This window comes from Limnobacter thiooxidans, from assembly GCF_036323495.1.
Lineage (GTDB): Bacteria > Pseudomonadota > Gammaproteobacteria > Burkholderiales > Burkholderiaceae_B > Limnobacter > Limnobacter thiooxidans.
This window is the reverse complement of sequence record NZ_AP028947.1, coordinates 455,502-570,844: the sequence shown is the minus strand read 5'-3', so window position 1 is coordinate 570,844 and position 115,343 is coordinate 455,502. Positions and strand designations below refer to the sequence as shown.

Here is a 115,343-nt window from a genome sequence, read left to right as displayed (position 1 = left end):
AGCGCCCATTCATTCACCAGCGCGGGGTCGATCCAGCAGGCGTATTGGCTGCAGCAGTCCCATATTGCGGTGGGTACACTGAACTCGCCGAAACTGCTGAAATATTCCTTGTCCAGGCAAATGTGCTGGCCAATGAAACGGGTTCGGAAAGTTTGACCTACAAACACGGGCTGGTTGGTACCCGGCCAAGTGATGTAGTGAGTCGGCATTTTCAGAATATTATTGGCGGCGTCTTTCAAAGCTTGGTGCACGCACTTGGCCTGGGGACCTTCAAAGCGACTGCCCACTTGCAAATCGAATGTGGACAAGCGACCAAGCTCAAAAAATGCAGCTTTTGCAAATCCGTAACTGCCCTGTGGGTTCTGGCGGATGTTGTGCCTGGCCAGCAAGGGCAGATACAGTTGCAGCCACACCAGCGCCACCGCCCCCAGGGGCAACACCACTTCAGTGTCGTTGCGGCGAAGAACAAGGCCTGGCAAAGTTTCTGCAATCAAGGTGACACTGCGCAAAAGCCCCAATTTGTAAGTGGCCGCTTTGCTGTCGTTCACAATGATGTAGCGAACAGTTGGCAATGCACCTGTGCCATTGTCGAGCAACTGGAACACCACCGTTTCCCAATTCACCTGTTTGCGTTGCAGCTCGTCATCGGTTCTGGAAACACGCAGTGGCTTCAAAGCCTGTTGCTTGGCAAACTGCTCCAGCTCGGCCACAGACACACTATGAAACACCCTTTCATCGGTACTGGGGCCGTGGCGCAAACTGATCACCAGCACGCCACCGGGTGCCAACAAATTGGCCAGAACACGAAACGCTCTTTCGCGTGTACTTTCGGGCAGATGCATCCACACTGCAGACAATAAAATCAGATCGTATGTCTGGCTCAGCACCCGCACCTGCGCAAGCTGCGGCAAAGTGTCGTTGATCCAGTGCACCGCCAAACCTTGCGTGTGCTGTCGACCCAAATTCATCAACCCGTCGGCTGGCTCTACGGCCACCACATCCCAACCACGTGCAGCCAAGGCAGCAGCATCGCGGCCGCTGCCTGCACCCACATCCAATGCCAACCCGGCCTTCCCCGGCAACAAATCAAGCCAGTCCCTGTGCACTTGCTCAAAGCTCAGGGCCTGGTACTGTGCAAAGCAATCTTCGGCTTTCAGGGTGTAGAAATTCGACGCGTTCATCTGTGCCTTGTGGTGAGTGCTTCAAAACTATCACAGGCGTGACTACCTCTCAATCCAGACGGCGATTTTTACCTTTCCCCCTGCTGACAAAACGGCATGCTCACAGGCACTTTTAAAATAAAAAAGCAGCCCGAAGGCTGCTCTTTTTGTCATCAATCCGGAAGCTAAAAAATCACTCCCAGTTCAACGCCCCACCGGTTTGGTATTCAGTCACGCGGCGTTCGAAGAAGTTGGTTTCTTTCTTCAAGTCCATCATCTCGGACATCCATGGGAATGGGTTGGTTGCGCCTTCGTACAAGGTGCCCAAGCCAATCTGGTTGGAACGGCGGTTACAGATGAATTTCATGTATTCCATGAACTGGGCTGAGTTCAAACCCAACACGCCACGTGGCATGGTGTCCACAGCGTAAGCGTGTTCAAGTTCAACAGCCTTGCGGAACATGACCTTGATTTCTTCCTTGAATTCCGGGGTCCACAAGTGTGGGTTTTCCAGTTTCACGGTGTTGATCAGGTCGATACCGAATGTGCAGTGTGCAGACTCGTCGCGCAAAATGTACTGGAACTGTTCGGCAGCGCCAATCATCTTGTTCTGGCGGCCCAACGCCAGAATTTGCACAAAGCCCACGTAGAAGAACATGCCTTCCATGATGCACGCAAAGGCGATCAGGCTTTTCAGCAGTTTCTGATCGTTTTCCAGCGTGCCGGTTTTGAACTCAGGGTCGGTCAGCACGTCGATGAACGGAATCAGGAAATCGTCTTTGGCCTTGATGCAGGAAATTTCGTTGTACGCGTTGAAAGTTTCTGCTTCGGGAATGCCCAGGCTTTCCACAATGTACTGGTACGCGTGGGTGTGAATGGCTTCATCAAAAGCCTGGCGCAGCAAAAACTGGCGGCATTCAGGCGCGGTGATGTGGCGGTACGTGCCCAGCACAATGTTGTTGGCAGCCAATGAATCGGCCGTTACAAAAAAGCCCAGGTTGCGCTTCACAATGCGGCGCTCGTCTTCGGTCAACCCGTTGGGGTCTTTCCACAAGGCGATGTCGCGGTCCATGTTGATTTCTTGCGGCATCCAGTGGTTGGCGCACTGGCTCAGGTACTTTTCCCAAGCCCATTTGTATTTGAAAGGCACCAACTGGTTCACGTCGGTGGTGCCGTTGATCACGCGCTTGTCGGCAGCATTCACGCGGCCGGCTGTTGCGCCTTCCTTGGCGGCAGCAGGCTGCACAGGGCGCGCAGCTTGCTGATACAGACCCTGGCTGGCTGCTGGCGCAGCAAAGCCAGAGGCCACGGAATTCATGCTTGGAGCCAATGGGGCAGCAGGCTTTGCAGCGGCTGCGGTTTTGCCCATGGCAGTGTCAAATTCGTCGTCCCAACCCAGCATATCTTCTTACTCCTTAACAATACACTGTATAAATTAACAGATTAATTATGTGCACTTTTTCTCAGCGGGGCAAGCCCTGGAAAGGGCTTGCCATTCTCTTGCTGGCAACTTACTGGCACGCCTCGCATTCATCAAAGCCTGCGTCGCCGGGGCGCATGGTGCACACCTTGCCTTCCACTTCCTGTTCGGGCAGGTTAGGCACCAAGCCTGTGGCTGGTGCTGAAGTAAAGGCTGCTGACGCACCACCTTCCGCATTCACGGAGTTCAACTCACCACCCGACAAAGTCGACTTCTCGGCATGCGTGGCACCAATGGTGCGCAGGTAATACGTGGTTTTCAAACCGCGGATCCAGGCCAGCTTGTAGGTGTCATCCAAACGCTTGCCGCTGACACCTGACATGTAGATGTTCAGGCTTTGACCCTGGTCAATCCACTTCTGGCGACGTGCAGCCGCTTCAACCAACCAGCGAGGGTCCATCTCGAAGGCTGTGGCGTACAGGCGCTTCAAATCTTCCGGAATGCGGTCAATCTTCATCACTGAGCCATCGAAGTACTTCAGGTCAGAAATCATCACTTCGTCCCAAATGCCCAGACGCTTCAAGTCGCGCACCAGGTGTTCGTTCACGATGGTGAATTCACCGCTCAGGTTCGACTTCACGTACAAGTTCTGGAATGTGGGCTCAATGGAAGCCGCCACGCCAATGATGTTCGAGATGGTGGCTGTGGGCGCAATGGCCACGCAGTTGGAGTTGCGCATGCCGTGCTGCTTGATCTTGGCGCGCAGGCCATCCCAGTTCATACGGCTGGAGGTGTCCACTTCCACGTAACCACCACGCTCTTCTTCCAGCAGCTTCAATGAATCAAGTGGCAAAATGCCCTTGTCCCACAGTGAGCCCTTGAAGGTGCTGTATGCACCGCGCTCAGCAGCCAATTCTGTTGATGCTTCGTAAGCGTAGTAGCAAATGGCTTCCATGCTTTCATCGGCGAACTCAACTGCGTCGCGTGAAGCGTAAGGCTTGCGCATCATGTGCAGCGCATCCTGGAAGCCCATCATGCCCATGCCCACGGGGCGGTGACGCAGGTTGGAATTGCGTGCCTTGGCCACTGCGTAGTAGTTGATATCGATCACGTTGTCCAGCATGCGCATGGCCACGCCCACAGTTTTCTGCAGCTTGTCGTGGTCCAGCACCAGCTCGCCGTTGTCGGCAGGCTTCAGGTGGCGCGTCAGGTTCACAGAACCCAGGTTGCACACCGCAATTTCGTTCTCGTTGGTGTTCAGTGTAATTTCTGTACACAGGTTCGACGAGTGCACCACGCCCACGTGTTGCTGGGGGCTGCGAATGTTGCAAGGGTCTTTGAATGTGATCCAGGGGTGACCGGTTTCAAACAGCATGGAGAGAATTTTTCTCCACAGCTTGGCCGCTTCCACGGTTTTGAACAATTTCAAGTCGCCACGTGCGGCTTTTTCTTCGTAACCCACATAGGCTTTCTCGAAGGCCTTGCCGTACAAGTCGTGCAGATCAGGCGCATCCGATGGGCTGAACAATGTCCAGTTACCACCTTCCATCACGCGCTTCATGAACAGGTCGGGAATCCAGTTCGCGGTGTTCATGTCGTGCGTGCGGCGGCGGTCGTCGCCGGTGTTCTTGCGCAGCTCCAGGAATTCTTCAATGTCCAGGTGCCATGTTTCCAGGTAGGCACATACCGCGCCCTTGCGCTTGCCACCCTGGTTTACGGCCACTGCGGTGTCGTTCACCACTTTCAGGAATGGCACCACGCCTTGTGACTTGCCGTTGGTGCCCTTGATGTGGCTGCCCAAGGCGCGCACGGGTGTCCAGTCGTTGCCCAGGCCACCTGCGAACTTGCTCAGCAGTGCGTTTTCCTTGATGCCTTCATAGATGTCGTCCAGGTCGTCACCAATGGTGGTGAGGTAGCAGGAAGACAACTGCGAACGAATGGTGCCACTGTTGAACAGTGTGGGCGTGGAGCTCATGAAGTCGAAAGTCGACAACACTTCATAGAACTCGATGGCACGTGCTTCGCGGTCCACTTCGTTCAATGCCAGGCCCATGGCCACGCGCATGTAAAACGCTTGCGGCATTTCAATGCGGGTGCCTTCCACGTGCAGGAAGTAACGGTCGTACAGAGTTTGCAGACCGAGGTAATCGAACTGCAAGTCGCGTTCGTATTTCAGGGCTGCACCCAGCTTCTTCATGTCGAACTGGGCCAGGCGGTTGTCCAGCAAACCAGCGGCAATACCCTTCTTGATGAACTGTGGGAAATATTCGGGATACACCTGCGCCATTTCATCTTGCGCAATTTCACGGCCAACGATTTCACGGCGGATCGTGTGCAGCAGCAAGCGGGAAGTGACCAGTGTGTAGCTTGGCTCATTCTCGATCATGGCGCGTGAGGCCAGAATTGCAGACTTGAACACCTCATCGATTTTCACGCCGTCGTACAGGTTCTTCAGGGTTTCTTTCTGAAGGTGTGCCACGTCGATTTCATTCAGGCCCACAGCGGCGCTTTCGATCAGCGCTTTCAACGCGTCCACATCGAGCGGGCGGGTCATGTCGCCATCGACCACATTCAAGGCGTGCTGCTCGGCCTGCTGAACCTGCTTGGCTGCACGTTCCTGCGCGCGGCGCTCACGGTACAACACGTAGGCGCGGGCCACTTCGGCTTCGCCGGAACGCATCAGGGCCAGTTCAACCTGATCCTGGATGTCTTCAATGTGGAAAATACCGCCGGAAGGCTGGCGACGCACCAGTGCGTTCACCACGCTACCGGTCATTTGCTCAACCAGTTCGCGAATGCGGGCAGAAGCAGCGCCTTGACCACCGTTGACGGCCAGAAATGCTTTTGTCATGGCCACGGCAATCTTGCTGGGCTCGAAACCAACCACGGCACCATTTCGGCGAATAATTTTGTAGTTTGCATAAACACTGTCAGCTGCCGGTGCTGCGGGGGCAGTTCTGGCTGCGGACGTGGGCGTGTTGTTCGCCAAATTAGTCGCCAAATCAGTGGATTCCTGGCTGGTTAGCATGCATCTTTCTCCTGGAATGTGCGGTTTTTTGAGGGTAGTTCTTTTGCTGTGGGAAAAACGGACAACCACTATATCTTGTGTTTTGTATGTGGCTGAGGACTAATTGTAGTGGTCGTACCCCGATTTGGCAAACACTTTCTTATCCCCAGCTTGTGCACAGAGTTATCCCCAGTGGACAAGTTGTGGACAAGGTTGGGATAACTGCAGTGCAACAAAAAAACGGCACCTTAGGCGCCGTCAATTTGAATGTCGTAGGTGTTTGATTTGCGTAAGCCTTTCCAGTCAAAGAAAGGCCCGGGATCGGTTTTTCGAGTGGGTGCAATCTCGCTGTGCGCCATTGCATATTTCAGTGGATAACGTGCCTGCAAAGTTCGAACGAGCTTCTTCAGGCTGGCGTATTGGGCTAACTCAAACGGGGTGTACACATCGCCCAACAATTCCACACCAATTGAGAAGTGATTGAAGTTGCTACGGTCCATCGCTGCGGATATTCCAGCGTGCCACGCCCGCTTCTCGCAGGACACAAACTGGGTTACCGAGCCATCGCGGTCAATCAAAAAATGCGAGGAAACATGCAGGCCGAGTAATTCAAAATAGGCTGGGTGGGAATGACAATCCAGCCTATTCAGAAACAGGTCTGACACCACAGAGGCGTCACGCCCGCGTTCAGGCAGGCTGATGGAGTGAATGACCAGGGTGTCAATGCGGGTGCCCATGGGCCGAGCGTCCTGATTGGGGCTTTGCATTCGGTGTACCCAGTCTTCTTCAATCCAGCCTTCATCGAGCCACATGACTTACCCCTTTTCTGGGTGTTAATGCACTAATTGATGCACTTTTCAGTGAACCTTTTCACCAGCAGCTTTGGCGTGTTCCATGCCGCAATAAAACCGGCCCTGCATCATCACGCCTTCCGACATCGGGCTGTAAGCACCGCAGTGCTGACAAGGCATGATCTCTTCCTGTGTTTTACGGCCAAGATTGCCCTTTTGTTGAGCCCCCACACCCGGTTTATCACCCAATTGTTTGCGCTGCCAGCTTTTGAACAACACCCAGGCGACCAAAGCCAGCCCCAGAAAAAACAGAATACGACCCATCAAGCCGCCCTTTTCAAAATGAATTCCAACACAAACTGGGTACCAAAATAGGCCAAAACCAACACCGCATAACTGCCCAAGCACCAGCGCAAAGCCACCTTGCCGCGCCAGCCTAACACCACGCGTCCACCCAGCAATACTGCAAAGGAACACCAGGAAATGACAGCAAACAGGGTTTTGTGGTCAAAGGTTCCGCTGGTACCACGCCAGGCTTCCGAGAACAGGAAACCGGTGAGCAAGGTCAGGGACAACAATACAAAACCAGCCCACAACTGGCGGAACAGGATCGATTCCATTGTCAGGAGCGACGGCAGCTGGTCAAGCAAGCGTTCACGCAGCATGCGGTTTTCACGGTTGGTGGCCACCAATTGGTGAAGTGCTTTTTCCTGATAGGCCATGACAATGGCATGCGCAGCGGCAATGCCCAACAGGCTGTACGCTGCCAGCGCAATCAGCAGGTGTAGCTGAAAAAGATGGTCGCCCGCCATGCGAATGGCATCGTCCTCGCCCATCCACAAGGGCAACAGAAACACGACGGCACACAAAGGAAACACCATCAGTTCGAGCAGGGGCACCCGGTTGAAAAAACTTTCAACAAATGCCACCAGTGAGGCCAGCCAGGCCACGCACATCAAGCCGATGACAAATCCAAAGTGCATGCCGTCGGTTTGAAACAGCAAGGTGCCCAACAAATAACCCGACACCAGCAAAGCCACGGCGACCAGCGCACGGTTCAGCCCTTCGGGTGCTGTCCATTTGCCTAAAACGTTCAGCGCCGCCAATCCACCCGAGGCGGACAGCAGGAGCACTGCAAGCGCGTACAATAATGTGTTGTTCATAGCAATCAGTTTACTCGATTCAAAGCTCGAGTCAGGGGCACCACACGATGTTTGAAAACCTCTCAGATCGCCTAACGCGCGTCGTCAAAAATATCAAAGGCGAAGCCCGCATTACCGAGGCCAACACGCAGGAGATGCTGCGGGAAGTTCGCCTCGCACTGCTGGAAGCCGACGTGGCCCTGCCCGTGGTCAAGGAATTCATCAACCAGGTGAAAGAGCAGGCCTTGGGCGAGGAAGTTCTGAACAGCCTGACCCCCGGCCAAGCCTTGGTGGGTATTGTTCACAAGCAGTTGATCAAGCTGATTGGCGAGAAAACCGAAGAGATCAACCTGGCGGCCCAACCCCCGGTGGTCATTCTGATGGCGGGTTTGCAAGGTGCGGGTAAAACCACCACCACCGGCAAACTGGCCAAGTACCTGAAAGACAATCTGAAGAAAAAAGTGCTGACCGTATCGGCCGACGTGTACCGACCTGCCGCGATTGAGCAGTTGAAAACGGTCAGCGCACAAGCCGGGGCGGAATTCTTCCCTTCCGACATCAGCCAGAAGCCAGTGGACATTGCGCTGGCCGCACTGAACCACGCCAAGCGCCAGTTCTTTGATGTGCTGATTCTGGACACGGCTGGCCGCCTGGGCATTGACGAAGCCATGATGAATGAAATCAAGGCTTTGCATGCTGCGGTGAACCCCACCGAAACCCTGTTTGTGATCGACGCCATGTTGGGCCAGGACGCGGCCAACACCGCCAAAGCTTTCAATGAAGCCCTGCCGCTGACTGGCGTGGTGTTGACCAAGATGGACGGCGACGCCCGTGGCGGCGCAGCCTTGTCGGTACGCCAAATCACCGGCAAACCCATCAAGTTCATGGGTGTGGGCGAGAAACTGACTGGTTTCGAAAAATTCCACCCTGACCGAGTGGCAGGCAGAATTCTGGGTATGGGCGACATTGTGTCGCTGGTGGAAGAGGCCAAGAAAGGCATTGACCAGCAGGAAGCCGAAAAACTGGCCAAAAAGCTGAAAAGCGGCAAAGCGTTCGACTTGAACGACTTTTTGTCGCAAATCAGCCAGATGCGCAACATGGGTGGCCTGCAAGGCCTGATGGACAAACTGCCCAGCCAGTTGATGAAAGGTGCGGGCGAAGTCGACGCCACCGCCGCCGAAAAACAGATGAAGCGCACCGAAGCCATCATTTTTTCAATGACAATTGAAGAACGCACCAAACCTGATTTGCTGAAAGCATCGCGCAAGCGCCGTATTGCTGCGGGTGCTGGCGTGCAGGTTCAGGAAGTGAACCGCCTGTTGAAACAGTTTGAGCAAATGCGCGACATGATGAAAAGCATGCAGAAAGGCGGCTTGGCCAAGTTGATGCGCAAAATGGGTGGTGCTGGCGGTAAGGGCGGTTTTCCTGGTGGCGGCATGCCTCCTGGAGGCGGATTTCCGGGCATGTAACGCTGGGCCAGCCCGCCCGTCGTTTTACATCCCCTCTCGGCGCGGGCTTCGATGACCTGCAATTTGTATACATTCCCTTTCAGCGCGGTTTCCAATTGACCGCCTGAAAACCTGTTGATCCCTTTTTGAAATTCACATTGACTCAACAAACTCGACAAAAGAGATGGTCGAGTTTGTTATCGGCTTGCAGCCGAACGTTGCATGTGATTTCAAACGGGCAGGTTTTCTTGAATGGCGGCGCAATTGGAATACCGCTGCCGATCGGGTTGAAATACGGCGGCGATTGTTCGCCGCACCTGTGGACAAGAACAGCGACGGGTCGCACTGACGTTGCCTCAGGCTGCCAGTTGGCCTTCCCGGCAGTGCGCTTGCTTGTTCCGCACATTCAGGAAAACTGCCCCTTTTTGACCCGCCCACTGCGTGTGCACGCAGGGCACCACAGGGCCTCGGCCATGTTTTTTGCCGAGGCTTTGTGAGCAATGAATGGGTTCAAAAAGGGATTAGCGGTTTTCTGTGCGGAATCAAGCAAGGCACGCTGGGGAGGCCAACTGGCGGCCTGTTCATGAGGAGTCGGGCAAAAATCAGCGCTTCACTTCAGCCTCGTTCAAAGCTGTTCGCGGTGCAACTTGCGCCGGCTCGTCGTAACGGTATTGCCAATTGCGATCCAACCGGTCGTACACCAAGTTCGGGTAAGTCATTTTCCCCAAACTACCGTTGTACCGGCCCAGTGCTCGGTCAAGGTTGCCTTTTTCAATATCCAGGTAATGCCTTAAAATGAGGCAACCATACCGAATGTTCAACCGCGGTTCATAAAGCTCTCGGGAACTGCCCTTGGACAACACATCAGTCCAGAATGGCATGACCTGCATCAGCCCGATTGCACCTGCAGAGCTGACTGCATCCGCCCGAAAATTGCTTTCGACTTCGATCAAGGCAAAAATGATTTGAGGCTCAATTCCGACACGCTGGGCTTCATAACGGATGGTTTTGATCAACTCGGTGCGTTCTGAAAAATCGGGTACCCGGCGAGCCAGTCGACGCGACATTTCAGACATCCAGTGAATTCGGTGACCCACCGATTCAAAAATCGGGCGAGGTGCGCCTGGCGCATTCAAGGCACTGCGAAGAGCAAGCCGAACGTGGTCGGCCATGGGTTCGTACTGCTGACTGGCCGCAACGGGCCAGGCAACAGCAAAACCAATCAGACACACACCAACCCAGTGGGCACCTCGTGCCAACCGGGCCAATGATTTACAAACTGATTTGCCTGCTTGCAAGCTCAACACGCAACTGCTCAAAAATTTTCCCAACTTCAACATCGCGTTTTTCAACCTTGCCATCGCGCGATTGAAATTCCACTTTGCCCTCTTTCAGGCCACGGTCTCCCAAAGTAACCCGCAGCGGCACGCCAATCAACTCCCAATCGGCAAACATCACGCCTGGCCGCTCGTCGCGGTCATCAAGCATCACATCTACACCCGCGTCTTTCAATTGCTGGTACAGCTTGTCGGCGTGAAGTTTCACTTCCTCGCTTTTCTTGTAACCAATTGGGCACAACACCACTTCAAAAGGGGCGATGCTCAATGGCCAGACGATACCGCGGTCGTCAAAGTTCTGCTCAATGGCTGCCCCCAGAATTCGGGTCACACCAATGCCATAACAACCCATTTCGATCACGGCGGGCTTGCCGTTTTCTTCCAGAAACTTGGCCTGCAAGGCCTCAGAGTATTTTGTACCCAGGTAAAAAACATGTCCCACTTCAATGCCACGGCACATGGCTAGCACACCCTTGCCGTCGGGTGAGGCATCGCCCTCCACCACATTGCGAATGTCAGCCGATTCCGGCTCAGGCAAATCGCGACCCCAGTTCACACCAGCGTAATGGAAGTCTGCGCTGTTGGCGCCGCACACAAAATCACCCATGGCGGCTACGCTGTGGTCAGCCACCACACGCACATCGGCGCCCACACCGACTGGGCCCAAATAACCAGGCTTGGTCCCGAAGGCTGCAACAATTTCGGCTTCAGTGGCCAATCGCAGTTCCTGAACGCCAGCCAGCTTACCCAGCTTGATGTCATTGACCTCATGATCGCCACGCACCAGTGCCAATAAAATTTGTACCTTCTTGACGGCCTTGGTTTCATTTTTGTCCTGCCCCTGCTCTTGCCACTCATTGGCAAAAACCACGCTTTTCACAGTTGCCGACAAAGGCAAACCCAGCTGTGAAGCCACGGCCTCGCAGGTGGAATTGCCGGGGGTATGAACCTTCTCCATGGCTTTGCCGGCCGCAGGACGTTGGGCTGTGCACAGGGCCTCGGCCAGTTCAACGTTGGCAGCGTAATCGGAGGTTGGGCAGTAGGCAATTGCGTCTTCACCCGTGTCGGCGATCACATGGAACTCATGGCTACGATTGCCCCCGATTGATCCGGTGTCTGCATTCACGGCACGGAAGTTCAGACCCAATCGTGTGAAAATACGGCGGTATGCGTCGTACATGACGTCGTAGGTTTTCAAAGCTGCTTCTTGCGTACGGTCAAAGGAATACGCATCTTTCATCACAAATTCACGGCCACGCATCACGCCAAAACGGGGCCGAATTTCATCACGAAACTTGGTCTGGATCTGGTACAGGTTCAATGGCAACTGGCGATAGCTTTTCACTTCCTTGCGAACCACATCGGTAATCACTTCTTCATGCGTAGGGCCGATCACGAATTCACGGTCGTGGCGGTCCTTCAGGCGCAGCAACTCGGGGCCATACTTTTCCCAGCGACCACTTTCCTGCCAAAGCTCAGCGGGCTGAACCGCGGGCATCAGCAATTCCAGGGCGCCAGCCCGGTTCATTTCTTCACGCACAATGTTTTCCACTTTGCGGATTGAACGCAAACCCACTGGCATGTAAGTGTAAATGCCACCGGCCAAACGCTTGATCATGCCAGCGCGCAACATGAGCTGATGGCTCACGATTTCCGCATCTGCTGGTGCTTCTTTCAGGGTATTCAAAAAAAACTGGGTGGCGCGCATTGGAGAAAAACTCTTGAGTAATGAATTGGTTAGGACTGCGATTGTACTTTTATCCGCCAGCAACGCGGATACCCTAGGTGTACAAAAGCAGGCTGGTGCTTATAATGACTCTAAATTGTAAAGAAATCTGCGGGGCGCGTATGCTTGATAAAGAAGGCTACCGTCCCAACGTCGGCATTATTTTGACCAATTCCCGAAAGCAGGTCTTTTGGGGTAAGCGAATTCGTGAACATTCCTGGCAATTTCCGCAGGGCGGAATTAAGCATGGTGAATCACCAGAACAAGCCATGTACCGGGAATTACACGAAGAAGTTGGCTTGTTGCCAGAACATGTTGAAATTATTGGAAGAACCAGGAATTGGCTGCGGTACACCGTGCCCGACCACTGGATTCGACGGGAATGGCGGGGAAGCTACAAGGGCCAGAAACAAATCTGGTTTTTGCTGAAATTGGTCGGAAGGGATTGTGACATCAGCCTGCGGGCAACGGAGCATCCTGAATTTGATGCATGGCGTTGGAACGAGTATTGGGTTCCACTTGAAAATGTAATTGATTTCAAACGGGAAGTGTATAAACAAGCATTGGGAGAGTTGGCCAAACTGCTGTATTCCAGAAATGACCCCAGGCGATTGCCCAAGGGTGACCACTGGGAGCCAGCTGACAGGGCTGATGAAACCCAGGAAAAACCTGAGTCAACATGAAAAACGCGAGCCGCAAGGTTCGCGTTTTTTTATTCTTTTGCAACCCACATACTTTGTGTAGCGTCAAAATGAAACCAGATCGGCGTGTAGGATCGATAGGTCGCATCCAGTATTTCATCCGTGACCCACACCCACAATTTTTCTGGCTGAGCGGGTTCATTCACCAACAAAACAGCATTCAATGTGAAGTTTCGCCCTTCGCCTTCGAAAGTACAGGTGTTTCCATCCGCTATGGCTTCCGAGCCGAATAATTGAGCCAGCGTAGCAGCATCTTCCTGAAGACGAGGATGTAGAGAATGACGAAAACTGCTCAGGTCCAAAGCCGAGCAAAGAGACAGAGCAGAATCAAACAGGGCAGTATTATTGTCAACCGGCCATTTTTTTGACAGTTTCAGGGCATCGCAAATCAAATAGTGCGACCGAGCTGTGAAATTGGGCGAAGTTTCCAGCAAGCCGGCGCTCTGTTCTAGATATTGCTCACAATTGTGCACAGAAACGCCATTATCAAATTCCAACTGTGGACGGGGTCTACCCAATTCTGAAGACCCATTCCGTACTTCCTCCACAATGGCCTGATCCAGCCAAAAATAAGTGTTCTGAGGACTTTTAGAGTGATTACAACCCGGCACAACAAGCCATATAAAAACCAAGAGAAATCTCAAAGCGCTTGCTCCATCAGATCTGCTTCCTTGTTTCGACGCGTGGGATACTGATCTTCAAAAGCGCGAGGGATTTTAACAACCAACGCCCAGTCTTGTGCAATCGCAGCAGCCCAGAATTTTGGGGCGGAGCGAGCCAGTTCCAACCCGTGCTGGAAAGAAACTGAGGTGATTACTGTTTGAAACTCGGGTTTTAAATCTTCGAACTTCTTGGAACTACCCGAGATCGAACTGTTGTAACGCTTGGCTAGTTGAAGCAGGTGGTGGCTTTTTACCATTTGATCTATCTGCATGCATTCTGTGGTGGATATGGTCAGTGGTGATTTTGCAAGCACGTTGGATGCTTCGTGCTTTTTCAGCCCCAAATAAGGTTTCAATTTCTTGAGAAGCGAGCCCCAAGATCAAATCCTGTTGCTACCGTCACACCACTTTTGCTTCTTTCAAGATCAGGAATGTAACCGCCAGTTCTACAGCCACCTTCAAGCTTGGAAAGAAATGAATAATCCACTTCAAATGACATTGAACTGCTCCACAAGTTAAAGACCGTGGAGGTTAACAAGAGGGCGAGTTCAGTGCAAAAACCGCTCTATTGAGTTAATCAGGACAAGGCTAAGGGATCAGAAACGGCTTCAACACTGACAACACCTTGGGTGCATCTTCCAGATGTGGGTAATGCCCAAGACCTGGAAGCCGCACCACAGTGTGTCCCGGTACCAGTTCTTCAAAGCGCTGCACCATGTGCTCGCCGGAAATCGGGTCTTCAACGCCGTCAATCAGCACCAGGGGCATGCCGGCATTCTGAAGCGCACCTACCCAGCGGTCGCGATTTTCACGCCGCTCACGCATGTATTGAATCAGCTTGTGCATACGCAGGTTGCCCTGATTGTGGGCGATCAATGCCCAGGCTGCGTCAATGTCCTCTTCTCGCAAGGACGCAGAACATACACCACGAAGGCTGGCACGAAGTTTGGCCTTTTTCATCAAGCGAGTGAACAGGAACCCCAAGGGGCTGAGCATCAATTTTTGAACCAGAATGGCCCGGTGGGTTTCGGGAAACAGACCGCCGTTAAGCAATATCACTTTCTCGGCTGTAAAGCCCAGTTTGCCCCCAACGCTGCGAGCAATCAGTTCCTGGCCCACGGTATCGCCCACGTCGTGTGTCAACACCTGGCAGCTGTGAATGCCTTTGGCTTTCAACAGGGCTTCAGCAATGTCCGCCTGCTGAAAAATGGAATAGTCCCAGTTGGCCGGCTTGGCTGAATAGCCATAGCCGAGCATGTCGAATGCGATCAAGCGGTGAGTTTCGGCCAACTCGGGCCACAACAGATGAAAATCGTAACTGGAGGTGGGGAACCCGTGAATCAACAACAGCACGGGCTTGTTGGATGCTGCGGTGTCTTGCACAAAAATGGAATGGCCTTTCCAGTCGAAAAACTGCCCACTGCTTTTCCACATCGACAGTTCCATTCGCTCACTCCAGTTTTGATCAGGCCAACACCACCATGTTGTCGCGGTGGATCAGTTCAGGTTCGTCCAGATAACCCAGGATGGACTCTATCGCGCTGGTGGGTTGTTTGGCAATTTTTCTGACTTCCAAAGCCGAATAATTTACCAGGCCGCGGGCTACTTCGTCGCCTTCCGGGCTTAGGCACGCCACAACATCACCGCGCTGAAAGTTGCCTTGGCACCCCGTGACGCCAATAGGCAGCAAGCTGCCTTTCTTTTTACGCAAAGCTTCGGCTGCGCCGGCATCGAGCAACAACGAACCCTTCAACTTCAGGTGGTCGGCCATCCATTGCTTGCGCGCGGCCAGGCGGCCCAGCGGTGCTTTCAGGTAGGTACCCACCGACTCGCCTTTCATCAGGCGCACCAGTACATTCGGCTCATGACCGCTGGCAATCACCGTGGCTGCTCCACTGCGGGCGGCTCGCTTCGCAGCCAGAATCTTGGTGATCATGCCGCCTGTGCCTACGCTGCTGCCAGCACCCCCCGCCATTTTTTCAAGAATTGGGTTGCCCGCTGTTTCTTCATGTATGAATTTGGCATCCGGATTTTTGCGCGGGTCAGAATCATAGAGCCCGACCTGGTCCGTCAGAATTACCAATGTGTCAGCTTCGACCAGGTTGGTGACCAATGCGCCCAAGGTGTCGTTGTCACCAAAGCGAATTTCATCGGTCACTACTGTGTCATTTTCATTGATGATGGGCACCACTTTGTGGCCCAGCAAGGAATACAGGGTGGAACGGGCGTTCAGGTAACGCTCGCGGTCAGCCAGGTCGGCATGGGTCAGCAGCACTTGCGCGCACACCAGGCCGTGTTCGGCAAAGCCGATTTCATAGGCGTGCACCAGACCCATCTGGCCCACGGCAGCCGCGGCTTGCAGCTCGTGAATTTCCTTGGGGCGTTTGGCCCATTTCAGGCGCTTCATGCCCTCGGCAATTGCACCAGATGAAACCAGTACTACCTCGCAGCCTTGGCTGGTCAATTCGGCAATTTGTGCCGCCCAGGCCCGTATGGATTCCATGTCCACGCCCTGGCCACCTTTGGTGACGAGGGAGCTGCCTACCTTGACCACTACACGCTGATTTGCCAGAGATTTCTCTGCCACGGAAATTACTCCTGATCGTCGCCAGTTTGTTGGGGATTAATGAGTGTACCGGTGCTTTCGCGGAAGCGGGCATCGGGTTCGGGCGGAAACTCCACCTGCATCTGCTGCACCAGGTTTTCGTAAACAGAGCGCATCAGGTTGGCGGTGTTCTCGCCAGTCAAACTGGAGATCGGATGAACCTGTCCCTGCCAGCCTGTTTTTGCACGGTAGCGACTCACAAAGTCCTCGATTTTCGCTTTGCGGTCCTCTTCGGCAATCATGTCGATCTTGTTCAGCACCAGCCAGCGGGGCTTGGCCCACAGGGCTTCGTCGTATTTGCGCAGTTCTTCCACAATGGCGGCAGCTTCATGCACAGGGTCAACGTTTTCATCAAACGGAGCCAGGTCCACCAGGTGCAACAGCACACGGGTGCGGCTCAAGTGTTTAAGGAATTGATGACCCAGGCCTGCGCCTTCAGCCGCACCTTCAATCAATCCCGGCACGTCGGCAATCACGAAGCTTTGGGCATGCCCAATGCGAACCACGCCCAGGTTGGGGTGCAGGGTGGTGAAAGGGTAATCTGCAATCTTGGGGCGCGCATTGGACACTGCAGCAATCAAGGTCGATTTGCCAGCGTTGGGCATGCCCAGCAGACCGACGTCGGCCAACACTTTCAATTCGAGCTTGTACTTGGCGGAATCGCCCTCTTTACCCCGGGTGAATTGCCGTGGAGCGCGGTTCACGCTGCTTTTGAAGTGAATGTTGCCCAAGCCGCCATCACCGCCTTTGGCAATCAGGACCTGTTGACCGTGTTCGGTCAAATCGGCAATCACCAAGCCTGTTTCAGCATTCACAATGGTGGTACCCACCGGCATTTTCAGAATGACATCGGGACCAGCTGCGCCATAGCAGTCACTGCCTCGGCCGTTTTCACCGCTTTTGGCGCGGTGCTGTTTGGAAAAGCGGTAGTCGATCAAGGTGTTCAGGTTACGATCGGCCTCGGCAAACACACTGCCGCCCTTTCCGCCGTCACCGCCGTCCGGGCCACCTTTTGGAATGAATTTCTCACGACGAAAACTGCCCGAGCCATTGCCACCATTGCCCGCAAACACTTCGATTGTTGCTTCGTCGATGAATTTCATGCTTATTCCTGCTAATTGCGCCTGTCTACTTTAAGATTGAATGTGCCTGCCCAAAAACAAAAATAGCCCTGCAATGCAGGGCTATCGGACCAAGCACGGTGTGCGGTGCAAACGAAGGGAATTAACCCTCGCTGACCACGCTCACAGTTTTGCGACGCAGTGCGCCTTTCACTGAGAACTGCACCTGACCATCGGTCAGAGCGAACAATGTGTGATCTTTGCCCATGCCGACGTTGTCGCCAGCATGAAAACGTGTGCCGCGTTGGCGAATGATGATGCCGCCGGCATTGATTGCCTGGCCGCCAAACACCTTCACACCCAGTCGCTTGGCTTCTGAGTCACGTCCGTTGCGCGTAGAGCCGCCGCCTTTCTTACTTGCCATGAGTCATTCTCCTCTATCAAGCGTTGATGGCTTGGATCTGGATTTGAGTGTAGTTCTGGCGATGGCCTTGACGCTTTTGATAGTGCTTGCGACGACGCATCTTGAAGATCTTCACTTTGTCGTGACGACCGTGTGCCAAAACAACTGCCTTGACCGAAGCCCCTTGAACCAGTGGAGTACCCACTTTAACTGTGTCACCGCTACCAACGGCGAGCACTTCGTCCAGAGAGATTTCTTGGCCAATGTCAGCAGGTATCTGTTCTACTTTAAGTTTTTCACCAGCGATAACCTTGTATTGCTTACCGCCGGTTTTTATGACCGCGTACATAGTTGACCCTTCGTTTCTTGATTAATCTTTAAACCAACTTTCGTCAGTTAAACCCAAAAATAATTTGGATAGCCCGCAATTATGCGCGGAAAGTGCAATGTTGTCAAAGCCTTGTGAGCAAAGCGCGTACATTCTGTAAACGCCGTGCGGCTTTTGGCAAACACCCTCAAGTACAATATGCGCAACATAAATCATCATCACATGCAGTGAACCCCATGCCCAGCCCCGTGCCCAGTGTGAAAAGTGTGTTGTCCCCAGTTGCTGCCGACATGCAACAACTCGATGAGGTCATTCGAACAAGCCTGCATTCCGAGGTCAGCCTGATCAACCAGATCAGCGACTACATCATCAATGCCGGCGGCAAACGCCTGCGCCCTGCTCTGGTTCTGTTGACAGCCCGCGCCCTGGGTGCAAACACGCGGCAAATGGCGCAGGCTGTCGAGTTGGCCGCCATTGTGGAGTTCATTCATACGGCCACCTTGTTGCACGATGACGTGGTGGATGAATCCGACATGCGCCGCGGCCGCTTGACCGCCAATGCAGAATACGGCAACTCGGCCGCAGTGCTGGTGGGCGACTTTCTGTATTCCCGGTCGTTCCAGATGATGGTCAAAATCGGCTTGATGGATGTGATGGATGTACTGTCAGAAGCCACCAACACCATTGCCGAGGGTGAAGTGCTGCAATTGTTGAATTGCAAAGACCCAGACGTCACCGAAGCACGCTACATGCAGGTCATTGACTTCAAGACGGCCAAGCTGTTTGAGGCGTCTTGCCGCCTGGCGGGCATTGTGACTGGTCAAAACAGGGACACCATTGCGAACCTAGGTCGCTTTGGAGCAGAAGTTGGCAGCGCATTCCAGTTGATCGACGACGTGCTGGACTACGCAGGCGAAAGCGCTGCACTTGGAAAAAACGTGGGCGACGACTTGCGGGAAGGCAAACCCACCCTGCCCCTGATTCACGCAATGCAGCACGCAAACGGCACGGTGAAAGCGCAAATTCGCGATGCTATTGCAAACGGCGGAACACAGGATGTGTCAGCGATCATGGCCAGCATTGAAGAAACCGGCTCACTTGCCTACACGCGCGAGAAGGCACATGCACTGGCCGAGTCTGCGAAAACGCGCCTGCTGCACCTGCCGGAAACACCATTCAGGGCAGCACTGAATCTACTTTGTGATGTATCAGTGCAGCGTACAAGCTGAATGCTTCAAAAAAACATCCGCCTAGGTGATTGATTCGTACAGGCTGAAGCCGCATCATGGTTGGGTAAAAATATTCATCCAATTGTTCACCACGAAGGACCTTGATCCATGACCATCAGTAGCGCAGTTGTCAAAAGCTCGGGGCTGTTAAGGGCACTGACGGCCAAAGGCATTCTGGACAACCTGCAGATTGAGCAACTGACGTCTGAAGAAATCCAGGGGCGCTCGGTCGCCGACTGGATTGTCAACAACGGCATCGTGAGTGCCGAGCTGCTGGCCAGTTCTGTGGCGCAACATTTTGGTTACCCACTACTGGACCTGAGCCAGTTTGACGACAGCCGCAGCGGCCTTGAAGCCGAGTTGATCCAGGCTGAAAAGGGCCTTGAGGCTTTTGTGCTGGGTCGCCGGCAAGGCACCCTGAGCGTGGCTATGGCCGACCCCACCGACCTTAGCACCATTCAACAATTGAAATTTCGAACCCAGCTGCAGGTTGAACCCGTGGTTGTGGAATACGACAAGCTGCTACACCGCTTGGAGAAAAGCGACCCGGCGCATGGCATGGAAGAGGGTCTGCTGACCGATGTTGAATCGGAAACAGGTGCCGGCGGCGCAGAAGAGCAATCGCCTGATGTGGACGACGCTCCAATTGTTCGCTTTGTGCAGCGTGTGTTGAGCGAGGCCTTGAAAAAGGGAGCTTCTGACATTCATTTCGAGCCTTATGAAAAAAGCTACCGGGTGCGCTTTCGCATTGACGGGCTGCTGCAGGAAACATCTCAGCCTCCACTGGCAGCCAAGGCAAAAATTGCCGCTCGCATCAAAATCATGAGCCGGTTAAATACCACCGAAACCCGAACACCCCAAGACGGCAGAATCCGGCTGACACTGGGTGCCGATGAGCGAAAAATCGACTTCCGGGTCAGCACACTGCCCACGCTGTTTGGCGAAAAAATTGTGATGCGTCTGCTCGATTCCAGCAAGTCACTACTGAAGCTGGAACAGCTAGGTTTCGAAGCGGAACAGCGTGCTGCCGTTGAAAAAGCACTGGCCAAACCGCATGGCATGATTTTGGTGACAGGCCCCACGGGCAGCGGCAAAACAGTGTCGCTGTATACATTTCTCCAAATGTTGAACCACGAGTCCATCAACATCAGCACGGTGGAAGACCCGGCAGAAATCAACCTTCCCGGCATCAACCAGGTCAACATCAATGAACGAATCGGATTGACGTTTGCAAAGGCCTTGCGCGCTTTGCTGCGACAGGACCCGGATGTCATCATGGTCGGTGAAATACGAGACCTGGAAACTGCAGACATTTCAATCAAGGCCTCCCAGACTGGCCACAAGGTGCTGTCCACGCTGCACACCAATGATGCCGTTTCTTCCATCATCCGCCTGAAAAACATGGGAGTGGAGACCTTCAACATTGCTTCGTCGGTCAGCCTGATCATTGCCCAGCGCCTGGTGCGCAAACTCTGCAGCTGCAAGGCACCTCACCCGCAGGGCATTCAGGCACTGGCACGCACTGGCCTGATCAACCAGGTCCCCCAGGAGGATTGGACACCCTTCTGTGCGGTGGGCTGCGAGGCCTGTAATGGGACAGGATATGCAGGTCGAACCGGGATTTACGAAGTCATGCCCGTGTCGGAGGCCATGCAGGAATTGATCATTTCTGGCGGATCAGCGCTGGACATGGAAAGACTGGCCCGACAGGAAGGCGTGGCCAGCATGAGTGAATCAGGCCTTGCGAAAATTCGCCTGGGCACCACCAGCATTGAGGAAATCCTGAGCGCGACAAAGACCGATTAACTTTGATTGCGGGCGGGCCATGAGTGCAAACTTTCGAGACAAACCCCAAGCCGGGGAAGTGCTGTTCTTTTGGACGGAGAAAGCGAAAGGCACCAACCGCAAAGCTAGGTCAGGAGAAATTCGCGCCAAATCGGCAGACCATGCCCGTTACCTGCTGAGCAGACAGGGCGTGAAGGCAGAATCCCTGAAAAAATCCAGGGGAAATGGCACCGGAAAGATCAAGCTGGCCGTAGTGGCTTCATTCGTTCGCCAGTTGGCGGTCATGATCCAATCCGGAGTTCCACTGGGCCAAAGCCTGGGTTTGATTTCGGGCGGGATGACCAGCAAATCCAAACGCAGCATGCAAAGCGTTGTTCGCGCCATTCGGGCCGATGTGGAAAGTGGCCTCAAACTCAGCGAAGCCATGCGCAAACACCCCCGGTGCTTCGATACCCTGTTTTGCAACACCCTGTCGGCAGGAGAAAATGCGGGCGAGCTGGACACTGCGCTGGGTCGCCTGGCCACCCACATCGAGAAAAGCCTGCGCATTCGACAAAAGGTTCGCAAGGCCATGGTATACCCGTCGATCGTGGTGCTGGTGGCGATAGCGGTCACGCTGGGCATGCTGCTGTTTGTGCTGCCCTCATTCAAATCGGTATACAGCCAGTTTGAAGCCGAACTGCCAGCACTGACCTTGATGCTGCTCGCCGCGTCCGATTTCCTTCAAGCCCATGGCCTTGTGCTGCTGGGTGCAGTCGGGCTTGCGGCTTACAGCCTGTTTCAGGCTTATCGCAAAAACCTGAAGTTCCGTAACGCAGCCGATGTACTGTTGCTTAAAATTCCCTTCATCGGGGACCTGATGAAAACTGCTGTTCACGCACGGTGGACTCGCACCTTTGCCACCTTGAGCGCCTCGGGTGTGCCCATTACATCCGCGCTGGAATCTGTCGCGGGTGTTGCGCAAATTCAATCATTTCAGAATGCCACACTGGATATTCGACAGGCCGTGGCTTCAGGGGCCCGGGTTTCAGACAGCATGGAAAAGAGTCAGATTTTTCCACCGGAATCCATCCAGATGATACGCATCGGGGAAGAATCGGGCCGAATGGACGCTATGCTTGAGCGACTGGCCAATCAATATGAAACCAACCTCGACGACAAGGTCGACACACTGTCCACAGTGATGGAGCCCATGATCATGTGTGTGATCGGGGTATTGGTGGGTGTACTGATTGTGGGAATGTACATGCCGATTTTCAACATTGGAGGCATTGTTTGACAGCGCTGAACAGCATGGACCCCATGCACTGGCTGATCCTTGGCATTTTGCTGGGACTGTGTGCGGGATCATTCCTGAATGTGGTGGCCTACCGACTGCCCATCATGATGCAACGCGAATGGGACTCAGACCTGGCCGAGGCCCAAGGCCGCGAACCGGAACAACTTCCACGGTTCAACCTGTGGCTGCCGGCCTCGCATTGCCCAGCGTGCAAAACACCGTTGAAAATCTGGCACAACATCCCGGTGTTGTCGTTCCTGCTACTGCGCGGAAAATGTGGCCATTGCCACAGCGCAGTGTCATGGCGCTATCCGATTGTTGAACTGTTGTGTGCCGCCCTGTTTGCGGCTGTGGCCTATACCCAACCACCCGGGCTTTCAGGATTGGCCTTGATGGCCTTTGCTGCTTGCCTGTTGGTGCTTGCCGTGATTGACCTTGACACCTACCTGCTGCCCGACAGCCTGACCTTGCCCTTGATGTGGGCTGGCCTGATCGTCAACCTGCTGGGGGGCTTTGTTCCGCTGGAAAGTGCGGTGTCGGGTGCAGCCTTGGGTTACCTGGTGTTGTGGTTCATCTACCAGGCATTCAAACTGTTCACCGGTAAAGAAGGCATGGGCTATGGCGACTTCAAACTGCTGGCAGCCATCGGCGCATGGCTGGGCGTTGGCTCGTTGTTCAGCGTGGTGTTTTTTGCCTCGGTCTTTGGCATTGTGTTCGGCTTGATTATTCAGACCATTCGCGGCAAGAAGAAAACCGATGCTTTTCCATTTGGCCCCTGTCTGGTCATGGGCGCCTTCGCCTGGATGGCCGGCTTCGATTTGACACGCTGGATTTGACACCATGCACAAGGCTTTTAGAAAACCGGACGAACTGGTGGTGGGGCTGACCGGCGGCATCGGCTCGGGAAAAACTGCCGTATCAAATCGCCTGAAGGAATTGGGGGCAACCATCATCGACACCGATGAAATTGCCCACAGCCTGACACAAACTGGTGGCTTGGCGATTGCCAATATTCGCCGCGCGTTTGGTGATCAAGCCGTATTGCCTGATGGCAGCATGAACAGGGACCACATGCGGGCGCTGGTGTTCAAGAACCCTGAACAACGCGTGGCACTGGAAAGAATTCTGCACCCGAAAATTCGGGAAGAAGTTCAACGCCAACTTGCACAAGGCGCTTTGCAGTATTTCGTGGTGGTGGTTCCGCTGCTCTTCGAGAAGGGCGGATGGGGAGAACTCATGGACGACATCGTAGTGGTGGATTGCCCTGTTGATCAACAAGTCGAGCGCGTGATTCAACGCAATGGTTGGCCAGAAACACAAGTTCGCGCGGTGATCAACAACCAGGCCAGCCGTGAAGTTCGCACCAAGGGGGCTGACCATGTGATTGAAAACACCGGTGACTTGCCCGAGCTCATTCAAAAAGTCGATGTTCTGCACGAAAAGCTGATAAAAAAGGCCAAAAAATGAGCATGCCATTTGCAAGAAAAGAACAGGTGCGCCACAATCACACATGCCTTTCTTTTTAATTGCGACGCCTCGGTGACTCAAGTTACAGACGATCGACAGACCCCCCAGCAGGTCAGCCAAACCACCACCTACGAGTTTCCACTCAATGAGAGAATTCGTACGCTTTTGCGGCTGGAGGATTTGTTCGCGAAGTTCATGTTCTTCGTGTCACGCGATCACCGGCTGGACCACCACACAGCACTGCTGACGCTGTTTGAAATTATCGAAGTAGGCTCGCGCGCCGACCTGAAAAGCGATCTTCTGCAAGAGCTCGAACGGCAAGGTGCATCGCTTGCCCAATTTCGCGGTCATCCCGGTGTGGATCGACACATGCTGGAAGACACACTTTCCAGCATTGACCTGGCGTCGACCCAGTTAAACCAATGCAATGGTCGCCTGGGCTATCACCTTCGCGACAATGAATTCCTGATGATTATTCGCAGCCGTTGCACCATACCTGGTGGAGTGTGCGAATTCGACCTGCCCGGTTATCACCGGTGGCAATCCCGAAGTGCGCAAGCACGCCGACAAGACATCGACATCTGGTTTGAACCCATGAAACCCTTGGCGAATGCCATTGCGCTGGTCTTGAAAATCCTTCGACACAGCGGAGAGATGAACGTGGTTGTTGCCGAACAGGGCAACTACACCCAACAAATGAGCGGGAAGTCGTTTCAGTTGTTGCGGGTGGATCTGCCAAACGAACTTGAAGTGGTACCGGAATTTAGTGCCAACAAGTACATGCTGTGGATTCGATTCAATATTCCAAATGCGAACGGAGTCAGCAAAAACAACCCTTATCTGGACCCAATCGAACTGAAGATTCGCCTTTGCAATCTGTAACTCTTAACCTCGGCGCACAACTGGCGTTTACCTACCGATTCCCTTTAATGTCACTTGAACTGGCTCAACATGGCCACGCCATGCGCGCCATGCTGTTGCGCCATTCGCAGGTCTGAACTGGCTAAACCACCAATTGCAAAAACGGGCAAGCGCGCAGCCTGAACAAGCGCCTGAAATTGCGCCCACCCCATACCCGACTGTCCCGGATGAGAGGCTGTGGCATGAACTGTACCCAACACGGCATAACTGAGCCCACGGTCAAAGGCAAGCGCCAGTGACGCTGCGCTGTGAACCGAAGCGCCTGCGCATTGCAAATTCGCAAATTCGCCAGAATGCAGATGTGCTTCCGTCAAATGCAGGGGACAAGGCAAAGCCTCGAGACTTTCCCGCAAACTCAACCAGGTTTCGGAATTCAGCAACATGGACTGGCCGGTTTTTTGGCATAGCGCGTAACAGTGTTCGTACGCACGAATCAGGGCATCACCCTGCAGGGCTTTTTCACGGAACTGAACATAGACGGAGGTATGAAGGCCTTCCAAAGCGCTTTCCAACCTTTTCGCACACGCGTCAAACCCTGCCCCATAATTGCTCAAGGCCATCAGGACGGGCTGCGCCAGCTTGGGTAGCAATGGCTCCGTGGCAGGCAAAATAGGGGATAGGTCCGAACTGTCGAGGCTGGCCCAAGTAAAGGCCTGCTTTTCCAGCGGCCTGGGATCGCCTTCAAATGCCCACACGCGGTACAGGTGCAAGCGCACGTTGGCGTGTTCATAATCATGTTCAATCAGAAACCACGGGCCACCCTGGGTGGCGGTGATATCCAACTCTTCCTTGAGTTCACGGACAAGGGCACGCCAAACACCCTCAGCGGCCTCCACCTTTCCGCCAGGGAACTCCCAGTAGCCCGCGTAAGGTTTGCCTTCTGGGCGGCAGGCCCAAAGCACTTGCCCATGTGTGTTGAAGACCACGGCAACGGCAACATCAATGCGGGGCTTTACAACAGTGTTCACAATGGCGCTCACAAGCCTTTGGTGCCAGCCCAGTGCTTGGCGAATTGATAGGCAAGTCGGCCACTGCGGCTTCCACGCTCGATGGTCCAGCGCAACGCGATGTGACGTGCATCTTCGGTGTAGGGCATGTTGAAATGGGCCAGCCAAACCTGAACTGCCGCAAGGTACTCATCCTGGCTGAAGGCATGAAAAGACACCCAAACCCCGAAGCGATCCGAGAGGGATACTTTTTCCTCAATGCCCTCGGCCGGGCGAATTTCCCCATTGTCGAGGTGCTGGGTTTGCAAGTTGTCTTTCATCATTTGCGGCAACAAATGACGACGGTTGGACGTGGCGTAAATTAGCACATTGTCGGATGTACCGGCAATGGATCCATCCAGTACGCTTTTCAGGGCTTTGTAACCGGCTTCACCGTCTTCAAATGAGAGGTCGTCACAGAACACGATGAAGCGCTCGGGACGCCCATTAACCAGGTCGACCACATCTTGCAGGAACAGCAAATCGGACTTGTCCACCTCAATCAATCGCAACCCTTGTGCAGCGTAGCGGCTGAGCATGGCCCGAACCAAGCTGGATTTGCCGGTACCACGGGCACCCGTCAACAGCACGTTGTTGGCCGGCAGGCCTTTCACAAACTGGTGGGTATTCTGATCGACCTTGTCGAGTTGCGGGCCGATGTTTTTCAACACGGCCGCATCCAGCGATTCAACGGTTTTTACAGGCTCCAAACGCAACTGTCCTGCCCGGTGGTGAAGGCGAAATGCCGTGGAAGCGTTCCAGTCGTTGGGCGCTTTCATGACACCCTGCTCCAGGGCCTGCGCAATGCGGCTGAGCTGCTCTAGAATGGCCTGGGTGTCGATGTTGTGCTTGTCGCCGTGCTGCGTGCTCATGGTGCCAATGACCCAATCAACTGCGGTAGTCGGCGTTGATGGTCACGTATTCATGAGAGAAATCCGTGGTCCACACCATGGTAGAAGCCGAGCCTCGCCCGAGCTGAACGCGGACAGTAATCTCGGCGTCATTCATCACAGCCTGCCCCTGCTCTTCGCGGTAGTCAGGGTGACGTCCACCATTTTGAGCCACGTACACATCACCCAGGTAAAGCTGGATTCGCGTTTGTTCCAGGTCATCGATGCCTGCATAACCCACAGCAGCCAGAATACGGCCCAAATTGGGGTCTGATGCAAAAAATGCGGTTTTGACCAAGGGTGAATGGCCTATTGCGTAGGCCACTTTCAACGCCTCTTCCTCGGTACCCGCCTGTTCAACCTGGATGGTAATGAACTTGGTAGCACCTTCGCCGTCACGAACAATGGCCTGCGCCAGCTTGATGGATTCGGCCTTCAAAGCCTCGAACACTTGGGCCGCTTCCGGCTCTTGCCCGGTTTGAATATTGACTGCTTTGCTCTGACCAGTTGCAATGACCACGAAGCTGTCATTGGTGGAGGTATCGCCATCAATGGTAATTCGATTGAATGAGGCATCGGCCATTGCAGTGGTCCACCGATCCAGCACAGGCTGGGCAATGGTTGCATCGGTGGCCAGGTAACCCAGCATGGTGGCCATATTGGGGCGGATCATGCCTGCCCCTTTGGACACGCCAGTGATGGTGATTTCGCCAGACCCCACTGCCAGTTTGCGGCTACTTGCCTTGGGCAAGGTGTCGGTGGTCATGATGGATGTTGCTGCATCCAGCCAGTTCGCCTGGCCCAAGCCAGCAACCGCTTGCTCGATTCCGGGCAACAGGCGATCCATCGGCAGGTTTTCCAGAATGACGCCAGTGGAGAACACAAGTACCTGCTCGGGCTGCACACTCAACAGCTCTGCCACTTTGGCAGTGGTGGCGCGTGCATCGGCCAAACCGCGTTCGCCTGTACCTGCATTGGCACAACCCGTGTTCACGACCAGTGCACGTATGCCCTTGCCCACTTTCAAGTTGGCTTGACACACCTGCACGGGTGCCGCACAAAACCTGTTTGTTGTGAAGACGCCCGACACGCTGCTGCCTTCAGCAATGCGAACCACCAGAACGTCCTTGCGATTCGGCTTGCGAATGTGTGCCATGGCATACCCCATGTCCAAACCAGCAACGGGAAACAGGGACTCAGCGGCAGGCACATTCAAATTCACAGGCATTTCAGGCAACTCCTACGCGTATCGATATAAAAAAATCAGGAAATCTTTCCGTGGCATTGCTTGTATTTCTTGCCGGAACCACAGGGGCACGGGTCGTTACGCCCTACCTTTTCACTGACGCGGCGCGGTACATTGGCCGCTGCGGCTGCAGAGTCCTCCGCTTGGACAGAGGCGTCATCCCCTTCAGCATCGGGATGCTGGTACTGTGCATTTTCAAGGTGCGCAGAGGCCTGCTCTTCAAGCTGCTGCTCAACCTGCTGTACCTGCTCTGCAGACTGCACGCGAACGGTCAACAGCACTTTGGCCACTTCGTCGCGAACCCGATTCAGCAAAGCACCGAACAACTCAAACGCCTCGCGTTTGTATTCCTGCTTGGGGTTTTTCTGCGCATAACCGCGCAGGTGAATACCTTGGCGCAGATAGTCCAGCGCAGCCAAATGCTCGCGCCAATGCGTATCAATGCTTTGCAACAGCAAGGTCTTCTCGAACTTGGAGAAAGACTCCAGACCAACCAGCTGCACCTTGGCATCGTAAACTTCGCTGGCCATTTGAAGTACACGCTTCAGGAAGTCTTCGTCCGAACTCTTGGCATCGTCTTCAAGCCATTTGACCAGTGTTGCTTCCAGCTGATATTCATTGCGCAGAACGTTCTCAAGCCCGGCCAGATCCCACTGTTCTTCGACTGATTCCTCAGGCACGTACTCGCGGAACACGGCCTCAAGGGCACCGTGACGCAAATTGCCAATGGTTTCTCGAATTTGGTCTGATTCCAGAATTTCATTGCGCTGGGTGTAAATGATCTTGCGCTGTTCGTTGGACACATCGTCATACTCAAGCAACTGCTTGCGAATGTCGAAGTTGCGGCCTTCCACCTTGCGCTGTGCTGACTCGATGGAGCGGGACACAATACCCGCCTCAATGGCCTCGCCTTCCGGCAGTTTCAAGCGCTCCATGATGGCGCGAACGCGATCACCTGCAAAAATGCGCAGCAACTGGTCTTCCATCGACAAGTAGAAGCGGGATGAACCGGCATCGCCCTGGCGGCCGGCACGTCCACGCAGCTGGTTGTCAATACGCCGGCTTTCATGGCGCTCGCAACCAATGATGTGCAAACCACCGGATTCAAGCACGGCCTGGTTGCGCAGCTTCCATTCCGCGCGGGCTTTTTCAATGAGTGCGGGCTTCTGCGCTTCATCGATCTCGGGATTGTTTTCAATCCCGGCGAGCTCCCGCTCCAGGTTGCCGCCCAGTACGATGTCGGTTCCCCGACCAGCCATGTTGGTCGCAATCGTGATTGCCTTTGGGCGACCCGCCTGGGCCACAATTTCGGCTTCACGCTCGTGTTGCTTGGCGTTCAGTACGTTGTGCGGCAGCTTTTCCTTTTCAAGAAAGGTCGCGATCAGTTCCGAGTTTTCAATCGAGGTGGTACCCACCAGCACGGGCTGGCCGCGCTCGTAGCAATCCTTGATATCTTCAAGAATTGCATTGTATTTTTCACGCGCGCTTTTGTAGATTTTGTCTTGCGCGTCTTTGCGCTGAACAGGGCGGTGCGTGGGGATGATGACCGTTTCAAGCCCATAAATGGACTGGAATTCAAAGGCTTCAGTATCAGCAGTACCGGTCATGCCCGACAGCTTTTTGTACATCCGGAAGTAGTTCTGGAATGTGATGGAAGCCAGGGTCTGGTTTTCAGCCTGAATGCGTACCCCTTCCTTGGCCTCAACCGCCTGGTGCAAACCATCGGACCAGCGGCGGCCCGGCATCAGACGGCCGGTGAATTCGTCCACGATGATGACTTCACCGTTCTGAACCACATAATGCTGGTCTTTGTGAAACAGGTTGTGCGCGCGCAATGCCGCCATGACATGGTGCATCAGCGAAATATTCGCTGCGTCGTAAAGGCTTGCGCCTTCGGGCAGAAGGCCCATTTGACTGAGGATCTGCTCGGCCTTTTCATGGCCGGATTCACTCATCTGGATCTGGTGACCTTTTTCATCGACATAAAAGTCGCCTTCAATCTCGGGCTCGCCTGGACGCTGCTCTTCTTTCATGCGCACCAGGCTTTTGGGAAGACCATCGAGCTTGCGGTACATTTCCGTGTGGTCGTCGGCCTGACCCGAGATGATCAAGGGCGTGCGTGCCTCATCGATCAAAATCGAGTCCACTTCGTCGACAATCGCGTAGTTCAGCCCGCGCTGCACACGCTCGCCCACGCTGTACACCATGTTGTCACGGAGGTAATCGAAACCGAATTCGTTGTTGGTGCCGTATGTGATGTCTGAGGCGTAAGCGGACTGCTTTTGATCATGTGGCATGCGCGACAGGTTGCAACCTACGCTCAAACCCAAAAACCCGTACAGCTTGCCCATCCAGGCCGCATCACGCGAGGCCAGGTAATCGTTCACGGTAATCACGTGAACACCCTTGCCTTCCAGCGCATTGAGATAAGCCGGCAAAGTCGCAACCAGGGTCTTTCCTTCACCCGTCCGCATTTCGGAAATTTTGCCTTGGTGCAGGGCCATGCCGCCAATCAGTTGAACATCGAAGTGCCGCATGCCAAACACGCGCACACTGGCTTCACGCACGACAGCGAAAGCCTCGGGCAGCAGGGCGTCGAGTGTTTCACCTTGAGCAAGTCTTGCCTTGAATTCGTTGGTTTTGGCGCGCAGTGCATCGTCGCTCAGGGCCTGAATGGTCGGCTCAAGCGCGTTGATCTGGATGACGGATTTTCGGTAGGTTTTCAGCAACCGTTCGTTGCGGCTACCAAAAAGCTTTTTAAGAGTGTCTGTGATCATAGTGTCGGCTGGTTCGACCCCGGAGGGCCTGAAAGTCAATCGACCGGTTTTGAGTCCGGTCGATTCCAAAAACAGCCTAGAAGTTTAGCACGGGCAGCCTAGTCAAGCGGCAATGGAGCGCGTTCCGAGAATAAGCCGTTCAAGGCAGTAATGGTGGCAGGCCCTGGTCGGGGAAGTCCATGCTTTTCAAGGAATTTATTGGGGTCTTGCGCCACACCGTCCACCCGCACTTCAAAATGCAGATGAGGGCCTGTTGAACGCCCCGTATTGCCGACCAAGGCAATTTTTTCGCCCAGACGAACGATGTCGCCTGGCTGCACCAACAACTTGGAAGCGTGCGCATACCGTGTTGTGGTCTTGTTGTTGTGCTCGATTTCGATCATATTGCCGTAACCGGGGTGCCACTTGGCTTCCACGACCACGCCAGCGGCGGCTGCCAGAATCGGTGTCCCCGTGGGTGCGATGAAGTCGATGCCTTCATGACTTGCTCGCCGACCTGTGAACGGGTCAATTCGATTGCCAAAATTGCTAACCGCGATCGTGTCCGTCAAGGGAGACTCATTGGGCACACTCAAGAACTTGACCCGGGCAGTTTGCAGATCGGCATCGATTACACTGAAAACATCCGCCTGACGCTCAATTTGCCTGGCCACATCCGTCAAGGTGTCCTTGACTTCCCGATAGCTAAGGGACTTTTCATCTTTGTGCCGCAGCCCCCCCTGGCCCAATTGCTCAGTCAGGGTCACTTGTGAGTCCAAACCGTTGGATTTCAAAAGCCGCACGCTGACCGCATCGAGACGAGCCAATTGAGCACGCATTTCTGCAAGGCGAATGGCCATTGCATCCAGTGGGCTGCCCGTTTCAGAAACAACATGGTGCTTGGCCAGTTGGCGTGAATATACAATGTCCTGAATGACAGGTATGTCTTCACCAAATCTGGCAGCCAGATACAGGCCGGCCATGGTGAAACCACTTGCCGTGAGGACAAGCAATGCAGACAACAATACAATGTGGCTTTTCTTGATACTGAATACACTGGTGCGAGAAAAAGGACCCCGCATAAGGATTAACTGCATGTATAACCTCCTCAATCCGCGTAGCGAACCGAACTTACCCACTTTTTAACGGGTTTTAGCGAGAACACCAGGTGAAATCCAAGCATTCCGCACTATCACCCCTAGCGAGCCTGATGCAGGAACCGCAAACAAGCTCTCTGATCACTCAAGCGGCGCAATCACGTCGACTGGAGAAAATCATCCACACCTGGCCATCTTTGCGTGGCGTTACATTCAGCGTGGGACCCGTCAAAAAGGACAAACTAAAAATTTTCGTGTCAACACCGGCAGCGCTGACACGCCTTAGGCAGTCGCTACCTAGCCTGATTCAACATTTGCAGAATTCGAGCATGAATATAAACGATATTCAGCTACAGATACAAACCAATCCACTGACTTCGAAACAACTGGAAAGACGCCCCAAGAAGGCGGTGTTCTCGGATGCAGCGAAAAAAGCCTGGCTGGATCTCGAGAACAGGCTTGAAGACTCTCCGATCAAGGAGGCCACTCAAGCCCTGAACAAGCACCACAAATTCAAGTGAAACTTCGTTAACGGTTGAAGGATACCTGATTTTTCAGGATCTGATGCTTGTTTAGAATTGACGCCAATCAGGCCACAGCCCAATCGGCACGAAATACTGTGGGGGTTTCCCTGACACTTTCAAAAGTAACCACTTCGTAGGCACTCGGATCCTTGATCAGAGCCCGAATCAACTGGTTATTCAAGCCATGCCCCGAACGGAATGCCTGATATTCACCAATAATGGGATGACCAATCACGTACAAGTCACCGATGGCGTCCAGCACTTTGTGTTTGACAAACTCATCGTCGTAACGCAATCCGTCCGGATTCAGGATGCGGTATTCGTCCATCACAATGGCATTGTCAAGGTTGCCACCTAGCGCCAGGCCAAGGTTGCGCAGGGTTTCAACGTCTTGGGTGAAACCGAAAGTGCGCGCGCGTGCAATGTCGCGGGTGAAAGATGTGCTTGAAAAATCAATCTCGACCATTTGCCCGGTTTTGTCGATAGCCGGGTGACCAAAATCGATTTCAAACTTCAACCGAAAGCCTTCATAAGGCCTCAGGCTGGCGTATTTCAGTCCCGCCCCTTGCCCTTCACGTATTTCAATTGCTTTTTTGACCCGAATGAATTTTTTAAGCGCAGATTGCTCGACCAAACCGGCCTGCTGGATCAGAAAGACAAAAGAGATTGCACTGCCATCCATGATCGGCACTTCGACTGCGGTGAGGTCAATGTAAGCATTATCAACACCCAAGCCACACAGGGCGGACATCAAGTGTTCAATTGTGGATACCTTGGCCCCGTCTTTCTCGAGGGTTGAGGCCATGCGCGTGTCACCAATGGCCAGCGCATTGACGGGAAAATCCACAGGCTCGGGCAAATCAACCCGTCTGAATACAATCCCGGTGTCAGGAGGTGCGGGGCGCAAAGTCATGGTCACCCGTTTGCCTGAATGCAAACCGATGCCCGTGGCACTCAACACCTGTTTTAGGGTTCTCTGTTTCACACAACATTCCTTGAATTGTCATCGAAGTGTAACCACCCGGACTCTTCAACCCAAGATTTTTCGTGGAGGTCAAGCTCAAAATGGGTTAAAAACAGGGTAAAAGTGTCGCAAAAGTGCACGATTTACCCTGCTTTTCACAGCATATTCAAATCTGGGACAAAAGCTTCTCGGCCGTGCTCACCTCAAATGCGCCGGGAGCGTCCAGATTCAGTTGTTTCACCACTCCATCTTGAACCAGCATGGAATAGCGCTGTGAGCGCAGACCCAGACCACGTGCGGTCAAGTCGAACTCCATCCCGATTTTTTTGGTGAACTCGGCTGATCCATCAGCCATCATCCTTACCTTGCCGTCGGCGCCCTGAGACTTGCCCCAAGCACCCATCACGAACGCGTCGTTGACGGAAATGCACCAGATCTCATCCACGCCTTTGGCCTTGAATGCATCGGAATTTTCGATAAAACCAGGCACATGCTTGGCGGAGCAGGTCGGCGTGTAAGCGCCGGGCAACGCCAGAATTGCGATGGTTTTGCCAGCAGCTTCCTTTTGAACCTCAAACGCGTTGGGGCCCAGCGAACAACCCGCTGTTTCTTCATGAAAAAACTCGAACAGTGTTGCGCTGGGCAACTTGTCACCAATCTGAATTGTCATTTTTACTTCTCCACCAAAACTACAAACATACACCAGACAAGCGACCTGGGACAGGCAGGGCATTCACAGTCTTCGGCAAAACTGCGTACTTTTCCACCCTGCCTATCCGCAGGTGTTGATAGGACACGGGTCCCCCGAACATACTCTCGAGAAACCAATCGCTTGCGCAGAAACCACTACGGTCTCATTTAATCTGCTTGACGACGCAAGAATGCTGGAATGTCAAAACGATCCATGCCACTGTCTTGCAACGCTTGCACTCGGGTTGCGGCGCTGTCACGAGGATTGCGGAACACGGCGGGGGTTTCGTAGTTTATCCCGCCCTGCTGTCCACCTACAGCATCAAATGTACCTGTACGAGCTGCCGGCTGGTATTGCTCAGCCTGTACCAGAGTAGGTTTGGCCACCTTGCGACCCAAGCCTGTTGCAACCACTGTTACACGCAGATCGTCGCCCATTGTTTCATCGTAGGCTGTACCAAAAATAACCGTGGCATCTTCCGCAGCGTAGGCACGAATGATGTTCATGACTTCTTTGGTTTCTTTCAACTTGAGACTTTTGCTTGAAGTGATGTTGACCAGAACGCCACGCGCTCCAGACAAATCCACACCTTCCAGCAATGGGGAGGCAATGGCTTGCTCGGCGGCTTCACGCGCCCGGTCAGGACCATTGGCCGTCGCGGTGCCCATCATGGCTTTGCCCACTTCCGACATGATTGTTTTCACATCTTCGAAGTCGACGTTCACATTGCCTTCAACATTGATGATTTCAGCAATGCCGGCGCAGGCGTTGTGCAACACGTCGTCGGCTGCAATGAAGCAGTCTTCCTGGGTTGCGTCGTCACCGACCACTTCCAGCAGCTTTTCGTTCAACACGATGATCAGTGAATTGACTTTACTGGACAACTTTTCCAAACCTTCTTCTGCTGCTTTGCAACGCTTGGTGCCTTCAAATTCGAAAGGCTTGGTGACCACAGCAACTGTCAAAATACCCAATTCTTGCGCCACTTCGGCAACCACCGGGGCTGCACCAGTACCGGTTCCACCACCCATGCCTGCAGTGATGAACACCATGTGCGCGCCACGCAGTGCGTCGCGAATGCGGTCACGGTCTTCCTCGGCGGCTTGACGACCTGCCTCAGGTTTGGCACCTGCACCCAAACCGGTTTTACCCAACTGGATCAGCACATTGGCTTTGGTTTTGGCCAAAGCTTGTGCATCGGTGTTGGCACAAATGAATTCAACATTTTGTACACCCTGCGCAATCATGTGCGCCACGGCATTGCCGCCCGCACCGCCTACGCCAACAACCTTAATGACAGTCCCTTGGGTTTCTGTCTCGAGAATTTCAAATGACATGGTGTTTGCCTCCTATCTAGCAAAAATTGAGATCGCCGAAAAAAATCAATATTAAAAATTACCCAAAAACCACTCTTTCATTTTCTGTACTGTCTGCTTCAGGCCACCGCCTTGAGATGCAACGCGGCGACCACGCAAGTGCTGTGCGCGCGCTTCATGCAACAATCCCATGGCAGTTGCAAAACGGGGGGTGCGAACCATGTCCGCCAGACCGCCCGTGTATTCGGGTACGCCAATGCGCACTGGTTTCATGAAGATGTCCTCGCCAAGCTCTGCAATGCCGGGCATCAAACTGGTACCACCGGTCAGCACCACACCGGAAGAAAGCAATTCTTCGTAGCCTGACTCGCGCAAGACCTGCTGCACCATCAAGAACAACTCTTCAAGCCGCGGTTCGATGACAGCGGCAAGTGCCTGTTTCGACAAAGTACGTGGATCGCGCTCACCGATACCGGGTACGTCGATTTTTGCATGCGGGTCAGCTAGCACTTGCTTGGCTACACCATGGCGCAACTTGATTTCCTCAGCGTCGGGTGTAGGTGTACGCAAAGCAATTGCAATGTCATTGGTGATTTGGTCGCCAGCAATCGGAATCACTGCGGTGTGTCGAATTGCGCCACCAGTGAATACAGCGATGTCAGTGGTGCCACCGCCAATGTCGATCAGCGCTACGCCCAACTCTTTTTCATCTTCAGTGAGAACAGCCATGCTGGAGGCCAAGGGCTGCAACATCAGGTCTTGGACTTCAAGTCCGCAACGGCGAACACATTTCACGATGTTCTGCGCAGCCGACACAGCACCGGTGACAATGTGCACACGCGTCTCCAGACGCACACCGCTCATGCCCAGTGGTTCGCGCACATCTTCCTGCCCATCCACAATAAACTCCTGGGGCAACACATGCAGAATTTGCTGGTCGGTGGGAATGTTCACCGCTTTGGCGGTTTCAATCACTCGGGCCACATCGGCCTGTGTCACTTCCCGTTCCTTGATCGCGACCATGCCCGAGGAGTTGAAACTCCGGATGTGGCTACCTGCAATACCTGTCAGTACGGTTTTGATTTTGCAATCGGCCATCAACTCCGCTTCTTCCAAGGCCTGTTGAATGGAATGCACCGTGGACTCGATGTTGACAACTACCCCCTTCTTTAGTCCGCGGGATTCATGCTGCGCTACGCCGATGACCTCGAAGCGTCCATCTGGCAATAGCTCTGCGACCATGGCCACTACTTTTGCAGTGCCGATGTCCAGTCCAACGATCAAATCTTTTGGCTCTTTGTTCATGGTGCCCAATTTCAATTTTTCAGATTCAATTCAATTTCACGCTTGAAACGCCAGTGGGTTTTGACACCGCCAAACGTTCGCCCTTTACTGCCACACCCCGTGGGTAGCGCAGGTCAATGCCCTGCACCACTGCCATTACCTGGCTTTGTATTTTTGGATAGACCGCCAGCAGCCGATCCATTTTTTGTTCAATGCTGAAGTTTTCCTGTTCACGGCCCAGTTCAATCGTGATGCCTGTGTCGGTCTGAATCGACCAGGCGTAGCGGTCCGACAGCTCAACACGTGCAGGCCACATACCCAGCCCTTTCAACTTTTCGATACTGGACACATACATTTTCGACACCAGCAACTCACTGCCGGCAGGGCCGTTCAACACTGAGAGCTTTTGGTCATCGCCCACCTCGGCTAGGTTTGCGGAAAACACCTCACCGAAGGTGTTGACCAAGCGGGTCTCACCCCACAAAGCCAAAGGGGTATGCCCCTGAATATTGATCTTGAGCCCACTGGGCCAAGTGCGTTGAACAACCGCTTTGCGCACCCAGGGCTGCGCTTCAACCTGCTCACGCACTTTTTGCAAATTCGCAGAGAAAAAAGTCCCTTCGATTTTGGGCAGCACATTGGCTTTGAATCCGATCAGATTGACCCGATCCACATCACCAACCAGTTCAACGCGCTTGAGTTCAAACACGGGACGTTGAATCAACCATTGAATGCACGCATAGCCCAGCAGCACCAAAGCAAGCGCTGAAAACAGGCCGGCAATGATGCTCATGAGTTTGTCGTCATTCCAGATGGCGCTCAACATTCAGCGTGTTCCCCCCACATTCAAACCTGAGGCTTTCAAACTTGCGCTGGCTGCAATCTGCAACACCAGTTGGTCATAGTCCACGCCACTGGCCCGCGCACTCATCGGTACGAGCGAGTGATCGGTCATGCCAGGGGATGTATTCATTTCCAGAAGCCACGGCTTGCCGCCTTCATCCACCAGAACATCTGCACGACCCCAGCCGGCACAGCCCAAGACCTGGTAGGCCTTCACGCAGAGTGCCTGGACCTCAGCTTCAAATTCCGGAGTCAAACCACTGGGACAAAAGTATTTTGTTTCATTACCAATGTATTTGTTGTGGTAATCGTAGTTGCCTTCGGGTGCTTGAATCCGGATAACTGGCAGAGCGTATGCGGAATTCCCTGCACCCATCACAGGCACGGTCAACTCCTGACCACTGACAAATTTTTCTGCGAGCACATTCGGGTCGTACTTGAACGCCAACTCAAACGCAGCTTGCAACTGCTCCACTGTTTTTACCTTGGTCAAACCCAGCGTGGAACCTTCCTGCGCAGGCTTAACTATCAGCGGTAAACCCAAGCGTTTGACCACTGCATCCACATTGAAACCGGGCTCAAGTCGCACGTAATCAGGCGTGGACAAACCTTGGCTAATCCAGGCTGCCTTGGTCAAAATCTTGTCCATGGCCAAAGCAGATGCAGTCACTCCGCTGCCAGTGTAGGGAATGTTCAACCACTCCAGAACACCTTGAATGGTGCCGTCTTCACCAAAACGACCATGCAGGGAAATGACCGCGCGATCGAACCCACCCTGAGCAAGCTCAATCATGCCGCGTTCGGCCGGATCAAAACCATGAGCGTCCACACCATTTCGCTGAAGTGCAGCCAACACCATGGCACCTGATTTCAATGACACTTCCCGCTCGGCAGAACGTCCACCGAACAACACCACGACTTTGCCGAGGTTTTTGGGATCGACAGAGTTAGTCATGCCGTTGCTCCTTGTGACTGAGCCACCAATCGACCAGGCAAACCGCCAATCGACCCGGCACCCATCGTGATCACCAAATCGCCATCACGGGCTATATTCAAAATCGTACTTTCCATCTCATTCATGTCTTCAACAAAAACAGGTTCAGTTCGCCCAGCAACACGCACAGCGCGCGCCAACGAGCGCCCGTCTGCAGCCACAATGGGGGCTTCACCAGCGGAATACACTTCCGACAAAATCACCAGGTCTGGGGTACCCAAGACCTTCACAAAATCTTCAAAGCAGTCCCGGGTACGGGTATAGCGATGTGGCTGAAAGGCAAGCACCAGACGTTTGTCAGGGTAGGCGCCACGCGCGGCCGCGAGTGTAGCAGCCATTTCAACGGGGTGATGACCATAGTCATCGACCACCACGAAATGCCCTCCCTCTTTGGCGGCCACCTCGCCGTAATGCTGAAAGCGACGTCCCACGCCATTGAATTTTTCAAGCGCGCTGACAATGGCTTCGTCTGCCACGCCAATTTCTGTGGCCACTGCAATGGCGGCCAGTGAATTACGAACGTTGTGATCACCGGGCAAATTCAAGGTGATATCCAGCGGGGCTTCGTCCTCGCGCAGCACCGTGAATTTCATTTGGCCTTGGCAAGCCTGCACGTTGACAGCTCGAATTTGAGCCTGCTCCGACAGGCCGTAAGTCACGATTGTTTTTGAAACGAAGGGCATGATTTCCCGGACACAGGGATCATCCACGCACACAGCAGCTACGCCATAGAAAGGCAGACGCTGGGTGAACTCGACAAAAGCCTGTTTCAGCCGTGCAAAATCATGGCCATAGGTTTCCATGTGATCCGCGTCAATGTTGGTAATGACCGCAATCACAGGCATCAGGTTCAGAAATGAAGCATCCGATTCGTCAGCCTCAACCACCATGAATTCGCCAGTACCCAACTTGGCATTGGCACCCGCAGAATTCAGTCGCCCCCCAATCACGAAAGTGGGGTCAAGCTTTCCTTCAGCCAAAATACTGGCCACAAGACTGGTTGTGGTTGTTTTGCCGTGTGTACCGGCCACTGCAATACCCTGCTTCAAGCGCATCAACTCAGCCAACATCACAGCACGGGGTACAACCGGTACACGAGCAGCACGGGCTGCAAGCACTTCCGGGTTGTTTCCGCTCACCGCCGTGGAGGTGACCACCGCATCGGCCCCTTCAATGTTTGTTCGCTCATGCCCTGTGAACACAGTGGCACCGAGTCGTGCCAAGCGCTGTGTGACAGCTGAATCAGCAAGGTCGGATCCACTGACTTTGTATCCAAGATTGATGAGCACTTCGGCAATGCCGCTCATGCCTGAGCCACCGATACCGACAAAATGAACGTGTTTGACTTTGTGTTTCATAGGTGTCTCATACCTTTGCAACCTGTTCGATGTGATTTGCCACATCCTTTGTGGCGTGTGGTTTTGCCAATGCACGCGCACGTTCTGCATGCGCAAGACAGGCTTCACGATCAAGACCACGCAACCAATTGGCCAGCCAGTTGGAATCGAGCTTGTTTTGCTGGCACAACCAGGCCGCATTGTCTTTAATCAAGAAGCCGGCATTGTGTGTCTGGTGGTCATCCACCGCATGGGGAAAGGGCACAAACAATGCCGCCACCCCGATGGCTGCCACTTCTGCAACTGTCATGGCGCCGGCGCGACAAATTACGACATCAGCCTGGGCCATGGCTTGGGCCACGTCATCAATAAATGCAACAAGCTCACCCTGAACACCTGCCGACTCATAGTTACGCTGCAACGCGGGCAGGTTTTTTTCTCCTGACTGGTGCACCACCTCGGGCCGCTGTGATGTTTCTATTTGCGCCAACGCTTTGGGAACGACCTCATTCAGGGCTTGCGCCCCAAGACTGCCACCCAGCACCAGCAACTTGAGCGGGCCTGAACGACCTTCAAATCGGGAAGCAGGATCAGGCTGGCCAGCAATCAATTCACGAACAGGGTTGCCCACCCAGTTGGAGTTGGGCAAAGCCTGTGGAAAAGCCACCAGATTCCGGTTAGCCAGTTTGGCCAACAGCTTGTTGGTTAGTCCTGCAACAGAGTTCTGCTCGTGAACGACCAAAGGAATATTCAACAAACTGGCCATCATGCCCAGGGGAAAAGCCACATAACCACCCATTCCCAAAACCACCGACGGCCTGGTGCGACGCAAGATCTGAATTGAAGTCCAGAAGGCTCTCAACAGCTTGACTGGCATGAACATTTGCTGGAGCAAACCCTTTCCGCGAAAACCTGAAAACACGAGGGTATTCAGCGTCAAGCCCTGGGAGGGCACAAGCCGCCCTTCCATCGCCTCAGGGTTACCTGCCCATTGAACTTGCCAACCACGGGCCTGCAATTCGGAAGCCACGCTCAGCCCTGGGAAAATATGCCCGCCCGTGCCACCGGCAACAATCAACGCCAATCGATGGGGCTTGTTCACGCTGCACCTCCACGCATCATGGTGCGGTTCTCGAAGTCAATCCGAAGCACCAAAGCCAAAGCAGCACAAGTCACCAAAATGGCAGAACCGCCATAACTCATCAGTGGCAGGGTCAAACCCTTGGTGGGTAACACGCCCAAATTTACGCCCATGTTGATGAAACACTGCACAGCGATCCAGATACCAACACCCTTGGCCACCAGACCAGAGAAGGTTCGCTCAAGCGCAATGGCTTGCGCGCCGACAGCAAAGCATCGCTTCACGATGTACAGGAACAGAAGAATGACAATGGTGACACCCACAAACCCAAGCTCCTCACCGATGACAGCCAGCAAGAAATCCGTATGCGCTTCGGGCAGGTAATGCAGCTTTTCCACACTGCCACCAAGGCCAACACCAAATACCTCTCCTCGCCCAAAGGCAATCAGGGAATGGGACAATTGGTAAGCCTTGTTCAAGGCGTTGTCACCCTCCCACGGGTCGAGATAGGCCAACAGACGAGCGCGTCGATAATCGCTGAAAGCAATCAATAGTGCGAAAGCTGCGCTGAGTGCAAACAAAACACCAAAAAACACCCGTGCGTTGATACCGCCCAAAAACAAGATTCCGAAAACCACGGTCACGATCACGATGAACGCACCCATGTCTGGCTCAAGCAAGAGCAACATGCCCACCAGGAACATGGCCATGAACATGGGAAACAACACCTTTCCAAATCGCTGCATGTAGGCCTGCTTGCGCACCGTGTAGTCCGCTGCATAAATAATTGCGCACATTTTCATCAGCTCGGACGGCTGAATGTTTAGCACATACAGTGAGAGCCATCGACGGGCACCGTTGACTTCTTTCCCAATCCCCGGAATCAGAACCAGAATCAGCAAGGCGATACAACACAGAAAAACCAGCGGTGCCAGTTCTTGCCAGGTTTTCATGGGGATCTGGAACACGCAAAAGGCTGCAGCAAAAGCTACAGCGATCGAAAACGCGTGGCGCACGAGAAAGTGCGTTGTTTGATAGTTGGCATATTTGCTTGAATCAGGGAGCGCCACTGTGGCGGAGTACACCATGACCAGCCCCAAAAACAACAATGCAAGCGCGGCCCAAATCAACCCTTGATCGATGGATCGAGCGGCACCGGTACCTTGCTTGACACCGTACATTGAAGCGGCCGACATGCCGCCACCACTCGCAGTTGCGGGTATCAGGCTTTTGAACTGCATGTTGACTGGATCTTTCTTGCCCCACTTTCCTAGCATGGCTGCCCCCTGTCAGCAGCATGTACCTTGACTGCTTCCACGAAAACCTCAGCTCGGTGCACATAGTTTCGGAACATGTCGAGGCTGGCACAAGCCGGGCTCAACAACACACAATCGCCCGCTGTGGCTTTCAGTGTTGCCAGTTGAACAGCCTGCTCAAGACTGTCCGCTTTTTCACAAAGAACTTGCGCCGGTTCAAGAGCAGCGATCAAGCTATCGGCATCTTTTCCGATCAAGACAACATGTTTGCAGTAATGGGCCACGGGCTGCACCAGGGGAGAAAAATCCTGGCCCTTGCCATCACCGCCTGCGATCAATACTGTGGGTTTGGCCAGACCATTCAGGGCCGCCACCGTTGCGCCCACATTGGTGCCTTTGCTGTCGTCAAAATAATCAACACCATCAATTTGCACGATGTGCTGAACACGATGAGGTTCGCCTTGGTAGCTGCGTAATCCGTGCAGCAGTTTCGCCATTGGTAGACCTAGCCCCTGGCAAATGGCCAGCGCGGCCAGTGCGTTGCTTGCATTATGCAAACCCGCCACCTGCAAGGCCTCTGTAGGCATCAGCAACTTCTGGGTCAGTTCAATTTCTTCCGGCTTTCGGCGACGCGCAGTACCCGCGCTTTCCTGATCGCCAACCAGCTGGGCAAGCCACAACATGCCCCCTTCACGCACCAGACCAAAATCATTGGCCTTCACCGGCGCACTGACCCCAAAAGTCACCACGCTGGATTCGATTGGCACTGGCGCACTCGCCACAAGCCCATCATCGCGATTGAGCACGCACACGCCGTTTTCAGAGAAAATCCGGAATTTGTCGCCAGCGTATTCCTGCATGTCCGCATGCCAGTCAAGGTGATCCTGCGTGATGTTCAACACAGTTGAGGCATCAAACCGAAGACGCTTGGTCCAGTGCAACTGGAAACTCGACAGCTCAAGGACCCACAAATCAGGCAACTCATTTTTGTCCAGCTGCTCGCGCAGGGCATCCATGGCTGCAGGGCTGATGTTGCCTGCTGCAACAGCATGTTTTCCTGCAAACCGGGCCAGGCACTCCACCATGCGTGTGGTGGTGGTTTTTCCATTGGTGCCGGTAATACCCACAACCTGTGGCGTGTAACCACGGTCGTTAGCCAAAGCCTTCAATGCATCGGCGAACAGATCCAGTTCGGAATCAACCAGCGTGCCGTGTTGCCCGGCCTGTTCAAGCACGGCAACCATCAGCGGATGCGAAGGTGGTAAACCTGGCGACACAACCACTCGGTGAAAATCCCAAACCAAGCCATCAAGCGCATTCACCAGACGGACGTTTGGCTCAATGGCCTGCAATTCCCGCAATCCGGGTGGCGTTTCGCGGGTGTCAATGACCGTCAGGCGTGCGCCCTGCGCCAACGCCCAGCGCGCGCAGGCGAGTCCAGACTCGCCGAGCCCGACTTGCAACACCGATTGATCACGAAACAGATTCAACATAAAGACGCTTTAACTCGATTTCAACGCAGTTTCAAAGTGGACAAACCGATCAAGACCAAAATCATGGTGATGATCCAGAAACGCACGACCACCTGGGTTTCCTTCCAGCCACTCAATTCGTAATGATGGTGAAGGGGCGCCATTCGAAACACGCGTTTGCCACCGCTGTATTTGAAGTACAAAACCTGAATCATTACCGACAGGGTTTCAGCCACAAACACGCCACCCATGATGAAGAGCACCACCTCTTGGCGAACAATCACCGCGACAGTGCCCAGCGCACCACCCAAGGCCAGCGCACCCACATCGCCCATGAACACCTGGGCTGGATAAGCGTTGAACCAAAGGAAAGCGAGACCGGCGCCCGCAATGGCTGCGCAGAACACCGCCAGCTCACCAGCGCCTGGAATGAAAGGCAGCAACAGGTACTTGGAATACACGGCATTGCCTGCAACGTAAGCAAAAATGGCCAAAGCTGATGCCACCATGACAGTTGGCATGATAGCCAAACCATCCAGCCCGTCTGTCAGATTGACCGCGTTACTGGTCCCTACGATGACGAAATACGTCAGCGCAATAAAGCCCCACACACCGAGCGGGTAGCTGATGGACTTGAAAAACGGGACAATCAGGTCTGCATTGTTGGGCAGATGCATTGAAAATCCGCTTTGAATCCACTGCACGAAAATATCGAATACTTCCTGTCCACTTTGTGCTGACACAGCAAAGGCCAAGTAAAAAGCACAGATCAAACCCACAACACTTTGCCAAAAGTATTTCCATTTGGCAGGCAAGCCTTTGGGGTTGCGATAGACCACTTTGCGGTAATCATCGACCCAGCCAATCCACCCAAAACCAAAGGTAACCAGCATCACCACCCACACAAACCGATTAGACAAATCCGCCCACAGCAAGGTCGAAATACCAATACCGATCAGCACCAGCGCACCGCCCATGGTTGGAGTACCCGCCTTAGCCAAATGGGTTTGTGGGCCATCGTCACGAACAGACTGGCCAATTTTGTATTGAGTCAACTTCCGGATCACCATCGGACCCGCAACCAAACCCACCAGCAAAGCTGTTGCGCAGGCCATGACCGCACGCAGGGTCAGGTAGTTGAAAACACCGAAAGCCCGAATGTCCTGAGCAAGCCATTGCGTGAGTTCAAGAAGCATGCTTTGTCTCCGCGGTGTAATGTTGAACCAGCGCCTGCACAACACGTTCCATTTTCATGAAGCGTGAGCCCTTCACCAGCACGGACCAACGGCCCTGACTTGTAGTACTCATGGTTTGATTTATCAATTGATCGATTGTGTTGAAATGATGCGCCCCCTCTCCGAAGGCACGTACTGTGTGTTGAGTGGCCTCTCCGATGGCATATACGCTGTGTACACCCGCCTGTCTGGCAAATTGCCCGACCTCTGCATGGTATTCATCGGATTGGTCGCCCACTTCGCCCATATCGCCCAGCACCAGCAGTGTGTTTCCTTGTTCGGCAGCCAACACCTTGCTGGCTGCATTGACAGAGTCCGGATTGGCGTTGTAACTGTCATTGATCAGCAGCAATGAAGGCATATTCAGCACAATCTGCAAGCGCCCGTTCACTGGCTGGAAATTCTCAAGACCAGCCTGAATGGCCTGAGCACTGCAACCGGCCACATGGGCTGCGGCAGCTGCGCCTGCGGCATTCGCGTAATTGTGTTCTCCGATAAATGTCGGTTGCAACGTAATTGGGTTACCTGCTGCATTCAGGACAGCCCAGCCTTTTTCACCCGTCAGGCTTAACGGCTGCAGTTCGAAATCAGCGCCTGCACCAAAACGCAATGCAGTTGCGCCGGTTGACTGATCAAGCCAGGTCGACTCAAATTCTTCTGACACTGGGAAAACTGCTACACCTTCCGGTGGCAAATGTGAGAACGCGCTGCCATTTTCCCGGGCCACGGCCATCACGGTTTTCATGAACTCTTGGTGCTCACGCTGGGCGTTGGTCAGAAGGACCACGTCTGGCTTCACCAAACTGGCCAGGTAATCGATTTCACCTGGGTGATTCATGCCCATTTCAATCACGGCTACCTGATGAGAATCACGCAGCTTCAATAAGGTTTGCGGCACACCAATGTCATTATTCAAATTGCCTGCGGTCACCAACACCTTGTCGGCACCGAACTGTGATTTGCAAATGCTTCCCAACATTTCCTTGCTGGTGGTTTTTCCATTGCTGCCCACCACCGCCAACACCTTGATGTTGAACCGATGTCGCCACGCACTGGCCAAGGCCCCCAAAGCAACACGTGTATCTTTCACTACAAACTGGGCAGCCGGTACATCGAGCAATCGGTTGGTAACCAATGCACACGCTCCGGCCTGAACCACTTCTGAAGCAAAATCATGTGCATCAAAACGCTCACCAGCCAGGCAAACAAACAGGTCACCTGGGGCGACCTGCCTGCTATCAGTTTGCACCAGACGAACGGAGCCGCTGACAGACAGTACGGGCTCAAGCAACTGGCCAACCAACACGTCGCCAATTTCGTTCAGATCCCAATTCATCTCAAGCATGGGGCACCTCGCTTGGCGAGCATGGCTTGGGCACATTCAGCATCCGAATGCTGGATCACCTGCTGCCCAATGGTTTGCGTATTCTCATGGCCTTTGCCAGCCAGCAGCACAACATCCTGAGGATCTGCATTGCCAATTGCAAACTCGATGGCCTGAACCCGGTCTGGCTCGATTGTCACCACACTACACAAAGCCGGGTCTAAGCCGACTTGAATTTCCTTGATGATGTCTTCCGCGTTTTCACTTCGAGGATTGTCCGAAGTCAGCACCACTCGGTCTGAATTCGCCAAAGCCACGGCACCCATGATCGGGCGCTTGGCTCGATCCCGATCACCGCCACAACCGAACACCACCCACAGCTTGCCTTTGAGTTGAGTCGCATACGGTTGAATGGCTTTCAGGGTTTTTTCCAAGGCATCTGGGGTGTGCGCGTAGTCCACAATGACAGCGGGCTGCCCTTCAATTCGCTGCATGCGGCCAGGCGCCGGTGTCACGTTATCGAGGGCTGACAACAGCTTTTCCGGTGCATGACCCAATTGGCTTAGGGTTGCGAACACCAAGGCCAGGTTTTCTGCATTGAACCGACCAATCACAGGTGATTCAATTTCTGCCAGTTCATCGTTATACCTCAAACAAATTCGCTGACCTTTGTTTGTGGCCGAGGCGCCAACGATCTGACAAGCTGCCGCCGGGTCAGTGCCCACAGCCACACAGTTTACTTTTCTGCCCTCAACCACGGACTTGAACTGCACTCCAACAGGGTCGTCACTGTTCACTACGGCAAAACGCAGGGTAGGCCAGTTTGCAAGTATCAACTTGGACCGGGCATAAGCCGCCATGTCGCCGTGGTAATCGAGGTGATCCTGAGACAGGTTGGTAAATACAGCCACATCAATCCTGACGTTGGCCAGGCGACACTGATCGAGACCAATTGATGAAGCCTCAATACACACCGTGTCAAACTGCTGGCCACGCAGCACATGCAACAGATGATGCACACCCACCACATCGGGCGTGGTCAAGCCTGTGTGAGCTTTCAGATCATCGGGCTCGCCGTATCCCAAAGTTCCAATCACTGCAGCTTTCTGCCCCAAACCATTCAGCGCCTGTGCCAACCAGCGAGTGACCGTTGTTTTTCCGTTGGTTCCGGTAACCGCGATCACAGTCATTTCGGCACTGGCGGTTTTGTAATACCCACTGGCCAGGTCGACCAACATGCCTTTCAGATTCATAACGGGAACCACGCTTGCACTTTGATAGGCTCGCTGGTCGTCGTAATCCACCAAAACCAAACCGCATCGCTGGTTGCTCAACAAATCGTCTGCAAGATTCCGGGGATCAAACTTGTGCCCAGGCACTGCGAGAAACACATCCCTTGGCCCGGTAAGCCGACGGTGATCAGTCACCAACGCTGAACAATCCGCATAAAAACCACGTTCATGCAATTCGGCCAGAACTTCAGACACAGAGTGCAGGTAGGCGCTGATCACAACTGCCTCCCTGAGGGTGCAGAAACCATTTTGCGCAGCTGGCTGGCTGGCTCAATTGCATCGGGCTGAACATTCAATCGGGTAAGAACACTTTTGGTAATGACCGAAAAAATCGGTGCTGCCACCAGGCCACCGTAATACACACCACTCTTCGGTTCATCAACCATGATCGCCACGATCACTCTGGGATCGGAAACCGGCGCCAAGCCCACGTAAGACGACACATACTTGTTGATGTAACGTCCACCTTCCTGCTTGTGTGCCGTTCCTGTTTTACCTGCGACCCTGTAGCCTTGAACTTGTGCCTTCGGCGCGGTACCTTCCGGTCCGGATGCCAGCTCAAGCATGTGCAACATGCTGTCTGCCACCTGCGCACTAACCACCTGATGAGACACCACGGAGTCTTGTGGGCCGCGCTTGACCAATGAAGCAGGCACAAACTGACCCTTGTTTGCAAAGATGGTGTACGACTGGGCGAGCTGAATCAGTGACACTGAAATACCATGGCCATAGGACATGGTGGCTTGTTCAATGGGACGCCATTTGTTCCAGGGACGAACCCGACCTGCAACAGAACCGGGAAACGCGATGGATGGCGTTTGCCCAAAACCCAGCTGGTTGAAAAAGTCCCAAAGATCCTTGCGTTCAATTTCAAGAACAATTTTTGAAGTGCCAACGTTGCTGGATTTTTGAATGATTTCCTCAACGGTCATCACGCCATGCGGCTTGGTGTCAGTGATGGTTGCCGGGCCAATCGACATGCGTCCATTGCCCGTGTCTATTTTTGTGGAAGCTTTCACCTTGCCCTGGTTCATCGCCAATGCAACGCCAAAGGGCTTCAAGGTTGAGCCCGGCTCAAACATGTCTGTGAAAACACGATTGCGAAGCTTTTCGCCATGCAACTGGCCTCGGCTGTTGGGGTCATAGGTTGGAATGTTGGCCATGGCCAGCAACTCACCTGTTTTCGCATCCAGCACCACCGCGGCAGCGGCTTTGGCCTTGTGGAACTCCACAGCTTTTTTCAATTCGGACAGCACGATGTACTGCACATCTGCGTCTACAGAGAGCACCAAATCCTGGCCATTCACCGGGGGGCGCAGTTCACGAATGTCTTCAATCACATTGCCAAGGCGGTCGCGGATCACATTTCGCTCTCCATCCACACCGGTCAGGTGCGCGTTAAAAGCCAGCTCAACCCCCTCCTGGCCTTTGTCTTCAATGCTGGTGAATCCTACAAGGTGCGCCATTGTTTCACCCTGCGGGTAATAGCGCTTGCTTTCAGTAATAAAGCCAAGTCCCGGGATTTTCAGCGCCTTTGCTTTCTGTGCAACATCTGAATCGACCTGGCGGTCCAGATACACAAAAGCCCGTTTGTTATCGGCACGCATCTGTTTGATCATGCGATCTGATTTCAAGCCAAGAATTTCCGCCAGCTTGCGCAGCTCATCGTCTTTTGCCTCACCAATTCGGCGTGCGTCGTACCACACAGCCTGTGCCGGAACACTTTGCGCCAGAACAACCTTGTTGCGATCCAGCAGACTGCCGCGATTGGCCTGCAACGGCAAAGTGCGCTCAAGACGCTTGGCTCCCTGCTCTTGCAGGAAATCATTGGAAATAATCTGGAGGTACGCAGCGCGAGCGATCAGACCTGCGAACGCGAGAAAGATAAACAGCAAAACAAAACGCGACCGCCACGCAGGCAATCGCATTTCAAGCAAATCTGAACCACCAAACCGGACTGCTTTACTCATATTGAAAGCCCCCGTCCAATGGCATAAAGACAACCGATCCGGGTGCAGGCGGACTCATACCCAATTCGGTTCTTGCAACCGCATCCACACGCTCGCCCTTGGCCAGTGTCACCTGTTGTAACTGAAGACGGGTGAATGCCACCTCTATCTGGTGTTCAGCCTGTTGCTCCTGACCCAACGCCACAAACAGGGATCGAGCAGCATGTTGCTGCTCAACCACCACCATTGCGCAGAAGATCACCAAAGCCAGCAGAAAAATATTCAGTCTGCCCATACAGCCCTCTTTCCCGAAGACGCGGCGGGCAACTCGGCCAATTTCTCAGCCACACGCAGCACGGATGAACGCGAGCGTGGGTTCAACTCTGACTCTTCACGCGTGGGCTTGATTCGCTCCAGCTTTTTCATCAAGGGCATAGGCTCGGGCAACGGCAACTTCCTCAACCGCGCATCTTGCTGTGATTTAGGGTTGGCCAGCTTTTCAATAAACTGCTTGGTAATGCGGTCTTCAAGGGAGTGAAAACTGATGACCGCCAGGCGACCACCTACCTTCAAGCGCTTGAATGCTGCCGTTAAACCTTGTTCGAGCTGCGCAAGCTCCTGGTTGACGTGAATCCGTAAAGCCTGAAAGGTGCGCGTTGCAGGGTCCTGGCCCGGCTCCCTCGTGCGAACTGCCCCTGCCACGATCTGGGCAAGGTCGAGTGTTGTAGCGATCGCCCGCTCCTCGCGGCGAGCAACAATCGCTGCTGCAATCTGAACAGCAAACCGTTCTTCCCCATAATTTTTTATTACCTCTTTGATTTCCCGAGCCTCGGCCCGAGCAAGAAAATCGGCCGCAGACTCTCCAGTCTGTGGATCCATTCGCATGTCCAGGGGGCCGTCCCTGCGAAAGCTGAAACCCCGGTCGGCTTGATCAATCTGTGGGGAGGACACGCCAATGTCCATCAAGATGCCATCTACCTGATCCAAACCCAATGAGTCCAAGGCAGATTCCAGATCCGCAAAAGCACAACGCACCCCTTGAAACCGGGCGTCTTCAATCTGGCCCATGGCTTGAACCGCCTGTGGATCACGATCAAGGGCAATCAGTCGACCTGCTGTTGACAGCTTGGCCAACAGTGCGCGGCTGTGTCCGCCACGACCAAAGGTACAGTCCAGATAGACACCATCAGGATGATGCAACAGGGCATCAACCGTGGGCTGCAGAAGCACGGGAATGTGTTCGAAGGTGCTGGCCATTAGAAGCTGAATTCGTTCAGTGCTTCAGGCATGCCTGCAGCAATTGCCTTTTCCTCTTCCACACGCAGCAACGTGGAATCCCAAACTTCAAAGTGACTGCCCATGCCCAACAACATGACCTCTTTGCTTAGCGAGGCAGCCTCGCGCAATTCCGGGGAAACCAGAATTCGACCCGCCGAGTCAATTTCCACATCGGTTGCAAAACCAAGAAAAATTCGCTGCCAGGGGCGCGCAGACATGGGCCATGCCGCGATTTTCTCGCGATGTTGCTCCCACACAGGGCGCGGAAACATCAGCAAACAGCCATTGGGGTGTTTTGTCAGCGTCAAGGCTCCCTCACATTGCGCAAGCAATGCGTCTCGATGCTTTTGCGGCACGTTCATGCGCCCTTTTGCATCCATCGACAAGGAAGAACTACCCTGATACACGCGAATTAAATCCCCACAAAATTACACAAATCCCCACGAAACACCACTGTACGCATTCTGAAATAAGTGGTCAAGCCATTCTCGAGAGAAAACGCTTTACAACCAAGGACTTAGAGTAACTTTTGAGAAATATGAAAAAGAAAAATCGAAGAAAAATAAAGACATAAAGACAACACTGAAAGTAATGTCTTAAGAAAAGCAGAGGGGAGTCAAATTCTTTCGGGGGATGGGGAAAGCGCGCCTGTAAGCCGGATTCTGTTCCTTGGCCTTTCGGCCAGGGTGACAATCATTCCTCTAGGCTGAAAATTACTCTTCAGCTCAAGCCACCTACCCGCGCGCCCGGGGAGCGCCGTCAGTGCCGAAACACTTGCGCGCCTATTTGGTGTTGCTCCAAGTGGGGTTTACCTAGCCAGCCTTGTCGCCAACGCTGCGGGGGTCTCTTACACCTCCGGTTCGCCCTTGCCTGTGAAAGTTTCCTTTCCATCGGCGGTGTGTTTTCTGTTGCACTTTCCGTCGCCTTCGGCTTTGTTTCCAAAACCTGTAGCGCCTGGCCGTTAGCCAGCACCGTGCTCACTGGAGTCCGGACTTTCCTCCCCCCGATTAATCGGGCAGCGATTGTCCAACGCACTTTCCGAGAGCAAGTGTAGACGCATCAAAGGCAAATGCCAATCTTTCATGGGGCGAAGAACCCTTGGGTGTTGGCTTGGCACGATAAACCGAGCGATCGTTATAATAACCAAGCTGATTCGACTCTTCAAACCATCCCGGAATACCCATTACAGGAATGGGGCTGAAATTCGCAGGATCCTGAATTTGGCCAATCACCGAGTCAAGCAAGGCTGGCAAGCTCGACTCAAAGCCGTCCAACGAAGGCAGCAGCACGGGAATGGCCTTCGCACACAACCCGCGATGAGGGTTGTGAAGGCTGTCCAGCAACCCGTGACCGAACACCAATAGGCGGGCACGCTGATCCCAGTGCTTCCGTTCGTATACAAACAAAGTTTCCCAGTCCTGGTCCAGCAAGGCATCTCTGACGATTGCATTCGTGGTCAACAGCAACGCACCGCTTTCATCAAACAGTGTCAGGGCATCCCGAAGCCGGCTTCGACCATTTGAAGTCCGTACAGATTGACGATCGGAGTCTTCAATATGGGCCGCGTTGATACGCTGCTTGGCTTGGGCAAAACGCAGCCACACCAAACCGTTGTACCAGTCATGGCCTAGATCACGCGTTGGAATTTGGCCCTTATGCACGCAGCGCTCGTAATCCAGCGCACCCAAAGCCTCGAAGGAGGCTACAAATCGGGGAAGATGGTGTGCAACCACCTCTTCTCGCCACGCATTCAACATCAATGCCACCCAACCCTCAGTCAATCCTGTTTCGGACCTGAAAAATGAAGCGTCCCCATAGGGCCAAAGCCAGGGAAATGGGCCAGTCATGATTTGTCGACTCAGGACAAACGAGTCACAGTCCAATCCAGCGTTTCGCCGGCGCGAAGCGGCACAATGCCGGAATCCGTCACAAAGGGTAAACGCTCCGGAATTTCCATGGGCTCACGCTTTAACTCGTAAATTCCTTCATTCACAGGCAGACCATAAAACGCGGGGCCGTTCAGGCTGCAGAATTGCTCAAACAATCTGCTGTCTTCCAAGGCACCCATTTGCTCAAAAGCTTCCGCGTACATCGGCATGGCGTAAGGCGCTGAATAACAACCCGCACAACCGCACGACATTTCCTTGAGGTGCTTGGCATGTGGAGCACTGTCTGTGCCCAGAAAGAACTGCGGCAATCCGCTGGTGGCTGCTTTCAACAAAGCTTGGCGATGAACCTCCCGCTTCAGAACAGGCAAACAATACCAATGCGGCTGCAATCCACCTTTAAAAATTGCGTTGCGGTTGTACAGCAGATGTTGGGGCGTGATCGTTGCAGCCAGCAACAATCGCCCTTGCGAATCGCGCGCGGAATGTTCTGTTACAAAATCAACCGCCTGCTTGGTGGTGATGTGTTCAAAAACCACGCGCAGGTTCGGGAACTGTTTCCGAAGGGGTTTCATCACGCTGTCCACAAAAGCCGCTTCACGATCGAACACATCCACATTCGGATCAGTGACTTCCCCGTGTACCAGCAGGGGCAAACCACAAACCTCCATCGCCTTGAGCACCTCACCACATTGCCCCAACAAATCAGACACCCCTGCGTCTGAATTTGTGGTTGCACCAGCCGGGTACAATTTCACCGCCTTCACCACACCACTGAGGGCTGCCTTTTCAATTTCTGAAGGGCTGGTTGCACCAGTCAGGTAAAGCACCATCAGGGGCTCGAACTTTGCCATCACCGCCTGCTGCTCGGGCGAATAGGTGCCGCTGGCGCAAGCCTTTTCAACAGCGGCATGAATGCGACCTTTGTACGCAATCGCCTGCTCCACAGTAGTAACCGGGGGCTTCAAATTGGGCATTACAATCGCTCTGCGAAAATTCAGGGCAGTGGCGGCAACCACATGCTCAAGTGCCTCTCCATCTCGCAAATGCAAGTGCCAATCGTCTGGGGGGGCAATTTGAATAGTCTGAATCATGACAGCACGCAGGGAGTTGAAAAAGATTCGTTATTCTAACCCAGCCGTCCTGCTTCAATTTCTCAGGGTTCGCCGATCAGAATCACACGCAAATCATTCACGTTGGTCATCGTCGGCCCAGTCATCAGCAAACGATCCAGTTGCTTGAAATAGTCATAGCTGGTGTGTTGATCCAGGTGCAACTGCGGCGCCAACTTGGCTGCCTTGCAAAGTAGTTTGTCACCAGGCAGCATCAAGGCGCCCGCATGCCCACCAATGCCATCAATCCCATCTGTATCGGCAGCCATGGCGGCGATCTCCACCTCTGCTTTCAGGTCGCGCAAGTAAAACGCAAGCGCCAGCAAAAACTCGGAATTCCTGCCGCCTCTCGCTTGTCGAAGCTGGGTGTCATTCAGAGTGACAGTGCACTCCCCACCGCTAAGAATTGCCAACGGTCCGGTTGGCCATCCGCCTTGCCCAGTCGCCGCCTGGCGCACAATCGCCGCGTGCACTCGTGCAACATCCCGGGCTTCGCCTTCCAAGGTGTCACCGAGGTTTAAAACCCTGTATCCCTTTGACTCCAGCAACTCAGTGGCCGCTTCCAGTGATTTCAAGTTACTCGCCAACAGTTGGGTTCGTACTTTCCTGAAAACCAGAGAACTGCGCTTGGGTGTATCTGGCACGCCTCCACGCACGCCCTTGTCCAGGTAACGCGAAATGGAATGCGGAACCTGAACTTCCCAGCGGCGCAGCACTTCCACGGCATCGTGAAAAGTACTTTCATCCGGACTGAATGGCCCCGAAGCAATGGATGATGGGTCATCGCCCGGCACGTCGGAGATTAGCAACTGAAACACCGGCGCGCGACAAACCTGAGCCAACTGACCACCCAGTGTTTGTGTGACGTGTTTCCTGACAATATTCATTTCGTCGATGGGCGCCCCACAAGACAACAAGGCGCGATTCAATTGCTGCAAATCGACAAAGGGAATGTCTTTGACCGGCACACTCAAGAGACTCGACCCACCACCGGAAACCAGCGCAATCACAGCATCGCTGGAGGGGACTTCTGAAATGGCCTTGTACAATCTGCGCGCAGCACGCTGACCATCTTCATCCGGAACAGGATGCGCGGCCTGTACTACCTCGATGACATTTGTTTTTACTGCATGCCCACGCCTGGTGACGACAAAGCCCTGAAGCGCCTCGGTACTTCCGGCCACATCTTCCAGCGCCTTGGCCATCGAGGCAGCGGCCTTGCCTGCGCCAAACACCCAAATGCGCTCACGCTCTGGTGCAAGCTGTTCCAGCCAAGGCAGCAAATGCTCATGCCAAGCCGATTCAATCGCCCGTTGCGGTTGAGCCGCCAATACACCTGCCTCAAAAACCTGCGTCAGCAGCGCCTTGAAGAAATCATCCCTCTCCGACATGAAAAGTCTCTTAAAATGAATATCAATTAATCAACAAGCTACCTATTTAACCATGTGTCAATTGCTAGGCATGAATTGCAATACACCAACCGACATTCAATTTTCATTTGAAGGCTTCGCCAAACGTGGCGGCCTCACCGATGAACACGTGGATGGCTGGGGCATTGCCTTCTTTGAGGAATCTGCTGCCCGATGCTTCATCGATCACCGCCCGGCATCCGACTCACCCGTGGCTGAGTTAATCCGCAATTATCCCATTCGATCCTGCAACGTAATCTCGCACATTAGAAAGGCAACTGTCGGGCAGGTCAAACTGCAAAACTGTCACCCCTTCATTCGGGAATTGTGGGGTCAAGCCTGGGTATTTGCCCACAATGGCGACTTGAAGAATTTTGCCCCCACCCTACAAGGCGACTATCTACCAATCGGAGAAACTGACAGTGAACAGGCGTTTTGCCTATTGCTGCAAACCCTCAAAAACGAGTTTGGATATAGAAATGCCGAGAACCGGCCTGGTGCAAAAGAAATTGAAGCTGTGTTGCGCCCTGTGTGCGAAAAAATTGCCGAGCACGGCACATTCAACATGTTGATGTCCAATGGACAAACCATGTACACCCACTGCTCGACCAAGCTGGAATACATTGTTCGGGCTTATCCTTTCAAACAGGCCCATCTGGTGGACTGTGACCTGCAAGTCGACTTCGGTACCGTGACCACCCAAAATGACCGAGTCGCAGTGATAGCCACTGCAGCCTTGACAGACAATGAGGTCTGGACACCGTTTGACACAAACTCATTTGTGGTCTTTGAGGACGGGCGGCCCGTGCTGAAGAATGGCGTCGAAACCACCCTCTGAACACGCAGAGACCGGTCGCTTTTGTGGCGCATGAACGAGCGTGTTCAACACCTGATCCCGTTCCTCTTTGGAACGTTGCCCTAGTGATTCAACTGCCCCGTAAAAGCGCGGAAAGTCTCTGCCACACCATTCAAACAACCCTTTGAAGCCAGGCACATGCTGGTTGTACAAACCGGAAACCGCCAATTTTGCATTGTTCAAATCCTCGGACATGAAACGGTCGTAACCAGACCAACCACCCCATTCTGCTTTCAATGCGAGATAGTCCGCTCGTAGTTGACTCATGCGCATTGACTTGGCTTCCAACACCACGCTCTGCGCGACCTTACCCTCATTCGCGTAAATTTGTTTCAAATCGGTCTGCGCCCTTGAAAGCAGGGCCCGAAATGCGCGGCGGCGTCCATCAAACTCGCCATACAGCACCCGCAATGTTTCCTGCCCAGGCTGAGCAAGCCATTCTTCAAGCCCCAATTCCTCTACGGCTGTAGCAAAACTTTCGTTAAAAGTAGTGTCGTCCGCAATGTACACCACCTGGTGCGCCAACTCGTGAAAAACAAGCCGGGCCAACTCACCAGCAGGGTAGTTCACGAAACTGCTCAACACCGGGTCGGGTGTAAATCCCAAGGTTGAATACGCAGGCACCCCAAGCACGGCCACATCAAGACCTTCGCGCCGCAGCGAAACAGCAAGCTTCACCGCATCCACTTCCTGATAAAAACCCTTGTAGGAAATGCAACCCGTGACAGGAAAACACCAGGTCTTCAAATCCAGGCTATCCACAGGCGAAGCGACCACATTCCACACAACAAAGGGGCGGTCAAGCTGGGTGTAACGGGTATAACTGGTGTTGTCTGGCAGGGCCAGAGTCGAGACTGAAAAAGCCCGGATCTGAGTAATGTGACGGAGTTGTTTTTTAAGCGTATCTGGTGTGTCGGGCTTGTCAATCAATTCATTGATGTCTTGCGCCGCAGCAAGAATTTTCAAATGGCCGGCAGTGGCTTGCCAAAAATACGCACCAGTGCTGCATCCATTCAGAAGACCTGCGCACAACGCCAATGTCAAATACACCCATAACCGCTTCACATCGCCCCCTTTTCACCACCGAACTTCACTGCAATGGTACCGCACAGAGATTGCCAGCACCTGCAAAACCTGCGATTCTTAGGGTCTGTATCAATCTGTGAATCGTGCTGTGAATCAGAATAAAATTGAATCCTGGGTTAAAACCCGAAGAGACATTCATGCCCATCCTGAACTTCGGTATCAGGAAAACCGAACTTCAGACATCATCGCAAAACGCCTTGTCGAATTGGGCTACAAGGTCGAAAAGGACATTGGAGTAACAGGCGTAGTAGGTGTACTGCAAGGCAAACGCGGGCCGGGTAAGTCAATTGGATTGCGTGCTGACATGGATGCCCTGCCCATTCAGGAAAAAAATCAATTCGATCACGCTTCAAGGCATCCAGGAAAAATGCACGCCTGCGGTCATGATGGGCACATTGCAATGTTGTTGGGTGCAGCTCAGGAGTTTGCTGAAAATCCTGATTTCTCGGGAAGTGTAGTGTTGATATTCCAGCCTGCCGAAGAAGGTGGTGCCGGTGCACAACGCATGATTGAAGACGGCCTATTCGAACGCTACCCCGTAGATGCGGTTTTCGCCATGCACAACTGGCCAGGCCTTCGCGAAGGTGAGTTTGCAGCCCACACCGGTCCTGTCATGGCATCGAGCAACGAGTTCTCGGTGACAATTCACGCGAAAGGCGCACACGCAGCTATGCCTGATTTGGGAATCGACCCGGTGGTCATTGCAGCACAGCTTATCATTGCATTTCAAACCATTATCAGCAGAACCTGCAAGCCAGTTGATCCTGCCGTGCTGTCTGTTACGCAAATTCAAGCGGGTGAAGCAATCAATGTGATACCCGACCATGCCGTACTTCAAGGAACAGTTCGCACCTTCAGCATCGAAACACTCGACTTGATCGAAAACCACATGCGCAAATTGTGCACTGAAATGTGCGCTGCTTTTGGCGCAACTGCCAACATGGAATTTGAAAGAAAATATCCACCGACCGTCAACACGCCGGAAATGGCAAACTTGGCCAAGACTGCACTGGAAACACTGAATGAAGTCTCCGAGGTGCACAGCAACCTGCCGCCCACCATGGGTGCCGAAGATTTCGCATTCATGTTGCAGCACAAGCCAGGTGCGTATCTATGGATAGGGAATGGCGATGGTGGACATCGAACCCACGGACACGGCATTGGTCCATGTACCTTGCACAACCCGAGTTATGACTTCAATGACCGGATATTGCCAATCGGCGTGAAGGCCTGGGAGGCCATAGTCAAGGAATTCCTCAAATAGTATCAGTGCACCTGATAGGCCAACAAAGCCTCATAATCCGAGGTGGGCTTGCGACGGGCCATTAAGACAAGCTCACCACGATCAGGATTCAACTCAAGAGCATGCGTATTGCCTTGCTTCTTCAGATGAATCCATTTTTTTCCTTGAACCACCACCATTTCATCAAATACTTCACTTTCAAGTTGAAGCTTCAAGGGCCGCTTTGACAAACGCCCCAGGACGGGAGCATTGATTACTTTGAATGCACCCGGTACATGGTCAAATGTCTTAACCACAGGGGAACCTGTAGAGCCGCGTTGTTGGTTCAGTACGAGACGCGGGTCAAACCCTGCACCCACTGCATACATAGCATCTTCAGGTATCTGCCTGAATAAACTGGCTGTAACACCAAACCTTTTCTGAAAACCAAACTGGTCCTTCTCATCAAAATAGCTTAAAACGGCCATTTCTGGTCGCATTAAAAAAAACAACTCACTTGGTACGCGCTCGAAACCCCCGTCCCCAACAACGCCGGCACCCCAAGTTGTATCAACTGTATGCCATTCGCCATCAATTTTTACAGCGTTCCAGACATGATTAACTGGCATTGATCCGAATTGCCGCGTGTTGGTACCGCTCTTTGCTGTTCCATAAACAGTTCTCGCTTGAAGCCCTGCCTTGTCAAACAAGCGTTGGGTGACATTGGCATACACAGCACAACTTCCACCACCCAAGCGGAACAACTCTTCGAGGGAGTGTTTGCCTGGATCACCAATGCGGGCCGAAAGTTTTAAATCGTGACGAAAATGACGAATAACCCACTGATAAATCAACCAGGCCTTTTCTTTATCGGACCGTATTCCGTTGGTTAAATCACGCAAACGCTGATCAACATTGAGTTGAGCGTGTGTTGAATTCACGTGATTCAACCTGCGTTCAAGTGCATCAAATCGATGAGGAGCAAAAGCAACTGCGTCTTGCATACCAACCGACAAACCCAAAACAAGCGCAAATAATTTAAAGACAGACAAAAGAGTTCCGAGGCTCAAATTGGCAATTATTCAAGGGATAGATCGAAGCGAGCAAGAATAGCTTGAAACAACAAGAGGATAGAGACTGGAGGGCCCTGCAAACAAGAAAGAGTCCGTTCTGAAGTGCCCCCGCACGGGCGAAAGACCCATTTATAGGACCGTGGGCATATAGCGGCAATTGAGTTTTTAGCAGGAAATAAAAAACCCCGCCTCTTTCGAGTACGGGGTTTTTCTTGAATTGGAGAGCCTGACGATGTCCTACTTTCACATGCGAATGCACACTATCATCGGCGCTAAGGCGTTTCACTGTCCTGTTCGGGATGGGAAGGAGTGGTACCACCTTGCTATGGTCGTCAGGCAAAGAGGGTTGGCTGTAAGTGCGGTGCTCTGCACGTACTTGTTAGCTAACCAGCATTGCGGCTGATTGGCTCGATTTGGATCTGATGAGTTATCGGTCTAGAGACTATTCTGGCTTGATGCGTATTGCGGGTATTTCTGTCTTTCACTACAAACTACCTTGACTAATTTCAGGGTTTTAAACCTGGGTAGATTTACTGTGTGTTGTTTCAAGTGCGTATCTTTAAGCAAGGCTCAATGCTATAGAGCCAAGCCGCACGGGCAATTAGTACTGGTTAGCTTAATGCATTACTGCACTTCCACACCCAGCCTATCAACGTCGTGGTCTTCAACGGCCCTTCAGGAGGATCAAGTCCTCAGGGAAATCTTATCTTAAGGCAAGTTTCACGCTTAGATGCTTTCAGCGTTTATCTCTTCCGTATTTAGCTACCCGGCAATGCCACTGGCGTGACAACCGGTACACCAGAGATACGTCCATTCCGGTCCTCTCGTACTAGGAACAGCCCCCTTCAAATTTCCAACGCCCACGGCAGATAGGGACCAAACTGTCTCACGACGTTTTAAACCCAGCTCACGTACCTCTTTAAATGGCGAACAGCCATACCCTTGGGACCGGCTACAGCCCCAGGATGAGATGAGCCGACATCGAGGTGCCAAACACCGCCGTCGATGTGAACTCTTGGGCGGTATCAGCCTGTTATCCCCAGAGTACCTTTTATCCGTTGAGCGATGGCCCTTCCATACAGAACCACCGGATCACTATGTCCTGCTTTCGCACCTGCTCGACTTGTCAGTCTCGCAGTCAAGCACGCTTATGCCATTGCACTATCAGTACGATGTCCGACCGTACTTAGCGTACCTTCGAGCTCCTCCGTTACTCTTTAGGAGGAGACCGCCCCAGTCAAACTGCCCACCATGCACGGTCCCCGACCCAGCTAATGGGTCAAGGTTAGAACCTCAAACAGATCAGGGTGGTATTTCAAGGATGGCTCCATGAGAACTGGCGTTCCCACTTCAAAGCCTCCCACCTATCCTACACAAACCGGTTCAAAGTCCAATGCAAAGCTACAGTAAAGGTTCATGGGGTCTTTCCGTCTAGCCGCGGGGAGATTGCATCATCACAAACACTTCAACTTCGCTGAGTCTCAGGAGGAGACAGTGTGGCCATCGTTACGCCATTCGTGCAGGTCGGAACTTACCCGACAAGGAATTTCGCTACCTTAGGACCGTTATAGTTACGGCCGCCGTTTACTGGGACTTCAGTCAAGAGCTTGCACCCCATCATTTAATCTTCCAGCACCGGGCAGGCGTCACTCCCTATACGTCCACTTTCGTGTTTGCAGAGAGCTGTGTTTTTATTAAACAGTCGCAGCCACCATTTTATTGCAACCCCTTCGTCCTTCCATTGTTCATGGTCAAACTACAAGGGCGTACCTTCTCCCGAAGTTACGGTACCAATTTGCCGAGTTCCTTCTCCTGAGTTCTCTCAAGCGCCTTAGAATACTCATCCCGCCCACCTGTGTCGGTTTGCGGTACGGTCAACGTGTAACTGAAGCTTAGAGGCTTTTCTTGGGACCACTTCCAATGGGTTCGTAGCCGTAGCTACTTCCCCCCACACCCTTGAGTATATGACAGCCGGATTTGCCTAACTGTCCTCTATGATGCAGGGACCAGGATATCCAACACCTGGACCACTTTCCACGATCCGTCCCCCCATCGCATTACACGTCGGTGCAGGAATATTAACCTGCTTCCCATCGACTACGCATTTCTGCCTCGCCTTAGGGGCCGACTAACCCTACGCCGATGAACGTTGCGTAGGAAACCTTGGGCTTACGGCGACAGAGCCTTTCACTCTGTTTATCGCTACTCATGTCAGCATTCGCACTTCTGATACCTCCAGCATGCTTTACAACACACCTTCGCAGGCTTACAGAACGCTCCCCTACCACATACACTTACGTGTACATCCGCAGCTTCGGTTATCTGCTTAGCCCCGTTACATCTTCCGCGCAGGACGACTCGATCAGTGAGCTATTACGCTTTCTTTAAAGGGTGGCTGCTTCTAAGCCAACCTCCTGACTGTTTTAGCCTTCCCACTTCGTTTTCCACTTAGCAGATATTAGGGACCTTAGCTGGCGGTCTGGGTTGTTTCCCTCTTGACACCGGACGTTAGCACCCGATGTCTGTCTCCCGAGATTGCACTTACAGGTATTCGGAGTTTGCCATGGTTTGGTAAGTCGCGATGACCCCCTAGCCATAACAGTGCTCTACCCCCTGTAGTGAGACTCGAGGCACTACCTAAATAGTTTTCGGGGAGAACCAGCTATTTCCAGATTTGTTTAGCCTTTCACCCCTATCCACAGCTCATCCCCTAACTTTTCAACGTTAGTGGGTTCGGTCCTCCAGTTGGTGTTACCCAACCTTCAACCTGGCCATGGATAGATCATCTGGTTTCGGGTCTACACCCAGCGACTAGACGCCCTATTCGGACTCGCTTTCGCTACGCCTTCCCTACTCGGTTAAGCTTGCCACTGAATGTAAGTCGCTGACCCATTATACAAAAGGTACGCCGTCACGGAACAAGTCCGCTCCGACTGTTTGTATGCACACGGTTTCAGGATCTATTTCACTCCCCTCCCGGGGTTCTTTTCGCCTTTCCCTCACGGTACTAGTTCACTATCGGTCAGTCATGAGTATTTAGCCTTGGAGGATGGTCCCCCCATATTCAGACAGGGTTTCTCGTGCCCCGCCCTACTTGTCGTACGCTTAGTTCCACAACTGAGTTTTCACATACAGGGCTATCACCTTCTATGGCCGGACTTTCAAGACCGTTTTGTTAACTCTGATGCTAAATCGTACAGGCTCATCCAATTTCGCTCGCCACTACTCTCGGAATCTCGGTTGATTTCTTTTCCTCTGGGTACTTAGATGTTTCAGTTCTCCAGGTTCGCCTCGCACAGCTATGTATTCACTGTGCGATACCCCTAAAAGGGTGGGTTTCCCCATTCGGACATCTACGGATCAAAGCTTATTTGCCAGCTCCCCGTAGCTTTTCGCAGGCTACCACGTCCTTCATCGCCTATGACTGCCAAGGCATCCACCATGTGCACTTATTCGCTTGGCTCTATAGCGTTAAGCCCTGCTTCAAGTTATTCACTCTCAACAACACTGTAATCACCATAAAAAGCAAAGTAGTTTGTGTGTATTCTAAGATTCAAGCGCCGATATGCATTAGGAACAACGCACATCAACTTCTTGAGAAGAACGATGATGCAATCGCATCAATCAAAATATGTACACCTTAATTAAAAGGAGTATCTATCTCGATATCTCATCATTTCCAAATTGTTAAAGAACAAGTCCAAACCCTAGGGGCTTGGCGACTCTTACAGCCAAATGAATAAACATTCAATATGCTCATTCATTTGACCGCAAGGGCAATGCAACATTGTGCGCATTGCTTACTTGCCAACTTATTAACAGCCAATCTACTTAAAGACGCTTTACTTAAACACTCGATACAAACTCAACTTTCATTGAGAGCAAAAGATTGGTGGAGGTGAACGGGATCGAACCGATGACCCCCTGCTTGCAAAGCAGGTGCTCTCCCAGCTGAGCTACACCCCCAGGTATTTTCTAACTACCATTTGAAATCAATGGTGGGTCTGGATGGGCTCGAACCATCGACCCCCGCCTTATCAAGACGGTGCTCTAACCAACTGAGCTACAGACCCTAAAAACTTTTCAACCCCAGGGCCCTGACCTCTAGTCAACGTTAACCACATCGACTGAAGGCCCTCTCATTTGCTGCTTGTATCTAATATTTAAACAAACCGATAAGTGTGAGCACTAGTACCAGACACATTCAAGACTTGATCTACTTCTCTTTCTCTAGAAAGGAGGTGATCCAGCCGCACCTTCCGATACGGCTACCTTGTTACGACTTCACCCCAGTCATGAATCCTACCGTGGTGACCGTCCTCCTTGCGGTTAGACTAGCCACTTCTGGTAGAACCCACTCCCATGGTGTGACGGGCGGTGTGTACAAGACCCGGGAACGTATTCACCGCGGCATTCTGATCCGCGATTACTAGCGATTCCGACTTCACGCAGTCGAGTTGCAGACTGCGATCCGGACTACGATCGGTTTTCTGGGATTGGCTCCACCTCGCGGCTTGGCAACCCTCTGTACCGACCATTGTATGACGTGTGAAGCCCTACCCATAAGGGCCATGAGGACTTGACGTCATCCCCACCTTCCTCCGGTTTGTCACCGGCAGTCTCATTAGAGTGCCCTTTCGTAGCAACTAATGACAAGGGTTGCGCTCGTTGCGGGACTTAACCCAACATCTCACGACACGAGCTGACGACAGCCATGCAGCACCTGTGTGCAGGTTCTCTTTCGAGCACCAATCCATCTCTGGAAAGTTCCTGCCATGTCAAGGGTAGGTAAGGTTTTTCGCGTTGCATCGAATTAATCCACATCATCCACCGCTTGTGCGGGTCCCCGTCAATTCCTTTGAGTTTTAACCTTGCGGCCGTACTCCCCAGGCGGTCAACTTCACGCGTTAGCTACGTTACCAAGGAAGTAAATCCCCAACAACTAGTTGACATCGTTTAGGGCGTGGACTACCAGGGTATCTAATCCTGTTTGCTCCCCACGCTTTCGTGCATGAGCGTCAGTGTTATCCCAGGGGGCTGCCTTCGCCATTGGTGTTCCTCCACATATCTACGCATTTCACTGCTACACGTGGAATTCCACCCCCCTCTGACACACTCTAGTCGTGCAGTCACAAATGCAATTCCCAGGTTAAGCCCGGGGATTTCACACCTGTCTTACACAACCGCCTGCGCACGCTTTACGCCCAGTAATTCCGATTAACGCTCGCACCCTACGTATTACCGCGGCTGCTGGCACGTAGTTAGCCGGTGCTTATTCTTCAGGTACCGTCATCCCCCTAGGGTATTAGCCCAAAGGATTTCTTCCCTGACAAAAGTGCTTTACAACCCGAAGGCCTTCTTCGCACACGCGGCATTGCTGGATCAGGGTTTCCCCCATTGTCCAAAATTCCCCACTGCTGCCTCCCGTAGGAGTCTGGGCCGTGTCTCAGTCCCAGTGTGGCTGATCGTCCTCTCAGACCAGCTACTGATCGTCGCCTTGGTAGGCCTTTACCCTACCAACTAGCTAATCAGCCATCGGCCGCTCCAATAACGTGAGGCCTTGCGGTCCCCCACTTTCCCCCTCAGGGCGTATGCGGTATTAATCCGGCTTTCGCCGAGCTATCCCCCATTACTGGGCACGTTCCGATGTATTACTCACCCGTTCGCCACTCGTCAGCATCCGAAGACCTGTTACCGTTCGACTTGCATGTGTAAGGCATGCCGCCAGCGTTCAATCTGAGCCAGGATCAAACTCTTCAGTTTAATCTCTGCAAAATTTACTAAACTCGACGGAGTAGATGTTTGTATCGGCCTTGACGACCTTTACATTCACTTACTTTATTCCGTGAGCACTAACTCTGAATCGTGATTCAAAGTCATTCTTTTTGAGAAAAGAACAAACCTTAAACCTATCTGGTCAGTGCCCACACTTATCGGCTGTTAACTTGTTAAAGATCGCTTCGAAATTTCCGCTACAATCACTGTTCTTCGTACTGCCTTATTTACTACTTAAGACCCTGAAGAACCGCTTGCTTGCTTCGTTTCGCGCTGCTTGTCGTGCAGCAGAGAAACGAGATTATGCACATCAATCCGAAACCTGTCAAACACTTTTGCGAAGAAATTTGTATTTTTCTGCAAACAGGCAAAAGGCTGTTCCGGGCAGCCCACACACAGATCAAAACAAGCCCCTGACGTACAAGGATTTTTTCTATTCCGAGCAAGAAAAAGGGCCTCCGAAGAAGCCCTAAATTATTTTCACTTTTTTTGCTTTGAGGCGGTCTCAAAACCCCACCATCACCGAAAAAATCGAATTTAAATCAAATTTAATTCGAATTAATTGGTAATTAATTCCCTTATTTGTTGCTGAAATTGGGTTTTCGCTTCTCGACAAAGGCGGCCATGCCCTCTTTTTGGTCTTCTGTGGCGAACAAACTGTGAAACATGCGGCGTTCAAACAGCATTCCTTCCGACAAAGAACCTTCAAAAGCACGATTGATACTCTCTTTGGCCATCATTACAGAGGGATTTGAATACGCCGCAATAATAGTGGCCGCTTCAAGGGCTTCGTCCAGGCAACGGTCTGCAGGAACAACCCGCGACACCAGACCGGCACGCTCTGCCTCGGCGGCATCCATCAAACGCCCTGTCAAACACAGGTCCATGGCTTTGGCCTTGCTGATGGCGCGGGGCAGGCGCTGGGTGCCGCCAGCACCGGGGATGATACCGAGCTTGATTTCGGGCTGACCAAACTTGGCCGTGTCGGCGCAAATAATGAAGTCGGTCATCATGGCAAGTTCGCAACCACCGCCAAGGGCGAAACCACGCACAGCAGCAATTACCGGCTTGCGCACATTGCGAATGGTTTCCCAGTTGCGGGTGATGTATTCGCTTTTGTAGACATCCATATAGGTAAAGGACGCCATAGCACCGATGTCGGCACCCGCGGCGAAGGCTTTGTCGCTGCCGGTAATAACCATGGCGCCGATGTTGTCGTCTGCGTCAAAGGCCACGAGTGCTTCGCCCAGCTCGGTCATGAGTTGGTCGTTCAACGCATTGAGTACCTGCGGCCTGTTAAGGCGTATCAAGCCAACTTTGCCCTGTGTTTCAACCAGAATGGTTTCGTAAGTCATGTTCAGTCTCCTGCTATATGTGGGAACACAGAAAGTCTAACCGCTGGAATTCAGTAGAAAGGCATGAACTCAAAGAATTGAATGAAGACGTGACTTTATTTTCTGTCTAGGACAAAATACAAATACGTTGGACAAAACAGGGTGCAAAGAATGTCGAAGTGTGTATTTGTAATGGGCGCCAACAGCGCAATAGCGCAAGAGTTGATTCAATTGTGCGTGCAGTCGGGGCAAGAAGTTGTCGCGGGCGGACGCAATGCTTCTGTATTGGAGGCACTTTACGGCCAGATGGAGGGTGTACATATTCTGGAGGTACAAGCCTGCGATTCTGCTTCTGTTGACAAAGCGTTTGAACAATTGGCTGATTTGGACAAACAGGTTGATGGATACGCGCACTGCGTGGGCTCTATTCTGGTTGCGCCACTGATCAAAACAAGCGACGCACAAATGGACAGCGTGATGCAGATCAACCTGTTTTCAGCCATGTATGGCATGCGGGCCTTTTTAAAGCATGCCAAGGCAAATGGTCAGGGTGGTTCGGCCGTGCTGGTTTCTACTTGTGCCACTGGCATTGGTGTGCCCAACCATGAAGCCATTGCAGCGGCGAAGGCAGGGTTGGAAGGTCTGGCCAGGTCGGCGGCCGCGACACATGCAAGCGACAACATTCGCGTGAACGTGGTTGCACCGGGTTTGACGGATTCACCAATTGCATCGGCCTTTTTGAAAAGCGACATGATGCGGGCCGCCAGCTCGAAGCAATATCCTTTGCAAGGCGTAAACCAGCCATTGGAGGTTGCACAAAGCATGCATTGGTTGCTCAGCGACGCGTCGAACCGCATTACCGGCACAGTATTGAATGTGGACGGCGGGTTCAGGAATATTCGACCCTTGGTCAAATAGATAAAATCCGCTGAATAACCGCACGAAATACCACCCAAGAAAGTAACCACTATAAAGACACCCATGCAGTACCAAACAAAAATCAACTACGCACCCAGTCGGCACGCCGCACTAGATAGCCTGGCAAAGGTAGACCCAGCGCAGTACAGCCGGTCTCGCAACTTTCTGGACGGTGCGGTAACTGGCTTGTCACCCTGGATAACGCACGGCTATACCAACGTTCGCGAGGCCACTCAACTGCTGGTGCAAAAGTACCGCTTGAGCTTTGAAGACAAACTGATTTTCGAGTTTGCCTGGCGGGAATTTTTCAAGCATGTCCATACAGAACTGGGCGACGGAATTTTGCGCGATGTAAGACGACCCGTCTGGCCTGGCCGGTACAACAATCAACTACCGGATGATATAGAAGAAGGAAGAACAGGCATTGCTGCCATTGATGCTGGTATTGCACTGCTTTACGAGACAGGCTACCTGCACAACCACGTGCGTATGTGGATTGCATCGTATGTTGTGCATATTCGCAAGGTGCACTGGAAAGTGGGTGCGGACTGGATGTATTCGCATTTGCTGGACGGTGACCTGGCATCGAACCACTTGAGCTGGCAATGGGTGGCCGGTACGTTCAGCCACAAACCCTATGTATTCAACGCGGACAATGTGCACAAATACGCACCCCGTTGGGACTGCACTGGCACCTCGATTGATACAGATTATGAAAGCCTGGACTCAATTGCGCGAAGCAAGCGGGATTTGGGGCGTGAACGGAACGCACCGCCAGTGGGGGTGGCCCGACCTGCTTGCACTGGTTTTCAAATGGACCTGCTGAGTGAACCCCTAAAGCGAAAGCTGGTTGATTTACGCCAGCCAGTGGGTGTTGAGGCCAGTTGCACGCTGCTTGATCAGTTCAAAACAGTGAAATTGATTCACCCATGGGATTTGAAAGCCTGCTTTGACGTGGCGAAAGAAGGTGTGCTGCGAGTCGGTTTGATTGACTGCGCATTTCATGAAGTGCACCCATGGAGCGAACAACGTTGGGCCTTTGTACTGGGTGCCATGGAAACGGGTTGCGACCAGGTCTGGATTGTGGACACCCGCCAGGCCTCGCACAATGTGGCCATACTGGCCCGATTTACCAAAACGGAAGTTCGCATTGAATTGCGTGAAACACTAAACCCGGGTTATGCAACAGTGACAAAATGCCTGCCTGCCAAGTGGCTTCGAGAAGAAAAGCTGCTGCCGAACCCATTGCGCTTCCAGCAAAGTTTCTCGCGCTTTTACAAGGAAGCGACAACCATGGCTGGTAGCCTGGAAGAAGCACTACACGAACACGCACTTGCGGATTAACTATGGCTCAAGTACTAAAAACACACTGGATGAACACCCTAGGCTATGCAGGCCTGATTCCATTTTTGGGCTTGGCTGTGCTGACAGGTGTTTTTAGCGGCACGGAAACGGCGTCGGCGCTGGCGCAGTACAACCTGATCTATGCCTTGTGTATTGTTTCTTTTCTAGGAGCCGTTCACTGGGGGCTGGCAATTTCACTGGCCAATCAGGAACAACCGGCATACCTGGCGGGCCTGGATCAAGCAGAATTTGAAACACGCAGCTTCATTTGGGGCGTGACACCTTCACTGCTGGCCTGGCTGGCTGGCGCCTTTTCTCCACCCGAATACACGCTGTGGATTCTTGCCGTGATTCTTGCCTTTGTGTGGCTGGTGGATCAACGCATGCTCAAACCCATGAAGGCATTTGAGCAATATCTGAAATTGCGGAATCACCTGACTCTTGGGGCTATTGCAGGATTGCTGCTGACCGCCTGCTTTGCTTAAATGGTGTAGTCTTGAATTTCAAGACTGACAACAAGTAAAGACGGAGACAGTATGTTCAAGGCAGTATTCCTTCAAAAAAATGAACTGGGTGAATTCAAGGCCAGCATTGAGCAAATCAGTGAAAGCCAGTTGCCTGAAGCAGGTGATGTGGTGGTTCAAATTTCCCACTCGACCCTGAATTACAAAGACGGACTTGCGATTTGCAACAAATCGCCCGTGGTGCGGCAATGGCCCATGGTGGCGGGTATTGACGGTGCGGGCACGGTTCTGGAAAGTGCTCACCCGAATTTCAAGACTGGGGACGAGGTGATCTTGAATGGCTTTGGTGTGGGTGAAACCCATTGGGGATGCCTCGCGGAAAAAGCAAAACTGAAAGGCGACTGGCTGATCAAGCGACCCGCCGGCCTGACAGCGGAACAAACCATGGCAATTGGCACGGCCGGCTACACAGCCATGCTGTGCGTTCTGGGCCTGGAGCGCCATGGCGTAAAACCAGAACATGGCGAGATTTTGGTGACCGGTGCCACGGGTGGTGTGGGCTCGGTGGCCATTGCCTTGCTCAGCAAACTCGGTTACACAGTGGTCGCCACCAGCGGTAAGCCTGAGCAAGCCGAGTTTTTGAAGAACCTGGGTGCCGCAGAAGTGCTGGACAGGAAAACCCTGAGCGAACCGGGCAAACCCTTGCAACGTGAACGCTGGGCGGGTGTTGTGGACTGCGTGGGATCCTACACATTGGCCAATGCCTGTGCACAAACAAGATATGGCGGCACGGTGACAGCCTGTGGACTTGCGCAAGGCATGGACCTGCCTTCGTCGGTGGCCCCATTCATATTGCGCGGTGTGACGCTGAAAGGCATTGATTCTGTCATGGCACCCTTGGCGGTTCGTGAAGAGGCGTGGCAGCGACTGGCGCGAGACCTCGACTTGGCCAAGCTGGCGAGTTTGTCGCGTACTGTTCCGCTTGAGGAGGCCATTGAAGTGGCGGCCCAGATCATGGCGGGGAGCAATACCGGGCGTGTCGTCGTCAGGATGTAAATACAACAAGTAAAAACCCATTTCTGGAAACTTGAAGATACAAATAACCATGCTGCATTACCTGGTCACCGTGGCAGACCCCAAAGGCCACTATTTCGATGTTCGGCTACAAACACGAATTCCTGTTGAAATTCTGCAGGGCGAAGGGCAAAACCGCTGGATTGACCTGACACTGCCTGCATGGATACCCGGCAGTTACCTGATTCGGGAGTTCTCGCGCAACGTGCTTTATGTGCGGGCCAGCATCAACAACGTGGATGTGATGTGCGAGAGGGCTCGCAAGGACAGTTGGCGGATTGAAGTGGATCCGGCCTTGCTACAGAGCGGGCATCATGAGGAACTTGTACTGGAATGTTACTGGCGCGTGTATGCCTGGGATTTGTCGGTGCGTGGTGCGCACCTGGATGACAACCATGGCTTTTTCAATGGAACCAGCTTGTTTCTGTGCCCACAAGGAATGGAACATGAACCTGTCGGTTTGACAATTTCAAGACCGGGTGAAAACCTGCAGGACTGGACGGTGGCCTGTGGCTTGCCGAGCAGCAACGAAGCCGAGAAAGACATTCATGGATGCCCGGTGTTGAAAGCCGGGGGATTGGTGACCTTTACCGCGCCGGATTACGACAGCCTGATTGATCACCCGGTTGAAATGGGCGTGCTGCAAACCAAAAGCTTTGATGCCTTGGGTATTCAACATGTATTTGCAGTGTATGGCGCCGACCAGGACCTGGACTTGCAACGCATTTGCGATGACTTGAAACCGGTGTGCGAGGCCCAGATTGCCTTGTTCGAACCCCAGAGCAAGCAAGCGCCGTTTGAGCGATATGTGTTCATGCTGCATGCCACCGACAACGGGTATGGCGGGCTTGAACACCGCAACAGCACTGCCCTGCTTTGCAGCGTGAATGATTTGCCGCAACGTGGGGTAGAGAAAGCGCCAAAAGGATATGAAGGATTTTTAGGCCTGTGCAGTCACGAGTATTTCCATTCCTGGAATGTGAAGCGGATGAAACCCGCTGCCTTTGTGCCTTACGACCTGACCCAGGAGAACTACACCCGCCTGCTATGGATTTTTGAGGGCTTCACATCCTATTACGACGATGTGATGCTGGCACGTGCCGGCAAAATGGACGAAGCTGCTTACCTGACAGCACTGGGCAAGACAATTGCCCAAGTGATGAAAGGCCCCGGACGTTTGAACCAGAGTGTTGCCGACAGCTCTTTTGATGCCTGGACGAAATATTATCGGCAAGACGAAAACGCGCCCAATGCAATTGTCAGTTATTACACCAAAGGCGCATTGCTTGCGCTGTGTATTGATTCGGCCATTCGGCAACAGACGAGTGGGCAGCATAGCCTGGATGATGTGATGCGCCTGATGTGGCAGCGCAAGGGCATGACGGGTTCAGGCCTGGGAGAAGACGAGTTCAGTGCACTTGTGCACGAGGCCACAGGGGTGGACCTTGCCCACTCGATCAACGAATGGAGCCGTGGCACTGGCGAGTTACCACTGGCAGAAGCGCTGAAGGCCTATGGCTATGAGCTGGAACAAAAGCCAGCCGAAGACACGATTTACCTGGGACTGCACGGGCAGTTCAAGCCTGAAGGCATGCTGGTGAAACAGGTGATCAACGGCAGCCCTGCGCATGCCGCCGGCATTTCTGCTGGGGATGTGTTGGTGGCCTTGGGCGAGAAGCGGCTGACCGAAACCCATTACAAGCGAGCGCTGGCAGCATTGCGCCCTGGCACGACAGTGGAAATCATTGGTTTTCGAGCCGAGCGCTTGAGTGAATTCACGGTGACAAGCGGTGAAGCGGTGTCCAATGAATGGAGTATCAAGAAACTGGAACAGGCTGGTGGTAAAACACTGCCTGCGCCCTGGAAGGTTTGAACTGCAGTTCTTCGGTCACTCCGCTTGTTGCCGAAGAACTGCCTTGTGCGGAAATGACCTGCGGTGCGTGTTAAAACAGCTTAGTCAAACTGCTTAGTAAAACAGGTCGGCCAAAGCCTGACCCGGAGAGGCTGCCCGCATGAAGGCTTCCCCCACCAGGAAGGCATGCACATCGTTGGAACGCATCAATTCCACATCAGCGCGTGTGGCAATGCCGCTTTCAGTGATCAACAAGCGGCTTTCATCCACCTTGCCTTTAAGATCAAGAGTGGTTTGAAGTGAAGTTTCAAAGGTGCGCAAATTTCGGTTGTTCACGCCAATCAAAGGCGTTTTCAGCTGCAGGGCGATGTCCATTTCGGCGGCGTCGTGCACTTCAACCAGTACATCCATGCCCAATTCATTGGCACATTGTTCCAATTCCAGCAGTTGAGGTAATTGCAGGGCGGACACAATCAACAAAATGGCATCGGCACCCAATGCGCGGGCTTGAACCACCTGGTAGGTGTCAATGATGAAGTCTTTGCGAATGCAGGGCAAACCACTGGCTTGCCGCGCCATGTCGAGGTACTGCGGCGCGCCTTTGAAATACTGAATATCGGTGAGAACCGACAAACAGGTTGCACCATGCTTTGCATAACTGCTTGCGATTTCAACCGGATCAAAAGGTTCGCGCAGAATACCCTTGCTGGGGCTGGCCCGTTTGACCTCGGCAATGACTGCGGGCAGTCCTTTGCCCACGGCGGTTTTCATGGCTTGGGCAAAACCGCGGGGTGGCGCAAGGCGGGCCGCTTTGGTGAGCCACTGCACCTCGGACAAAATCTGTTTGCCCTGGGCTATTTCTTCGCGCTTAGTGGCGAGGATTTTGTCGAGAATATCGCTCATGATGTGCTTGCCTTATTGTTCGACCGACTGGGTGAAGTCGACGAACTGTGTGAGTTTTCGAAGGGCGGCACCGCTGGCCACTGTGTCGCGCGCCAGTTGCACGCCCTCTTTCAAGCTGGATACCAAACCCGCCGTGTACAAACCGGCTGCGCTGTTGAGAAGAACGATGTCTTCAATCGCGCCGCCTTTTCCGTTCAGGGCATGGTGAATTTTGTCACGGGATTCTGCAACTGACCCTGCATGCAAGCTGCTGTGTGAGGCCCTGGTCAAACCAAAGTCTTCGGGTTTGACCGTATAGTGGCGAATTTCACCATCGCGCAATTCGGCCACCTTCGAGTCGCATTCGACGCACAGTTCATCCATGCCGTTTTCACCGTGAACGATCAGGGACTGAACTGCTCCCAGACGTTTCAACACCTCGGCTTGAAGCGCCAACAAACTGGGGCTGTAAACCCCCATGACCTGACGCTTGGCATTGGCCGGGTTGGTCAGGGGCCCCAAAATGTTGAACACGGTGCGAACCCCCAATTCTTTGCGCACAGGCCCGGCAAAACGCATGGCACTGTGGTGGTTGGGTGCAAACATGAAACCGATGCCCACTTGCTCGATGGATTGCGCAACCTGCGCGGGTTTCAAGTTGATATTGACACCCAGCAGTTCAAGCACATCGGCACTGCCCGAATTGGACGATACACTGCGGCCACCATGTTTGCCCACCTTGGCACCAGCGGCAGCCAGCACAAACATGCAGGCCGTAGAAATGTTGAAGGTTTGTGCGCCATCGCCACCGGTGCCACACAGGTCGACCACATCAGTGCCTTGCGGCAATTCCACGGGTGTGACCAGGTCGCGCATCACTTGTGCGGCGGCAGCCACTTCCTCAGCCGTTTCGCCTTTGAGGCGCAAACCCACCAACAGCGCGGCGATTTGTGCAGTGGTCAACCCCCCGCTGAGCAGTTGCTGAAACGCGCTGCGGGTGAGTTCATGCGACAGGTTTTGCCCAGCCAGAAGTTGGTTCAGCGTGGCGGTGAAATTGAATGTGTCGGACATGGCAACGGGCTGCTAAAGGTGGCGTAAATCGGGCGAATGGGTGGATGCAAAGGCGCACTCAAATTGCAACGGGCGACGCAACAGGTGACTGAACCCGCTTGAGGAAATTCTTGAGCAGATCGTGGCCCCGGTCGCTAAGAATTGACTCGGGGTGAAACTGCACGCCTTCCACATCCAGGGTTTTGTGGCGCACACCCATGATTTCACCATCGGCAGTTTCGGCCGTGACCTCCAGACAATCGGGCAGGCTGTGCCGCTCAATGGCCAGTGAGTGGTAACGGATGCAGGTCAATGGATTGGGCAGGCCTTCAAACACGCCAACATTCTGGTGGTGAACCGGGGAGGTTTTGCCGTGCATGATGCTTTTAGCCCGCACGACTTTGCCACCAAACGCCTCGCCAATAGCCTGGTGCCCGAGACAAACGCCAAGCACAGGAACAACCCCGGCCATTCGCTGGATGATTTCAATGGACACACCCGCCTGCGCAGGGGAACAAGGGCCGGGGGACACACACACCGCGCTGGGTTTCAAAGCCAGGGCTTGATCCACTGTAATGGCGTCGTTGCGAACAACGTGCACCTGCTGCCCCAATTCGCCAAAATACTGGACGAGGTTGAAAGTGAAACTGTCGTAGTTGTCGATCATCAACAGCATGGCGGGCCTGCGCTTTGAATGGAAATGAATGGGTGATACCTGAGATTGCAAAATTTTAACACAGGCACCCGATCAAGCCCCGAAACAAGACGACCAATGTCAACGCAGAGCTTGCCTAAGCGTATTGAAGCGCCAGCACCCGATCCACATGCAACTGGATTTGTGTGGACAGTTCCATGAGCGCGTTCTTGATTTCAGCCGTTTTGTGGCTAGGCCTATCCATGTAGCGAAGTATCTGGTCAATCGCAATTCGTGCGGGTTGCAGGTGTGTGCCCGTACAGCGCTGTTGGAGCCACTGCAATTGCCGGTGAGTCACCGTGCCATGGCACAGGCTGTTGAGTGTGTGAAACATCACCTGGAGTTGCACTTGTGCATCGCGGCTGGTTCCGTGGGTGCAGCCGAAGATACCTTGACTGATTTCTTCAATCAGCTTGGGCGGTTCACAGGGCCTGATCACAAAGCGTTGCACACCGCGTTCGCGTGCTTTGAGTATGGTTGATCGGTCCGCGCGGCAAACCATCACCGGAAAAAAGTAAGGGGTTTTCAAACGCGCCAGGGCATCTTCGTTGCTGTCAACGAATTCAATGCTGCCGGGCCAGTGGGGTTGCACGGCGGTGACCCAGCTTTCCTGAATGCTTGCTTCCTTCTCCACAACGATGATGCGCATGGGGGCCTCGATCTGAACATTGGTTACAGATCAAGGGTATGAACAACTGCCGCAAGTGAGTGCTCCCCGGCTGGGGGAAGACTCCGTTCTGGATCGAACTTCTGGTTGATTAAGGCAGTTCGCCGTCGAGCCCGGCCTGAACCAGCTCGGCTGCGCGCATGACTGCACGGGCCTTGTTCTCGGTTTCAAGCCACTCACTTTCAGCAACGGAATCGGCAACAACCCCAGCACCCGCCTGAACGTAAAGAGTCTGGTCCTTGACGACCCCGGTGCGAATGGCAATCGCCACGTCCATGGTGCCGGTGAAACTGAGATAGCCACACGCACCGCCGTACACGCCGCGCTTGGTGGGTTCCAGCTCATCAATGACTTCCATGGCTCGAACCTTGGGCGCACCAGACAAGGTACCCGCCGGGAAGGTGGCGCGCAAAACGTCCATGGCTCCCATGTTCGGCCTGAGATCACCCTGCACGTTGCTGACGATGTGCATGACGTGAGAATAGCGTTCGATGATCATTTTTTCGGTGACCTGCACTGACCCGACCTGGGCAATGCGGCCCACATCGTTGCGGGCCAGGTCGATCAACATGACATGTTCGGCAATTTCTTTGGGATCGGCCAACAGTTCTTCGGCCAAAGCCAGGTCTTCCTGAGGCGTTTTTCCACGGGGCCGTGTGCCAGCGATTGGGCGCAGGGTGACCACGGGCGACTTGCCCTCAGCCTGGTCCTGGCGGACCAGAATTTCGGGGGAAGAACCTACCACCTGAAAGTCGCCAAAGTTGTAATAAAACAGGTAAGGCGAGGGGTTGAGCGAACGCAGCGCGCGGTACAACATGAGCGCGTCTTGCGTGAAGCGTTTACTCAGCCGCTGCCCCAGTACCACCTGCATGACATCGCCCGCTGCGATGTATTCCTTGGATTTGGCAACCATGTCAAAGAAATAGTCTTTGCTCATGCTGCGCTCGATGGGCGTGGATTCGCTGCCTGCGGAAACCGGAATGGCAATGGGCTGACGAAGCTGGGTCATGATTCGCTTGACCTCGGCCACCCCATTTTCATAAGCATCGGCTTGCGCAGGATCGACAAACACGATCAACTGGATGGTGCCCTGAATGTTGTCCACCACCGCCATGCGGTCGGTGAACATCAACAGGATATCGGGAATGCCCAGGTCGTCGGCCTTTCGGGAAGCTTCCAGCCGCGGCTCAATATAACGCACGGTGTCATATCCGAAATAACCTGCCAGACCACCGAAAAAGCGCGGAGTATTGGGCATGGGCGGCACTTTGAAACGCGCGTGGTATTGCTCGATGAAAGCGAGCGGGTCACCGCTGAATGTTTCGAGGGTTTCCAGTGAACCGTCTGTATGCTGCTGTTGAACCAGCACATTGTGCTCAACCACCTTGATCGTAATGCTGGAAGGCAAACCCACAAACGAATAGCGGCCTGAACGTTCACCACCCACCACCGATTCCAGCAGGAATGTGTTGGGCTGATTGGCCAGCTTGAAATAAACCGACAGCGGAGTGTCCAGGTCGGCATAACAGCGGGCGATCAGGGGAATGCGGTTGTAACCCTGAGCAACAAATTGATCAAATTCAGTTCGAGAAATCATGGTGATGTCCGTGTGCCAATCAGGCGTTGCGCAGCTTCTTCAATCGTGTTCACAATGCCATCGCATTGGGTTTCATGAACAGACCGCCCTTCGTTGTAACCGTAGGGCAAAAGCCAACACGGCACACCTGCGGCATTGGCAGCCAGTGAGTCGTTGACCGAGTCCCCGATCATCAAGGTCTGCGCAGGTTCAACACCCAGCAAACGGCATGCATGCTGCACGGGCATCGGATCAGGCTTTTTGACCGGGCAGGTGTCGCCACCCACTACCACCTCAAAATAATGGGCAATGCCAGTGCGCTCCAGCAACGGATGGGTAAAACGCTCGGGTTTGTTCGTGACCACCGCCAGTTTGAAACCCGCCTGTTTCAGCAAGGCCAGCCCTTCTTTAACGCCGTCATAAAATACGGAATGATTGCCGTTGATGTGGGTGTAGTGGTTTTGCCAGTTGGCCATCGCCTGGGCATATAGCTCAGGTGAGGCCTTCTCGGTCATGCTGCCGGTAAGGCTTCGATTCACGAGGTTTTCAGCGCCCTTGCCCACATACACGGCAACGGTTTCTTCAGACAAAACGGGCTTACCCAAATCAACAAGCATCGCGTTCACCGCCGCGGCCAGATCAGGTACGGTGTGCAACAGGGTGCCATCCAGATCGAACAATACTGCTTGAATAGTCATGGAGCGTTATCTCGTGGTGGCCAGTTCGGCGCGCATTTGATCGATGACAGCCTTGTAATCGGGTTTGCCGAAAATTGCCGAACCTGCCACGAAGGTATCTGCCCCTGCTTTGGCAATTTGTGCAATGTTGTCAGGCTTCACGCCGCCGTCTACCTCAAGGCGAATGTTTTGACCACCCTTGGCTGCATGCGCGTCAATACGCTTGCGCAATTCGGTCAACTTGACAAGCGCTTGGGGAATGAAGCTTTGTCCACCGAAACCGGGGTTGACCGACATCACCAGGATCAGGTCCAGCTTGTCCATGACGTGATCGACCCAGGAAATAGGAGTGGCTGGATTCAAAACAATACCAGCCTGGCAACCAGAATCACGAATCAGGCCCAGTGTGCGGTCCAGGTGATCGGTGCCTTCGGGGTGAACACTGATGACGTTGGCACCAGCCTTGGCAAAATCAGGAATGATTCGGTCCACAGGACGTACCATCAAGTGAACGTCAATCACCGCCTCAGTGTGTGGGCGCAAGGCTTCGCAGACCAGTGGCCCAATGGTGAGGTTGGGCACGTAGTGGTTATCCATCACATCGAAGTGGATCCAGTCTGCGCCGGCCGCAATCACGTTTTTCACCTCATCGCCCAGGTGCGCGAAGTCAGCAGAAAGAATACTGGGGGCGATGACAAACGGATTCATGGTGTACCTTCGATGAGGATAGAGAAATCAAACCCAGAGTTTAAACGAAGTTGCGCCATTCGAATGGCCTTGAAAGCGGCTACGGATTTGTGAAAATGAGGGTTTGAAGTCATACTTGAACACCACATCAAACTCCAAAAGCCACGCAGAATGAGCAGCCAGTCACACTATCAGTTCGAAGTTCGAGTCAGCACCCAGTTTCTGGATGAGCAAAGTGACAAGGAAAAAGGGCCGTATGTATTCGCTTACACCATCGAAATTGAAAACGTGGGCGACAAGTCTGCGCAATTGTTAAGCCGCCACTGGATTATCACGGACGCCCACAACATTGTTCAGGAAGTCAAAGGCGATGGTGTGGTAGGTGAACAACCCACCCTTCGACCCGGTGAGCGATTTGAATACACCAGCGGTTGCCCGCTACCCACGCCCGTGGGCACTATGCGAGGTTCTTATACTTTTGTGGGCGAAGGCGGTGAGCAATTCGATGTAGCCGTGCCGGAGTTTTTGTTGTCCATGCCCCGCGTGCTGCATTAATCCTTTTTGGACGTGTCGTCCTGATCGACGCTGCTGTCTTCGATTTTTTCAATCGGGTGATCTACCCGGGCCCGCATTGTCCACCACATGATGAACACGATCAGCCCCAAAGCCAACACCATTTCTGCAATGAGTAACCACATGTCCCGTTCACTCCGTTGTTGGTGGCCCAGCACCGTGCTGGCCACCCTGATTTTATCTGGATGCGCCACTGCTCCGCCCCCCAAAACAGCCGATTGTTCATGCCCTGCTGTCGAAAAACCTGCACAAGTGGAAAAAAAAGCGGAAACACCCGCATTGCCCTTGTTCGTGAAATCCGATTTTTCAAAGTTGCCCGGCTGGGGGTCTGCAGACCACACACGCTTTCTTGAAGCTTTTGCGGAACAATGCTCTGCCAATGGCAACGCACTGGCCAAACGCAAGGCAACACCCAACAGCCTGCTGGAGGCTTGCCGCAAGGCCCGCCAGAATCTGACTGGCAACGCCTTGCTGCCCGCACAGATCTGGATGGAAGCCAACTTTGAAGTGTGGCAACTGCAACAGGAAGACGGCAAAAAGGAAGGCTTGCTGACGGGTTACTTTGAGCCGCTGCTGAAGGGCTCGCGCACTGCGCAAGGCGCCTACACAACCCCGCTGTACGGTGTTCCCGAAGACTTGATCGTGGTCAAGCTGGACGAGCTTTATCCGGAACTGAAAGGCAAGCGGCTTCGCGGACGTTTGCAAGGCAACACGCTGGTGCCCTTTTTCGACCGGGAAGATTGGGAACGGCTTGGACCTGACCGTGAAAAGCCGATTGTCTGGGTTGACGACAAACTGGATGCCTTTTTGTTGCAGGTTCAGGGTTCAGGACGCGTGACCCTGCCAGACGGCAAGGTGATTCGCCTGAGCTATGCCGAGCAAAACGGTCACCCTTACAAATCGATCGGCAAGGTACTGGTAGACCGAGGGGAACTGACCGCTGCGCAAGCAACCATTCCAGGTATTCGAAACTGGGCCAAGGCCAACCCGGGAAAACTGGATGGCCTCTTGAATGCCAACCCCAGCGTGGTGTTCTTCAAGGAAAATGAAGTGCTTCGCCCCAAAGATGGACCTGTAGGCGCTATGGGAGTGCCGTTGACTGGCAAGTTAAGCCTGGCAATTGACCGGGAGAAAATACCTTACGGCAGCCCGATGTGGATTGAATCCAGCAACCCGGTCACGAAAGCGCCCATTGCGCAAGGTGTTTTGGCCCAAGACACGGGGGGTGCCATTCGGGGCCGCGTGCGTGCTGATTATTTTTGGGGAACAGGCGAAGAAGCAGGTGAGGCAGCCGGCCTGACCCGGCAGCCTTTGAACATGTGGTTGATCTGGCCCAAAGGCGCGCCACTGCCGGAAAGCGGAAGCTAAGCAGCGACCGGCCGGCAACGGAGTGGCTGCCAGACGGCCAGAAAAATACTTACTTCGGTCTGGCCGCCGCTGCAATTCGGCGGTTCAGGTCTGCGGCTGGAATGGCACCACTGGCCCGTGTGCCGTCCTGAAAGAACACGGTGGGTGTACCCGACACGCCCATGCCACGCCCCAAGGCCACCAAGTCATTGATGGGTGCGTTGCAATTCCCATCACCGCTGGGTGACTGGTCACGCAACATCCAGTCGTCCCACATTTTTGATTTGTCCGCGGCACACATGACCTTTTGCGCCTTGTCGGTGGAATCGCGGCCCAAAACTGGATAAACGTAGGTGTACACCGTGGTGTCTTGCAGCTTGGTCAGCGTTTCCTTACGGAAACGCTTGCAATAACCGCAATTGGGGTCTTCAAACACTGCAATTTTGCGGCTACCCGTACCGTAGACCGACTTCAAGGCCAAGCCAGCCGGCAGGTCTTTCTCAAAGTTGATTGCATTGAGCTTGTCCAGGCGAGCCTCGGTCAAATTCAACATGGACTTGCTTTCAAGCAGTTCGCCCAGAATGAAATGGCTACCGCTGGCGTTGGTATAAATGATTTTCTTGCTGCCGTTGTGATTGACCACAACCTCAAAAAGCCCATCGACAAATTGCACATCGTTTACAGAAAGGACCTTGACGCCAGAGGCGCCAAGTGAGTCGGTAACCGCAGCGGTGATTCGATCGACCTGCGACTTGCTGGGCGCCGCCTGTACGGGCTGAACCGACATGGACACCAGCCAGGCACCTGCCGACAGGGCAGAAAGTGACAACAACACGGCACCAGCGCGCTTGTTAAAGGACAAGGGTAGATTGAATTTCATAAGCCTGCTTGCTTGAAAAAAGAAGAATTGTAGTTAGGACAGGGGCAAACGCAATTTGTTCATTGCCTCAGCGAGATTTAACGTGCAGCTCAGTGCAGGCTCAACGCATAGCCTGCTGGGTTAACCATCGCTTCAGCATGGGCAACTGATTGACAATGTGCATGCCCTTGTTGCGCACCCAAGCTGCGCCAGGCAGATCGAGGCGAAACAGGGTGTGCAAGCCATCCGTCAAAAAGTGGACCGGCGTGCAGGCTGCCTTTCGGCGGCGCTCCCAGGCACGCCACAGTTGCTCATCAGCCAACCCCAGGCGCTGGACAGCCAACAAACGTTTGCGCGAGGTCAGCAGATTGGCCAGTTCGGCTGCGTCTTCGAGCCCCAGATTCAAGCCCTGCCCAGCCAATGGGTGAATGACGTGGGCTGCATCGCCCATCAGCACCACCCCATTGTCAAACCAGACAGGGGCTACACCGTGCCGCAATGGGAAGGAATAGGCTTTGCCAACCGGAACGAGATCGCCATACATCGACTCCACTGCGCCGCCCGACAAGGCTTTGATGCGTTGAACCATCTGTTCAGGGCCAAGCTGCACAAAAGCCTGCGATTGCGACAAAGGCATGGACCAGACCATGGACACGTGAGGCCCAGGCAAAGGCAGCATGGCGAGTACTGAATCGCCGCTGAACCATTGTCGAGCTGCCCCATGGTGAGGTTTTTCGACAGCGAAAGTGGCCACCACGCCCTCGGCGCTGTAATCTTCCAGCGGGAAATCAAGCCCGGCCTGTTTCCGTGTTTCGCTTTGTGCGCCATCGGCCGCGATGATGAGTGGCACACGCACGGTTTTCAGATTGGTGACAACGGCCCACCCCTCTTTCTCTCGGGAGAGCCCTTCCACCTTGGCATCGAGCCAGTCGATGCCGGGCTGATAACGCATGGCAGAAAACAGAACGTCGAACAAACAGCTTTGCTCAATGATCCAGGTCAGGAATTCAACACCTGTGTCGCTGGCATTGAAACGCAACAGACCCTGTTCCTCACCTTCCGAATCGCCCCATACCTGCATTTCGGTAACAGGCTGTACTTTTTCACTTGGGATGTTGTCCCAAACGCGCAAACGGTCAAGGACACGCTGACTGCGGTGGGACAGGGCAAACACACGCGGATCGAAACGCTGGTTTTCATTGGGCACGAATTGGGCAGGGCGAGAGCCGACCACCATCACCTTGAAGCCCGACGATGCCAGCACCAGGGCGGCTACCAGGCCAACCACCCCACAACCAATGACTGCAACGTCATGAGAATGAAGGCTTTGAGAGTCTTTGCCAGAGGCGAGGGTCATGGGCGTTTTCGCTGCAAAAATTGTCAGATTATTGAATATGCTACAGCGATTTTGCATTTCCTGTTTGCGCAAGGCGAAACTTTCGGATAAACTTGCGGGCTTCGGTGGTGAATACCACTGAAAACGCGTGGCCGAGTAGCTCAGTCGGTAGAGCAGAGGATTGAAAATCCTTGTGTCGGCAGTTCGATTCTGTCCTCGGCCACCATCCCTTCAAAGCAAGTCTACACGTGCAATAATAGGCAACAGCCAAATACGAAAGCACGGTTCACCGTTGAACAAATCCACAGACTTACTCCGCTATCTCAGAACTTGGGCGCATGCAGCAGCACTGTTGACCATTTGCGGACCTGCGTTGGCGATTGATTATTCGCTGAGCGGATTTGGCACTGTTCAATACACCATCGGCGACAATCAGGAGAAATACCTCCGCCATGTGAATGAAGATGGCACGCTGAAAGTCAATTCGATTCTGGGTGGTCAGCTTGATGTGCAACTGAATGATGAATTCAGTGCCACAGTGCAATACGTTGTCTCACCCAAACAACGGCGAGATGAAGGCGTTGAGCTTGATAACCGCTGGGCCTTCCTGAAATTCAAGCCCAACGACAATTGGCATTTCAAGCTGGGTCGACAACGCCTGAACCTGTACATGGATTCAGAAAACCTGGATGTGGGCCATACCTACGTACCAGCCAATCTGAGCCCCGAGATTTATTACGATGCAGGTGTGTTGGCAGCTGACGGGTTTTCCGCAAACTACAACTTTGAAGACTCTGCGGGCCGCTACTGGGGCGTGCAAGCAATTACAGGCAACCAGAAAATTGTTCAGCGGCTGGCCGGCTTTAATCAAGACTTTCCACTGAATGATTTCGAGATTGCTGGTTTGGTACTCAGCTTGGAAGGCGATGACTACCGGCTTCACCTGTCGCACCACGGCACGGAAATTGATCGCGGTATTTCGCAAATCAATGGCATACCGCTGATAGATGGACGAATTGACGCAACAGCGCGGCTGACCAATTTAGGGGCTGAGTATCGCTGGGACCTGTACACGCTACGTGGTGAAATCAGCCAGACGGAAATCGCATCATCGGCAAGCGGAGTTTTGTTTCCGGGCACACCCCGTCTTGCTGTATCCAATCCAAAATTTGAAGAGCATGGCGCCAATCTGCTGTTGACCCGAAGAGTGTTCAATCAACATGCGGTCTACGGCAGCTATGGGCGATTCATTTCCGAATTTGACGACCAATACTCGCTGGCCATCGGCGGCAAGTACAACCTTAGCCCGTCAGACTCCATCAAGCTTGAATTGCAGCATGTGGTGGAAAAAAGTAATCGACAGCAGTTGTCGGACAACCGCATACCCAACACAACATTCAATTTTCTGAGTGTGTCTTACAACTGGGTGTGGGAATGATGACGCACCCGATGTGCAAATTGTTGTTGTCGTTGTGCCTGTTGCTGGTGATGGGCACCAACTGCCGAGCAGCCTCTGCGGACGTGATTCTGGTGACTGCGGCACAAAACCCGATTGACGAACTGGACACCAGGCAGGTGCGCAGTTTGTACAAAGGTCGCTTGAGTAGCATCAACGGCCGAACACTGAAACCTGTGAACGCAGCCCCTGGCAGCGTGGACCGCACGGAATTTCTGAAGAAAATGTTGGACGCCAATGAGTTGGAGTACACCGGATACTGGCATGTTCGCCGGTATTCCGGGCAAGGCACACCACCTGCGGAAGTGAACGATCAAGCCGAGCTGTTTGAACGGTTGATTCAGGAACCGGACCAGGTAGGTTATCTGTGGGTGCCGCCGGGCAGCAAACCGAAGCTGCCCGACGGGTTGAAAATCATCAAGATAAGATGAGTTTCTGAAACCAGCGTTTACTCCGTGGTGTAACCCTTGCTCAGCGGTAACCACCAGGTAAAGCCAAACACCAGGGTTTTCAACACCACTTTGCCTGCAGGCAGATTTTTACTGCGAAGCTTGTTCATGGCCAGGGGAATTTCAAGCACATGCGCTGCAAAAATAATGGCGGCAAACAGGGTCAAGAAGGGGACATGGAATCCCAATAAACCAACCAATGGCACCATCAGCCAAAAACCCACCAAACCAGCCTGAAGCCCATACCAAATGCGCTGTTCACCCATGTGCTGTTTACTCATGTTCTTTCCCGAATAATTGTTGTGTTCAGGCAGTTTAACTCAACGGGTTAACACCGCTGTGTTGAAACAATCCATGTTGTCAACCTGCACTACCACTTCGTTGGTTTCCAGGCCGAGTACCCCCAGAATTTCATCCAGCCCCCCGCCCAGCAAGCCCAACGCAGACCGCAACGCGGGATTGACCGCGAGCACGTTCAAAATCCCGCCGAGCAAACCAATGTTGGTGTTGAGATTGGTCAGCAAATTGCCCACGCCCTGCGACGCCTCGAAACTGTAAGAAGTCGAGAGTACGGGGTCGGGAAAACCAGCCATTGCTACATCATTGGCCGAGCCACTGCCCACATTTGCATTCACGGTTCTGCGGCCCAACAAGGGCAAGGAAGGCAAACCCAAGGCTGCGGCAATGGGATTGGACTCCAGATCGACCAATACAGCAGACTGGGATTGGGGCAAGCGACAATCAATATCCTTGATATCCACCGAACCTCCGCCAGCCGTTACGGTGAGGTCAAGCAAACCGCTGATTCGGGTTGACACGGCAATTTGTTCGGTTCTGGCCGTGGCAATGACCCGACCATCACTGTTCAGCTTGGTGGCCACAAACAACTGCGGCGGGCTAAGTACGGATACATTCAGCGTATTGCCAAGCCTCAGGCGCACGCCATTGCCACCAATACCACGGGCTGCAGCAAGGCTTGAGGCAAAAGCAAGGTTACCCAAGCGCACCGAAGCGCCCGTGAAATCTGCATCGTCGCTGGTGTCGGCTGAAAGCACATCGCCCAGAAGAAAATCCACTGTATCGATCGGCCCATTGCCGGGAATAGCCACCGTTGGTGCTTCAGGACCAGCCGCATCAATTGCCGCATTGAGCAAGTCACCCGCCGAGACCCGTGTATTGAGCAATCGACCCATGTCCAACTGCGCACCCGGACTGAATACGCCCAGCGCCACACCCAGCTCCAACAGATCGACTTGGGCGTTGGAGGCCAGCAAACCCTGAAAACCCAATAAATTCAACCTCAAATCGGTTCCAATCGCACTCATCAAAGGTGAGAGGCCTGAGCCGCTGAGGTTCAAGGCCAGCAGGTTGGTGCCGACCAAACCGGATATCAGCGGTGTCACCGTGGCTTCGGCCACAGCAACAACCGGCTCGGTACCCAAGAAAGCCGCCGGTACATTTCGTACCACGCGGACAAGGACGGACCGTTCACAATTGCTTGGGGCCAAGAGGGTCTCGGTGCCTCGCACATTGCAGTTGAGCGAAATATTGTCGGTGCTGTCATCGAAGCCATTGCGCCGGGCGTAATCAACAGCCGCGGGAAATCCTTGTGGGGCATTCCCGATGTCGCTGGCCGCTGCCTTGGCAGCCAGATCGGCAATGCGCTGAACCTCCTCACGTTCCCAGACAATCTGCCCTAAACCCAGTACACCCAGCGCGCCGATCGACATCAACACAATGAACACGGTAAGTATGGTCATGGCGCCCTGTTGTTGGGCAAATGCTCGGTTAAGGTGGCGCTCAGGCTTGGGCATGTCGTAAATCTTCAGCTGGGTTAACCCGATTTTGCCTTAATTCAGGCCGATTGGATATGCAAGAAAAGCAGCCAATAGATGTGGCAGTTCAAATGATCAGAACTTGCCGGGCCCATCTTTGAGAAACTTGCCCAAAATGCGGGAACTGGGTTTTAAACGCACCACCAATGCTTTGGCCACACTGGCGATAATCTCCATTGGCGCGGCCAATCGGGAAGCTTGGGCATGCCCACCTAAAGATTGAAGTGTTGCGGCATCAAGCACGCCACCTGCGTCACGCACCAAAACCACGCCCAATTCAGGATTGGACTCTTTGATTTGATGCAACAGAGCAGACTGGGCCGCCTGTTGCGCATCGAGCAAAATCACAGTGATTTTCTTGTCCGTCAGAAACCGGCCAGCCACATGTAAATCAACACAAGATAGAACACGCTCGAACTGGTTTGACTCCGCCAACTGGGCCTCCAGCGCAAGGCGGGTTTCCTCGTTTGGATCAACAATCAGTACCGTAGTCATTCATTTCCCCTTGTTTAGACACTCTTTAGCAAGTTCGATGCCAACAAAGGGAACAGTTTTCGGGCTTTTTTGGTGCAGAACCAGGGAATCAGGTCCTCCCAAGCATGCTACGAACCTCTCGCCACAGGCTGTCTATTTCAGCTGCCGCCTTGGAATTGGGTGCAAACTCGGTAACCGATTTGCCCAGCCCCACACTGATGACGAAATCGTTGCGCTCGTGAACAATTGTTTTGCAAACCTTGGCTGTAGCCTTCAACTGTTCGAAAACAATTTCAGGTGTACTGCTGAGCACAGACGCACCATTGATGACCCAAGAAACCTTGGTTCCTGCATCAGAAGCCCATTCCAGTGAACTGCTGGCGCTGTGAATGTCCAATGGGCTGGCCTTGGTGGGAATCAGGACCAGATCCGCGTGGGTCATGGCGTCCTTGATCCACTTCTTTTCGGTGGGAGGCATGTCGATGAATACGAAGTCATACCCAGACTCTTCAAGCTCGGACAACTCGATCAACAAATCGTTGACACCCACCTTGCGCACATCGGGATAGTCTGCCACCCGCAGGGAATCCCAGAACCGGCTGGAGCCTTGTGGATCCAGGTCCAGCAAGGCAACTTTCTTCTTGCCCTGCTGACAGGCGAGCGTGGCCAGATTGAGGGACAAGGTTGTTTTACCGGCACCGCCTTTGCGGCTGCTGATGATGGTGGTCTTCATGGGCGGGCATCCTGTGCAGAGGAATTTAATTCGGATTGAGAAATTATTCTAACCCGCCAACGCGATGGTGAAACAACTGTTGAATGCGTGTGGCACTCAATGGCATCTGGATGCTTTGGCGTGTTCGCCACAAGGGAATTTGATCGCTCATCAGTTGGCTGCCTACCCAGCCGTCCTGGCCACCGAGCAGCACAAAGTAGTTTTCATCAGGGTCCGACAAATCGGAAAGATGGCGGCTTTGGGAACCGTAGCTGGTTTCATCAAAACCGCGAATCAGGCTGTGGGCATTCTTCATCAAAGTTTCTCTCGAACCTGCGGCAGGGAATGATTTCGAGGAGAACAACTTGCCCAGCAGTGGCACATGACCCAGCACATGGCGCAAGCGGATTTTGTGCAAATTGCCCCACAGCTGCCAATGCTGGGCCAGCCGGTTGGCTTCATCAACAGAACGGGGTATGACTGATTTTTTCTGGGCATCCGACAAAGCCTCCAGGTCTTCCATCAGGCAGTCTGTCAAATAAGCCCATTGGTCCATCAAACCAGGCATTCGCCCCGCGTGACGCACAGCTGACAACTCACGCACCAAGGCGGTCAATAAAAACTCGAATTGAAGCGCTGAAAAGCTATCGGCGGTATAAGCGCCCTGCCACAAGTCGATTGAATTGCAAAAGACCTGCTGCTCGCTGGTGGAAATCCAGGCGCGACAAAAATCAGCCAATTCCCTGGACAGCCGGGCAGCCAAGGGGGAGGTGACATCCAATTGCAACTCAAGCAAGGTTTTGGGGCAGAAACGGTGCTGGGCGTTGAACAGGGTTCGGGCCCGCATCACCCGATCATCCCCATTGAACAGGAAACCCAGGCCGGTAACTTCAGATGGCCTGTTGTTGGCCGACACAATGAAACCGGCCGCGGGGTTGATGACACTGGGAAAATCTTTGGCACACACCTGAATAGACCAATGAGCTTGGGCAGTGTCCTCGGGCAGTACCCAATCGTCCTCTGGAAACCCTGGACGTTTGGGCAAAGTGGCGGCCAACACGTGACCAATATTGCCTTGGGTGTCCGCCCCCAGCACGTTCAGGGGTGTTACTCCAACCCCTGCCATGGCGGCCTGCAATTCAGCAACTGTATCCGCCTTCATGGCGCTTAAAAAGCTGGTGATTTCATCGGTGGGCCAATGCCCGGCCCACCGCAAGGCAAGGTGGTCTGGCCCACACAAGCGACCCAAAGCAGGGCAATCGGTCAACACCGGGCCATGCGGGGAATAGCGCAGTTTGCGCTGCCGGGCCCATGAAAACCGTACACGGATTCTGGAAATTTGTGGTGTGGTCAGTGCTTCGGTTTGGGACCCCAGGCGCACCAGGTCTGAAGACGCAGCACGCAAGTTGGTTCCGCCCCAGGCCAGATTGGTGTTTCTTCCCAAGCCCAAGATGGGAACGCCCGGAAACATCAACCCCACGCAGCGATAGCTTGGCGTGCGCAGCCCCACCATCATCCACACATTGGGCAAGTGCTGACCAAGGTGAGGGTCGTTGACCATCAAAGGGCGGCCGCTTTGTGTCCGGGTGCCGTGCAACACAATCGAATTGCTGCCTGATCGAGAAATACTGGTCAGAAAATCGCCGATTTGTTGGGCCACGCTGGGCCGGTGTGAAGGGGGAGATTCAAAACTGGTGGAGACCCCGGCGCCCACACGTCGCAAGAGGTTCCACCAATGCACGAAGTCGCCGGATAGCCGGTGCTCGATGAGTGAAAAATAAATAGGCCAATTGACATCGGCGCCCGCCAGGCGGCCGAACAGCAAAATATCCAAGGGGGTGTAAGGTTCAGGTCGAATGGCCAGAAACTTTTCATCGACCCCCCTGCCCCGCTTGGCCTGCACAGCGTTCAAACCAGCCACAAAACCCTCAACCCACTCTTTGCTGGCCTGCGGCATGGAAGCCCAAATTTCAGGCGCAGCGCGGCCAAAATCAAGCAAACGGATCAGGTGGTCCATGTCCACGAAGCCACTGCCCCCCATTTCAGACAGGCGGCCTTGTGCAAGGCGCTTGAGAAATTGCAGTTGGGGACCACGCTGAAACTCAGTGATACAACCCAGCGCATAAGCCCCGCCACGGTCGGTGGATGATTCGATGTACGGGACAAAAAAGTCGTTGAAACGTATGCTGGTGCCTGGGTCAAAGGCCAAATTAAGTGCCTTGAATTGTGCAAGGCGGTCTTCGAGAGTGTAGGTGGGGTAACGGACAGACAACCAGCCCATGCGGCTTGAAAGGCGAGCCAATCCCCGCGCCAGTTTGCGCAAAACCGGGTTTTTTGAGGGGCCAAGGGATTTGAGCAAAACAGCGCTGCTAGTGCTTAATCAGGAAAGGCCGTAGGAAACCAGTTTGCCCAGCCTTTTGCGCAATTTGTTTTGAAGACGATGTTGGTGAGCCGCCTTGACACGACCACCCAGCTTGTTGACCCACACCATGGCTTGGCGCATTGCACACACTCTTGAATGAAATTAGAGGCTTGAGTGTGCGCCAGACAAGTTTCAGCGATGTGACAGCTTGGGGCTTTGGGTTGAAATCAGGCGACCTTTTTCTTGCCCTTGCTGGCAGCCGCCTCAATTTCGGCATGCATGGCGAGGAACTCAAGACTGAGCTTGTGCGCCGGCATGAAGTGGATCATGGGCTTGGCCGCTTCGTGGCTTTCGCGGATTTTGACGGAAGACGACAAACAGGTATTCAGTACCGGGTGCCCTTCTTCCAACAGCTCAGCCACCAGTTTCTGGGGCAGGCTGGCGCGGGGCTGAAACTGATTGACCACGATGCCCTCAACCGCAAGGGAAGGGTTGTGGTCCGCACGAATTTCGTTCAGGGCGTCCATCAGGTTATACAGTGCGCGGCGGGAAAACTCGTCGCAATCGAATGGGATGAGCACGCTGTCGGCTGCTATCAAAGCGGAACGGGAAAAGAAATTCAATGCAGGTGGAGTGTCGATGTAAACCCGGTCGTATTGCCCGCCCAGTTCATCCAGCGCTTCGCGCAGCTTGAAAATCTTGTAACGCGATTCCAGCTTGACCTGCAACTCTTCAAGGGCGGGGTGGCTGGCCAGCAAATCCAGGTTGTCGTAGCCAGTGGGCACCACAAATTCAGCGCTTTTCTTCGGACGTATCTTGAAATTCAGGGCTTGATCGAAAAAATCAGCCAGTGTGTAGTCAAGCGGCTTTGCATCACGCCCCAGGATGTATTGGGTGGAATTGCCTTGGGGGTCCAGATCGATCAACAGGGTTTTCAAACCCTGATGCGCAGAAATGGCAGCCAGGTTGCTGGTGATAGTGGATTTGCCGACTCCACCTTTTTGATTGAATACAACCCGACGCATTTGCAAACCCCTTTTGACTGTGTTTGCAATACTGTAACAACTTTTGGAAGGGATGTGCCATACAGGGGCACAGAAGGAAGTTGGGGATGCGGACATCCCCCGAATTGAATGGGCTCAAAAGAAAAAAACGGGCCCGAGGGCCCGTTTTTTACTGTCAGGCTGCTTTGCCCCGACGTTCTAGGAAGTAAGCCAGTGCCGGCAAGAACACCACCGCACCAACCATGTTCCACAAGAACATGAAAGTCAGCAACAAGCCCATGTCGGCCTGGAACTTGATGGGCGAGAATGCCCAAGTGGCAACACCAATACCCAAGGTCATGCCTGTAAACACGACAGCCTTGCCGGTGGACTTCAGGGTTTCAAAGTAGGCCTCTGCGAATGGCTTGCCTTGTTTCAAATACTCTTCAAGCTTGCCGTAGATGTAAATGCCGTAATCCACACCAATGCCTACCCCCAAGGAAATCACGGGCAAAGTGGCCACCTTCACGCCAATGCCCAACACCACCATGAGTGCAGAACACAAGAGCGAGGTCAGTGCCAGCGGCGCGATAATGCAGATCACAGTGCGCACGGAACGGAAAGCAACCCACACCAGGAAGGCCACGATTGCATACACCCAGACCAGCATTTCAACCTGAGCACGGTCCACCACTTCGTTGGTCGCAGCCTCAATACCAGCGTTGCCCGCAGCCAGCTTGAATACCGCATCGCCGGTGTCATTTTTGGCAATGAAGTCTTCAGCAGCGGCAACCACGCGCTTGAGCGTGTCGGCCTTGTGATCTTCAAGGAACACAACAATCGGCATGAAGGAACAGTCGGAGCTGAACAAGCCATCAGACAGGTTCATGCCGCTGATGGTGCCGTTCAACACGAACTGGTTGCGGTTCAAGGTCATCCACTTCAGGTCGCCTTCACTGTAGGCGCTAATGACAAACTTGGAGCGGTCGGCCAGTGAAATACTGCTTTGTACGCCAGGCACCTGTTCAATGGTCCACTGAAACAAGTCCACTGCAGCCAATGTGTTGTACTTGATACAACCATCCGTTTCGGTTTCAACCATGACCACAAACACATCGGTGCTGGTGGAGTAGTTGTTGCTGAAGTAAACGCTGTCGAGGTTATAGCGGGAATCAGGACGCAATTCAGGCGCGCCTTTGTCCAGGTCACCAATTTGTACATTGGCGTTGCCCCACAACCCCACACCCAACAAAGCAACACCAAACACCAAGGCAATAGTGGCCATTTTTGGTTTGGCAAATCCGGACAAGAAGCGCAATACCTTGTTATCACTGGACTCGGATGCGCGCAGCACCTGGATGGCTTTTTCATCCACGCCGATGTAGCTCATGATCAGGGGAAGCAGAACCAGGTTGGTCAAGATAATGACTGCCACACCAACAGAAGCGCCAACAGCCAGATCACGAATCACAGGAATATCAATAATGACCAGGGTAGCGAAACCAAAACCATCGGTCAGCAAAGCAGTCAGGCCTGCGACATACAAACCGCGAAAGGCCAGGCTTGCTGAGTCCAACTTGTTGTAGCCCTCACCCTGCTTCAGCGCAATCGCGCTGACCACCTGGACACCGTGGCTAACGCCAATTGCAAACACCAGGAAAGGAACCAGCATGGAGTAAGGATCAAGCCCCAAGCCCAGGAGATTCAAAAAACCCAGCTGCCAGATGACGGCCACGATTGAGCAGGCAATGGTGGCAAAGGTACTTTTCAAACTGCGCGAATACCAATACATCATCAGCATGGTAATCAGCAAGGCAAGGCCGAAGAACAGCACGATCTGGCCTGCACCTTCAATCAGGTCGCCCACAATTTTTGCAAAACCGGTTACCCGAATTTCGATTTTGTCGGAGTTGAATTCGTTGCGAAGTTCAGATTCAATGCGCTCGGAAAACTCCTTGTAGTCCAGCCTTTGTCCTGTCTCCGGGTTGATTTCAAGCAAGGGCATATAGACCACGGTGCTTTTGAAATCGTTGCCGACCAAACGGCCAATTTGCCCGGAAAGCTCCACGTTCTGGCGCACCAGTGCAATGCTTTCGGCATCGCCGTTGTAGGTTGCAGGAATCACCTGCCCGCCTTCCAGCCCCTCTTCCGTGACGGAAGTCCAGCGCACGTTGGCTGTCCACAGCGATGCCATTTCAGGGCGATTCACCCCCGGAATGTAAAAGGCCTTGTCGGTGACCTTTTTCAGGGTTTCGAGGTATTCGGCATTGAAAATATCACCTTCCTTGACCTGCACGGTGACACGCACCACGTTGCCCAGGCTGGTAAGGTCGGCCCGATTGGCCAAAAAGTTAACCACGTATTCGTGATTGGTCGGGATCATTTTTTCAAAGCTGGCTGCCACCTTGAGTTGCGTGGCCTGCCAGGCCAGCAACAGGGTTGCGATCAGCATCAGCATCATCACCAAGGGGCGTTTGCTGAACACCAGCCGTTCCGCCAATGGCGCTTTGGTATTTGTGTCGGGAGAAGTCATTGTATGTGTGCGTCCGCTTTATTTGAATTCAGACAAGGACAGGGTTTTGAAACCGCGCAGGCCCGTCAACAAAATTTCCTGATCGTTCAACTGAACGACACTGGCCGACGGCAATTTGTCGGCACGGCGTGTGACCTGGAGCGTTTGGAAGTCGTCGGTGCTGCGCGCTAAAATGCCCCGAGAACCCACCACAACTGCTGAACCATCTGCAAGCACAGTCGCACCGCTAAAAGTTTCACGCAAATTGGTTTTCACTTCCTGCCAGGCGTCGGTTCCAAATGGCAAACGGAACAAATGCCCACGCAAGCCTACTGCTACTACAGTTCGGGTTTCAGGCAGCTCGACCAACGCAAAAATGGAGCCATCGTAATCAATCTTTCGGGATGTCCAGCTTTCGCCTTCATCCGCACTGACCAACACGGTACCCTGCTCGCCAGCCAACCAGATTTCACCGGTTTTGCTCAGCAGCAAGGTGTTCAAATGGTAGTTGTTCGGGTTGTTGATGCGGTCACCCAGATAAACCCAGTTCGCACCCGCATCGTTGCTTTTCAGCAATTGGCCATAGGCGCCGACAACAAACACGGTGCCGTTGGCATTGACCACCACGTCCAGCAAAGGCTTGGATGGACCAACTTCAATATCGCCCTGCGCGGTATCGACCAGAAACGCAGCTTCTTCAGCAGCCACTTCCATCGCTTCGCGGGTTTCGGGTTTGGCATTTTCGGGCAGGCTATCCACCTCTTCCTGAAGCGCATCTGCCTTGGCCTGCAATGAATCCAATACAAACTTGTTGATCGCGTTGCCATCGATCAGCTTGGTCCAGTTGGCGCCACCGTCTTCGGTTTTCAGCACCACGCCATCGTGCCCCACGGCATAACCTAATGCATCGTTGGCAAATGACACGGAAGTCAGTGTGATGGATGTGGGCACCTTTCCAGGCGTCCAGGTTTGCCCGTTGTCTTCACTTTTCAGTACTTGCCCAAACTCACCGGCAGCGAACAGGTTTTTACCAACCCGCTCGACGTCAAGCAGCAAGGAGCGTGTCGCATTGACACTTGGAATGGCGGGAATTTGAAGCAGATCGATCTTGGCCGTCGATACGCTGCCATAGGCTAGCAAACCTGCAGCCAAGCCAGCACCAACCAGCAGCGACGCAGTGGTTCGGCTGGGAAAACGATTCCGGAGAAACATGACATGTCCTTTGAAATTGAAAAAGGCTACAAAGGGCACTTGACCCCTTGTAGCCTAATACCACTGGCTATTACTGAACGCCGAGTCGACGCAGGCCGGCTGGGGTGTAGTTAGCGCGGTCTGGCGTGAAGTCGAACACGAACGGCTGAGCCGCTTCATTGGTCAAACCAATGGTGAGGTAGCGGCCAGCTTGCAGGTCATACAACGCTTCGGCGGCGTAGAACGGCACCATTTCGTTGTAATACTGAATGTTGTGGGCTTCAGCCACGCGCCACAGTGCACCCTTGCCATCGTAATGATCGATGACGGAAGCTTGCCAGTTGTCTTCATCAACGAAGAAGACGCGCTTGGCATAGATGTGGCGTGCATCGCTCTTCAACGTGGCTTCCACTTCCCATACACGGTGCAACTCATAGCGCAGCACTTCAGGATTCATGTGCAATGGCTGGTGAATTTCCTTGTAGGTCAGTTTGTTGTTGGCCAAGCGGTAGCTGTTATAAGGAATGTACATTTCTTTCTTGCCCTTCAACTTCCACTCATAACGGTCAGGTGCACCGTTATACAAGTCGTAGTTGTCGGTTGTGCGCAAGCCGTCAGCTGCCGTTCCTGGTGAGTCATAAGCAACTTGCGGTGCGCGGCGTACGCGACGCTGACCCGCGTTGTACTGCCAGGCGCGGCGACCTTCAGTCACTTGATCCAGTGTGTCGTGCACCAGCAGCACGTTGCCGGATACAGAAACCGGGCTTTTCAGGATCTGGTAAAAGTAGAAGTTGATGTTTTCATCTTCACCAGCCTTGAAAAAGTTGGGCAAGTTGCGTGGAAACACCAGGGTGTCTTCAATGCGGTTGATGATGAAGGTGCCATCGCGTTCAACAGGAACCTGAACGAAATCACGCTTGGCTGCACCACCGCGGTAGCGGGTCAAGTGGTTCCAGATCACTTCCACGCCGTTCTGTGGAATGGGGAATGGAATGGCCTGCTCAAAATTGACCACAGTGTTGCCGTTGTTGTCAGTTTTCGCGTTGGTTGCATTTTTCTTGGCTGCATCCAGCACTTTCTTGGGATAGGCCGTGCTGCGGTGCGTGGGGTACACATTCATTTTGAATGTGGGATACTTTTTCAGCATTTCCAACTGGCCTGGTGACAGGTTGGCTTTGTATTTGTCAGCGTTGGCACCGGTAATGGTGAACAAAGGCTTTTCGCTGGCAAATGGATCAACCAGGTGCTGGCCGGCCTTGTAGCCTGCGGGCGCCTTGGTCAAACCACCCGTGTACGCGGGAATGGTGCCTGCGGCATTGCCCGCTTTTTCTGCACCGAATTCAGTCAGGCTGGTGCCCAGCTTGGCCGCTTCCTGCGGGCTGACTGCCGCTTGCGCGGCGCTGACAGCAAACAGGCCTGTCAGAGCCAGTGCTGTGAGTTTTGTTTGAAACTTCAACATAAAAATTCCTCCAGTGTGTCTCTGTTCTTAGAATGAGTAGGATGCGGTGAGTGATACGAAGTCGCGATCGCGAAGTGCATCAAAATCAGCAGCGTTGGTAAAGGTTGTGTAGTTGACCGAGGCTTTGGTGTTTGCATCAAACTCCAAGCCGAGACCCAAGCCGACTGACTGACGGCCTTCGTTAAAGACTTGGCCTGGTTCAGGTGACCAGCCATCCACGTCATGTGACCATGCAATGGATGGAACTAGGTCGATACCCATGAATGCGTCGCGATAAGTGGCCTGAGTGCGCAGGCGATAACCCCATGAGAAGTCGGTTACATATCCTTCAGTTCCGCGAGCAGTACCAAACACTGGGTTGCGACCATATCGTTGCCCCGCCGCTACTTCAGGCAGACCATTCACAAACACTGCACCAACTTCTGCAACGAACACAACTTGGCTGGAGTTCAAAGCACGGTCAAACGTCTTGATGAATGCAGATTGAACCTGGGTTACGTCAAAACGGTCGAAACCAGCAAGAGTTTCGCCTGGGCGTAGTGCACGAACACGTCTGTCAAGTGCGTTGGGGCCAGCGGGGTTTGTTACACCAGCCGCCAAAGTTGAAGCAAGCAGGTCGTTCGCGTTCAACTGAATTGGCACATCTTGAGCCAAAGAAATTTCGCCGGCTACAGACCAGCCTCCCAGGTTAGTCGAGGCACTCAATCCAAACACGGAGATGTCTTCAGCGTAGTCAACGAAATAGCTGCCACCTCCGCCGGCTAAAGCACGCGGCAAGGCGTTACCGGGCGTCAGACCTGGCGGTATGCCAGGGGTACCTGCAGGAGGAACAGGAGTGTTGGTTGCTTTGACGCTGATTAACGGTAAACGGCTGTGGTAATTCATGTAATACGCGCCAAACTCTGTGTCCAACTCGGAAACATAGTTGCGCAGCGCCAAACCGAATTGACCGCCATCATCGGGTTGATTGTCAACGGAGCGGGCCACTGGGCCACCCTGAACGGCAAACCCTGGGGCAAATTGCGCGGAATCTGGCAACGGCGCAGCAAAAGCAAGCCTGCTACATCCATCGGCGGCAAAGTCATTCGATGAGAAGTAGGTACCACAACCTTCAGGAACGGTTTTACGCCACTTCAATTGATAAAACGCTTCCAGGCTGGTGTTGTCAGTCAAGCCCAGGTTACCGTAAATCATTTCGGTGGGTGTGAAGCCTTCCTTCAAGTCAGAACCAGGACGACGGAATGCCGACACGTCGATTGTGTTCAAACCAGAAATCGCACTGGGAATAAACAGGCTTTCACCCCAGCTAATGACTTGGCGACCCAAGCGGAAATCAAGTGGCTTATCAGCCACCGTGGTGTTCATGTAAAAGAAAGCATCCAGCAAGTCAATGCCGTCAAAGCGGGCATAGGGATGAAATCCGTTGTCATTCAACTTTTGATTGCGTGCATTGCTTGTTGGCTCATGACCATGAAACACTTCTTCATTGTTCAGAGTGTGGTCATAGAACCATTTAACGCGAGAAAAGAAACCGTAGTTGTCTTTCTTCAATTCAAAATCGTGCACACCCTTGATAATGGTTGAAAAGGCGTCGCCTTTGTCAAAGTTCAAATTACCGTCGTCTGTGGTGTTTGAAAAGCCCGTACCTGCAGCACCGTCCGATGAACGGTTGCCAGTGCTGTAAAGCGCACGATCGCGGTTTTCAACGCGAAAGCTTGTTCCCACGCTTACCGTGGAGTTCACGCTCAGGTCAAAGTCACCAATCTGGAAGTCTTTGGCCTGCGCTGGCATTACCGCAGCTGCCAAAAGGCCGGCTGCAAACATGTTGCGAACTGCAACATTTGTTTTTGTTTTAGAAAAAGAATGTTTGTTCATGTAGCCCCCAAATATTTATCGAGTAGTCAGGCGCGAACGCCTGCAATCACCGACTCGGTCCCCGTGCAGAGGATGTCGGAAAATCAACTGAGAAATCGAATAGTTGTTCCGGCCTGTAGCAGGCGCGGCACAGCCATCATGGGGAACTTCGGGAACCTTGAGAAAAATACGACATGTCGCCTCCAGTGATTGCACCTTGATTGATGCTTTGTATTCATTTTTTTAGTAGTGTAAAGCAGCTTTCCAAAAAATAAAACCGTAATTACAGTTTTAATAATTTAGAGCGCCTTATCTAAAAATGTACCACTGGAGTAACGTGAAATGTTGCGTGAATTGTCAATCGATCCGATTTAGTCGTAATTTCACTACAAGGCTTATCAAGTCTAGATACCAAGGTAGCTGCTGACGATGTTTTGCATGCGTTTTTCAAATTCGGGCGTTCTGAATTTGACAGGGCCTGCATCGCGCAAACGGGCGTTGTGCAGCGCACCGTACACCACCTGAATGGCAAAAGCCAAGGCCCGCACTGGGTCGGGGTGGGCAATGTGATCAATGTGAGGCAACAGTGGTTTCGATACGGTGGTGATGAACCCAAAGCCCACATCTCGCATGGGTGTTGAATCGATAAATCCTTTGGATTCGCGGATAAACGCTTCTGTCAGTATCGAGCTGTATTCACCCTGAAAAATGCCGACAAGAAAACTGACCACTTCGTCGCAAATAAGCTTGCCATTGACACCGACCCAGTTACGGTCATCAAACTGGCTGGCAGCGCTCATCAACAATTCCTGACAGCTTTCGGCAATGAGCGCGTCAAAAAAACTTTCCTTGTCTTCAAAGCGGCTGTAGAACGAACCCACCGTGCAACTGGCTTCCGTACAAATGTCTTTGATGGAAATGTCTTCGAGGACACGGGTGTGCAGCAGCTTTCGGCCAGCCTTGAGCAGATCATGCCGCTTTTTCAAGCTGCGCGCCTGCATGGCTGGACGAACGCCTTGGGTGTTTTCTACCGCTTCTGCTTTGGCCTGATTTTTCACGAGAAATAAGTACGCCCACGTGGAGTGGGCGCTGCTAGTGTTCGGTTGATGTGACGATTATGGCATTAAATCTTGAACCATGGGCAAATTCACATTTCCACGCAGTGCCACAAGTGGTGTGAGCATGTCCCGCGAACCTGTGGCCAAATATTGCGGATGGTAGCCATAGACCAGCAGCCCAAGGCTTTCGCCCGACCCCAACCGTTCAGCCACCCCGGTCAATTCCACATGGCGCTTGCCAAAACCACGAATGGCGGTGACTTGGTCGTCGATCAAGCGCCAGGCACCATTTCGGTTCACCCCCAGCCCGACAAACAGCATGGGGTCGCAGCCGGGCTCAAGACCTGCCAGACCAATGGGCGACATGGCGGTGGCCGAATAAATCTGGTTACACAAGGGGTTCATGACCATGTCCAAAGGTGGCGCGATGTCCAACACTGCAGTGGGAATGCCCGCCACCGTGTCAAACCCTGCGGGCAGCTCGATGGGCAACACCGCTGGTGCAAAGGGGTAGCGCAAAATGCCCGTGGCAGCACTGGTGAGCAAATTCAATGGATCAGCACCTGGGGTGAAATCGACTTGAACTGTTTGAACCTTCGATTGAATGTCCATTCCCTTCGCGGCAGGCGCCAGTTTGCCGATCATGGTGCTTTCATCAACCCAAATGGCCGAATTGGCAGAGGCCGCGCCCAGCCCTACGTCATCGTTCAGGCTGAGACACACTTTGCCTTTGTTTGCAGCCAACAGATCAAATGCGTTGGATGCATCGGCGACCTTGATGGTTGCCACCTCCGCAGTGGTGAACAATTTTTGAGTCAGAAATGCAAATTGCGCGTCCTGAATATCCAGTTCGCCGCAGGCAAAAGGGCCGGCAGGCTTCTGAAACTCGATTTCGTTCAAACCGAGTTGCGCGCCCTGCCCCAAAACATCCCCAAGCCCCGGCACCGCAGTGGGAGAAAGGGGCACGATGTGTCCGCTTTGGTGGGTCAGCAAACGCACGTCAGATTTCTCGCCCTTGCTGTTTTCGAGCGACCGATAACAGGTGAAGTTGTGCCAGGCGTTGTTAAAGTTGAACAGGGTGTCGCGAAAGCCCTGGGTGAACAGAATATCCACAGGCTCGGGTTTTTTTGGAGCCAAACCGGGTACTACTTCACTTTGCAGGAAGGTTTGTGCACCAGGTGTTTCAGCGTCGCACCAGTAACTGGGACTGTGATACCGGAAAAACTCCAGCGCACCGTCCGGAAAGCGATTGGCCGTGGCACCCCGCAGCAGGGTTTCACGAATCAACAGGTCTTGCCCGCTGCTTTGCAGTGCCGTGGGGTCGCCCGCCTGTAACTTGGGGCCCAGGGACCCCGCTTCACCACCCGCCACCAGCAACAGGGCCCAGCCCGATTTCACCGTGCCAACGGGTTTAATGTGATCTTCAGCGGGTTGGAAGTCCTTGATGCCGTAAGGGGCACCAGGGTTCAAGCTGTAGCGCAGGTCGTTCCAGGCAATGTCGGGCGTTAGCGCGTCCAGCCGCTTCAAGGGGTCGATGTTGTGAATCAACATTTGGTAACCACCGCCATAGCTGCCGCCTGTGGCGCCCGCGACCATATTGAATTGACGTTGCCCCACGGGCTTGTTGCTGCTGTAGCGCAGCCAGTCGAGCTTGGCCTCGGCCCAGTCCAGAATTTGCAGAAGGTCTTGCCCTTCGAAGTCTGGGTCCAGCACCCGTACGGTTCCGCCGCTTTCACCAAAGCCGCGCTGGTCGATGCTGATTACACCAGCACCGCTGTCGACAAGCCGCTTGAGCAAACCGCCGGGGGCCTGTTCACGCGCGCCGCCATAACCATGACCATGCAGCACAACCGGGTTGCCTTTTTCACAGTTGAAAGTGGCAGGCTCGAATACGGAAAAAGCAATGGTGTGCCCGCTGGCCGATTGCAGGTTGACACTGTACACACCACCACCCGCGCGGGGCTGCTGCGCATTGGTGCTACACGCTGGGGCGTTGAATTCGCGTGGGGTTTTGGCGTAATCGGGGTTGGCGGCATTGGCCAATAAGGTGAGGGGTGGCGGGTCCACAACCTCGTTGGGATTGGTCGGGTTGCCGGGACCTGCCGTGGACAGGGGGTCGTCGCTGCTGTTACAGGCAGAAAGACCGACCAAGGCCGAACAAACAAAGGCTGCGCCAAGCAGCCTACGTGCGCTTACGGGCAATACATTCATCAATATGTCTCCTGCCATCTCCGCCCGTTGACACGGGTCAGGTGGTTTTTTGATATCTACCTGTGTTACCGGCAGATGACAGGACTTGGATGGCGCGAAGTGTCGGCTTGCCGACAAAGCCGCCATGCACAGCGGGTTTTACAGTTGGTGGTAGGTTCTGTACCAGGCTACGAATTCGCCAATACCTTGAGCAATGCTGGTGTTGGGCCGAAACTGGGTGGCCTGCACCAAGGCGGACACATCGGCACAACTTTGACTTTTTTCCAGAATGGGGCCGGTGATGTATTCCTTCACTGCGGTTTTTTCCAGCGCGTGTTCCAAGGCGGCAATCAGTTCTTCAATGGACACTGGCAAGCTGTTGCCAATATTCAAAATGCGCCAAGGTGCGTCGCTCGTGGCCTGATCTGGGGCTTCCACCAGCCACACCGGGTTTGGCTCGGCCGGGGTGTCACTTGCGCGCAGTATGGCTTCAACCAGGTCGGTGATGTAGGTGTAGTCGCGGGTGTTGCGCCCGTCGTTGTAAATCTGGATGGGTTTGCCCTCAAGAATACGCTTGGTGAATGCAAACAGCACCGAATCGGGCCGCCCCCATGGGCCATAGGCCGAAAAAAAGCGCAGCCCCGTGGTGGGCAGCTTGAACAGGTGGCTGTAGGAATGCGCCATCAATTCACAGGCGCGCTGGGTGGCTGCATCCAGCCGCTGGGGGTGGTTGGCGCTGTCGCGTTCACTCATTGGCTTTTGAAAGCCCGCACCATACACGGCGTGGCTGCTGGCGTAAGTCAAATGGTGAATCTTGAAGTGGCGGCAGGCCTCAAGCAGGGACACAAAGCTGTTGATGTTGTTTTGTACACATTCCGCAGGTTTGTCGTGCGACAAAAATTTGTCGGTTTGGCCAGCCAGGTGAATGACCCGCTGCACCTTGTAGGTTTCAAGGCATTCATGCAGTTCTTTGCTGTCGCTGAGGTCGGCGCGCACCGTGTGGTATTTCGAACCGGTCGCCTTGGCAATTTCATCCAGCATGACCAACCGCTCCCGCTTCAAACGCGTGTCGTAGTGGCTGTTCAGTGAATCAAAACCAATAACCTTGTCGCCCCGCTCAAGCAGGGCTTTGGCGGTGTGAAAGCCGATGAAACCGGCATGCCCGGTGACCAGCACGGTCTGCTTCTGGCGTGCCTGTTTGACCAGGCTGGGAACAACTGCGGCCAATTCAGCCAACTCAGTTTGCAACTCTACGATATTCGGTGCTGCTTCTTTAAGTTGGTCAGGGCCCGGGAGAGCCTCCATTTTAATTCCCATCAAGACTCCGGCAATTGTTGGCGCGAAGCTAGCGTGTCTGGAATCTGAAAACTTGTCAATCGCTTCAAGCCAATCCGCTTTGCCCGATCCGTTATCCCATCTTGATCCAACTGGCCTTGATCGACTTGCCAGCCGCAATCGCTTTCACGGTGTTGCCTTCCGCCACCAGTTCAATACCTTCACTGGCCACCGGCACAATTTTGGCCTGGCCGGCATTCACAATCACCGTGGCCGTGGCGTAGCTGCCATCGAGTGCGCTGGTGTTCACGGTGTAATGCCCGTCTGCCGTGGCAGCAAACAACAGGGCTGGCAAACCAACCCCTGCATACACCTGGGCGCTGCCGGTGTTCATTTCCTCGGCACGCACCGTGCGGGCCTGGGCGGAATTCACCAGCAGGCTGTCTACTTCCAGCGCCTTGATTTTTGCCATTTCAGCCATCAAGCGTTCACTGTACAACGTGCCAACACTGGCCTGCTGAGCGGTGAAATTGCTGGCCTTCAGGTTGGGGGCGTTCACCACCAGGGTTTGGCCATCGTCAGCACGGCTGAAGGTGTCAGACCACTGCGCCTGCAACACGGCGATCAGGCTGCCGTGTTCGGTGGTGCGTGCGTCCAGCAAAACCGTGACTTCTTCAAGCGTGTCAATGCGCTGTGTGTTGGCAGTAATCGCCACTGCATTTTTTGCAATGTCGGCGATGTTTTTGTCGATGGCTGTTTGCAGGTTGTCCATTCGGTCAACGGCCTGGATTTTCCAGCTTTCAAGTGCTTCGATTTTTCCTTCCGCTGTGCCCATGCGGTCAGTCAGGGTGGTGATGTTCTCAGTGTTGGTTTTCACCTGTTTGTCCAAGGCAGTCACCTGGGTACTCAATTGTCCCACTGCGCTAGCAGCGATTGCACCCAAGGCACCATAATCCACGGCCATCAAGCCTTGCCCGTCATACGACACGGCATGCGGAAACAGGGTGGCCACTTCTTGTGCGATGACACCGTAACGAATTTGCCCTGTGGGGTCGCTGTTGAAGCGGTAGTGGTAAGCATTGAGTTGTTGCAACTGGCTGAGCAGGTTGCCGCTGTCAAGCTGGGTGATGCTGTTTTTCAATCGACGGTCAGATGACGTGTTGAACGCCGTGGCTTTAATGGAGCCAGTGACCTGAAGCTTGTTGCCACTGGCGTCGTTGCCGGTGGCACCGATGACCACGGTGTCGCTGGCGCGGCCCAACACCACGGTGTTGCTGGTTGACACCTGTGCGTAAGCACCAATTGCGGTTGCAAAGTTCAAAGTGTTGAAACCTGACGCAGGGCCGGAATACGCGCCCAGAAAACTGTTGTCGCTGCCCGATGTGAGGTAGTACGCAACGTCACGTGACGCGGATTCGCTACCAATGGCCGTGTTGCGACTGCCCGAGGTCAGAAAATTCAGAGCAAAACTGCCCAAGGCTGTGTTTTCAGCGCCATCAGTTAGCCGCTCTATCGAATCATAACCAATCGCGGTGTTTTCAAAACCTTCTGGATTTGCATAAAGCGCGTAATGTCCAACTGCCACATTCATGTTGCCGGTGGTGTTGAAAGCCATCGCATCGTCGCCCAAAGCAGTGTTGGAACTGCCGGTGGAGTTGTAAAACATGGCATGACGACCAACCGCGGTATTGCTGGACCCGGAAAAATTGTCCTGCAGGGCGTGGTAACCCACAGCAGTGTTTTGAGAGCCTGTTTCATTCCAGTGCATGGCGTAATTGCCCAAAGCCGTATTGAACGCACCGGTGGAATTGTATTCCAGCACATGCTCACCCACGGCCACGTTGCCACCGTCGCCACTTTGTGCAGCGGCCAAGGCTTCAAATCCGATCGCGAAGTTGATGTCACCGACACCACCATCGTAGTTGCCTACCCTAAGACGGGAAACAGTCAGCGTACCTGCGTGATAGGCATGGCCATTTGAATCGAAGGCGTGACGCACATTGCCATCTGTGGTGGCAATTTGAAAACGGTCGCCCTCGCCTCCAAAATTCTGAGCGGAATCATCACCCATGGTCAATTGAAGAATTGAGTTGTTCACTGAGGAATTGATACGGCCCAGCGATATGGTGTCAGTTTCTTCAAAGTCAGCACCGAACATGATTCGCGAGCCCAGGGTGCTGCCCGAACCGGATTGAGCCAACACAAAATTGCCGGTGGCACCAATGGAGCCTGTCACCTGCAACTTATTGCCTGACAAGGCGCCGCTTGAAGCCGTACCTGTGGCACCAATCACCGTGTTGTGGCTGGGGCGGCCCAACACCACCGTGTTGTCAGTGGCCACCTGTGCGTAAGCGCCCACAGCGGTTGCAAAATTCAGGATGCTGACACCCGACGAAGGTCCAGAATAGGCACCCAGGAAAGTATTGTCGCTGCCGGATGTGAGCATCCGGGCGGCATCGCGTGAACCGGCTTCGGCTCCCAATGCAACATTGCGGCTGCCTGTGGTCAGCCCATCCATTGAGTACCGTCCCAATATGGTGTTTTCCGAGCCGCTCGACAAGCCAGAAGTTGAATTGTAACCAACCGCCACGTTGCCTTCCCCGCCCCCATTGTTGTACAGCGCGTATCGGCCTACTGCCACATTTTCAAAGCCCGTGGAGTTGTTGAACATGGCTGAATCACCCAACAACGAATTGCTGTGGCCTGTGGTGTTGTGGCCCAGGCCAAAGTTGCCCAGCACCACGTTGTAGGAACCTTGAGTGCTGAATTGCATGGCGTAGTAGCCCATTGCCACGTTGTAGTCGCCTGTCAGGTTGGAATACAACGCGCGGTAGCCAACCACCGAATTACGTGAGCCTGTGGTATTGGCGACCAGTGCACTGTAGCCCACTGCGGTGTTTCGCGCACCTGTCTGGTTGGCGCTAAGCGCATAGATCCCCAAGCCCGTGTTGTAATGGCCTGTGGTGTTGTTTTGCAGAACTTGTTGCCCCACCGCAAGGTTGCCGCCATTGCCGCTTTGAGCGGCCGACAGTGTGTTGTAACCAATCCCGATATTGGTGTGAGTGACGCCGCCTGCATTACTGCCAATGTTCATTCGCTCCGTTTGCAGAACACCAGCATTCAATGTTCCACTGATTCCGGCATTGCCGGTGACCTGCAACAGGTTGCCACTGCCATCGTCGCCAGTTGCACCAATCACGGTTTTGTCAGTGGTGCGCCCCAGCACAATCGTGTTGTCTGTGGACACTTCGGCATAGGCACCAATTGCAGTGCCGAAGTTCAGCGTGTTCACACCCGCAGCTGGGCCGGTGTAAGCGCCCAGAAATGTGTTGTCGCTGCCAAAGCTCAAGGTGCGTGAACCATCGCGTTCGCCTGCTTCATTGCCAATGGCGACGTTGCGGCTACCCGACTGAAGGTTTTCCAACGCGTCGTAACCGATACCGATGTTGCTGGAGCCGCTGTTCAAAAACTTCAGGGATTCGAAGCCGAAGGCCAGGTTACCCGCACCGGCGGTGTTGGTGAACAAGGCGTCCTGGCCAATCGCAATGTTTTCCCAGCCTGTGATGTTGTTGCGCAAGGCGCTGTTGCCCATGGCCACGTTGCTAAAACCCGTGGTGTTAAACAGCAAGGCACTTTCGCCCACTGCGGTGTTGTAATAACCAGAGGAATTGGTTCCCAGCGCTGCGAAACCCACTGCTGTGTTTTCGATACCCGTGGTGTTGACATGCATGGCGTAAGAACCCAGGGCCGTGTTGCGTGCACCGGAGGTATTGGATTCCATGACATGAATACCCAAAGCCACGTTGCCACCGCTTCCACTTTGCGCACTGAGCATGGCACCTGGGCCGATGATGATGTTGGGTTCAGCAACACCGGTGTAATTGGCTATGTCCAGACGCCCGGTAGAAAGCGAACCCACGCCAAGGTTACCTGCGTGGTATGCATTGCCGTTTGAATCGAAGTAGTGCCCAACAAAACCGTTGGTGAGGGCAATTTGAAAACGGTCGCCGTTACCGCCGAAACTATCAACCTCGTTATCACCCAAGGTCAATTGAAGAATTGAGTTGTCATTGGAAGCATTGATTCGCCCCAGGGATATTGGATCGGTCTGTTCATTCACACCACCAAACCTGATTTTTGATCCAAGCGTGCTGCCGCTTCCCGATGCAGTCAAGACGAGGTCGCCACTAACCCCTGCATTTCCTGTGACTTGCAAAAGGTTATCGCTGCCATCGGCGCCGGTAGCACCAATCACCGTTCTGTCGGTGACGCGCCCCAGCACAATGGTGTTGTCAGTTGACACCCGTGACGACGCGCCAATCGCTGTTGCAAAATTCAGGCTGCCCGATTCGGGGGCTGAACTGGTTCCCAGAAAGGTGTTGTTACTGCCATCTTGATTGTCAAAACCAGCGTGCCGGCCAAGCGCCACATTGCGCGTACCGGTGCTATTTCGCCACAGGGCTTCAAGACCAATTGCAGTATTCTCAAAGCCAGTTGTATTGGACATCATGGTGTGTTTGCCCACGGCCACGTTTTCATAACCCGAGGTGTTGTTATACAACGCGGCTTCACCCAACGCACTGTTGTTGTAGCCGTTGATGTTGCTGATCATTGAAGCGCGGCCAACAGATGTATTCAAATCACCGGTCAGGTTGTTGTACAAGGCACCATCACCCACTGCCGTGTTGTTGGAACCTGAAATGTTGAAGCGTAGGGACGATGTTCCCAAGGCGGTGTTCAAGCTGCCTGTGGTGTTGTCACGCAAAGCACTGTGGCCCACCGCCACGTTCAAGACACCCGTCAGGTTGGCATTCAACGCACCCTCACCAATCGCCGTGTTTTTGTCACCCGTGGTGTTGGCCGCCAACGCACCGATACCCACTGCGGTATTGGCACCCACCCCGCTGGTGGCGGCTGCCATGGCCCCAAGACCGATGACCAGATTCGGCGTGGTTACTCCACCCGATGAATCAGACAAATAGAGCCGACGGGCACTGATGTCCCCGGAAAAAATGGCACTGGGTGCAGCAAGGGCACCATTCAACATCATGCCGGCGAAGGTGGGTGTGCTGGTGGTGGCAATAGTTTGTGGCAGGCTGAGCACCACGTCGCCATTGCTGCCACTTGCAATGATCTGGTCTGCTGTACCGGTAATGCTCAACACTCCGGTGTTGGAAATCGTGATGCTGCCTGCACCATTCAGTACACCAATGCCGTCGCCTGCGGTAATTGCGCCCAGTGCAAAACCGGCACCAGTACCAATCAACAAGCTACCCTGCGCTGCGGCACTGCCATCAACCCCTGTACCACCAAAAGCGGCGCCCAAAATACCACTGTTGATGTTGCCGGCATTCAGATCGCTCAAACCGCTGCCGCTTCCTGTGAATGTGGCAGCTGTAACACCGTTGGTGAATGTGGCAGAATCGCCAGCAAGGGCACCAGTGATGGTTGCAGATGCCGCCTGAAAATCAGCCACAGTCACCTTGCCTGCAGTGTAAGCCAGAGCGCCTGCGCCATTGGCCACAGAATCATCTGCAAACTTGCTGCCATCCACAGGAACCCAGATGCCACCCAGATAGCTGTACAACTTGTTGTTCTCGGCCACAAGCCGCACATCACCTTCTTCTGCAGGCGTGGCCTGTAACTCAACAACCGTACCCACCGCACTTTTGAACTGTTTGGATGAGGCTTGCGCAGGCGCAGTGACTTGCACAAAGTCGTCGCCCTGCCCGGCGCCTGTTGCCTGCACATTGGCACAGGTGGTTTCCATGGTGCCATTCAAACCGGGTGAGATTACCGCGTAGGCCAACGGATTGGGAACACCGGAACCCGCAAGGTGATTGGCATCGGAACTGGCCGACGCGTTGTCCCAGGCACAGTAACCCAAGGGGCGACCTGCACCGTCGCGCCGTGGCAGGTTCACAGTGCCGGGTACTGAACCCATGTCGGCCGGGAAACCGCTTGGACGAAGACCCATGGCAGGTGCGCGCAAAAAGCCATTCACTTCCTGAACGTGACCCTGCATGCCCTGACTGACCTGAGCGACAGTATTTTTCAAGGTAAATTGCCGAATCAGTTGGGTGGCTGTGAACGCGGCTGCATTCTCGCCGGAACGCCCTGCAGCAGGGCCAACCAAGGCAGCACCCAAGCTGAATGCGACCAGAAAGGGCAGTGCCCTTCTGACTGCGAGAACCAATGCCCTGTGTTTGAAATACACAGGCTTTTGTTGTGTGTGGTTCTTGGTCATGTTGTCCCCTAGTTCAATACCGTGAATACCAATTCATCGTCGTCGACCATCGCCGTGCCCGGAAATTGCCTTAGTAAACGCGCACGTATTGCCGGTGCGCCATCCGCCACACGTGGTGCAAGACGCAGGCGTATACCACCTGCGTCGGTGTGTTCATAAATCCATTCATCAAAATCGGGTGGGCTGACAGGCAATGGAATGCCGTCTGGCATGGCTGAAAGGCCTTGCAAACCGATTGGGGCACCGGGGCAGGCCACTGCCGAGATCACGGCCTGGTTGTCCACTGTGGCTGGGGCCGGGAAGGCGTGACGCGCATCAAACTGGCCGTGGTCGCCGTCAGGATACACAGCGCCACACAGCATGATTTTTCCGGTGAGTACGTCGAGCTGAATTGTGACTTCGTCCACCGCGTCCTGTACCGCCTTGCCTTGCTGGCTGGCCGAATTCAAACGCCCATACGCAGCACCCACAATGGCCAGCAGGCCAATGCCGTACAAAATGTAGGAGGCGATAAAACCGCCTTGTTGCTGAATGCGACGCCAAGTCACCATGATCTTCACCTTCGGTTTTTGCACGGATTGCTGTGCATACCGGTATTACGGTGAGAATTAATCAGCGCAAGATCCCTTGCTTTGGTGAGAAAGGGGTAAAACGGGGAAGTCTAGAGGCGTAAAAAAGCCCACTGGGTAGTGGGCTTTGAATGCGGAAAAGTACGATCAATTTTCCTGCACTGCTTTGAAGTACACCCACTTGGAGTCGGCGGTACTTACACAACCTTCTGGCCAGCCAGCGATGTCCGCAACCCCAGAGATGCCACCATCTGTACCACCTATCCAATCATCCAGATCAGCGGTTGAGGCATAAATGGTCGGGCTGCCATACAGCAAGGTGTTTACGCGACCACACACGTCTTCGCGCAACCCAGGCAAGATCACCATCGGATCTGCGCTACCTGTAGCCAAGCCACTTCCAATAGTGGCTTTGTTGAGGTACCAGTGACCCGCAACCAAGGTATCAGGCGCCTTGATGTCGATGTCTTCGTCAGTGTTAAATGCAGAACTTGGCATGATTTGCGGTGAAGCATAACGGGCCACTGGATCGAACAAGCCTTGAGGCCCAGTGTTTGAAAAAGTCATAGCGCCGATTGATGATGATCCAAAATCACTGGAGTAACGCGCCACGCCATCGCGCAAATCACTGGCTTGTTTCAAAATGACCGAGGCATTGACCTTGGCTTGCTCGGTATCTGTTTGCGAGGTTGGGCTTCGGTTGGCCAGGGCAAAGCCACCCAGCACGGCAGTCATCAATGCGATGCCGAACAACAGCGCTGCCTGAATGAAACCTGCCTGGCGTGCAGGGCGGAAACCCGCATTTTTCTTGAATGTGTATTTCATGATGATCTCCTCGTGTATTGCGCAATTCAGGCCATGTTTATCAACCCAACTCGACTTTGGCTTGCCGTCGGGCTTGCTCAAGTTCGCTGTTGAATTTTTCCAAAGCAAGGGCCTGAACAATGTCTTGCTTCAATTCGTCCCGGGTGGGCTTTTTCAACTGCTTCATGTCTTCAATTTTCAGAACCAACAATCCGTTTCGCAAATTCAACACCTCGCTGAACTCGCCCTTTTTCATCCTCGATACCACGCGGCCCAGGTTGTAGGGCAAGGCTTGCGCCACCGCATAGCCATCACCCTGCTCGATCAGGGGTTTCAGCTGATCCAGTGCATCTTTTTCACCTTTCTTGAGCTTGGCCAAGGTGTCTTGAATATCAGCCTGGTTGTTGCTCAGGTAGTAGCTGACTTTCCATTGCTGAAAGTTCTGATCCAACACATTGGTGTCGTAGTACGCCGTAATTTCCTGTTCTGTCACCGCCTTGCGCAATTCATCCAGGCGCTTGGTGGTGTACAGGGTCGCAAGCACTTCACGCTCTGCGGCACGCAGAGCAGCCTTGGCTTCATCCACGTACATTTCCCGGCCACGTTCAGCGGCCACCACTTTGTTGATGTAGCGGTCAATCACAATGGCGCGGTCTACCCCGGATTGCAGCAGACCGCCCAACTCCATTTCGGTGATTTTCATGCCGTTGATGGTGGCCACTTGCCTGTCGCCTTGCACCGACGAGCCCGCGGCTGCAAAAGCATTGCCCACAGGTGACACTGCGGTAGATTGACTGGATGGCCCGGAGAAGGCTGTCCAGCCTGCCCACGACACCACGCCAAATAAACCGAGGGCTGCCACTGCCAGGGTGATTTTTTTCTTCATGAACTGAGGCGCATTGTGCACAACGGTTTCACCAGCAGGCTTGTCTTGAAATTCACTCATTGTCTTGTCCCCTCAATTTGACCTCGACCTTTTCTGTCATGCCCTTGACCAGCGCCACAGAAGCCTTGCCTGCGCAGCCTGCGAGACAAATTTCCTCGGCATGCCAAACCACATCTTTTGAAACACCTTGCACACTGTTCAATACGTACATGAACTCGGCGTACTGGGCTGCATTGGCAATTTCAATCCGTATGCCATCTCGTTCTGCAAGAACCTGGACATCCGGACTGAGCCTGCCCAAGACACGTGCGTAGTCGCTGTAAACAGCTTTTCCGACAGGTACCTTTTTCAGGCTGAACTCGGGAAGCTCCTGGCCTTTCTTTTCAACTTCGGCGGCACGCAACAGGTCATTCACTGAAAACACGGCAAGAATGACCATGATCACCGCACACATCATCGTGAACACGGGTGCCAGGCCCAGCAAACGACTGGCCTCGGTTACCCACAACGCAGTGTTGTTCTTCAGATCAAATTTCACTTCGCAGGCTCCTTCTTGCCTTGTTTACGGACAGTGAGTAACCCTTCCATATCCCTTAGATCGGTGACCACGTCGCGACCCAACGAATCGAGGTAGTCCTGGCTCACCCAACTGGGCAGGATCAATTCAAAACTCTCAGACTCTTCACCATTCATTTGATACTTTTCGATCCACCCGCCGGAACGCACCACGGTGGCTGAAACTTTCTGAATGCGTGAAATTTGCCGGGCCAATGGTTGTTGCACACTCAACTTGGTGAGGGTTGCGTTCAAATCATTTTCAACGGCACGTGCATTCAGCCCCTTGGCAGTCTGGTTCGAGGTGTAGGCGCTTGCCCCCTGCGCGCCAATGAACACCAACGAGGCAAACAACAACACACCAATCGATGACTTCATCAGTACGGCACTGAAACGCTCGGTGATACCTTGTATGGCTTGCGGAATACTAGTCAGTGGCTTGCCACCCTTGTGCTCAATTTCAACAATCTGGAGGTCCAGGCCAATCAGGTAGTCTTTCAACACGTCCTGGTCGTTGCACAACAAGCGAACACTGCCGCCTTCAATGACCAGGGCGGCTGCGTAATCTGAGCCTTTGAGCAGGTAAATGGCATCACCCACATGCAAAGGGCCATCGGGTAGCACATCCACGAAGGGCAATGAAAAGCCTGGCGCTGAGCTGAGGCACTGGCTTTCAACAGCAAAGTAATACACATGCCCTGCACGCTCTACCAGATACGCGTGCAAGCGGTGGGTGCCCAGTATGGCGTAGGCCTGATTCATCACAACCTTTTGTGCACTGCCGGTGCCCACGGGTAAACGTCCGGCGATGAGGTTGGAATAGATGTGTTTTAGATTGATCGATTCCATGGTTCAGCCCCCTGACAACACCACTTCGTTTTGCAGATAAACAACCGCAAGACTGAACAGCACCGCAATGCCGGAATAGACCAGCGATGCAACAAAAGCAATAATCGCGAAGCGGCGGGCTGCACTGTTGGCCTTGTCTTCCCGGGTTTGGGAGATGGAGGCCAAACATTCCGCCAGTTGCGACTGGTCTTTGTGCGCACGAATCAAAAGTCGTTCGCTGCTGTCCAGCAGCGGGTGGTTAAAAGCCACTGCGGGTTGTTCGCCAATTTCACTTCGGTCATTGATGGCCTGCCAGAACCGAGTCACGGTGGGCGTGATGGTCCCCTTGCGTGCAATCTGCACTGCATTCAAAAACGCCACGCCGCCTGTCAGCAAGGAGCCCAGAACGCGCGTGGTGGCGGCCATGCCGGAACTGATCAGGAGTTCACCAATCACCGGTACTTTTTCAAGAATACCGAATGCCTGGGTACGTGTTTTCGGATCGGGCGACAACACCAGCATGGTGAAGTACAACAGGATCAGGAAAAACACGAAAGAAAAAACCAGCAGGCCGTTGTTGACCCATTCAGCCAGCAACAAAGAGTTCTGATACTGCTCCACTTTCAATGGGTCTTCACTGACCAGCGGTGTGCCTTTGAGTTGCTCAATCAAACCAAAACGCATGCCCACGACGGTGGACACAGCCATGATCAAATCCAGCGCAGTCCAGGCCACTGCACCAAACATCAGTTTTAAAGTGGCTGAACCTTTTTCATAAAAACTGACCGCAGTTTCAAGTGACTGGCTAAGCTGCCCGGCTGCTTCACCCGCACTCAACACCGCCAGGGTGGAATCGTCAAACCAGTTCAGCAATTCCACGGCGGGTACGAATCCAAAACCTTGGCGCAAGGCATTCAGGGCTTGATTCAGAACCAGCCGAGGCTCGCCGAGTTCACCCAGAATGACCTGTTCCAGCGACTTTTCCGGCGACAGGCCGGAACGCACATTGAAGGCCAACGCCTGAAGAAACTTCTGCTTGTAACTGCGACTGACCTTGGAGCCAAACAGGCGCGACAATCGCCCCTTGGCCTTCAGCTCGAACACATCGAGCACCACACCTCCCCGGTCGATGACCTGCTGAATGGCTTCGCGTTTGCGCGATGCAGTGATCACAAGCTGGTGGCGAAAATAGCCGCTGAGCCGGTCATCCGGACGTGCTGTGGCGTCCAGCATTTGCGGGGCCAGGTATTCCACCCGGAAATTTGAAATGGACATGTTTAATCCCCCGCCACACCAAGCAGTTGCATGACACTGGCCCAATCCACCATGCCTTGGTCCATCAAGGTTTGCAGGGTTTGAAGTCGGCTGGTGTACACCACGCCATTCTCGGGATTCAGATCAATGGGCAACTCAAGATTGTGGCTTTTGAATGCGCGCACAAAGCGACCGCGCATGGCTTCATCTGGCGGCACGTGCATGGTTTCATGGGCGGCCACACGCCCGGAATAACCCAGCCCTGCGCAACGTGTACAGCCCACGATTTGCCTTGCCCCTGCCCGCGGTTGAACCAGCCCGCCAGCCAGGCGCAAGGCCTGCGATTGGGCATTTTCAAGTGCTTTTGGGGGCATGGGTTTGGCACAGGCGCACAGCCTGCGAACCAGGCGCTGGTGAATGACCACGCGCAAGAAGTGCGCAAGCAGAAATTCGGAATCCGCCCGGTGTGCCGGGTCGATCATGGACAGAAAACGTTCGCTGACCTGCAGCACACTGTTGGCGTGAATGGTGGAAATTACCAAGTGTCCACTTTCAGCAAAAGCCAGCGCAGCTCTTGCGGAATCGGCATCGCGAATTTCACCGAAAATCAGGATGTCGGGGTCTTGCCGCAGAATCGATCGCTCCAGCTCAATCGCTTTTTGTTTGACCAGCGCCTGCAATTGAATTTGCTTGGCAAACGGCAAAATGTATTCGACCGGGTCTTCAACGGTAATCACATTCATGGCATCGCGGCGAAACCCGCAAGCCACGGTGTATTGCGTAGTGCTTTTCCCGGAACCGGTTGCACCGGATATAAACACAAGCCCGCCGGTTTTACCCGTCTGGTTGGTGATACTTCGGATCAACTCGGTCATTTTGGGCTGCCCCGGAAACAGCGCACCCAGGCTGGGCAGCAGCGACGCATCCAGCGCACGCAACACCACTGATTCACCATCCACCAAGGGTTGTGTTGAAATTCGAAAATCTACGATGCGGTCTTCGTGCTCCACGGTCAAGCGACCGTCTTGCGCGGTGCGGCTGTTGGAGGCGTCCATGCCGGCTTCAATCTTGATTCGCGCCACAAGCGACTGCATCAACAATTCAGGCAGCAAGTGGGTTTGCCGCATCACCGAATCCACACGGTAGGCAATCCATGCATCGGGGTCGGCTTTGCGGCTCAGGTGAATGTCACTGGCCCGCAGGGACAAGGCTTCTTTGAGCACGGCGTACACCAGGCTACGCAAACGCCCTGCTTCCAGCCCTTCGTGTTTCAGCACGGTGATCAGGCCATTGACGGAGCCCGACTGTTCAATACGCAGAAGAAGGTCGCAGACTTCCTGCCTGCTTGATGGCACAAACTTCAGTGCAGAAACAGGTGCCCGCAAAATTTGATGAATGCGTTCGCGTTGCGCAGGCTTTAGAGGCTGTGCACACCGCAAGGTCAAAACCCCTTTTGAAAACTCGGTGGGCACACACACAAAACGGCGACAAAATTCCAGTGGGAGAATGGTCTGCAAGGTGAAGTGATCACCGATGACATTGGAGTCGTCCTGAGACTCCTTGTCCACAAGGTCATCCAGGTTGATGAACCGGGACCTAAGCGCCAGACTTCCCAACTCTGCAGCGCGCCCTTCACCGCGCAGGTGGGTGTGTTGTTGGCGCAGCAAATTGAGCTGGTGGTCGTCCAGCCCGGCGTGCATCAAATCGGCTTCAAGTGATTTCATGACGTGCCTGCCTGTCAGTTGGGAAAGCCGGTACCAAAACCAGGCTGGTTAAAGCCCTGGTTTCCACCACCGCCACCAAAGCCGGACCCGAACCCGCCATTGCCACCTTGTTGCCCACCCAAGGTGCCCGAAGGCGAAAAGGTTTGGGTTTTCAATGCCGGCACCAAGTAATCAAACTTGTCGGTCTCCACCTTTTGAAGTTGAGACTCGGTGGGCACCTGCGGCAAGCCACCGGTACTCGATTCCAGTGCACCAAAAAACACGTTCACCCAAGTGCCCCGGTCGCTCAACCAATCCACCGTAATGTCTTGCCCGTTGACCTGGGCACGCAGTGAATATCCGCTAATGTTTTCAGTGCGGCCAACACGCAAGCGAAGCACACCGGAAGATCGAGAAATTGCACGCGCAACACTTGCTGCAGGGGCCTGCGTCTCGCCCCGGTTGTTGGCGGGTTGGGCCTGGGCAGCGGGTGTAAATTGCGGACTTGAAAAATCATTGTCCACTTTGCGCATCACAATTGCGCCCTGAAAATAGGCAGTCACTTGCATGTTGGCGAACAGGGCCTGAAGCGGCAAAGGCAACACCGGTGAATTCAAGGCCTGCTGCCGAATGTTCAGGTCTTCCTG

Annotated in this window: 95 protein-coding genes, 3 tRNA genes, 3 rRNA genes, 1 other RNA gene and 2 pseudogenes (2 of these 104 cut by a window edge); 22 read left to right on the top strand and 82 right to left on the bottom strand. The window is 53.6% G+C overall.

What is annotated here, in order from left to right:
• The 6 genes from RGQ30_RS02585 to RGQ30_RS02560 all read right to left on the bottom strand — a co-directional run.
• Window positions 1–1,181 carry the 5' portion of a class I SAM-dependent methyltransferase gene (locus tag RGQ30_RS02585; protein ID WP_130558469.1) on the bottom strand. The gene continues 499 nt to the left of window position 1, outside the view, so the window shows 1,181 of its 1,680 coding nt (coding positions 1–1,181); it begins with the start codon at window positions 1,179–1,181; the stop codon falls past the left edge of the window.
• Between the two features lie 172 nt (window positions 1,182–1,353).
• Window positions 1,354–2,562: a ribonucleotide-diphosphate reductase subunit beta gene (locus tag RGQ30_RS02580; protein ID WP_130558470.1), complete on the bottom strand. Its 1,209-nt coding sequence runs from the start codon at window positions 2,560–2,562 to the stop codon at window positions 1,354–1,356.
• A gap of 109 nt (window positions 2,563–2,671) precedes the next feature.
• Window positions 2,672–5,608, bottom strand: coding sequence for a ribonucleoside-diphosphate reductase subunit alpha (locus tag RGQ30_RS02575; RefSeq protein ID WP_130558471.1), 2,937 nt, complete (start codon window positions 5,606–5,608; stop codon window positions 2,672–2,674).
• A 227-nt stretch (window positions 5,609–5,835) separates the two neighbouring features.
• Entirely contained in the window at window positions 5,836–6,399 is a 564-nt protein-coding gene (gene ampD, locus RGQ30_RS02570; RefSeq protein ID WP_130558472.1) for a 1,6-anhydro-N-acetylmuramyl-L-alanine amidase AmpD, read from the bottom strand.
• Window positions 6,400–6,444: 45 nt separating this feature from the next.
• A complete protein-coding gene (locus RGQ30_RS02565; protein ID WP_130558473.1) occupies window positions 6,445–6,702 on the bottom strand; it encodes a PP0621 family protein in 258 nt (85 codons plus the stop codon).
• Window positions 6,702–7,541, bottom strand: coding sequence for a cytochrome C assembly family protein (locus tag RGQ30_RS02560; RefSeq protein ID WP_130558474.1), 840 nt, complete (start codon window positions 7,539–7,541; stop codon window positions 6,702–6,704). The genes RGQ30_RS02565 and RGQ30_RS02560 overlap by 1 nt, the downstream gene beginning before the upstream one ends.
• A 47-nt stretch (window positions 7,542–7,588) precedes the next feature.
• Between RGQ30_RS02560 and ffh the strand changes: the two genes are divergently transcribed.
• Both ffh and RGQ30_RS02550 read left to right on the top strand, forming a co-directional pair.
• A complete protein-coding gene (ffh, locus tag RGQ30_RS02555; RefSeq protein WP_130558475.1) occupies window positions 7,589–8,989 on the top strand; it encodes a signal recognition particle protein in 1,401 nt (466 codons plus the stop codon).
• Between the two features lie 197 nt (window positions 8,990–9,186).
• A complete protein-coding gene (locus RGQ30_RS02550) occupies window positions 9,187–9,465 on the top strand; it encodes a hypothetical protein (RefSeq protein ID WP_338284685.1) in 279 nt (92 codons plus the stop codon).
• Between the two features lie 105 nt (window positions 9,466–9,570).
• Here the strand turns inward: RGQ30_RS02550 and RGQ30_RS02545 are convergent, their stop codons facing one another.
• Window positions 9,571–10,272, bottom strand: a complete 702-nt coding sequence (locus tag RGQ30_RS02545; RefSeq protein WP_338284684.1) for a lytic transglycosylase domain-containing protein — start codon at window positions 10,270–10,272, stop codon at window positions 9,571–9,573.
• Complete coding sequence (locus RGQ30_RS02540) at window positions 10,241–12,013, bottom strand: proline--tRNA ligase (RefSeq protein ID WP_130558477.1); 1,773 nt, start codon at window positions 12,011–12,013, stop codon at window positions 10,241–10,243. Before RGQ30_RS02540 ends, RGQ30_RS02545 begins: the two co-directional genes overlap by 32 nt.
• Window positions 12,014–12,153: 140 nt before the next feature.
• On the opposite strand from RGQ30_RS02540, the gene RGQ30_RS02535 reads away from it, so the two are divergent.
• Window positions 12,154–12,714, top strand: coding sequence for an RNA pyrophosphohydrolase (locus RGQ30_RS02535; protein ID WP_130558742.1), 561 nt, complete (start codon window positions 12,154–12,156; stop codon window positions 12,712–12,714).
• A gap of 29 nt (window positions 12,715–12,743) precedes the next feature.
• On the opposite strand, the gene RGQ30_RS02530 is transcribed toward RGQ30_RS02535, so the two are convergent.
• From RGQ30_RS02530 to rplU, 7 genes and pseudogenes are all read right to left on the bottom strand, one after another.
• Window positions 12,744–13,376, bottom strand: a complete 633-nt coding sequence (locus RGQ30_RS02530) for a hypothetical protein (RefSeq protein ID WP_130558478.1) — start codon at window positions 13,374–13,376, stop codon at window positions 12,744–12,746.
• Window positions 13,373–13,893 (bottom strand): annotated as a pseudogene (locus RGQ30_RS02525) (pesticin C-terminus-like muramidase). Before RGQ30_RS02525 ends, RGQ30_RS02530 begins: the two are co-directional and overlap by 4 nt.
• Window positions 13,894–13,982: 89 nt before the next feature.
• Entirely contained in the window at window positions 13,983–14,840 is an 858-nt protein-coding gene (locus RGQ30_RS02520) for an alpha/beta fold hydrolase (RefSeq protein WP_130558481.1), read from the bottom strand.
• Window positions 14,841–14,859: 19 nt separating this feature from the next.
• Window positions 14,860–15,981, bottom strand: coding sequence for a glutamate 5-kinase (gene proB, locus RGQ30_RS02515; RefSeq protein ID WP_130558482.1), 1,122 nt, complete (start codon window positions 15,979–15,981; stop codon window positions 14,860–14,862).
• A gap of 5 nt (window positions 15,982–15,986) precedes the next feature.
• A complete protein-coding gene (gene cgtA, locus RGQ30_RS02510) occupies window positions 15,987–17,102 on the bottom strand; it encodes an Obg family GTPase CgtA (RefSeq protein ID WP_130558483.1) in 1,116 nt (371 codons plus the stop codon).
• A 121-nt stretch (window positions 17,103–17,223) separates the two neighbouring features.
• Window positions 17,224–17,484 (bottom strand): 50S ribosomal protein L27, encoded by a 261-nt coding sequence (gene rpmA, locus RGQ30_RS02505; protein ID WP_105027263.1) that lies wholly within the window; start codon window positions 17,482–17,484, stop codon window positions 17,224–17,226.
• 16 nt (window positions 17,485–17,500) lie between these two features.
• On the bottom strand, window positions 17,501–17,812 hold the full coding sequence (gene rplU / locus RGQ30_RS02500) for a 50S ribosomal protein L21 (RefSeq protein WP_130558484.1): 312 nt from the start codon (window positions 17,810–17,812) through the stop codon (window positions 17,501–17,503).
• A gap of 215 nt (window positions 17,813–18,027) precedes the next feature.
• Between rplU and RGQ30_RS02495 the strand changes: the two genes are divergently transcribed.
• From RGQ30_RS02495 to zapD, 6 genes are all read left to right on the top strand, one after another.
• Window positions 18,028–19,020: a polyprenyl synthetase family protein gene (locus tag RGQ30_RS02495; protein ID WP_130558485.1), complete on the top strand. Its 993-nt coding sequence runs from the start codon at window positions 18,028–18,030 to the stop codon at window positions 19,018–19,020.
• Between the two features lie 108 nt (window positions 19,021–19,128).
• Window positions 19,129–20,826 (top strand): type IV-A pilus assembly ATPase PilB, encoded by a 1,698-nt coding sequence (pilB, locus tag RGQ30_RS02490; protein ID WP_130558486.1) that lies wholly within the window; start codon window positions 19,129–19,131, stop codon window positions 20,824–20,826.
• 19 nt (window positions 20,827–20,845) lie between these two features.
• Window positions 20,846–22,084 (top strand): type II secretion system F family protein, encoded by a 1,239-nt coding sequence (locus RGQ30_RS02485; RefSeq protein WP_130558487.1) that lies wholly within the window; start codon window positions 20,846–20,848, stop codon window positions 22,082–22,084.
• The gene (locus tag RGQ30_RS02480) at window positions 22,081–22,920 is read left to right on the top strand and encodes a prepilin peptidase (RefSeq protein WP_130558488.1); all 840 of its coding nucleotides are present in this window, start codon (window positions 22,081–22,083) and stop codon (window positions 22,918–22,920) included. Before RGQ30_RS02485 ends, RGQ30_RS02480 begins: the two co-directional genes overlap by 4 nt.
• A gap of 4 nt (window positions 22,921–22,924) precedes the next feature.
• A complete protein-coding gene (coaE, locus tag RGQ30_RS02475; RefSeq protein ID WP_130558489.1) occupies window positions 22,925–23,551 on the top strand; it encodes a dephospho-CoA kinase in 627 nt (208 codons plus the stop codon).
• 72 nt (window positions 23,552–23,623) lie between these two features.
• Window positions 23,624–24,433: a cell division protein ZapD gene (gene zapD, locus RGQ30_RS02470; RefSeq protein WP_130558490.1), complete on the top strand. Its 810-nt coding sequence runs from the start codon at window positions 23,624–23,626 to the stop codon at window positions 24,431–24,433.
• Window positions 24,434–24,483: 50 nt separating this feature from the next.
• Here zapD and RGQ30_RS02465 read toward each other — a convergent pair whose 3' ends face one another.
• The 5 genes from RGQ30_RS02465 to RGQ30_RS02445 form a co-directional block, all read right to left on the bottom strand.
• On the bottom strand, window positions 24,484–25,440 hold the full coding sequence (locus RGQ30_RS02465; protein WP_338284683.1) for a Nudix family hydrolase: 957 nt from the start codon (window positions 25,438–25,440) through the stop codon (window positions 24,484–24,486).
• An 8-nt stretch (window positions 25,441–25,448) separates the two neighbouring features.
• Complete coding sequence (locus RGQ30_RS02460; RefSeq protein WP_130558492.1) at window positions 25,449–26,330, bottom strand: ATP-binding protein; 882 nt, start codon at window positions 26,328–26,330, stop codon at window positions 25,449–25,451.
• Between the two features lie 16 nt (window positions 26,331–26,346).
• Window positions 26,347–27,576: a bifunctional glutamate N-acetyltransferase/amino-acid acetyltransferase ArgJ gene (argJ, locus tag RGQ30_RS02455; protein WP_130558493.1), complete on the bottom strand. Its 1,230-nt coding sequence runs from the start codon at window positions 27,574–27,576 to the stop codon at window positions 26,347–26,349.
• 35 nt (window positions 27,577–27,611) lie between these two features.
• Entirely contained in the window at window positions 27,612–30,371 is a 2,760-nt protein-coding gene (gene secA / locus RGQ30_RS02450) for a preprotein translocase subunit SecA (protein WP_130558494.1), read from the bottom strand.
• 98 nt (window positions 30,372–30,469) lie between these two features.
• Window positions 30,470–31,447 carry a M23 family metallopeptidase gene (locus RGQ30_RS02445; protein ID WP_298218694.1) on the bottom strand — a complete coding sequence of 326 codons (978 nt, stop codon included), beginning with the start codon at window positions 31,445–31,447 and terminating at the stop codon, window positions 30,470–30,472.
• Window positions 31,448–31,776: 329 nt separating this feature from the next.
• Here RGQ30_RS02445 and RGQ30_RS02440 point away from each other — a divergent pair, with 329 nt between their 5' ends.
• A complete protein-coding gene (locus RGQ30_RS02440; protein ID WP_130558495.1) occupies window positions 31,777–31,968 on the top strand; it encodes a hypothetical protein in 192 nt (63 codons plus the stop codon).
• 67 nt (window positions 31,969–32,035) lie between these two features.
• On the opposite strand, the gene lpxC is transcribed toward RGQ30_RS02440, so the two are convergent.
• From lpxC to RGQ30_RS02340, 21 genes and pseudogenes are all read right to left on the bottom strand, one after another.
• Entirely contained in the window at window positions 32,036–32,956 is a 921-nt protein-coding gene (gene lpxC, locus RGQ30_RS02435; RefSeq protein WP_130558496.1) for a UDP-3-O-acyl-N-acetylglucosamine deacetylase, read from the bottom strand.
• Between the two features lie 145 nt (window positions 32,957–33,101).
• Entirely contained in the window at window positions 33,102–33,605 is a 504-nt protein-coding gene (locus tag RGQ30_RS02430; protein WP_130558497.1) for a peroxiredoxin, read from the bottom strand.
• 188 nt (window positions 33,606–33,793) lie between these two features.
• Window positions 33,794–34,963, bottom strand: a complete 1,170-nt coding sequence (gene ftsZ / locus RGQ30_RS02425) for a cell division protein FtsZ (RefSeq protein ID WP_130558498.1) — start codon at window positions 34,961–34,963, stop codon at window positions 33,794–33,796.
• A gap of 51 nt (window positions 34,964–35,014) precedes the next feature.
• A complete protein-coding gene (gene ftsA / locus RGQ30_RS02420) occupies window positions 35,015–36,247 on the bottom strand; it encodes a cell division protein FtsA (RefSeq protein WP_130558499.1) in 1,233 nt (410 codons plus the stop codon).
• A gap of 25 nt (window positions 36,248–36,272) precedes the next feature.
• Window positions 36,273–37,052 (bottom strand): cell division protein FtsQ/DivIB, encoded by a 780-nt coding sequence (locus RGQ30_RS02415; protein ID WP_130558500.1) that lies wholly within the window; start codon window positions 37,050–37,052, stop codon window positions 36,273–36,275.
• On the bottom strand, window positions 37,053–38,024 hold the full coding sequence (locus RGQ30_RS02410) for a D-alanine--D-alanine ligase (protein WP_130558501.1): 972 nt from the start codon (window positions 38,022–38,024) through the stop codon (window positions 37,053–37,055). It lies immediately after the preceding gene.
• Window positions 38,021–39,421 carry a UDP-N-acetylmuramate--L-alanine ligase gene (gene murC / locus RGQ30_RS02405; protein ID WP_130558502.1) on the bottom strand — a complete coding sequence of 467 codons (1,401 nt, stop codon included), beginning with the start codon at window positions 39,419–39,421 and terminating at the stop codon, window positions 38,021–38,023. Before murC ends, RGQ30_RS02410 begins: the two co-directional genes overlap by 4 nt.
• A gap of 7 nt (window positions 39,422–39,428) precedes the next feature.
• Window positions 39,429–40,502, bottom strand: coding sequence for an undecaprenyldiphospho-muramoylpentapeptide beta-N-acetylglucosaminyltransferase (murG, locus tag RGQ30_RS02400; RefSeq protein ID WP_130558503.1), 1,074 nt, complete (start codon window positions 40,500–40,502; stop codon window positions 39,429–39,431).
• The gene (ftsW, locus tag RGQ30_RS02395; RefSeq protein ID WP_420915169.1) at window positions 40,499–41,722 is read right to left on the bottom strand and encodes a putative lipid II flippase FtsW; all 1,224 of its coding nucleotides are present in this window, start codon (window positions 41,720–41,722) and stop codon (window positions 40,499–40,501) included. The genes murG and ftsW overlap by 4 nt, the downstream gene beginning before the upstream one ends.
• Window positions 41,723–41,751: 29 nt before the next feature.
• Window positions 41,752–43,230: a UDP-N-acetylmuramoyl-L-alanine--D-glutamate ligase gene (murD, locus tag RGQ30_RS02390; protein ID WP_338284682.1), complete on the bottom strand. Its 1,479-nt coding sequence runs from the start codon at window positions 43,228–43,230 to the stop codon at window positions 41,752–41,754.
• 20 nt (window positions 43,231–43,250) lie between these two features.
• Entirely contained in the window at window positions 43,251–44,405 is a 1,155-nt protein-coding gene (gene mraY, locus RGQ30_RS02385) for a phospho-N-acetylmuramoyl-pentapeptide-transferase (RefSeq protein ID WP_130558505.1), read from the bottom strand.
• Window positions 44,395–45,789: a UDP-N-acetylmuramoyl-tripeptide--D-alanyl-D-alanine ligase gene (locus tag RGQ30_RS02380; RefSeq protein WP_338284681.1), complete on the bottom strand. Its 1,395-nt coding sequence runs from the start codon at window positions 45,787–45,789 to the stop codon at window positions 44,395–44,397. The genes mraY and RGQ30_RS02380 overlap by 11 nt, the downstream gene beginning before the upstream one ends.
• Window positions 45,777–47,279, bottom strand: a complete 1,503-nt coding sequence (locus RGQ30_RS02375; RefSeq protein WP_130558507.1) for a UDP-N-acetylmuramoyl-L-alanyl-D-glutamate--2,6-diaminopimelate ligase — start codon at window positions 47,277–47,279, stop codon at window positions 45,777–45,779. The genes RGQ30_RS02380 and RGQ30_RS02375 overlap by 13 nt, the downstream gene beginning before the upstream one ends.
• Window positions 47,276–49,030, bottom strand: a complete 1,755-nt coding sequence (locus RGQ30_RS02370; protein ID WP_130558508.1) for a peptidoglycan D,D-transpeptidase FtsI family protein — start codon at window positions 49,028–49,030, stop codon at window positions 47,276–47,278. Before RGQ30_RS02370 ends, RGQ30_RS02375 begins: the two co-directional genes overlap by 4 nt.
• On the bottom strand, window positions 49,023–49,304 hold the full coding sequence (ftsL, locus tag RGQ30_RS02365; protein WP_130558509.1) for a cell division protein FtsL: 282 nt from the start codon (window positions 49,302–49,304) through the stop codon (window positions 49,023–49,025). The genes RGQ30_RS02370 and ftsL overlap by 8 nt, the downstream gene beginning before the upstream one ends.
• Window positions 49,292–50,266, bottom strand: a complete 975-nt coding sequence (gene rsmH, locus RGQ30_RS02360; RefSeq protein ID WP_130558510.1) for a 16S rRNA (cytosine(1402)-N(4))-methyltransferase RsmH — start codon at window positions 50,264–50,266, stop codon at window positions 49,292–49,294. Before rsmH ends, ftsL begins: the two co-directional genes overlap by 13 nt.
• Window positions 50,266–50,694, bottom strand: coding sequence for a division/cell wall cluster transcriptional repressor MraZ (gene mraZ, locus RGQ30_RS02355; RefSeq protein WP_130558511.1), 429 nt, complete (start codon window positions 50,692–50,694; stop codon window positions 50,266–50,268). Before mraZ ends, rsmH begins: the two co-directional genes overlap by 1 nt.
• A gap of 228 nt (window positions 50,695–50,922) precedes the next feature.
• Window positions 50,923–51,325: RNase P RNA component class A (gene rnpB / locus RGQ30_RS02350), an RNA gene on the bottom strand.
• Window positions 51,326–51,408: 83 nt separating this feature from the next.
• A pseudogene (locus RGQ30_RS16130) lies at window positions 51,409–52,044 on the bottom strand (DUF3025 domain-containing protein); the annotation flags it as partial.
• Between the two features lie 101 nt (window positions 52,045–52,145).
• Window positions 52,146–53,267: a dihydroorotase gene (gene pyrC / locus RGQ30_RS02345; protein ID WP_130558512.1), complete on the bottom strand. Its 1,122-nt coding sequence runs from the start codon at window positions 53,265–53,267 to the stop codon at window positions 52,146–52,148.
• A gap of 62 nt (window positions 53,268–53,329) precedes the next feature.
• On the bottom strand, window positions 53,330–54,676 hold the full coding sequence (locus RGQ30_RS02340; protein ID WP_130558513.1) for a glycerate kinase type-2 family protein: 1,347 nt from the start codon (window positions 54,674–54,676) through the stop codon (window positions 53,330–53,332).
• Window positions 54,677–54,728: 52 nt separating this feature from the next.
• On the opposite strand from RGQ30_RS02340, the gene RGQ30_RS02335 reads away from it, so the two are divergent.
• The gene (locus RGQ30_RS02335) at window positions 54,729–55,532 is read left to right on the top strand and encodes a class II glutamine amidotransferase (protein WP_130558514.1); all 804 of its coding nucleotides are present in this window, start codon (window positions 54,729–54,731) and stop codon (window positions 55,530–55,532) included.
• Here RGQ30_RS02335 and RGQ30_RS02330 read toward each other — a convergent pair.
• Window positions 55,470–56,615 (bottom strand): aminopeptidase, encoded by a 1,146-nt coding sequence (locus tag RGQ30_RS02330; protein ID WP_130558515.1) that lies wholly within the window; start codon window positions 56,613–56,615, stop codon window positions 55,470–55,472. The genes RGQ30_RS02335 and RGQ30_RS02330 overlap by 63 nt on opposite strands.
• A 109-nt stretch (window positions 56,616–56,724) precedes the next feature.
• Here RGQ30_RS02330 and RGQ30_RS02325 point away from each other — a divergent pair, with 109 nt between their 5' ends.
• Window positions 56,725–57,900, top strand: a complete 1,176-nt coding sequence (locus tag RGQ30_RS02325) for an amidohydrolase (protein WP_130558516.1) — start codon at window positions 56,725–56,727, stop codon at window positions 57,898–57,900.
• Between the two features lie 2 nt (window positions 57,901–57,902).
• Here RGQ30_RS02325 and RGQ30_RS02320 read toward each other — a convergent pair whose 3' ends face one another.
• From RGQ30_RS02320 to RGQ30_RS02290, 7 genes are all read right to left on the bottom strand, one after another.
• The gene (locus RGQ30_RS02320; RefSeq protein WP_338284680.1) at window positions 57,903–58,910 is read right to left on the bottom strand and encodes a transglutaminase domain-containing protein; all 1,008 of its coding nucleotides are present in this window, start codon (window positions 58,908–58,910) and stop codon (window positions 57,903–57,905) included.
• Between the two features lie 245 nt (window positions 58,911–59,155).
• Window positions 59,156–59,268 (bottom strand): 5S ribosomal RNA (rrf, locus tag RGQ30_RS02315).
• A 243-nt stretch (window positions 59,269–59,511) separates the two neighbouring features.
• Window positions 59,512–62,394: ribosomal RNA gene (locus RGQ30_RS02310) — 23S ribosomal RNA — on the bottom strand.
• Between the two features lie 427 nt (window positions 62,395–62,821).
• Window positions 62,822–62,897 (bottom strand) — tRNA-Ala (locus RGQ30_RS02305).
• Window positions 62,898–62,927: 30 nt separating this feature from the next.
• A tRNA-Ile gene (locus RGQ30_RS02300) sits at window positions 62,928–63,004 on the bottom strand.
• A 161-nt stretch (window positions 63,005–63,165) separates the two neighbouring features.
• Window positions 63,166–64,694, bottom strand: a 16S ribosomal RNA gene (locus RGQ30_RS02295).
• Together the 16S, 23S and 5S rRNA genes with 2 tRNA genes alongside form the textbook arrangement of a ribosomal RNA operon.
• Before the next feature lie 590 nt (window positions 64,695–65,284).
• Window positions 65,285–66,061, bottom strand: a complete 777-nt coding sequence (locus tag RGQ30_RS02290) for an enoyl-CoA hydratase (RefSeq protein ID WP_130558519.1) — start codon at window positions 66,059–66,061, stop codon at window positions 65,285–65,287.
• A gap of 150 nt (window positions 66,062–66,211) precedes the next feature.
• On the opposite strand from RGQ30_RS02290, the gene RGQ30_RS02285 reads away from it, so the two are divergent.
• From RGQ30_RS02285 to RGQ30_RS02265, 5 genes are all read left to right on the top strand, one after another.
• A complete protein-coding gene (locus tag RGQ30_RS02285) occupies window positions 66,212–66,958 on the top strand; it encodes an SDR family NAD(P)-dependent oxidoreductase (RefSeq protein ID WP_130558520.1) in 747 nt (248 codons plus the stop codon).
• Between the two features lie 63 nt (window positions 66,959–67,021).
• Entirely contained in the window at window positions 67,022–68,302 is a 1,281-nt protein-coding gene (locus RGQ30_RS02280; protein WP_130558521.1) for an FAD-binding domain-containing protein, read from the top strand.
• A 2-nt stretch (window positions 68,303–68,304) separates the two neighbouring features.
• The gene (locus RGQ30_RS02275; RefSeq protein WP_130558522.1) at window positions 68,305–68,787 is read left to right on the top strand and encodes a DUF3429 domain-containing protein; all 483 of its coding nucleotides are present in this window, start codon (window positions 68,305–68,307) and stop codon (window positions 68,785–68,787) included.
• A 51-nt stretch (window positions 68,788–68,838) separates the two neighbouring features.
• Window positions 68,839–69,822: an acrylyl-CoA reductase (NADPH) gene (gene acuI / locus RGQ30_RS02270; protein ID WP_130558523.1), complete on the top strand. Its 984-nt coding sequence runs from the start codon at window positions 68,839–68,841 to the stop codon at window positions 69,820–69,822.
• Window positions 69,823–69,853: 31 nt separating this feature from the next.
• Entirely contained in the window at window positions 69,854–71,713 is a 1,860-nt protein-coding gene (locus RGQ30_RS02265) for a M61 family metallopeptidase (RefSeq protein WP_338284679.1), read from the top strand.
• Window positions 71,714–71,806: 93 nt separating this feature from the next.
• Here RGQ30_RS02265 and trpC read toward each other — a convergent pair whose 3' ends face one another.
• From trpC to rpe, 7 genes are all read right to left on the bottom strand, one after another.
• The gene (gene trpC, locus RGQ30_RS02260; RefSeq protein WP_130558525.1) at window positions 71,807–72,595 is read right to left on the bottom strand and encodes an indole-3-glycerol phosphate synthase TrpC; all 789 of its coding nucleotides are present in this window, start codon (window positions 72,593–72,595) and stop codon (window positions 71,807–71,809) included.
• A gap of 12 nt (window positions 72,596–72,607) precedes the next feature.
• The gene (gene trpD / locus RGQ30_RS02255; protein WP_130558526.1) at window positions 72,608–73,645 is read right to left on the bottom strand and encodes an anthranilate phosphoribosyltransferase; all 1,038 of its coding nucleotides are present in this window, start codon (window positions 73,643–73,645) and stop codon (window positions 72,608–72,610) included.
• 58 nt (window positions 73,646–73,703) lie between these two features.
• A complete protein-coding gene (locus tag RGQ30_RS02250; RefSeq protein ID WP_130558527.1) occupies window positions 73,704–74,300 on the bottom strand; it encodes an aminodeoxychorismate/anthranilate synthase component II in 597 nt (198 codons plus the stop codon).
• A 115-nt stretch (window positions 74,301–74,415) separates the two neighbouring features.
• Window positions 74,416–74,967: a hypothetical protein gene (locus RGQ30_RS02245; protein ID WP_130558528.1), complete on the bottom strand. Its 552-nt coding sequence runs from the start codon at window positions 74,965–74,967 to the stop codon at window positions 74,416–74,418.
• 109 nt (window positions 74,968–75,076) lie between these two features.
• The gene (gene trpE / locus RGQ30_RS02240) at window positions 75,077–76,579 is read right to left on the bottom strand and encodes an anthranilate synthase component I (RefSeq protein ID WP_420915188.1); all 1,503 of its coding nucleotides are present in this window, start codon (window positions 76,577–76,579) and stop codon (window positions 75,077–75,079) included.
• Complete coding sequence (locus RGQ30_RS02235; RefSeq protein ID WP_130558530.1) at window positions 76,579–77,259, bottom strand: phosphoglycolate phosphatase; 681 nt, start codon at window positions 77,257–77,259, stop codon at window positions 76,579–76,581. Before RGQ30_RS02235 ends, trpE begins: the two co-directional genes overlap by 1 nt.
• Window positions 77,260–77,265: 6 nt before the next feature.
• The gene (rpe, locus tag RGQ30_RS02230; protein ID WP_130558531.1) at window positions 77,266–77,946 is read right to left on the bottom strand and encodes a ribulose-phosphate 3-epimerase; all 681 of its coding nucleotides are present in this window, start codon (window positions 77,944–77,946) and stop codon (window positions 77,266–77,268) included.
• A gap of 150 nt (window positions 77,947–78,096) precedes the next feature.
• On the opposite strand from rpe, the gene apaG reads away from it, so the two are divergent.
• Entirely contained in the window at window positions 78,097–78,480 is a 384-nt protein-coding gene (apaG, locus tag RGQ30_RS02225) for a Co2+/Mg2+ efflux protein ApaG (RefSeq protein WP_130558532.1), read from the top strand.
• Here the strand turns inward: apaG and RGQ30_RS02220 are convergent.
• Window positions 78,477–78,623 carry a hypothetical protein gene (locus RGQ30_RS02220; RefSeq protein WP_298219205.1) on the bottom strand — a complete coding sequence of 49 codons (147 nt, stop codon included), beginning with the start codon at window positions 78,621–78,623 and terminating at the stop codon, window positions 78,477–78,479. The two genes, apaG and RGQ30_RS02220, sit on opposite strands and share 4 nt — an antisense overlap.
• Between RGQ30_RS02220 and mltA the strand changes: the two genes are divergently transcribed.
• Window positions 78,622–79,866 (top strand): murein transglycosylase A, encoded by a 1,245-nt coding sequence (mltA, locus tag RGQ30_RS02215; protein ID WP_338284678.1) that lies wholly within the window; start codon window positions 78,622–78,624, stop codon window positions 79,864–79,866. The two genes, RGQ30_RS02220 and mltA, sit on opposite strands and share 2 nt — an antisense overlap.
• Window positions 79,867–79,915: 49 nt before the next feature.
• Here mltA and RGQ30_RS02210 read toward each other — a convergent pair whose 3' ends face one another.
• Both RGQ30_RS02210 and RGQ30_RS02205 read right to left on the bottom strand, forming a co-directional pair.
• Window positions 79,916–80,725, bottom strand: a complete 810-nt coding sequence (locus tag RGQ30_RS02210) for a DsbC family protein (RefSeq protein WP_130558534.1) — start codon at window positions 80,723–80,725, stop codon at window positions 79,916–79,918.
• A gap of 100 nt (window positions 80,726–80,825) precedes the next feature.
• Window positions 80,826–82,061 carry an FAD-dependent monooxygenase gene (locus RGQ30_RS02205; RefSeq protein WP_298219208.1) on the bottom strand — a complete coding sequence of 412 codons (1,236 nt, stop codon included), beginning with the start codon at window positions 82,059–82,061 and terminating at the stop codon, window positions 80,826–80,828.
• A gap of 129 nt (window positions 82,062–82,190) precedes the next feature.
• Between RGQ30_RS02205 and RGQ30_RS02200 the strand changes: the two genes are divergently transcribed.
• The 3 genes from RGQ30_RS02200 to RGQ30_RS02190 all read left to right on the top strand — a co-directional run bounded on the left by RGQ30_RS02200 (window position 82,191) and on the right by RGQ30_RS02190 (window position 83,927).
• Window positions 82,191–82,266: transfer RNA gene (locus tag RGQ30_RS02200), tRNA-Phe, on the top strand.
• A 66-nt stretch (window positions 82,267–82,332) separates the two neighbouring features.
• Window positions 82,333–83,478, top strand: a complete 1,146-nt coding sequence (locus RGQ30_RS02195) for a porin (protein WP_298219210.1) — start codon at window positions 82,333–82,335, stop codon at window positions 83,476–83,478.
• Window positions 83,475–83,927 (top strand): hypothetical protein, encoded by a 453-nt coding sequence (locus tag RGQ30_RS02190; RefSeq protein WP_130558536.1) that lies wholly within the window; start codon window positions 83,475–83,477, stop codon window positions 83,925–83,927. Before RGQ30_RS02195 ends, RGQ30_RS02190 begins: the two co-directional genes overlap by 4 nt.
• 17 nt (window positions 83,928–83,944) lie before the next feature.
• On the opposite strand, the gene RGQ30_RS02185 is transcribed toward RGQ30_RS02190, so the two are convergent.
• The 23 genes from RGQ30_RS02185 to RGQ30_RS02075 all read right to left on the bottom strand — a co-directional run.
• Complete coding sequence (locus RGQ30_RS02185; RefSeq protein WP_298219214.1) at window positions 83,945–84,226, bottom strand: hypothetical protein; 282 nt, start codon at window positions 84,224–84,226, stop codon at window positions 83,945–83,947.
• 39 nt (window positions 84,227–84,265) lie between these two features.
• A complete protein-coding gene (locus tag RGQ30_RS02180) occupies window positions 84,266–85,759 on the bottom strand; it encodes a pilus assembly protein TadG-related protein (RefSeq protein WP_130558537.1) in 1,494 nt (497 codons plus the stop codon).
• 96 nt (window positions 85,760–85,855) lie between these two features.
• Window positions 85,856–86,275 (bottom strand): response regulator, encoded by a 420-nt coding sequence (locus RGQ30_RS02175; RefSeq protein ID WP_130558538.1) that lies wholly within the window; start codon window positions 86,273–86,275, stop codon window positions 85,856–85,858.
• A gap of 88 nt (window positions 86,276–86,363) precedes the next feature.
• The gene (locus RGQ30_RS02170; RefSeq protein ID WP_130558539.1) at window positions 86,364–86,987 is read right to left on the bottom strand and encodes a ParA family protein; all 624 of its coding nucleotides are present in this window, start codon (window positions 86,985–86,987) and stop codon (window positions 86,364–86,366) included.
• 43 nt (window positions 86,988–87,030) lie between these two features.
• Window positions 87,031–89,325, bottom strand: a complete 2,295-nt coding sequence (locus RGQ30_RS02165) for a penicillin acylase family protein (RefSeq protein WP_130558540.1) — start codon at window positions 89,323–89,325, stop codon at window positions 87,031–87,033.
• Between the two features lie 21 nt (window positions 89,326–89,346).
• The gene (locus RGQ30_RS02160; protein ID WP_298219221.1) at window positions 89,347–89,469 is read right to left on the bottom strand and encodes a hypothetical protein; all 123 of its coding nucleotides are present in this window, start codon (window positions 89,467–89,469) and stop codon (window positions 89,347–89,349) included.
• Window positions 89,470–89,555: 86 nt separating this feature from the next.
• Entirely contained in the window at window positions 89,556–90,353 is a 798-nt protein-coding gene (locus RGQ30_RS02155) for a ParA family protein (protein ID WP_130558541.1), read from the bottom strand.
• Between the two features lie 154 nt (window positions 90,354–90,507).
• Window positions 90,508–92,844 (bottom strand): efflux RND transporter permease subunit, encoded by a 2,337-nt coding sequence (locus RGQ30_RS02150; RefSeq protein WP_130558542.1) that lies wholly within the window; start codon window positions 92,842–92,844, stop codon window positions 90,508–90,510.
• Between the two features lie 18 nt (window positions 92,845–92,862).
• Window positions 92,863–94,035 carry a WD40/YVTN/BNR-like repeat-containing protein gene (locus RGQ30_RS02145; protein ID WP_130558543.1) on the bottom strand — a complete coding sequence of 391 codons (1,173 nt, stop codon included), beginning with the start codon at window positions 94,033–94,035 and terminating at the stop codon, window positions 92,863–92,865.
• Window positions 94,036–94,105: 70 nt separating this feature from the next.
• The gene (locus RGQ30_RS02140) at window positions 94,106–95,473 is read right to left on the bottom strand and encodes a DUF1329 domain-containing protein (RefSeq protein ID WP_130558544.1); all 1,368 of its coding nucleotides are present in this window, start codon (window positions 95,471–95,473) and stop codon (window positions 94,106–94,108) included.
• A gap of 27 nt (window positions 95,474–95,500) precedes the next feature.
• On the bottom strand, window positions 95,501–97,297 hold the full coding sequence (locus tag RGQ30_RS02135; protein ID WP_338284675.1) for a DUF1302 domain-containing protein: 1,797 nt from the start codon (window positions 97,295–97,297) through the stop codon (window positions 95,501–95,503).
• A 434-nt stretch (window positions 97,298–97,731) separates the two neighbouring features.
• Window positions 97,732–98,385, bottom strand: coding sequence for a TetR family transcriptional regulator (locus RGQ30_RS02130; protein WP_130558546.1), 654 nt, complete (start codon window positions 98,383–98,385; stop codon window positions 97,732–97,734).
• A gap of 57 nt (window positions 98,386–98,442) precedes the next feature.
• Window positions 98,443–100,596 (bottom strand): CocE/NonD family hydrolase, encoded by a 2,154-nt coding sequence (locus RGQ30_RS02125; protein WP_338284674.1) that lies wholly within the window; start codon window positions 100,594–100,596, stop codon window positions 98,443–98,445.
• Window positions 100,597–100,734: 138 nt separating this feature from the next.
• Window positions 100,735–101,880 (bottom strand): NAD-dependent epimerase/dehydratase family protein, encoded by a 1,146-nt coding sequence (locus tag RGQ30_RS02120; protein ID WP_298219231.1) that lies wholly within the window; start codon window positions 101,878–101,880, stop codon window positions 100,735–100,737.
• A 103-nt stretch (window positions 101,881–101,983) separates the two neighbouring features.
• Window positions 101,984–108,097 (bottom strand): tail fiber domain-containing protein, encoded by a 6,114-nt coding sequence (locus RGQ30_RS02115; RefSeq protein ID WP_130558549.1) that lies wholly within the window; start codon window positions 108,095–108,097, stop codon window positions 101,984–101,986.
• An 8-nt stretch (window positions 108,098–108,105) separates the two neighbouring features.
• Complete coding sequence (locus RGQ30_RS02110) at window positions 108,106–108,648, bottom strand: hypothetical protein (protein ID WP_130558550.1); 543 nt, start codon at window positions 108,646–108,648, stop codon at window positions 108,106–108,108.
• Between the two features lie 165 nt (window positions 108,649–108,813).
• Window positions 108,814–109,491: a hypothetical protein gene (locus tag RGQ30_RS02105; protein ID WP_130558551.1), complete on the bottom strand. Its 678-nt coding sequence runs from the start codon at window positions 109,489–109,491 to the stop codon at window positions 108,814–108,816.
• Between the two features lie 40 nt (window positions 109,492–109,531).
• Window positions 109,532–110,416, bottom strand: a complete 885-nt coding sequence (locus RGQ30_RS02100; RefSeq protein WP_130558552.1) for a peptidylprolyl isomerase — start codon at window positions 110,414–110,416, stop codon at window positions 109,532–109,534.
• Complete coding sequence (locus tag RGQ30_RS02095; RefSeq protein WP_130558553.1) at window positions 110,409–110,894, bottom strand: hypothetical protein; 486 nt, start codon at window positions 110,892–110,894, stop codon at window positions 110,409–110,411. The genes RGQ30_RS02100 and RGQ30_RS02095 overlap by 8 nt, the downstream gene beginning before the upstream one ends.
• The gene (locus tag RGQ30_RS02090; RefSeq protein WP_130558554.1) at window positions 110,891–111,760 is read right to left on the bottom strand and encodes a hypothetical protein; all 870 of its coding nucleotides are present in this window, start codon (window positions 111,758–111,760) and stop codon (window positions 110,891–110,893) included. The genes RGQ30_RS02095 and RGQ30_RS02090 overlap by 4 nt, the downstream gene beginning before the upstream one ends.
• A 3-nt stretch (window positions 111,761–111,763) precedes the next feature.
• Complete coding sequence (locus RGQ30_RS02085) at window positions 111,764–113,014, bottom strand: type II secretion system F family protein (protein ID WP_130558555.1); 1,251 nt, start codon at window positions 113,012–113,014, stop codon at window positions 111,764–111,766.
• A 2-nt stretch (window positions 113,015–113,016) separates the two neighbouring features.
• Window positions 113,017–114,717 carry a GspE/PulE family protein gene (locus RGQ30_RS02080; protein ID WP_130558556.1) on the bottom strand — a complete coding sequence of 567 codons (1,701 nt, stop codon included), beginning with the start codon at window positions 114,715–114,717 and terminating at the stop codon, window positions 113,017–113,019.
• 14 nt (window positions 114,718–114,731) lie between these two features.
• Window positions 114,732–115,343, bottom strand: partial view of a hypothetical protein gene (locus tag RGQ30_RS02075; protein WP_130558557.1) — the 3' portion only. The gene runs 255 nt beyond the window's last position; only the last 612 of its 867 coding nucleotides appear in the window; its start codon lies off the right edge, out of view; the stop codon is at window positions 114,732–114,734.

What these genes read in the sequence shown, in the direction of transcription:
- ftsZ (WP_130558498.1), bottom strand. Translation starts at nt 34,963, where the DNA reads ATGTCATTTGAAATTCTCGAGACAGAAACCCAAGGGACTGTCATTAAG.
- apaG (WP_130558532.1), top strand. Translation starts at nt 78,097, where the DNA reads ATGAGCAGCCAGTCACACTATCAGTTCGAAGTTCGAGTCAGCACCCAG.
- RGQ30_RS02495 (WP_130558485.1), top strand. Translation starts at nt 18,028, where the DNA reads ATGCCCAGCCCCGTGCCCAGTGTGAAAAGTGTGTTGTCCCCAGTTGCT.
- RGQ30_RS02170 (WP_130558539.1), bottom strand. Translation starts at nt 86,987, where the DNA reads ATGAAGACCACCATCATCAGCAGCCGCAAAGGCGGTGCCGGTAAAACA.
- RGQ30_RS02140 (WP_130558544.1), bottom strand. Translation starts at nt 95,473, where the DNA reads ATGTTGAAGTTTCAAACAAAACTCACAGCACTGGCTCTGACAGGCCTG.
- RGQ30_RS02190 (WP_130558536.1), top strand. Translation starts at nt 83,475, where the DNA reads ATGATGACGCACCCGATGTGCAAATTGTTGTTGTCGTTGTGCCTGTTG.
- RGQ30_RS02290 (WP_130558519.1), bottom strand. Translation starts at nt 66,061, where the DNA reads ATGACTTACGAAACCATTCTGGTTGAAACACAGGGCAAAGTTGGCTTG.
- secA (WP_130558494.1), bottom strand. Translation starts at nt 30,371, where the DNA reads ATGATCACAGACACTCTTAAAAAGCTTTTTGGTAGCCGCAACGAACGG.
- trpC (WP_130558525.1), bottom strand. Translation starts at nt 72,595, where the DNA reads ATGAGCGATATTCTCGACAAAATCCTCGCCACTAAGCGCGAAGAAATA.
- RGQ30_RS02180 (WP_130558537.1), bottom strand. Translation starts at nt 85,759, where the DNA reads ATGCCCAAGCCTGAGCGCCACCTTAACCGAGCATTTGCCCAACAACAG.
- RGQ30_RS02440 (WP_130558495.1), top strand. Translation starts at nt 31,777, where the DNA reads ATGAATATAAACGATATTCAGCTACAGATACAAACCAATCCACTGACT.
- acuI (WP_130558523.1), top strand. Translation starts at nt 68,839, where the DNA reads ATGTTCAAGGCAGTATTCCTTCAAAAAAATGAACTGGGTGAATTCAAG.
- RGQ30_RS02085 (WP_130558555.1), bottom strand. Translation starts at nt 113,014, where the DNA reads ATGTCCATTTCAAATTTCCGGGTGGAATACCTGGCCCCGCAAATGCTG.
- ftsA (WP_130558499.1), bottom strand. Translation starts at nt 36,247, where the DNA reads ATGAACAAAGAGCCAAAAGATTTGATCGTTGGACTGGACATCGGCACT.
- RGQ30_RS02210 (WP_130558534.1), bottom strand. Translation starts at nt 80,725, where the DNA reads ATGAAATTCAATCTACCCTTGTCCTTTAACAAGCGCGCTGGTGCCGTG.
- RGQ30_RS02565 (WP_130558473.1), bottom strand. Translation starts at nt 6,702, where the DNA reads ATGGGTCGTATTCTGTTTTTTCTGGGGCTGGCTTTGGTCGCCTGGGTG.
- RGQ30_RS02115 (WP_130558549.1), bottom strand. Translation starts at nt 108,097, where the DNA reads ATGACCAAGAACCACACACAACAAAAGCCTGTGTATTTCAAACACAGG.
- ffh (WP_130558475.1), top strand. Translation starts at nt 7,589, where the DNA reads ATGTTTGAAAACCTCTCAGATCGCCTAACGCGCGTCGTCAAAAATATC.
- RGQ30_RS02415 (WP_130558500.1), bottom strand. Translation starts at nt 37,052, where the DNA reads ATGTTGAGCGCCATCTGGAATGACGACAAACTCATGAGCATCATTGCC.
- RGQ30_RS02125 (WP_338284674.1), bottom strand. Translation starts at nt 100,596, where the DNA reads ATGAATGTATTGCCCGTAAGCGCACGTAGGCTGCTTGGCGCAGCCTTT.
- RGQ30_RS02235 (WP_130558530.1), bottom strand. Translation starts at nt 77,259, where the DNA reads ATGACTATTCAAGCAGTATTGTTCGATCTGGATGGCACCCTGTTGCAC.
- RGQ30_RS02370 (WP_130558508.1), bottom strand. Translation starts at nt 49,030, where the DNA reads ATGAGTAAAGCAGTCCGGTTTGGTGGTTCAGATTTGCTTGAAATGCGA.
- RGQ30_RS02520 (WP_130558481.1), bottom strand. Translation starts at nt 14,840, where the DNA reads ATGGAACTGTCGATGTGGAAAAGCAGTGGGCAGTTTTTCGACTGGAAA.
- RGQ30_RS02410 (WP_130558501.1), bottom strand. Translation starts at nt 38,024, where the DNA reads ATGACTAACTCTGTCGATCCCAAAAACCTCGGCAAAGTCGTGGTGTTG.
- RGQ30_RS02105 (WP_130558551.1), bottom strand. Translation starts at nt 109,491, where the DNA reads ATGAAATACACATTCAAGAAAAATGCGGGTTTCCGCCCTGCACGCCAG.
- RGQ30_RS02245 (WP_130558528.1), bottom strand. Translation starts at nt 74,967, where the DNA reads ATGCGCATCATCGTTGTGGAGAAGGAAGCAAGCATTCAGGAAAGCTGG.
- RGQ30_RS02250 (WP_130558527.1), bottom strand. Translation starts at nt 74,300, where the DNA reads ATGCTGTTGATGATCGACAACTACGACAGTTTCACTTTCAACCTCGTC.
- RGQ30_RS02205 (WP_298219208.1), bottom strand. Translation starts at nt 82,061, where the DNA reads ATGACCCTCGCCTCTGGCAAAGACTCTCAAAGCCTTCATTCTCATGAC.
- RGQ30_RS02120 (WP_298219231.1), bottom strand. Translation starts at nt 101,880, where the DNA reads ATGGAGGCTCTCCCGGGCCCTGACCAACTTAAAGAAGCAGCACCGAAT.
- RGQ30_RS02145 (WP_130558543.1), bottom strand. Translation starts at nt 94,035, where the DNA reads ATGTTTCTCCGGAATCGTTTTCCCAGCCGAACCACTGCGTCGCTGCTG.
- RGQ30_RS02280 (WP_130558521.1), top strand. Translation starts at nt 67,022, where the DNA reads ATGCAGTACCAAACAAAAATCAACTACGCACCCAGTCGGCACGCCGCA.
- trpD (WP_130558526.1), bottom strand. Translation starts at nt 73,645, where the DNA reads ATGTCCGACACATTCAATTTCACCGCCACGCTGAACCAACTTCTGGCT.
- ftsW (WP_420915169.1), bottom strand. Translation starts at nt 41,722, where the DNA reads ATGCAGTTCAAAAGCCTGATACCCGCAACTGCGAGTGGTGGCGGCATG.
- mraY (WP_130558505.1), bottom strand. Translation starts at nt 44,405, where the DNA reads ATGCTTCTTGAACTCACGCAATGGCTTGCTCAGGACATTCGGGCTTTC.
- RGQ30_RS02090 (WP_130558554.1), bottom strand. Translation starts at nt 111,760, where the DNA reads ATGGAATCGATCAATCTAAAACACATCTATTCCAACCTCATCGCCGGA.
- RGQ30_RS02275 (WP_130558522.1), top strand. Translation starts at nt 68,305, where the DNA reads ATGGCTCAAGTACTAAAAACACACTGGATGAACACCCTAGGCTATGCA.
- RGQ30_RS02445 (WP_298218694.1), bottom strand. Translation starts at nt 31,447, where the DNA reads ATGCAGTTAATCCTTATGCGGGGTCCTTTTTCTCGCACCAGTGTATTC.
- rpmA (WP_105027263.1), bottom strand. Translation starts at nt 17,484, where the DNA reads ATGGCAAGTAAGAAAGGCGGCGGCTCTACGCGCAACGGACGTGACTCA.
- RGQ30_RS02285 (WP_130558520.1), top strand. Translation starts at nt 66,212, where the DNA reads ATGTCGAAGTGTGTATTTGTAATGGGCGCCAACAGCGCAATAGCGCAA.
- RGQ30_RS02485 (WP_130558487.1), top strand. Translation starts at nt 20,846, where the DNA reads ATGAGTGCAAACTTTCGAGACAAACCCCAAGCCGGGGAAGTGCTGTTC.
- RGQ30_RS02430 (WP_130558497.1), bottom strand. Translation starts at nt 33,605, where the DNA reads ATGACAATTCAGATTGGTGACAAGTTGCCCAGCGCAACACTGTTCGAG.
- pilB (WP_130558486.1), top strand. Translation starts at nt 19,129, where the DNA reads ATGACCATCAGTAGCGCAGTTGTCAAAAGCTCGGGGCTGTTAAGGGCA.
- rsmH (WP_130558510.1), bottom strand. Translation starts at nt 50,266, where the DNA reads ATGGCCAGCACCTTCGAACACATTCCCGTGCTTCTGCAGCCCACGGTT.
- pyrC (WP_130558512.1), bottom strand. Translation starts at nt 53,267, where the DNA reads ATGATTCAGACTATTCAAATTGCCCCCCCAGACGATTGGCACTTGCAT.
- rplU (WP_130558484.1), bottom strand. Translation starts at nt 17,812, where the DNA reads ATGTACGCGGTCATAAAAACCGGCGGTAAGCAATACAAGGTTATCGCT.
- RGQ30_RS02535 (WP_130558742.1), top strand. Translation starts at nt 12,154, where the DNA reads ATGCTTGATAAAGAAGGCTACCGTCCCAACGTCGGCATTATTTTGACC.
- RGQ30_RS02100 (WP_130558552.1), bottom strand. Translation starts at nt 110,416, where the DNA reads ATGAGTGAATTTCAAGACAAGCCTGCTGGTGAAACCGTTGTGCACAAT.
- RGQ30_RS02380 (WP_338284681.1), bottom strand. Translation starts at nt 45,789, where the DNA reads ATGCTTGAGATGAATTGGGATCTGAACGAAATTGGCGACGTGTTGGTT.
- mltA (WP_338284678.1), top strand. Translation starts at nt 78,622, where the DNA reads ATGTCCCGTTCACTCCGTTGTTGGTGGCCCAGCACCGTGCTGGCCACC.
- RGQ30_RS02110 (WP_130558550.1), bottom strand. Translation starts at nt 108,648, where the DNA reads ATGGTGACTTGGCGTCGCATTCAGCAACAAGGCGGTTTTATCGCCTCC.
- RGQ30_RS02150 (WP_130558542.1), bottom strand. Translation starts at nt 92,844, where the DNA reads ATGACTTCTCCCGACACAAATACCAAAGCGCCATTGGCGGAACGGCTG.
- ampD (WP_130558472.1), bottom strand. Translation starts at nt 6,399, where the DNA reads ATGTGGCTCGATGAAGGCTGGATTGAAGAAGACTGGGTACACCGAATG.
- RGQ30_RS02135 (WP_338284675.1), bottom strand. Translation starts at nt 97,297, where the DNA reads ATGTTTGCAGCCGGCCTTTTGGCAGCTGCGGTAATGCCAGCGCAGGCC.
- RGQ30_RS02220 (WP_298219205.1), bottom strand. Translation starts at nt 78,623, where the DNA reads ATGTGGTTACTCATTGCAGAAATGGTGTTGGCTTTGGGGCTGATCGTG.
- RGQ30_RS02540 (WP_130558477.1), bottom strand. Translation starts at nt 12,013, where the DNA reads ATGCGCGCCACCCAGTTTTTTTTGAATACCCTGAAAGAAGCACCAGCA.
- rpe (WP_130558531.1), bottom strand. Translation starts at nt 77,946, where the DNA reads ATGAATCCGTTTGTCATCGCCCCCAGTATTCTTTCTGCTGACTTCGCG.
- RGQ30_RS02460 (WP_130558492.1), bottom strand. Translation starts at nt 26,330, where the DNA reads ATGAGCACGCAGCACGGCGACAAGCACAACATCGACACCCAGGCCATT.
- argJ (WP_130558493.1), bottom strand. Translation starts at nt 27,576, where the DNA reads ATGCCTGTGAATTTGAATGTGCCTGCCGCTGAGTCCCTGTTTCCCGTT.
- murD (WP_338284682.1), bottom strand. Translation starts at nt 43,230, where the DNA reads ATGTTGAATCTGTTTCGTGATCAATCGGTGTTGCAAGTCGGGCTCGGC.
- RGQ30_RS02080 (WP_130558556.1), bottom strand. Translation starts at nt 114,717, where the DNA reads ATGAAATCACTTGAAGCCGATTTGATGCACGCCGGGCTGGACGACCAC.
- RGQ30_RS02160 (WP_298219221.1), bottom strand. Translation starts at nt 89,469, where the DNA reads ATGCGCCAAGCCATGGTGTGGGTCAACAAGCTGGGTGGTCGTGTCAAG.
- RGQ30_RS02580 (WP_130558470.1), bottom strand. Translation starts at nt 2,562, where the DNA reads ATGCTGGGTTGGGACGACGAATTTGACACTGCCATGGGCAAAACCGCA.
- RGQ30_RS02340 (WP_130558513.1), bottom strand. Translation starts at nt 54,676, where the DNA reads ATGTCGGAGAGGGATGATTTCTTCAAGGCGCTGCTGACGCAGGTTTTT.
- ftsL (WP_130558509.1), bottom strand. Translation starts at nt 49,304, where the DNA reads ATGGGCAGACTGAATATTTTTCTGCTGGCTTTGGTGATCTTCTGCGCA.
- RGQ30_RS02575 (WP_130558471.1), bottom strand. Translation starts at nt 5,608, where the DNA reads ATGCTAACCAGCCAGGAATCCACTGATTTGGCGACTAATTTGGCGAAC.
- RGQ30_RS02335 (WP_130558514.1), top strand. Translation starts at nt 54,729, where the DNA reads ATGTGTCAATTGCTAGGCATGAATTGCAATACACCAACCGACATTCAA.
- RGQ30_RS02185 (WP_298219214.1), bottom strand. Translation starts at nt 84,226, where the DNA reads ATGAGTAAACAGCACATGGGTGAACAGCGCATTTGGTATGGGCTTCAG.
- RGQ30_RS02155 (WP_130558541.1), bottom strand. Translation starts at nt 90,353, where the DNA reads ATGCGTCGGGTTGTATTCAATCAAAAAGGTGGAGTCGGCAAATCCACT.
- coaE (WP_130558489.1), top strand. Translation starts at nt 22,925, where the DNA reads ATGCACAAGGCTTTTAGAAAACCGGACGAACTGGTGGTGGGGCTGACC.
- murC (WP_130558502.1), bottom strand. Translation starts at nt 39,421, where the DNA reads ATGAAACACAAAGTCAAACACGTTCATTTTGTCGGTATCGGTGGCTCA.
- RGQ30_RS02175 (WP_130558538.1), bottom strand. Translation starts at nt 86,275, where the DNA reads ATGACTACGGTACTGATTGTTGATCCAAACGAGGAAACCCGCCTTGCG.
- cgtA (WP_130558483.1), bottom strand. Translation starts at nt 17,102, where the DNA reads ATGAAATTCATCGACGAAGCAACAATCGAAGTGTTTGCGGGCAATGGT.
- RGQ30_RS02560 (WP_130558474.1), bottom strand. Translation starts at nt 7,541, where the DNA reads ATGAACAACACATTATTGTACGCGCTTGCAGTGCTCCTGCTGTCCGCC.